The 113,717-nt window shown below is 70.2% G+C and carries 103 protein-coding genes and 2 pseudogenes (2 of these 105 only partly in view); 56 read left to right on the top strand and 49 right to left on the bottom strand.

Annotated elements, in window-relative coordinates; genetic code table 11:
• Both ACFY1L_RS04840 and ACFY1L_RS04835 read left to right on the top strand, forming a co-directional pair.
• Window positions 1–572: the 3' end of an MAB_1171c family putative transporter gene (locus tag ACFY1L_RS04840; protein ID WP_388818157.1), read on the top strand. 637 nt of this gene lie to the left of the window's left edge; only the last 572 of its 1,209 coding nucleotides appear in the window; the start codon falls outside the window, past its left edge; the stop codon is at window positions 570–572.
• On the top strand, window positions 569–1,981 hold the full coding sequence (locus ACFY1L_RS04835; RefSeq protein ID WP_388818154.1) for an amidase family protein: 1,413 nt from the start codon (window positions 569–571) through the stop codon (window positions 1,979–1,981). Before ACFY1L_RS04840 ends, ACFY1L_RS04835 begins: the two co-directional genes overlap by 4 nt.
• A gap of 139 nt (window positions 1,982–2,120) precedes the next feature.
• Here ACFY1L_RS04835 and ACFY1L_RS04830 read toward each other — a convergent pair.
• The 12 genes and pseudogenes from ACFY1L_RS04830 to ACFY1L_RS04775 form a co-directional block, all read right to left on the bottom strand.
• A pseudogene (locus tag ACFY1L_RS04830) lies at window positions 2,121–2,429 on the bottom strand (MarR family transcriptional regulator); the annotation flags it as partial.
• 82 nt (window positions 2,430–2,511) lie between these two features.
• A pseudogene (locus ACFY1L_RS04825) lies at window positions 2,512–3,641 on the bottom strand (ABC transporter substrate-binding protein).
• A gap of 349 nt (window positions 3,642–3,990) precedes the next feature.
• Window positions 3,991–4,299, bottom strand: coding sequence for an NUDIX domain-containing protein (locus ACFY1L_RS04820; RefSeq protein ID WP_388818151.1), 309 nt, complete (start codon window positions 4,297–4,299; stop codon window positions 3,991–3,993).
• 491 nt (window positions 4,300–4,790) lie between these two features.
• A complete protein-coding gene (locus tag ACFY1L_RS04815) occupies window positions 4,791–5,570 on the bottom strand; it encodes an aldo/keto reductase (RefSeq protein WP_388818149.1) in 780 nt (259 codons plus the stop codon).
• Window positions 5,567–6,163, bottom strand: a complete 597-nt coding sequence (locus tag ACFY1L_RS04810) for an AAA family ATPase (protein ID WP_388818146.1) — start codon at window positions 6,161–6,163, stop codon at window positions 5,567–5,569. The genes ACFY1L_RS04815 and ACFY1L_RS04810 overlap by 4 nt, the downstream gene beginning before the upstream one ends.
• Window positions 6,160–6,765: an exonuclease domain-containing protein gene (locus ACFY1L_RS04805; protein WP_388818143.1), complete on the bottom strand. Its 606-nt coding sequence runs from the start codon at window positions 6,763–6,765 to the stop codon at window positions 6,160–6,162. Before ACFY1L_RS04805 ends, ACFY1L_RS04810 begins: the two co-directional genes overlap by 4 nt.
• The gene (locus tag ACFY1L_RS04800; RefSeq protein WP_388818141.1) at window positions 6,762–7,952 is read right to left on the bottom strand and encodes a radical SAM protein; all 1,191 of its coding nucleotides are present in this window, start codon (window positions 7,950–7,952) and stop codon (window positions 6,762–6,764) included. The genes ACFY1L_RS04805 and ACFY1L_RS04800 overlap by 4 nt, the downstream gene beginning before the upstream one ends.
• A gap of 23 nt (window positions 7,953–7,975) precedes the next feature.
• Window positions 7,976–9,028, bottom strand: a complete 1,053-nt coding sequence (locus ACFY1L_RS04795; protein ID WP_388818139.1) for a nucleoside-diphosphate kinase — start codon at window positions 9,026–9,028, stop codon at window positions 7,976–7,978.
• Window positions 9,025–10,050 (bottom strand): thymidylate synthase, encoded by a 1,026-nt coding sequence (locus ACFY1L_RS04790; RefSeq protein WP_388818137.1) that lies wholly within the window; start codon window positions 10,048–10,050, stop codon window positions 9,025–9,027. Before ACFY1L_RS04790 ends, ACFY1L_RS04795 begins: the two co-directional genes overlap by 4 nt.
• Window positions 10,051–10,137: 87 nt before the next feature.
• Complete coding sequence (locus ACFY1L_RS04785) at window positions 10,138–10,803, bottom strand: hypothetical protein (protein WP_388818134.1); 666 nt, start codon at window positions 10,801–10,803, stop codon at window positions 10,138–10,140.
• A 59-nt stretch (window positions 10,804–10,862) separates the two neighbouring features.
• A complete protein-coding gene (locus ACFY1L_RS04780; protein WP_388818131.1) occupies window positions 10,863–11,261 on the bottom strand; it encodes a DUF6415 family natural product biosynthesis protein in 399 nt (132 codons plus the stop codon).
• Window positions 11,261–11,680, bottom strand: a complete 420-nt coding sequence (locus tag ACFY1L_RS04775) for an ATP-binding protein (RefSeq protein ID WP_388818129.1) — start codon at window positions 11,678–11,680, stop codon at window positions 11,261–11,263. The genes ACFY1L_RS04780 and ACFY1L_RS04775 overlap by 1 nt, the downstream gene beginning before the upstream one ends.
• A gap of 321 nt (window positions 11,681–12,001) precedes the next feature.
• On the opposite strand from ACFY1L_RS04775, the gene ACFY1L_RS04770 reads away from it, so the two are divergent.
• From ACFY1L_RS04770 to ACFY1L_RS04760, 3 genes are all read left to right on the top strand, one after another.
• Complete coding sequence (locus tag ACFY1L_RS04770; RefSeq protein ID WP_388818126.1) at window positions 12,002–13,351, top strand: hypothetical protein; 1,350 nt, start codon at window positions 12,002–12,004, stop codon at window positions 13,349–13,351.
• Between the two features lie 10 nt (window positions 13,352–13,361).
• Window positions 13,362–13,913 (top strand): GNAT family N-acetyltransferase, encoded by a 552-nt coding sequence (locus tag ACFY1L_RS04765; protein ID WP_388818124.1) that lies wholly within the window; start codon window positions 13,362–13,364, stop codon window positions 13,911–13,913.
• A gap of 80 nt (window positions 13,914–13,993) precedes the next feature.
• Window positions 13,994–14,365, top strand: a complete 372-nt coding sequence (locus ACFY1L_RS04760; RefSeq protein WP_388818121.1) for a gamma-glutamylcyclotransferase family protein — start codon at window positions 13,994–13,996, stop codon at window positions 14,363–14,365.
• 204 nt (window positions 14,366–14,569) lie between these two features.
• Here the strand turns inward: ACFY1L_RS04760 and ACFY1L_RS04755 are convergent, their stop codons facing one another.
• Both ACFY1L_RS04755 and ACFY1L_RS04750 read right to left on the bottom strand, forming a co-directional pair.
• The gene (locus ACFY1L_RS04755; RefSeq protein WP_388818118.1) at window positions 14,570–14,701 is read right to left on the bottom strand and encodes a hypothetical protein; all 132 of its coding nucleotides are present in this window, start codon (window positions 14,699–14,701) and stop codon (window positions 14,570–14,572) included.
• Window positions 14,689–15,456, bottom strand: coding sequence for a transposase (locus ACFY1L_RS04750; RefSeq protein ID WP_388818115.1), 768 nt, complete (start codon window positions 15,454–15,456; stop codon window positions 14,689–14,691). The genes ACFY1L_RS04755 and ACFY1L_RS04750 overlap by 13 nt, the downstream gene beginning before the upstream one ends.
• Window positions 15,457–16,357: 901 nt before the next feature.
• On the opposite strand from ACFY1L_RS04750, the gene ACFY1L_RS04745 reads away from it, so the two are divergent.
• The 4 genes from ACFY1L_RS04745 to ACFY1L_RS04730 all read left to right on the top strand — a co-directional run bounded on the left by ACFY1L_RS04745 (window position 16,358) and on the right by ACFY1L_RS04730 (window position 20,910).
• A complete protein-coding gene (locus tag ACFY1L_RS04745) occupies window positions 16,358–17,563 on the top strand; it encodes a tyrosine-type recombinase/integrase (RefSeq protein WP_388818112.1) in 1,206 nt (401 codons plus the stop codon).
• A gap of 468 nt (window positions 17,564–18,031) precedes the next feature.
• A complete protein-coding gene (pcaC, locus tag ACFY1L_RS04740; RefSeq protein ID WP_388818110.1) occupies window positions 18,032–19,345 on the top strand; it encodes a 4-carboxymuconolactone decarboxylase in 1,314 nt (437 codons plus the stop codon).
• An 84-nt stretch (window positions 19,346–19,429) separates the two neighbouring features.
• Complete coding sequence (locus ACFY1L_RS04735; protein ID WP_388818108.1) at window positions 19,430–20,065, top strand: MBL fold metallo-hydrolase; 636 nt, start codon at window positions 19,430–19,432, stop codon at window positions 20,063–20,065.
• 65 nt (window positions 20,066–20,130) lie between these two features.
• Window positions 20,131–20,910 carry an exodeoxyribonuclease III gene (locus ACFY1L_RS04730; protein WP_388818106.1) on the top strand — a complete coding sequence of 260 codons (780 nt, stop codon included), beginning with the start codon at window positions 20,131–20,133 and terminating at the stop codon, window positions 20,908–20,910.
• Between the two features lie 26 nt (window positions 20,911–20,936).
• Here the strand turns inward: ACFY1L_RS04730 and ACFY1L_RS04725 are convergent, their stop codons facing one another.
• Window positions 20,937–22,709 carry an SGNH/GDSL hydrolase family protein gene (locus ACFY1L_RS04725; protein ID WP_388818105.1) on the bottom strand — a complete coding sequence of 591 codons (1,773 nt, stop codon included), beginning with the start codon at window positions 22,707–22,709 and terminating at the stop codon, window positions 20,937–20,939.
• Window positions 22,710–22,862: 153 nt separating this feature from the next.
• On the opposite strand from ACFY1L_RS04725, the gene ACFY1L_RS04720 reads away from it, so the two are divergent.
• Entirely contained in the window at window positions 22,863–23,270 is a 408-nt protein-coding gene (locus ACFY1L_RS04720) for a DUF6278 family protein (RefSeq protein WP_388818103.1), read from the top strand.
• A 114-nt stretch (window positions 23,271–23,384) separates the two neighbouring features.
• On the top strand, window positions 23,385–24,128 hold the full coding sequence (locus tag ACFY1L_RS04715; protein ID WP_388818101.1) for an amino acid ABC transporter ATP-binding protein: 744 nt from the start codon (window positions 23,385–23,387) through the stop codon (window positions 24,126–24,128).
• Window positions 24,129–24,291: 163 nt separating this feature from the next.
• Here the strand turns inward: ACFY1L_RS04715 and ACFY1L_RS04710 are convergent, their stop codons facing one another.
• Both ACFY1L_RS04710 and ACFY1L_RS04705 read right to left on the bottom strand, forming a co-directional pair.
• Window positions 24,292–25,857: a CocE/NonD family hydrolase gene (locus ACFY1L_RS04710; protein ID WP_388818099.1), complete on the bottom strand. Its 1,566-nt coding sequence runs from the start codon at window positions 25,855–25,857 to the stop codon at window positions 24,292–24,294.
• A gap of 116 nt (window positions 25,858–25,973) precedes the next feature.
• A complete protein-coding gene (locus ACFY1L_RS04705) occupies window positions 25,974–26,732 on the bottom strand; it encodes a hypothetical protein (protein WP_388818098.1) in 759 nt (252 codons plus the stop codon).
• A gap of 143 nt (window positions 26,733–26,875) precedes the next feature.
• Between ACFY1L_RS04705 and ggt the strand changes: the two genes are divergently transcribed.
• Entirely contained in the window at window positions 26,876–28,690 is a 1,815-nt protein-coding gene (gene ggt, locus ACFY1L_RS04700; RefSeq protein ID WP_388818096.1) for a gamma-glutamyltransferase, read from the top strand.
• A gap of 3 nt (window positions 28,691–28,693) precedes the next feature.
• Here ggt and ACFY1L_RS04695 read toward each other — a convergent pair whose 3' ends face one another.
• The 3 genes from ACFY1L_RS04695 to map form a co-directional block, all read right to left on the bottom strand.
• Entirely contained in the window at window positions 28,694–31,243 is a 2,550-nt protein-coding gene (locus ACFY1L_RS04695; RefSeq protein ID WP_388818093.1) for an ATP-dependent Clp protease ATP-binding subunit, read from the bottom strand.
• A 112-nt stretch (window positions 31,244–31,355) separates the two neighbouring features.
• Complete coding sequence (locus ACFY1L_RS04690) at window positions 31,356–31,604, bottom strand: hypothetical protein (RefSeq protein ID WP_388818090.1); 249 nt, start codon at window positions 31,602–31,604, stop codon at window positions 31,356–31,358.
• Window positions 31,605–31,697: 93 nt separating this feature from the next.
• Entirely contained in the window at window positions 31,698–32,483 is a 786-nt protein-coding gene (gene map / locus ACFY1L_RS04685) for a type I methionyl aminopeptidase (protein WP_388818087.1), read from the bottom strand.
• A 32-nt stretch (window positions 32,484–32,515) separates the two neighbouring features.
• Here map and ACFY1L_RS04680 point away from each other — a divergent pair, with 32 nt between their 5' ends.
• The 9 genes from ACFY1L_RS04680 to ACFY1L_RS04640 all read left to right on the top strand — a co-directional run bounded on the left by ACFY1L_RS04680 (window position 32,516) and on the right by ACFY1L_RS04640 (window position 43,837).
• Window positions 32,516–32,767 carry a helix-turn-helix domain-containing protein gene (locus ACFY1L_RS04680; RefSeq protein ID WP_388818084.1) on the top strand — a complete coding sequence of 84 codons (252 nt, stop codon included), beginning with the start codon at window positions 32,516–32,518 and terminating at the stop codon, window positions 32,765–32,767.
• Window positions 32,768–32,913: 146 nt separating this feature from the next.
• Window positions 32,914–34,755: a hypothetical protein gene (locus ACFY1L_RS04675; protein WP_388818081.1), complete on the top strand. Its 1,842-nt coding sequence runs from the start codon at window positions 32,914–32,916 to the stop codon at window positions 34,753–34,755.
• Between the two features lie 179 nt (window positions 34,756–34,934).
• On the top strand, window positions 34,935–35,777 hold the full coding sequence (locus ACFY1L_RS04670; protein WP_388818078.1) for a nitrilase-related carbon-nitrogen hydrolase: 843 nt from the start codon (window positions 34,935–34,937) through the stop codon (window positions 35,775–35,777).
• Window positions 35,774–37,057: an aspartate aminotransferase family protein gene (locus ACFY1L_RS04665; RefSeq protein ID WP_388818075.1), complete on the top strand. Its 1,284-nt coding sequence runs from the start codon at window positions 35,774–35,776 to the stop codon at window positions 37,055–37,057. Before ACFY1L_RS04670 ends, ACFY1L_RS04665 begins: the two co-directional genes overlap by 4 nt.
• 27 nt (window positions 37,058–37,084) lie before the next feature.
• Window positions 37,085–38,650: a PucR family transcriptional regulator gene (locus tag ACFY1L_RS04660; RefSeq protein WP_388818073.1), complete on the top strand. Its 1,566-nt coding sequence runs from the start codon at window positions 37,085–37,087 to the stop codon at window positions 38,648–38,650.
• A gap of 155 nt (window positions 38,651–38,805) precedes the next feature.
• Window positions 38,806–39,648 carry a nitrilase-related carbon-nitrogen hydrolase gene (locus ACFY1L_RS04655; protein WP_388818070.1) on the top strand — a complete coding sequence of 281 codons (843 nt, stop codon included), beginning with the start codon at window positions 38,806–38,808 and terminating at the stop codon, window positions 39,646–39,648.
• A 94-nt stretch (window positions 39,649–39,742) separates the two neighbouring features.
• Complete coding sequence (gene hydA, locus ACFY1L_RS04650) at window positions 39,743–41,146, top strand: dihydropyrimidinase (RefSeq protein ID WP_388818067.1); 1,404 nt, start codon at window positions 39,743–39,745, stop codon at window positions 41,144–41,146.
• Between the two features lie 11 nt (window positions 41,147–41,157).
• Window positions 41,158–42,177, top strand: a complete 1,020-nt coding sequence (locus ACFY1L_RS04645; RefSeq protein WP_388818065.1) for a TIGR03842 family LLM class F420-dependent oxidoreductase — start codon at window positions 41,158–41,160, stop codon at window positions 42,175–42,177.
• A gap of 133 nt (window positions 42,178–42,310) precedes the next feature.
• On the top strand, window positions 42,311–43,837 hold the full coding sequence (locus ACFY1L_RS04640) for an NCS1 family nucleobase:cation symporter-1 (RefSeq protein WP_388818062.1): 1,527 nt from the start codon (window positions 42,311–42,313) through the stop codon (window positions 43,835–43,837).
• A gap of 28 nt (window positions 43,838–43,865) precedes the next feature.
• Here ACFY1L_RS04640 and ACFY1L_RS04635 read toward each other — a convergent pair whose 3' ends face one another.
• Together ACFY1L_RS04635 and ACFY1L_RS04630 are read right to left on the bottom strand one after the other, a co-directional pair.
• Entirely contained in the window at window positions 43,866–44,522 is a 657-nt protein-coding gene (locus tag ACFY1L_RS04635) for a hypothetical protein (RefSeq protein ID WP_388818060.1), read from the bottom strand.
• A gap of 115 nt (window positions 44,523–44,637) precedes the next feature.
• Entirely contained in the window at window positions 44,638–45,642 is a 1,005-nt protein-coding gene (locus ACFY1L_RS04630; RefSeq protein ID WP_388818057.1) for a carboxymuconolactone decarboxylase family protein, read from the bottom strand.
• A 165-nt stretch (window positions 45,643–45,807) separates the two neighbouring features.
• On the opposite strand from ACFY1L_RS04630, the gene ACFY1L_RS04625 reads away from it, so the two are divergent.
• Genes ACFY1L_RS04625 through ACFY1L_RS04615 form a run of 3 tightly spaced genes read left to right on the top strand, consistent with a single transcriptional unit; the run spans window position 45,808 to window position 48,464 of the window.
• On the top strand, window positions 45,808–46,911 hold the full coding sequence (locus ACFY1L_RS04625; RefSeq protein WP_388818054.1) for a sensor histidine kinase: 1,104 nt from the start codon (window positions 45,808–45,810) through the stop codon (window positions 46,909–46,911).
• Window positions 46,912–46,933: 22 nt separating this feature from the next.
• Window positions 46,934–47,596 carry a response regulator gene (locus tag ACFY1L_RS04620; protein WP_388818051.1) on the top strand — a complete coding sequence of 221 codons (663 nt, stop codon included), beginning with the start codon at window positions 46,934–46,936 and terminating at the stop codon, window positions 47,594–47,596.
• Between the two features lie 40 nt (window positions 47,597–47,636).
• Window positions 47,637–48,464: a class I SAM-dependent methyltransferase gene (locus tag ACFY1L_RS04615; protein ID WP_388818048.1), complete on the top strand. Its 828-nt coding sequence runs from the start codon at window positions 47,637–47,639 to the stop codon at window positions 48,462–48,464.
• A 19-nt stretch (window positions 48,465–48,483) separates the two neighbouring features.
• On the opposite strand, the gene ACFY1L_RS04610 is transcribed toward ACFY1L_RS04615, so the two are convergent.
• Window positions 48,484–49,476: a phospholipase D-like domain-containing protein gene (locus tag ACFY1L_RS04610; protein WP_388818045.1), complete on the bottom strand. Its 993-nt coding sequence runs from the start codon at window positions 49,474–49,476 to the stop codon at window positions 48,484–48,486.
• A 289-nt stretch (window positions 49,477–49,765) separates the two neighbouring features.
• Here ACFY1L_RS04610 and ACFY1L_RS04605 point away from each other — a divergent pair, with 289 nt between their 5' ends.
• The 4 genes from ACFY1L_RS04605 to ACFY1L_RS04590 all read left to right on the top strand — a co-directional run bounded on the left by ACFY1L_RS04605 (window position 49,766) and on the right by ACFY1L_RS04590 (window position 54,598).
• Window positions 49,766–51,616: a gamma-glutamyltransferase family protein gene (locus ACFY1L_RS04605; protein WP_388818042.1), complete on the top strand. Its 1,851-nt coding sequence runs from the start codon at window positions 49,766–49,768 to the stop codon at window positions 51,614–51,616.
• 106 nt (window positions 51,617–51,722) lie between these two features.
• Window positions 51,723–52,568 (top strand): inositol monophosphatase family protein, encoded by an 846-nt coding sequence (locus ACFY1L_RS04600; protein WP_388818040.1) that lies wholly within the window; start codon window positions 51,723–51,725, stop codon window positions 52,566–52,568.
• Window positions 52,569–52,679: 111 nt separating this feature from the next.
• Entirely contained in the window at window positions 52,680–54,089 is a 1,410-nt protein-coding gene (locus ACFY1L_RS04595; protein ID WP_388818037.1) for a phytoene desaturase family protein, read from the top strand.
• Window positions 54,086–54,598 carry an O-acetyl-ADP-ribose deacetylase gene (locus ACFY1L_RS04590; protein ID WP_388818034.1) on the top strand — a complete coding sequence of 171 codons (513 nt, stop codon included), beginning with the start codon at window positions 54,086–54,088 and terminating at the stop codon, window positions 54,596–54,598. Before ACFY1L_RS04595 ends, ACFY1L_RS04590 begins: the two co-directional genes overlap by 4 nt.
• Before the next feature lie 6 nt (window positions 54,599–54,604).
• On the opposite strand, the gene ACFY1L_RS04585 is transcribed toward ACFY1L_RS04590, so the two are convergent.
• The 3 genes from ACFY1L_RS04585 to ACFY1L_RS04575 all read right to left on the bottom strand — a co-directional run bounded on the left by ACFY1L_RS04585 (window position 54,605) and on the right by ACFY1L_RS04575 (window position 58,510).
• Window positions 54,605–56,149: a serine/threonine-protein kinase gene (locus tag ACFY1L_RS04585; protein ID WP_388818031.1), complete on the bottom strand. Its 1,545-nt coding sequence runs from the start codon at window positions 56,147–56,149 to the stop codon at window positions 54,605–54,607.
• 116 nt (window positions 56,150–56,265) lie between these two features.
• Window positions 56,266–56,571 (bottom strand): hypothetical protein, encoded by a 306-nt coding sequence (locus ACFY1L_RS04580; protein WP_388818028.1) that lies wholly within the window; start codon window positions 56,569–56,571, stop codon window positions 56,266–56,268.
• A gap of 76 nt (window positions 56,572–56,647) precedes the next feature.
• Window positions 56,648–58,510, bottom strand: coding sequence for a M1 family aminopeptidase (locus tag ACFY1L_RS04575; RefSeq protein WP_388818025.1), 1,863 nt, complete (start codon window positions 58,508–58,510; stop codon window positions 56,648–56,650).
• 344 nt (window positions 58,511–58,854) lie between these two features.
• Between ACFY1L_RS04575 and ACFY1L_RS04570 the strand changes: the two genes are divergently transcribed.
• Window positions 58,855–62,751: a glycoside hydrolase family 2 TIM barrel-domain containing protein gene (locus ACFY1L_RS04570; RefSeq protein WP_388818022.1), complete on the top strand. Its 3,897-nt coding sequence runs from the start codon at window positions 58,855–58,857 to the stop codon at window positions 62,749–62,751.
• 13 nt (window positions 62,752–62,764) lie between these two features.
• On the opposite strand, the gene ACFY1L_RS04565 is transcribed toward ACFY1L_RS04570, so the two are convergent.
• Both ACFY1L_RS04565 and ACFY1L_RS04560 read right to left on the bottom strand, forming a co-directional pair.
• Complete coding sequence (locus ACFY1L_RS04565) at window positions 62,765–63,700, bottom strand: M56 family metallopeptidase (RefSeq protein WP_388818018.1); 936 nt, start codon at window positions 63,698–63,700, stop codon at window positions 62,765–62,767.
• On the bottom strand, window positions 63,697–64,110 hold the full coding sequence (locus ACFY1L_RS04560) for a BlaI/MecI/CopY family transcriptional regulator (RefSeq protein WP_388818015.1): 414 nt from the start codon (window positions 64,108–64,110) through the stop codon (window positions 63,697–63,699). Before ACFY1L_RS04560 ends, ACFY1L_RS04565 begins: the two co-directional genes overlap by 4 nt.
• A gap of 139 nt (window positions 64,111–64,249) precedes the next feature.
• On the opposite strand from ACFY1L_RS04560, the gene ACFY1L_RS04555 reads away from it, so the two are divergent.
• Window positions 64,250–64,633, top strand: coding sequence for a BlaI/MecI/CopY family transcriptional regulator (locus ACFY1L_RS04555; protein ID WP_388818012.1), 384 nt, complete (start codon window positions 64,250–64,252; stop codon window positions 64,631–64,633).
• Window positions 64,634–64,947: 314 nt separating this feature from the next.
• On the opposite strand, the gene ACFY1L_RS04550 is transcribed toward ACFY1L_RS04555, so the two are convergent.
• Window positions 64,948–66,117 (bottom strand): MFS transporter, encoded by a 1,170-nt coding sequence (locus tag ACFY1L_RS04550; RefSeq protein WP_388818956.1) that lies wholly within the window; start codon window positions 66,115–66,117, stop codon window positions 64,948–64,950.
• Between the two features lie 183 nt (window positions 66,118–66,300).
• Between ACFY1L_RS04550 and ACFY1L_RS04545 the strand changes: the two genes are divergently transcribed.
• The 7 genes from ACFY1L_RS04545 (at window position 66,301) to ACFY1L_RS04515 (ending at window position 72,451) form a co-directional block, all read left to right on the top strand.
• Window positions 66,301–67,770 carry a DNA-3-methyladenine glycosylase 2 family protein gene (locus tag ACFY1L_RS04545; protein ID WP_388818953.1) on the top strand — a complete coding sequence of 490 codons (1,470 nt, stop codon included), beginning with the start codon at window positions 66,301–66,303 and terminating at the stop codon, window positions 67,768–67,770.
• Window positions 67,771–67,787: 17 nt separating this feature from the next.
• On the top strand, window positions 67,788–68,273 hold the full coding sequence (locus ACFY1L_RS04540) for a methylated-DNA--[protein]-cysteine S-methyltransferase (RefSeq protein ID WP_388818009.1): 486 nt from the start codon (window positions 67,788–67,790) through the stop codon (window positions 68,271–68,273).
• A gap of 59 nt (window positions 68,274–68,332) precedes the next feature.
• Window positions 68,333–68,722: a hypothetical protein gene (locus ACFY1L_RS04535; protein WP_388818006.1), complete on the top strand. Its 390-nt coding sequence runs from the start codon at window positions 68,333–68,335 to the stop codon at window positions 68,720–68,722.
• Window positions 68,723–68,844: 122 nt separating this feature from the next.
• On the top strand, window positions 68,845–69,474 hold the full coding sequence (locus ACFY1L_RS04530) for a hypothetical protein (protein WP_388818003.1): 630 nt from the start codon (window positions 68,845–68,847) through the stop codon (window positions 69,472–69,474).
• Between the two features lie 111 nt (window positions 69,475–69,585).
• Window positions 69,586–69,810 (top strand): ferredoxin, encoded by a 225-nt coding sequence (locus ACFY1L_RS04525; RefSeq protein ID WP_053747430.1) that lies wholly within the window; start codon window positions 69,586–69,588, stop codon window positions 69,808–69,810.
• Window positions 69,767–71,191, top strand: coding sequence for an NAD(P)/FAD-dependent oxidoreductase (locus ACFY1L_RS04520; RefSeq protein WP_388818000.1), 1,425 nt, complete (start codon window positions 69,767–69,769; stop codon window positions 71,189–71,191). Before ACFY1L_RS04525 ends, ACFY1L_RS04520 begins: the two co-directional genes overlap by 44 nt.
• Before the next feature lie 24 nt (window positions 71,192–71,215).
• Window positions 71,216–72,451 (top strand): cytochrome P450, encoded by a 1,236-nt coding sequence (locus ACFY1L_RS04515; RefSeq protein WP_388817998.1) that lies wholly within the window; start codon window positions 71,216–71,218, stop codon window positions 72,449–72,451.
• Between the two features lie 7 nt (window positions 72,452–72,458).
• Here ACFY1L_RS04515 and ACFY1L_RS04510 read toward each other — a convergent pair whose 3' ends face one another.
• Window positions 72,459–72,869 (bottom strand): hypothetical protein, encoded by a 411-nt coding sequence (locus ACFY1L_RS04510; protein ID WP_388817995.1) that lies wholly within the window; start codon window positions 72,867–72,869, stop codon window positions 72,459–72,461.
• Window positions 72,870–72,915: 46 nt separating this feature from the next.
• Window positions 72,916–73,656, bottom strand: a complete 741-nt coding sequence (locus ACFY1L_RS04505; RefSeq protein WP_388817992.1) for an NAD-dependent deacetylase — start codon at window positions 73,654–73,656, stop codon at window positions 72,916–72,918.
• 77 nt (window positions 73,657–73,733) lie between these two features.
• Between ACFY1L_RS04505 and ACFY1L_RS04500 the strand changes: the two genes are divergently transcribed.
• Window positions 73,734–73,934 carry a type II toxin-antitoxin system VapB family antitoxin gene (locus tag ACFY1L_RS04500; protein ID WP_388817989.1) on the top strand — a complete coding sequence of 67 codons (201 nt, stop codon included), beginning with the start codon at window positions 73,734–73,736 and terminating at the stop codon, window positions 73,932–73,934.
• A 194-nt stretch (window positions 73,935–74,128) separates the two neighbouring features.
• Here the strand turns inward: ACFY1L_RS04500 and ACFY1L_RS04495 are convergent, their stop codons facing one another.
• Window positions 74,129–74,623: an NUDIX domain-containing protein gene (locus ACFY1L_RS04495; protein WP_388817986.1), complete on the bottom strand. Its 495-nt coding sequence runs from the start codon at window positions 74,621–74,623 to the stop codon at window positions 74,129–74,131.
• Window positions 74,620–75,477: a helix-turn-helix transcriptional regulator gene (locus ACFY1L_RS04490; RefSeq protein WP_388817983.1), complete on the bottom strand. Its 858-nt coding sequence runs from the start codon at window positions 75,475–75,477 to the stop codon at window positions 74,620–74,622. Before ACFY1L_RS04490 ends, ACFY1L_RS04495 begins: the two co-directional genes overlap by 4 nt.
• Window positions 75,478–75,576: 99 nt before the next feature.
• Between ACFY1L_RS04490 and ACFY1L_RS04485 the strand changes: the two genes are divergently transcribed.
• Window positions 75,577–76,458, top strand: a complete 882-nt coding sequence (locus ACFY1L_RS04485; protein WP_388817980.1) for an SDR family NAD(P)-dependent oxidoreductase — start codon at window positions 75,577–75,579, stop codon at window positions 76,456–76,458.
• On the opposite strand, the gene ACFY1L_RS04480 is transcribed toward ACFY1L_RS04485, so the two are convergent.
• Entirely contained in the window at window positions 76,455–77,528 is a 1,074-nt protein-coding gene (locus ACFY1L_RS04480) for an ADP-ribosylglycohydrolase family protein (protein ID WP_388817977.1), read from the bottom strand. The two genes, ACFY1L_RS04485 and ACFY1L_RS04480, sit on opposite strands and share 4 nt — an antisense overlap.
• A 214-nt stretch (window positions 77,529–77,742) precedes the next feature.
• Between ACFY1L_RS04480 and ACFY1L_RS04475 the strand changes: the two genes are divergently transcribed.
• Complete coding sequence (locus ACFY1L_RS04475; RefSeq protein WP_388818950.1) at window positions 77,743–78,861, top strand: glycerate kinase; 1,119 nt, start codon at window positions 77,743–77,745, stop codon at window positions 78,859–78,861.
• An 86-nt stretch (window positions 78,862–78,947) separates the two neighbouring features.
• Here ACFY1L_RS04475 and pssA read toward each other — a convergent pair whose 3' ends face one another.
• The 9 genes from pssA to ACFY1L_RS04430 form a co-directional block, all read right to left on the bottom strand.
• A complete protein-coding gene (gene pssA / locus ACFY1L_RS04470; protein ID WP_388818947.1) occupies window positions 78,948–79,763 on the bottom strand; it encodes a CDP-diacylglycerol--serine O-phosphatidyltransferase in 816 nt (271 codons plus the stop codon).
• 22 nt (window positions 79,764–79,785) lie between these two features.
• Window positions 79,786–80,442 (bottom strand): phosphatidylserine decarboxylase, encoded by a 657-nt coding sequence (locus tag ACFY1L_RS04465; protein ID WP_388818944.1) that lies wholly within the window; start codon window positions 80,440–80,442, stop codon window positions 79,786–79,788.
• 170 nt (window positions 80,443–80,612) lie between these two features.
• On the bottom strand, window positions 80,613–81,818 hold the full coding sequence (locus tag ACFY1L_RS04460; protein WP_388817974.1) for an acyl-CoA dehydrogenase family protein: 1,206 nt from the start codon (window positions 81,816–81,818) through the stop codon (window positions 80,613–80,615).
• Window positions 81,819–81,821: 3 nt separating this feature from the next.
• A complete protein-coding gene (locus tag ACFY1L_RS04455) occupies window positions 81,822–82,334 on the bottom strand; it encodes a MaoC family dehydratase (RefSeq protein WP_062716551.1) in 513 nt (170 codons plus the stop codon).
• A 5-nt stretch (window positions 82,335–82,339) separates the two neighbouring features.
• The gene (locus ACFY1L_RS04450; protein WP_099932428.1) at window positions 82,340–83,305 is read right to left on the bottom strand and encodes a CoA ester lyase; all 966 of its coding nucleotides are present in this window, start codon (window positions 83,303–83,305) and stop codon (window positions 82,340–82,342) included.
• A complete protein-coding gene (locus ACFY1L_RS04445) occupies window positions 83,302–85,350 on the bottom strand; it encodes a protein meaA (protein WP_388817970.1) in 2,049 nt (682 codons plus the stop codon). Before ACFY1L_RS04445 ends, ACFY1L_RS04450 begins: the two co-directional genes overlap by 4 nt.
• A gap of 17 nt (window positions 85,351–85,367) precedes the next feature.
• Window positions 85,368–86,705 (bottom strand): crotonyl-CoA carboxylase/reductase, encoded by a 1,338-nt coding sequence (ccrA, locus tag ACFY1L_RS04440; protein WP_388818941.1) that lies wholly within the window; start codon window positions 86,703–86,705, stop codon window positions 85,368–85,370.
• Between the two features lie 441 nt (window positions 86,706–87,146).
• Window positions 87,147–87,959 (bottom strand): TetR family transcriptional regulator, encoded by an 813-nt coding sequence (locus tag ACFY1L_RS04435; RefSeq protein ID WP_388817967.1) that lies wholly within the window; start codon window positions 87,957–87,959, stop codon window positions 87,147–87,149.
• 160 nt (window positions 87,960–88,119) lie between these two features.
• Window positions 88,120–89,925 carry a 3-hydroxyacyl-CoA dehydrogenase family protein gene (locus ACFY1L_RS04430; protein ID WP_388817964.1) on the bottom strand — a complete coding sequence of 602 codons (1,806 nt, stop codon included), beginning with the start codon at window positions 89,923–89,925 and terminating at the stop codon, window positions 88,120–88,122.
• A gap of 402 nt (window positions 89,926–90,327) precedes the next feature.
• Between ACFY1L_RS04430 and ACFY1L_RS04425 the strand changes: the two genes are divergently transcribed.
• A complete protein-coding gene (locus tag ACFY1L_RS04425) occupies window positions 90,328–90,903 on the top strand; it encodes an adenylosuccinate lyase (RefSeq protein WP_388817961.1) in 576 nt (191 codons plus the stop codon).
• 7 nt (window positions 90,904–90,910) lie between these two features.
• On the opposite strand, the gene ACFY1L_RS04420 is transcribed toward ACFY1L_RS04425, so the two are convergent.
• The 4 genes from ACFY1L_RS04420 to ACFY1L_RS04405 form a co-directional block, all read right to left on the bottom strand.
• Window positions 90,911–91,420, bottom strand: coding sequence for a GNAT family N-acetyltransferase (locus ACFY1L_RS04420; RefSeq protein ID WP_388818938.1), 510 nt, complete (start codon window positions 91,418–91,420; stop codon window positions 90,911–90,913).
• Between the two features lie 20 nt (window positions 91,421–91,440).
• Window positions 91,441–91,839, bottom strand: a complete 399-nt coding sequence (locus tag ACFY1L_RS04415) for a RidA family protein (protein WP_388817958.1) — start codon at window positions 91,837–91,839, stop codon at window positions 91,441–91,443.
• Window positions 91,840–91,900: 61 nt separating this feature from the next.
• Window positions 91,901–93,481 (bottom strand): alpha/beta hydrolase, encoded by a 1,581-nt coding sequence (locus ACFY1L_RS04410; protein ID WP_388817955.1) that lies wholly within the window; start codon window positions 93,479–93,481, stop codon window positions 91,901–91,903.
• 135 nt (window positions 93,482–93,616) lie between these two features.
• Window positions 93,617–94,660 (bottom strand): Rv2578c family radical SAM protein, encoded by a 1,044-nt coding sequence (locus ACFY1L_RS04405; protein ID WP_388817952.1) that lies wholly within the window; start codon window positions 94,658–94,660, stop codon window positions 93,617–93,619.
• Between the two features lie 169 nt (window positions 94,661–94,829).
• Here ACFY1L_RS04405 and ACFY1L_RS04400 point away from each other — a divergent pair, with 169 nt between their 5' ends.
• The 5 genes from ACFY1L_RS04400 (at window position 94,830) to ACFY1L_RS04380 (ending at window position 102,428) form a co-directional block, all read left to right on the top strand.
• Window positions 94,830–95,273 (top strand): SRPBCC family protein, encoded by a 444-nt coding sequence (locus ACFY1L_RS04400; RefSeq protein ID WP_388817950.1) that lies wholly within the window; start codon window positions 94,830–94,832, stop codon window positions 95,271–95,273.
• Between the two features lie 148 nt (window positions 95,274–95,421).
• The gene (locus ACFY1L_RS04395; RefSeq protein WP_388817947.1) at window positions 95,422–97,818 is read left to right on the top strand and encodes an MFS transporter; all 2,397 of its coding nucleotides are present in this window, start codon (window positions 95,422–95,424) and stop codon (window positions 97,816–97,818) included.
• Window positions 97,819–97,985: 167 nt separating this feature from the next.
• Window positions 97,986–100,481: a SpoIIE family protein phosphatase gene (locus ACFY1L_RS04390; protein WP_388817944.1), complete on the top strand. Its 2,496-nt coding sequence runs from the start codon at window positions 97,986–97,988 to the stop codon at window positions 100,479–100,481.
• Between the two features lie 156 nt (window positions 100,482–100,637).
• Window positions 100,638–101,363 carry a class I SAM-dependent methyltransferase gene (locus ACFY1L_RS04385; RefSeq protein ID WP_388817942.1) on the top strand — a complete coding sequence of 242 codons (726 nt, stop codon included), beginning with the start codon at window positions 100,638–100,640 and terminating at the stop codon, window positions 101,361–101,363.
• A gap of 123 nt (window positions 101,364–101,486) precedes the next feature.
• Complete coding sequence (locus ACFY1L_RS04380; protein ID WP_388817939.1) at window positions 101,487–102,428, top strand: SMP-30/gluconolactonase/LRE family protein; 942 nt, start codon at window positions 101,487–101,489, stop codon at window positions 102,426–102,428.
• Here the strand turns inward: ACFY1L_RS04380 and ACFY1L_RS04375 are convergent.
• On the bottom strand, window positions 102,420–103,010 hold the full coding sequence (locus tag ACFY1L_RS04375) for a TetR family transcriptional regulator (protein WP_388817936.1): 591 nt from the start codon (window positions 103,008–103,010) through the stop codon (window positions 102,420–102,422). The two genes, ACFY1L_RS04380 and ACFY1L_RS04375, sit on opposite strands and share 9 nt — an antisense overlap.
• A 98-nt stretch (window positions 103,011–103,108) precedes the next feature.
• Between ACFY1L_RS04375 and ACFY1L_RS04370 the strand changes: the two genes are divergently transcribed.
• From ACFY1L_RS04370 to ACFY1L_RS04330, 9 genes are all read left to right on the top strand, one after another.
• Complete coding sequence (locus ACFY1L_RS04370; protein ID WP_388817934.1) at window positions 103,109–103,843, top strand: NADPH-dependent F420 reductase; 735 nt, start codon at window positions 103,109–103,111, stop codon at window positions 103,841–103,843.
• The gene (locus tag ACFY1L_RS04365) at window positions 103,840–104,595 is read left to right on the top strand and encodes a dienelactone hydrolase family protein (RefSeq protein ID WP_388817931.1); all 756 of its coding nucleotides are present in this window, start codon (window positions 103,840–103,842) and stop codon (window positions 104,593–104,595) included. Before ACFY1L_RS04370 ends, ACFY1L_RS04365 begins: the two co-directional genes overlap by 4 nt.
• Window positions 104,596–104,645: 50 nt before the next feature.
• Complete coding sequence (locus ACFY1L_RS04360; RefSeq protein ID WP_388817928.1) at window positions 104,646–105,479, top strand: M55 family metallopeptidase; 834 nt, start codon at window positions 104,646–104,648, stop codon at window positions 105,477–105,479.
• Window positions 105,472–106,776, top strand: coding sequence for a M20/M25/M40 family metallo-hydrolase (locus ACFY1L_RS04355; protein ID WP_388817925.1), 1,305 nt, complete (start codon window positions 105,472–105,474; stop codon window positions 106,774–106,776). Before ACFY1L_RS04360 ends, ACFY1L_RS04355 begins: the two co-directional genes overlap by 8 nt.
• A gap of 17 nt (window positions 106,777–106,793) precedes the next feature.
• Window positions 106,794–108,746 carry a S9 family peptidase gene (locus ACFY1L_RS04350; protein WP_388817922.1) on the top strand — a complete coding sequence of 651 codons (1,953 nt, stop codon included), beginning with the start codon at window positions 106,794–106,796 and terminating at the stop codon, window positions 108,744–108,746.
• 8 nt (window positions 108,747–108,754) lie between these two features.
• Window positions 108,755–109,678 carry an LD-carboxypeptidase gene (locus ACFY1L_RS04345; RefSeq protein ID WP_388818935.1) on the top strand — a complete coding sequence of 308 codons (924 nt, stop codon included), beginning with the start codon at window positions 108,755–108,757 and terminating at the stop codon, window positions 109,676–109,678.
• 143 nt (window positions 109,679–109,821) lie between these two features.
• Entirely contained in the window at window positions 109,822–111,600 is a 1,779-nt protein-coding gene (locus ACFY1L_RS04340) for a CocE/NonD family hydrolase (RefSeq protein WP_388817919.1), read from the top strand.
• A 59-nt stretch (window positions 111,601–111,659) separates the two neighbouring features.
• Complete coding sequence (locus ACFY1L_RS04335; RefSeq protein ID WP_388817916.1) at window positions 111,660–111,902, top strand: LapA family protein; 243 nt, start codon at window positions 111,660–111,662, stop codon at window positions 111,900–111,902.
• A gap of 47 nt (window positions 111,903–111,949) precedes the next feature.
• The gene (locus tag ACFY1L_RS04330; protein WP_388817914.1) at window positions 111,950–112,507 is read left to right on the top strand and encodes a GNAT family N-acetyltransferase; all 558 of its coding nucleotides are present in this window, start codon (window positions 111,950–111,952) and stop codon (window positions 112,505–112,507) included.
• Here the strand turns inward: ACFY1L_RS04330 and ACFY1L_RS04325 are convergent.
• Window positions 112,485–112,832 carry a DUF6204 family protein gene (locus ACFY1L_RS04325; protein WP_388817911.1) on the bottom strand — a complete coding sequence of 116 codons (348 nt, stop codon included), beginning with the start codon at window positions 112,830–112,832 and terminating at the stop codon, window positions 112,485–112,487. The two genes, ACFY1L_RS04330 and ACFY1L_RS04325, sit on opposite strands and share 23 nt — an antisense overlap.
• Window positions 112,833–112,894: 62 nt before the next feature.
• On the opposite strand from ACFY1L_RS04325, the gene ACFY1L_RS04320 reads away from it, so the two are divergent.
• Window positions 112,895–113,717, top strand: the 5' portion of a protein-coding gene (locus ACFY1L_RS04320) for an arginase family protein (RefSeq protein ID WP_388817908.1). It continues 77 nt past the right edge of the window; 823 of the gene's 900 nt are visible here — the first part of the coding sequence; it begins with the start codon at window positions 112,895–112,897; its stop codon lies off the right edge, out of view.

Below are 113,717 nucleotides of genomic sequence, written 5' to 3'. Positions count from 1 at the left end.
GGGAGAACTTCGCCTGGACGTGCGGCGACGTCGGCGCCATGCTCACCCTGATCGGGTGGCTGGTGCCCACGATCACCGATCAGGCCAAGAGCGTGCAGTACCGGTTCAGGCAGTACCTCAGCTACTACCGCCTGCGCCGCCTGTGGCTGGCTTTCTACAGCGAAGCGCCCGAGATCCGCCTGCCGGTCGACCGGGGCGACCCTGCCCAGAGCCGCCGCTTCCGCAGTATCGGGTTCAAGCTCTACCGACGGGCGGTCGAGATCCGCGACGGCCGCTTCGTGATCCGGCAGTACCTCGAAGCGGGCGTCCGTGAAAGCAGCGAAGCCCGCTACAGGGCGCGAGGGCTCTCGGGCGAGGAACTGAACGCCGCTGTCTCTGCCGACCAGATACTCGCCGGCATCGCCGCCCGCAAGACGGGCGAGCGTCCCCATCCCGACCAGCTCACCGACTTCGCCGATACCGACCCTGAGACCAGCCAGCCGATGGACGACATCGATGCCCTCCTCGCCGTCGCCCGCCACCTTCCCCGCCAACGTGCCCGCACCCCCCACCGCGAGCGAGCCTTCGCATGACCGACCTGACCCGCCAGCCCGCGCACGTCCAACTGCGCGCCCTGGACCGCCGCGAGATCTCCAGCCGCGAGCTGCTCGACCTCCATCTCGATGGGATCGACGCCAGCACCATCAATGCCGTCATCACCCGCGACGACGACGCGGCCCGGCAAGCCGCTCACACCGCCGACGAGCGCCGAGCCCGCGGCGAGGCCAACGGGGTCCTCGAAGGCCTCCCGATCACCATCAAGGACAGCTTCGAAACGGCCGGCCTTCGCACAACCAGCGGAGCCCAGGAACTGGCGGACCACATTCCTGACCAGGACGCCGACGCTGTCGCGCGGCTCCGCCACCAAGGCGTGGTGATCATGGGCAAGACCAACACCCCCGCCTACTGCCAGGACCTCCACACCGACAACGCCCTCTTCGGCCCCACGCTCAACCCGCACGACCCAGCGCGGACGGTCGGCGGCTCCTCCGGTGGACCTGCCGCGGCGGTCGCAGCTCACCTCACCCCCGCCGACCTCGGTAGCGACCTTGCTGGCTCGCTGCGCCTACCGGCCCACTACTGCGGGGTGTATGGACTGCGGCCGACACACGGACTCGTCCCGGCCCGCGGACATGTTCCCCGGCCGCCGGGTTGGCTCACCAGCAGCGACATGGTCACTCCGGGCCCGTTGGCTCGACACTCCCGAGACCTCGACCTGCTGCTTACCGCGCTCACCACACCGGCACCGGCCGAGGACACACCCTGGCACGTAGACCTGACGACGACCAGCAAGGGTATCGACGAACTGCGCATTGCGATCTGGGCCGAGGATCCGAACTGCCCCGTCGACCATGAGACCGCACAGGCCCTCGTCACCCTTGAGGAAACTCTGATAGCAGCCGGAGCGCTGGTCCGACACATATCCGGACCTGTCGGCCTCGCCGACTCCACGCGCCTGTTCGAACAGCTTCTGCACGCCACCGCGACGGCCACGGTCCACGACGAAACCGCTGCCGCTGAACTCACCGCTGCACGACAACTCCAGGACGACGACACCAGCCCCCGCGCGATCTTCCTCCGCCACCGGACCCAAACCCACCGCAGCTGGCTGCGCGCGAACGAAGAACGCGCCCGACTCCGATCGGACTGGCAGCGGTTCTTCACAGAACACGACGTCCTCGTCACGCCGGCCGCACCAACACCCGCGATCCCGGCAGGAAGTCGCACCCTTACGGTCGACGGCCAGGAGCAGAACTTCTTCGATCAGACCGGCTGGGCCAACCTCACCAGCCACATCGGCCTCCCCAGTCTGGTCGTACCAGTGACCACGACCACCCAGGGGCTGCCCATTGGCGTCCAGATCATCGGCCGGCCGTACGCGGACCGCGTTCTGCTTGCGGTGGCGGACACGCTGGCATCCCTGCCTCGTGCCTCTGGGTGAGGACGCAGCCGCCGTTCCTGTGCTGGACCCGTCTCGGGCCGCCGACGATGCCCGGAACGGCGGTAGGGAAGAGTGCGACTGATGAACCACTCTCGAGGGCTGGATAGCACGCTGCTCGGCCTGCCACAGGTAATGCCGGTCGGACAGGCCGGCCGGGCCGCCCTTGAGTAGGCTCGGCCGCCTCCATGCGGTCCACCAGTCGGGTGGCGCCGCCGATGGGCAGGACCTGTTCCTGGGCGACGGCCCGCATGGGGAGTCCCGGCTCGCTTGCCCGGCCGAGGATCAGTGGCACCTCGAACATCAAGTGGCTGATGTCGCCCTCCACTTCGAGCGCCCGGCCGAGGATGTACTCCAGCCCGTTGGCCGCGCCCTGCAGGCGGCCGAACGCCAGGATGAGTTCGTGATCCGCGGCCTGTTTCACCGTCGTGATCTCCGCCTGCTCGCCCACGGTCGCGCCGCCCCTCTGGTCGTCCCGGTAGCAGCGTACCGATCATGCCTTGGAGGGCCGGGGCGACCATGGACATCAGCTCCTACGCCCCCGGGTGCAGCCCGAGCCAGCCAGGCGTCGGGTCGCCCTTGACCTCGCCGAAGTACAGGGCGAAGGTCTGCTTCCAACGTTCGACGCCGGCGCGGTCGGCCATGAAACGGGGGAAGCCGTCCACATAGGCGTTCGGGTACTCCCAGAGCGGCTTCAGGCCGGCCGGGGGAGTGATGTCGGTGCGGACGGACCAGCCGTTGAAGGAGCCGTTCTGCACTTCTTTCGACAGTTGCCAGTTGAGGAAGAGTTTGGCGGCCGTGGAGTTCTTGGCCTGCTTGAGGATTGCGGTGCGCTGGCCCCAGCCCATGAAGGGGTGTCCGCCGCCGATGGCGAACGTGACCGGAGAGGAGCTGACGGCGGACCCGGCGGTGCCGACACCGATCGTCTTCTGACCGCCGAAGACCGCGTCGCCCGGTGAATTGCTGCCCCGCCCGAACTGCACATCCTGTGCCGCGGACTTGGCCACCCAGCCCCAGCCGACGTGCGGGCGTACAGCGTGAAGAGGTAGAGGACAGCGTCGTCGTCGTGCGGGTAGGCCGAGGCGATCTTGCCCTTCCACTTCGGGTCGACCAGGTCGCGCGGGGTGAGCGGCGCCGATGAACCGACCGTCGCGGTGTCATACAGGAAGCTGAAGGCGATCGCCCCGGTGGCCACCCACGCGCCCTGCGGGTCCTTGAACGCGTCGTAGACCTTGGAGAACCCCGCGGGCTTGTAGTGCAGCAGACGGCCCTGCTGCTTCCAGCGGTCGAAGTCCTGAAGGGTCTGGAACTGGACGACGTCCGGGACGAGAGTGTCGGTGGCGAACTGGTTGTCGACGCGGACGTCGTGGTACTTGCTGTAGTCGACGATCAGCGTGAGATCGATCTCCGGGAAGCGGTCCTTGAAGGCCGCCTTCGTCCCGTCCTGCTGGGTCGGGGTGTCGCCGCCGGCGTAGACGACGAGCTTGCCGCCCTCCGCGAGCGCGGCCCGGTAGAGCTCGTCGAGCGTACGCGTCTCCTCGCGCCCGCCCGTGCCGCGGAATCCCGCCGGGGCGGCCGTGGCCGGAGTCGTCGTGGCGCCGAGCGCGCCGACGCCAAGGGCGGCGCCGGTGGCCAGGACATGTCGTCTGCTGAACGTGGACATGTTGAGGGTGCCTCTCAGGTGGGGGTGCCGTACGGAGGTCCGGCGTTGGAGCAGGGCAGCGCCATCGGTTGTCTCACCTCCCCTGAGCTGTCAGGTAATGCGAAGGCCCAATCGCCCTAGGTGCTTCGGATGGACGGACGGCTGATCGCCCTAATCACCTTGCCGAGGAAGGGAGTTGTCTTGGTGTCGGTCGTCCGCCACCCACACCGTGCGGGCGGCTGTTGACGGCCCGGCCCGCCCCTGAGGTTCCCCCGCGGGGGGCGGGCCGGGCGCTGAGACGACGCGAAGGCTCTACCCCAATGACGAGTTTCATGAAGCCAGTTCAGGCCGTCCCCACCGGCCACCCCGCCTACAGCCAGACCTTCCCGTGTGGACCCGTCCACGGCCAAAATCTCCGCAAGCTCGTCCATGATGTCCTTGGCGCGGTGGTACACGACGTGCAGGAACTCCAGGGGTCAGGGTCGGCCCTGACGTCGGTCTCCTCGAACAATTCGCGGGCCGCCCCGACGGTGAGGTGTTCGCCCTGGTCGAGCTTGCCGGACGGTAGATGCCACCGCCGGTAGCCGTAGGAGCCGCCTCTCTGTGAGAGCAGGATCTTGCCGCCCGCGCGGAGAAGGACGTGGGTGTCGATGGTGGACTGTGCCGGCTGTCCGCTCATGATTCCTGGGGGTTGGGGTGGTGACTGGGTATCTGTCAGTGAGGGGCGGCCTCTGCAGGCGGTGGATCCTGCACAACACCGTCTTCCAGATAGGCAGTCGTGTTGACGGCAAGCGCCTGCAGAACGAGAAGGACCCGACTCTCCACGCGCATCCCGATAGGTGAGCGGGACAACGTCACCGCGGGACATGGAAGCGGTAGCAAGGACGTGGGTGATGACCTTCCGTCGTCGCATCTGCTTCTGGTCCAGCACGACGTGCCGCAAGACAGGGATCCCGTTCGATGCGCCGCAGAGAACGTGCTGAGCCGCCTCCCACGGAGTCTCTCCGTCGTGCACAGCGTCAACGGGTAGAACGATGCTGCCCAGGGTCTCGGCTACCAGCAGGCAATCGGCTCCAACGGGGACGAGGAGCTGTACGCCGATCACCGGCGGCCGCCAATTCTCGTAAGCGGCGCGACGGCGCTGCGCCGGTATCACAGCTGTGGCCGGCATCAGACCGGTTCACCCTGTACTGCGGCCACGATCTCGTCGAGATGGTGCGGCTGACTGGTGCTGGGGATGGGCACGATGTGGGGGCCCTGGCCGAGGAGCCAGTGCAGCGGCGCGGCCGGTCCGTTCACACGAGCCAAGGTGCCGGCATCGAGCGGCCTGTACGCCACATAGGGGATGTTGAGGTCCTGGCAGAGCTCCGCGGCGTCGTCGTGACGGTCGGTGGAGTTGAAGACGTTCTGCACCGCGGCGATGGTCAAGTCCTTGCCGGCCCGGCGGATGTTCTCGGGCGTGACCTTCGACAGGCCAATGTGTCCGATCTTGCCCTCGTCCTGGAGGGCCTGCATGACGGCTATCTGGTCGTCGAGGGCCACCTCGGGGTCGATTCGGTGCAGGTAACACAGCTCCAGCCGGTCCGCCTTCAGGCGGCGCAGGCTCGCCTCGACGCAGGCGCGCAGGTAGAAGGGATTGCCGAGCGGCACCCACTGGCCCGGGGCGGGGCGGACCAGGCCGACCTTCGTGGCGATCAGCACGTGCTCCGGGTACGGGTACAGGGCCTCGCGGATCAGGTTCTCGACGGTGTGCGGGCCGTAGGCGTCCGCGGTGTCGATGTGTGTGATGCCGTGCGTGTGCACGGCCTGCCGGAGCACGCTGAGCGCGGTATCCCGGTCGACGGGGTCTCCCCACGTACCGGGCCCGGTCAGGCGCATGGTGCCGAACCCCAGGCGAGAGACTGTCTTCCCGGCGATGGTGATGGTGCCGGCTGGCGGCGTGGCGCTCATGCGGCAGCCTTCTTCAGGCAGAGTTGCAGGGCCTGTTCGATCGCGTGCGCCTGGTTGTCTAGATCACTGGTGACCCGCTGGTGGAGGATGTCGTCATCGGCCAGGAGACGGTGCACGTGCCGGTCGACCAACCGTCGATAGCGGGCGTCGTAGTCGTGGCTGGTATCGACGGGCACGCTCTCGTCGAGCACCGTCGCGAACAGCAGGTCGTACTTCGGCAGTTGTGTGGAGGCGAGCGTGCGGAGGCGCTCGCGCTCCAGCCGGGGCGGGACTTCTCCGCGGTACTCCAGCGCCGCGTGGAAGTAGGCGATGGCGTCGTGTGCTGCCCGGTCGATGAGGACGACTTCGGCGCCCTGCGCGACCGCGCCGATCTCGTCGGCAATGCCCTGCGTGATGATCCACTCGGTGGACTGTGATGTGTGATGCTGCATCTTCGGCAGGTCGGCCGCGGCGGCGCGCTTGGCGAGTCGGCCGGTGCGCGCCACCGTGACCCCTTGGGCACGCAGCTCCATCTCTATGCGCTTGAAGAGCGTCGTCTTGCCGGTGGAATGGGTGCCGAGCACGCCAATACGGACGGGCTGAACGGGAGTCACCACAGGGTGGGGTCCTTTTCTGGTTCGGGTGCGCCGGGCAGGCGCGGCGGCACTGCGACGGCGATCAACTGGTCCCACGTGTCGTATTCGGCGGCCATGGCGAGCAGGAGCTGCGCTGTGGCGTACGCGTCGTACGTCGCGCGGTGCCGACCCGCGCGCGGGGCCTGTGTCAGGTCTGGCTGGACGTGCTTGACCAGCGCGTCGAGGCTGTAGGCGGGCAGGTCCTTGTATGTGGCCTTGGCGAGACGGAGGGTGTCGATGGCTCCGGCTGGCGCCCATCCCAGCAGGTGGCGGCCCAGCTCTCGGTACTCGACGTGTGCGTTGTGGGCGGCAATCCACGTGGTGGCGAGGAAGCTGCGGACGGTGTCGGCGATCTGCGGCCACCTGGGTTGGTCCTCCAGGACGTCCATGGTCAGGCCGTGAATGCTCGCGGCGTGCGCCGTCACCGGGCGCGCGGGACGGATCAGCCACGCCTTGGCCGTGGATGTGTCCGGCCGGCCGTCCCTGATGGGCAAGGCCGCGATCTCGACGAGGTCGGGCGGGGTGGTCCCGTTGCCTTCGACGTCGACGACGAGCAACGGGGGCCAGGTGGCGAAGTTCATGAGGTCGTGGGTCCGTCCTCCGCCTCCCAGCCGATGGGGGCCCGGCCGTGCTGGCGGTACTGGTGGGGCTTGTCGCGGTCGTGGCACTGGTAGCCGAACCCGTGCTGCAGGAAGTAGCGGGGCGGTTCGTCCAGTCCCTCGACGACGATGGCACGGTCGTTGACCTCAACGTCGCCGATCGCGCCCAGGGCGCGCGCCTCGCGGGTGACGTCCTCCAGGCGGGGCTTGACCCACGCCCTGGCGCATACGGCGATCTGCTCGGGCGGGCAGATGCGGCACAACTCTTTGATGCCGAAGTAGCCGTTGTAATCGGCTTCTCCCCAGGCGTAGGCGACGCCGCAGCTCGTTTTGAGGAACAAGGTTCCCCAGGGGGCACCGCCAGGCTCGTTCCTGGACTCGTAGGCGCCCAGGATCCGCTGTTCGGCCTGCTCCGGCATGATCTTCCGCCGGGCCGTGGTGTCGTACGGCAGAGGCAGGCCGTGCTCTTCGTAGTAAGAGGCCATCTGCTCGCGGAAGAACAGGCCGGTGAACACGGTGGCGTGCGCCTGCAGGGACAGTTCGCGGGCACGCTCGATGTGCTCGGCGGAGTCGTTGAGGCCCGGCACGATCGGCCGCCAGTACAGGACGGTCCTGTACCCCTCCGCGTGCTCGAACAGCATGCGCAGGCTGTCGGCGGCGATGGAGGAGTTCACCGGTTCGATGGCCGGGTTGTCGATGCCGGAGTGGGTGACCAGGACCGTTAGCCGCAGGTTCTGGAAGGAGTTGAGGACGGCGCAGTCCTCGGCGCTCACCCGCCACCGGGTGATGACCAGGACGTGGTTGGTCAGCCCCTGCTCGTCGAGCTGCCGCAGGACGGCGAAGAGGTGCGGTTTGACCACAGGCAGCATCGGGTCGGTGGCCCGGTTGAACAACTGGATGGGCGTCTTGTGGGGCCGGAAGTACGGGTGACTGACGAGCGCGGCGACCGCGGCCTCGTCGCTCATCAGCCGCTTCGGTGTCTTCATGCCGAAGTTGTCGAACAGGTGGCGGACGCAATAGCCACACTCCAGCGGACAGCCGACGATGTGGTTCACCGACAGGCCGGACTTGCGGTACTCGATCACGTCGGCGAGTTCGGGCTTCAACTCGCCGATCTGCTCGGTGGTCAGGATCGGGAGCAGGCGGCGAGGTACGGCGGGAGCGGACATGGGATCCTCCTGGGCCGGGGTGGTCAGCGGTCGGCGTGAGCGGGCTGGAGCGGTACGCCGGTTGGGGAGGTGAGCAGTTCGCGGCGGGCAGCACCGAACCAGGTGCCGAAGTCACGGCGGGCGGCATCCGGGTCGTCCGAGGTATGGACGAGGTTGTGCACGAGGCGCTTCTCGGCGAGCGCAGCCTCGAGGCTGTCGTTGCCGAAATCGCCGCGGATCGTGCCGGCCGCGGCACGGGTCGGGTCGAAGTGCCCGATCAACTGGCGCAGCAGGTTGTGAATGCCGGGCTCGCCGTGCGCGAGGGCTACCGTCACCGGCTTTCCGGCATACGCGTCGTCCAGGCACTGGGGGATGTTCCGGTCGGGGAACCAGTCGGCGTCCACCAGGAGATCCCAGTAGTGCACGTGGGCCTGCCACGGCTGCACAGTGACGTCGAGGCGGCTGGCAACGGTGACGCCGGCGGCGGCGATCCGCTCGAGTACGGCGTCGACCAGGCCGCGTTGCACGGCATCCGGCTTGCACAGGATTACGGAGCAGCGGTCGAAGTCACGGACCTGCAGCGTGCAGCCGGGCCCGTACCAGGTGCCGTACTCCCGGCGGGCTCCGGCCGGATCGTCCGAGGTTTGGACCAGGTTGCGGACGAGGCGCTTCTCCGCGCGCGCGGCGGCGATGCTGTCGTCGCCGAGTTCGCTGCGGATCGTGCCGGGCACCGCCAGGGTCGGGTCGGTGTGGCCGATGAGCTGTCGGAGCCGGCCGTGGACGCCGGGTTCGCCGTGCGCCAGGGCGACGGTGACCGTCTGGCCCGCATACGCGGCGTCGATGTAGGAGGGCAAGTCGCCCATGTCTCGGCGGCCGGCGTCGGCGAGCAGATCCCGGTAGGTGACGTGCGCCTGCCACGGCTGGGCCACCAGGTCCATGCGGTCCGATACGGCGATGCCCGCGTCGGAGATCATCCCCAGGACCCGGTGGACCAGGCCTCGGGCGACGGCGTCCGGCTTGCACAGGATGACGGCCCGACGGTCGAAGTCGACGCCTTCCACCACGGCGCCGCTCCTCGGCTTCCCGTTTCCGCTCATTGCAGGCTCCCGTCCGGGGCGGCGGCGCAGACCGGCCACTTGCGTTCCATGAGCCAGCGCAGGCCGGGGTGGAGCGCGTCCAGGAGGCCCGGGTCGACGGCCGCGGTCTGGTCGTGCTGGATCTGCCGATACAGCTCGAACAGCATGACCACCTGCTCCCAGTACGGGTCCAGGCCCAGGCCGTGGATGTGTTCGGCGCTGTAGCGGAGCTGGTTCGTGCGCAACGCCTCTTCGTGCTGCAGAACGTGCGCGATGGTCGCGCCCTCGGTGCTTTCCGGCATCGCCGGGAACGGGAAGTCGGGCGCCGCGGGACGGGAGTTGGCCTCGCCCAGGACGCGCTTGACGCGCTCGGAGTTGCGGTCGTTGACGTGGGCGGACCCGATGAAATGCGTGTACGTGCCGAGCTCGAGGCCGAGCTGGATGGCCGCGTACTCCTGGATCATCGTGAAGGAGAAGACGTCGGACAGCAGGCCGCAGTCGAGATCATTCGCGCGCATGTTGCAGACCATGTGCAGCTGCCCGTCCCGCGGGAGCAGGTGCAGGCCGGCCAGGCAGGCGACGTCTGGGCTTTCGCGGTCGGTGAGTTCCTTCGACTTGAAGACTGGGAGGTATCCGCGCTTGCTGTCGGGTTCGTTCAGCAACAGCTCCACCACCTGGTCGAACTGCGACTGCTTGGTGCCGCTGGCGGGACTGAACAGGGTATGGCCGTACGCGGATCCGCCGAGTCGGATGCCGTCGGTGCTACTGGCGCGCATCGACGGGGCGTAGTAGCCGATCATTTCCAGGTCGCGGCGCCCGGCGAGGTACCAGAGCGCTTCGGCGAACTGGAACACCGGGTTCGCCTTGCGCTCGGCCAGGTACGGCAGACGCTGACGGGGGTCGGGGAGGCGGAACCCTACGCCGATGACCTCACGGGCCTCGTTGCCTCGGGCCGCGATGTGATGTTCGGCTTCCTCGGTCGTCAGCCGGAGAAGGGCCAGGTAGGCGCCTTCGACGCTGCTGAATGTCGGTGCCGTGAGCAAGAAGCACTCTCCAGGTTGGGGGACGGGCGGTTGGGCCGTCCGACGGTCCGGGCCCTAGGGGGAGGCAACCGGACCGCCGAACGGGATCTATGCAGCCAACGTCAGTGCCCGCTGCAGCTCGTCCAGGTCGAGGGCTTGGAAGGAACTCAGGCGGCGAATCAGTTGGGAGCCCAGCAGAATGGGAAGGTTCGGGTGCCCGAAGGGCAGAGCCTCGTCCGGCTGCGCGACGACACTCACCTTCTTGTCCGCTTCGAGGCCATAGAGGGTGCCGTGGACCCCGTACAGGGGGGCACTCCTCGCGAGAAAGACCATCGGGTTCTCGAGGTGCGGGCACAGTGCGGCGGCCGTGCGGGCGTGCCTGCGGCACACCGGAGGCTGGTTCGTCCGGATCTCAGCCTGCGTGAGGTCGTGATCCTTGGGACCGGCAAGGAAGATGAAGCCCAGCGGAGTTCGTGCCGGCTGCGTACAGACCTGGCAGCGCATGGCCTGCATCATCAGCATCTGCCGGTACGGGTGCATGAACTTCCATTGCGGCTTACCCGTCGGCATCTCGTGTTCGTCCACGGGGTTGAAGCTGCAACGCGCCCACAGCACGCCTCGGATCGGCCGGTCCCTGCCCTTGGGGTCCTCATCCCCGTAGTAGAGCCGGGGCCCGGATGCGTGCTGGACGATGAGGAGGTTGTCCGGCGCGGCCTCTTCCCCTTCTCTCTGGGTGATGAAGGGGATCAGGCGCGATTCGGTTGCTGTGCGCACGGAACGGTTCTTCTCTCTCGACGGCATGACAGGGATCTGGGAGAGCGGGCGGCAGGTCGTCATTCGGCGTCATCTCCCATAAAGTCCAGGAGCGCGAGGATGGCCAGGGCTAATCGGCGGACGTGACCATGGGCGCCCTCGGGGCCCGGGTGCTCGGCGCTCAGGTAGATCAGGTGGCGCATCTCATCGACGGGGTACGGCTGCACGAGGTGCGGCACGATCTCCACGAGCGTCGTTGTCGCCTTCCGGAACCGGCCCGCGACGACCGCGGTTTCGTGCGGAGCCGGGTGGGCGTGCTCACCGAGTACGGCCTCCAGGTCGTCGTAAAGCTCGTCGGTGATGGCCTCGTGAGCGAGGGAGCGGCGTAGGCCTGCGAGGAACATCCCCACCGTCTCGCGATCGTTGGATGCACGACGGCTCAGGAGTTGGGCGGCTACGTCGACTGTCACCGCGACCATCAGGACCCCCCTCCAGGGATCGTGAGGTCGCACCAGGTCTTCGTGCCGTCGTCGCTGGTGCCCCAGGTTCCGCCGTGCTCCGCCACTAGAGCCTCGAGCAGGGCGAGGCCGCGCCCAGATTCGGCGTTCTCGTCGACGTCCTTGCGTGTGGCGGCCCCTGGCATACCGTCGGTGACGGTGACCCGCAGGAAGCCGTTCCGGACGCTGAGGCTCAGGGCGACCTCCGTGGTGCCGCTGTGCAGCACAGCGTTGGTGAGCAGCTCGGAGACGATGACCGTCACTTCGTCGATCAGGCTGTCCAGTCCGCAGTACCTGAGCCGTGCGGCGGCGATTCGCCGCATCATTCCGACCCGGCAAGTGTCCTGGTCGCGCGCTGGTGCGTTGCCGTAGCGGGGGGCGACCCTGAATCTCTCGCTCATCAGGTCCCCATCGCGGTGCAGGGCAACGCGAGGCGTCCGTACGGCTGTCGCCGCTCCGGCAACTGTGCTGGGGGGCATCGGGGGAACTCCCTGGTCCATGAATGTGCACGTCCGGGCACTCTCAGCGAGGGCTGTTACGAGCGTTGCAACGGTGTGCAGACGGCTCTACCCCCATACCGTCCTCGGCGATTGGCGGAAAGTTGACGGTTCTCCTCGGCTCTTCCTCGGACTGACCTCGGAACTGATAAGTAGCGTCTGTATGGGGCAACTTGATGAGGACAGCGCTCTAAGGTCGGAGCAGTGACGTGCTAGGCGGATGTGATGGGAGGCACCGTGCTGTTCTTCCGATTCGAACTCGAAAGGCGCGGTATTCGCAGCGCTGACGAGTTCCTTCCGCCGTACAGGAGAGCAGCCGAACGGCTCGGCCTGACGAACGTGGACCCTGCCCCGAAGACCTTCGAGGGATGGATCTACGAGGGGCGCAAGCCTCAGAAGACCTTCCGCCAGGTCATCGTCGAAATGCTCGGCTACAGCATCGACGACCTGTGGACCGAAGTCCCCGAGGGAGCCACCCCGGACTTCGTCCCCTTGGTCGGCACGTCGCCCATTGCTTCCCATGCCGAACCCGGCATGGACCTGAGCGAGATGAAAAGGAGCGGCGCAATGGCCGTTCGACGCGCGAGGAACTACGTTCTCCAGGCCGACCGCGAAAGGGCGGGGGACAACACCCTCCCGTTGCTTCACGACCAGGTTGCCCGGCTGGTCCACGACTACCCCCGTGTACCACTGGCGGCGATCTGGGACGACCTGCTGGACGCCCAGGACCAGGTCATCTTCAATCTGGAGACGGGCAAGCACCGCCCGTCGCAGCTCAGCGATCTCAACTTCATGGCCGGCGTGCTGGCCTTCCTCGTAGCCAAGGGCTTCAACGACATGGAGGACCGGGAACAGGCCAGGACGATGAGCCTGCTCGCCGGCGCGTTCGCCAAGGACGCCGAGCACCCGGGCCTCATGGCTCTCGTCAACGGTCTGCAATCGCTCATCGAATACTGGGCAGACCGGCCCGGGGACGCCCTGTTCTATGCCCAAAAGGGGGCGGCCCTCTCCTCAAATCTCAACGGCACCGTCGGGTTGTGGCTCCTCGGTCTTCAGGCACGCGCTGCGGCCGTCCTGGGCGACGAGGGGACCGTCCGGACGGCGAATCGGGAGGCGATCGACCGGCGTGGGAGCGTCGTCCTGGACGACCTTGACCAGCTCGGCGGCCTCCTCACCTACTCACAGGAGAAGCAGACGTACTACGCCGTGGAGTCCGAGGCTCTCCTGGGCCATGGCGATGCGGAACTCACGGTGCAGGCAGAACTGGCCGTACGCGGTTTCAGCGACCGCGAAAACCCGAACTGGGCGTTCGGGGACCTGGCTGGTGCCCAGTGCAACCAGGCTCTCGTCCTCCTCTACAGCGGAGAGGTCGACGGCGCCGCAGACGCCATTCGCCCCGTCCTGGAGCTCCCGCCCACGTACCGGAACAACGGCATCGTCGTCTCCGCCCAGCGTGTACGGCAGGCGCTCATGACCACCAGTGCCCGCACCGCCGTTGTCGCCCGCGACCTGCAGGAGGAGATCGCGGTATACGCGCCTCGTCGGCCGGCGCTCCCCTCGGGAAGCCAGCGATAGGGTTCCCGGCATGTTCCCGGTCCAACGTTCCAGCCAGCGTCTCAGCCTCCGCGAGCTCACCATCGACGATGTCGATGCGGTGCTCACCATCTACGGCGACCAAGAGGCAACGGAACACCTGTCGTTCGAGCCGCGTACCCGCGACCAGGTCAGCCAGATCGTCGCCCGATCCATCGCCTCCGCCACGGCGGAGCCGCGTAGCGAGTACGCGCTCGCCGTCATCGAGCGGGACACGAACACGCTGATCGGGTTCGGGCGACTCGCCATGGACCCCCACCAGCAGCGCGCAGCCACGTTCGGCTTCGCGCTGCGCCCGGAGGCCTGGGGTGTCGGCTACGGCCTGGAGACCGTCCGCCTACTCCTGGGCCTCGGGTTCGAAGACCTCGGCCTGCATCGCATCTGGGGCGCACGCTCCCCGCTCAACGAAGCGTCGGCGAAGACCATGACAGCGGCAGGCATGGTCCAGGAAGGCATCATTCGTGCCCACATCCAGAAGGCGGGCCGGTGGCGTGACTCGGTCGTGCACTCGATGCTCGACGACGAGTGGAAGCCCAGTGTCTGAGACTTCACATGGCCGGGACCGACTGACGTAAGGCCCGGACCTTCTGTTCTGCTACGGCACGCTGCAGTTCGACGCCGTCCTTGAGGCGCTCCTGGGACGGATACCTGAACGAACCCCGGTGTCCGCACCTGGCTACCGCGCGGCCGCACTCGCAGCGCGTTTATCCGGGCCTCGTCCGCGCGTCCGGCAGGTCGGCGGCCGGCGTGCTGCTCACCGACCTCAGCTCTGAGGAATGGGAGATGCTCGACGCGTTCGAGGATCTCCACTACGACTTGCAGGAAGTCGCTCTCTCCACGGGCAAGCAAGGATGGACGTACGTTTGGCGAGGCGGCGACGTCCAGGAAGCCGACTGGGACGCCGAGGGTTTCCGGGCCGAGCATCTCGTGGAGTACACGGCCCGTTGTGCGCGTATCGGGCCTCGCCTCGCCGCGGGCTTCCCCAAGGGCGAGTAGCCCAACGAGTGTCCGAGCGTAGGAGATGTCCTCGGATTGCGCGTCAGCCCTGCGCCGCTGCCGCGGGGTTGTGCCCGGGGATCCGGGCGAACGGGTCGTTCGCTCGGCCTGCGCAGGGCGCCACGTACACCTCGCGGGGGAGACGGGAACCCGGACGCCAACGGCCAGCCCGCTCCAGTTCACCATCCGTCGCACCCCGCTGGGTCAGCTCGGTCGCGGCGCCATCTCGACGTCCTGGGAGCTGACGTGCCGACCATCGGTGACCAGCCCGGCCTTGTCGAACAGCGCAGCCCGCACACACTCGCCGACCAGCTCCAGCCGACTCAACCGCTGCACCGCCGCCAGGACATGGGTGGCATCGGTACGCTGTCGACCCGCCCCTTGAGGAGCCCGGCTGCCACCAAGCGGTCCAGCATCAACTGCAGCAGTTGATCCGCCCGGTCGCCCTCGGCCAGCCGGGTCCGGAACTCACTGAGTACCGAGTAGTCGAACCCCGGATCGTCCAGTTCCAGGCCGAGTCCGTACTTGCAGTCGATCCTCGTGCGCACCGCATCCGTGGCCGCCCGGTCCGACAGGTTCTCGGCGAACTGCAGCACCGACACCAGGGCCAACTGCCCCGGCGAGAGGCCCGGTCGACCATCGGCCGGACACAGATCGGCGAACTCCTCGTCCTCGAACAGGACGTCCAACCGGTCCCGGATCAGCGTTGCCGGGGTGCCCCTTGGGCATCCCGCCGACGCCATCCGCACCGTCACCGGGGGAATCTGCTGGAAACTTGCTGGACGCATCGACACCGTCCACCGCCCCACACCGCCACAGACCAGCCAACCACCACCAGCGACCGCCGTCACCAGCCCGACAAGATCACCAACAGTGTCACGGCTTTGCCTTTGGTGGAGGTGGTGGGCGCAGCAGCGCTTGGTCTGCGAGCTGGGCGCACGGCTGGCAAGGCCGACCGTGACCGGCTCGGTGGCCTTCGCGTACGCGACCTGCAGGTGGAGGGCCTGTTCCGCTGCCGCCTCCTGCTGTGCGTGTCGGCGGGTGCGGTGCCAGTGCATCGCGGAAGCCACAGCACTGAGCAGGGCGCCCACGAGCATCACGAATCCAGCCGCGTCCCTGTCCTTAGGACGGCCGCGCCACATCGCCTGGACGCTGCGACGCAGGACGAGGTGCTGCCGAGGTCGGCAGCGACGCGGGAGCGGGTGGCACGCTCGACGACGGCAGCGGCCTGTTCGAGTTCGGCCTTGAGTACGGCCGGTGCATCGCCCGGTAGTTGGTCCAGTGCGGAGCCGAGCGCGACCAGTTGTCTTTGGGCCGTCGGGTCGTCCCCGTAGGTGAGGTGGTGGGTCAGGATGCGGCCGAGTTCGTGCCCGAGCAGGGAGCAAGTGTCTGCCGGAAACCTTCAGCTCACGGCAGACGGGAAAGAGCCCCAACGGACTGGAACATCCTCCGGGATCATGTCAACGTACAACGAGCCGAGAAACGCCAGGTCAGCGAAGGGATGTGGGGCTCTGAACAGAGCCGGCAGACGGTCGGCCGTCCCCAGTCCGCAGCCCGCGCCACTCGGTCTCGTGCACGAGTGCAGCCCCAAGGAGGTCCGCCCGCAGATTCCCGCAATCCGATCTGCCCGTCTTCACCGCCCTCATCCTCATGTCGCTTGGCGCCTTGAGCGTCTCGTGGGCCAGCTACCTCGACCGCCGCACCGGCGACGGGCTACTGGTGCTTGTCGCCGGTGGCGTGCCCGCCGCTCTCCGCTCGCACCGTCTGGCCGCCCGACCGAGGCGAAGAAAGGGATGAGGGGCAGGCTCCTGTAGCGCAGCGCGATACATAGCAGACGATCCCCGGTTACCGAAACCGGGGATCGTGCGGAGCATTAATGGTGTTCGCGTCCGGCTGTGCTTGGCGGTGGAGCCATAGCGAATAGTGCCGCCAGTTTGCCTACCTCGATCGGTAGACGCGGCGTTGTGAAGTCATGCCCCCTGTTCGAGGAGTGTGAGGATTCTGTCCGATCCCATCAAGAAACTTCCGCCGAACTCGAAGGGGAAGGTTCGATACCGGTTTGTTGTCGACGCGGGAATCGACCCCGAAACTGGGAAGCGTAAGCAGTTGAGGCGTACCTTCGACTCGTTGAAGGAAGCTAGGGCTGAGCACGCGAACCTAACCAATCGGCGGCATGATGGGTCGCTTGTACCGCCCAACAAGATCACCGTGAATGAGTGGCTCGACCGATGGCTGGCCATGAAAGCGGAGGACCTCGAAGAAACCACCGTCTACAACTACAGAATCACCCTGGACCGAGTTCGAGGGAAGCTCGGCAATATTCGGCTCCAGGACCTTACTGAAGAGCACGTGGAAGAGTGGAGGGACTGGGCGCTGGCGCATGGCCGTGTGCGCGGTAAAAGAGCCGGGACGCCACTCAGTGTCACGAGTGTGGATATGAGCCTCGCTCGGCTGAAGGAAGCGCTGGGGAGAGCCGTTACCCGGCGGCTGGTGTACGTCAATGTCGCTGCGTACGTGACCATTCCCCGGAGAGCGCGCAAGGAAGAGCGGAAGACTAAAGAGGAGGTGCTGCCCTGGAACGTCCAGGAGGTTCAGAAATTCATACATGGAATTAGGGGTGAGCGTCTCTATGCTGCGCTTCTTCTTTCGCTGATGGGGCTTCGGCCAGCTGAAGTCTGTGGCCTCCGGTGGGAAGACGTTGACTTGGAGAACGCCACGATCGTCATTGCCAACACGCGCACGATGATGGGCAACCGGTACGTGGTGGAGAAGGACACCAAGTCTCTTGCAGGTGAGCGGGAGCTGCCGCTGCCGGCGCTGGTGCTGGGAGCCCTCAAGGCATTCCGGGCTCTCCAAGCCGAGGAGAGGCTCGCTCTGGGGGAGGCGTACACGGTGTCGGGCTACGTGCTGGCGCATGAGGCGGGCGATGCCTTCACGATCAAGCAACTTCGCCGACGCGCGTACCGGCTTATGGAGCTTCTCGGGCTCCGTCGCGTCAGGCTCTACGACGCACGCTCGTCGTGCTTCACCTTCCTGGCCAACAACGGCGTCCCGGACCACATCCTCGCGCGATGGGCCGGACATACGAACGTAAAGACGACCAAGCGGTGGTACGTCAAGCCGGATGTAGAAGATCTTCGCGGAGCTGCCACCACTTGGGATGGCCTTCACGGGGGTGCGGCGGAGGGGCAAGGGTGAGTCACGCGGACTTTGGGCCGAGCGACCTGCGAGCCGTGTGGCCTGCGGGATTGGGGGGAGGTGGGTTCGGAGTCCCCTTGCTGGTTTTGGACCGGTGGCTGAACCGACAGCATCCGGCTACGGTCGAGCCTTCTACCAAACGTTCACGGTGTGTGGTCTTCAGGCTCCTGTTGGGCGGGATTCGGAAAATTTCCAGGTGAGTCACGCCGAGACTCGTCCGTGGCGCCACACTCGATGCTGCAACCCGAACCGCCCGTGCGGCCGTGATCAAAGAGGAAAGCGTTGCTCGCAGCGACTGGAGGAGCGCCGCGCGCCCGGAGGGTCCGCTGGCGGCACGGCCACGAGTACATGCCGGAGAACGTATACCTGGGTTCTCGTCGGTAGGTCCGGCAGTGCCGGAGCGGGGCAAGGCACGCTCGGTCCGCCCCGGCGATGTGACATCTCGTGACAGATGAGAGGGTCTGACGGGTGAGCGAGACACCACCGAACACCCTGCAATACCGCTTTGACGGGCCAGAAGACGCCCCTGTCCTGATTCTAGGCCCCTCCCTGGGTACCACATGGCACATGTGGGACCGCCAGGTGCCGGAGCTGGCGAAGCAGTGGCGTGTCTTCCGCTTCGACCTGCCGGGGCATGGCGGCGCGCCGGCGTACCCGGCCGGCTCCGTCGCCGAGCTCAGCTCCCGGCTGCTGGCCACGCTCGACTCGCTGGGCGTGCAGCGCTTCGGCTACGCGGGCTGCGCGCTCGGCGGCGCGATCGGGCTGGAGCTGGCCCTGCGCCACCCGGAGCGGCTCGCCTCGCTCGCGGTGATCGCCGCCTCGCCCCGCTTCGGCACCGCCGACGAGTTCCGGCAGCGCGGCGTGATAGTGCGCACGAACGGGCTCGACCCCATCGCCCGCACGTCCCCCGACCGCTGGTTCACGAGCGGGTTCGCCGCCGCGCAGCCCGCGATCACCGAGTGGGCCGTGCAGATGGTGCGCACCACGGACCCCGGCTGCTACATCGCCTCCTGCGAGGCGCTGGCCTCCTTCGACGTACGGTCCGAGCTGGGCAGCGTCGGCGTGCCGACCCTCGTCCTCGTCGGTTCGGAGGACAAGGTCACCGGCCCCGCCGCGGCACGCACCCTGGTCGCCGGCATCCCCGACGCGCGTCTCGCCGTCGTCCCCGGTGCCTCGCACCTGGTGCCGGTCGAGCAGCCCGCCGCCGTCACCGATCTTCTGGTACGGCACTTCTCCACCGCCTGGCAGCCCGGCTACGTCGAGTCCTCCACCGGCCAGATCGCCATCCCGGCGGCCCCGGTCAAGCCGGTCCTGGCCGCGCCGCCCCCGCAGCCGCCGCAGTCGGCCCCGATTGCCGAGATCGCCCCGGCCGTCATGGTGCCTCCGCCGGCGAACGGGCGGCCCGACCCCTACGACGCCGGCATCAAGATCCGCCGCGAGGTGCTCGGCGACGCGCATGTCGACCGGGCGCTGGCGCAGGCCGACGAGTTCTCCGGGGACTTCCAGGAGTTCATCACCCGGTACGCGTGGGGCGAGATCTGGGACCGGCCCGGCCTGGACCGCCGCTCGCGCAGCTGCGTCACCCTCACCGCCCTGGTCGCGGGCGGCCACCTGGACGAGCTCGCCTTCCACACCCGCGCCGCGCTGCGCAACGGCCTCACGCCGAGCGAGATCAAGGAGGTCCTGCTGCAGGCGGCGGTCTACTGCGGCGTACCGGCGGCGAACAGCGCGTTCAAGGTGGCGCAGCAGGTCATAAAGGAGGAGACGACCCCGACGGAGTGACCCGACGCAGTGATCGTCAGCCGGGCAGCGAGAGCACCAGGCTCAACCGCCCCGGTTCCCGCGGGACGCGGCAGGATGGGAGCCATGAAGCTCACGAAGAAGTCGCACGCGTGCGTACGTCTCGAAAAGGACGGGCGGACGCTCGTCCTCGATCCCGGCGGATTCAGCGAGCAGGACGCCGCCGTCGGCGCGGACGCGATCCTCGTCACGCACGAGCACCCCGACCACTTCGACGAGGGCCGGCTGCGGGCCGCCATGGAGGCCAACCCGGCCGCCGAGATCTGGACCCTCGCCTCCGTGGCGGAACGGATCGCGGCCGCCTTCCCGGGCCGCGTGCACACCGTCGGCCACGGCGACACCTTCACCGCCGCGGGCTTCGACGTCCAGGTCCACGGCGAACTGCACGCGGTGATCCACCCGGACATCCCGCGCATCACCAACGTCGGCTACCTGATCGACGGCGGCAAGGTCTTCCACCCCGGCGACGCCCTCACCGTCCCCGACCACCCGGTCGAGACGCTGATGCTCCCGGTCATGGCCCCCTGGAACAAGATCTCCGAGGTCATCGAGTACGTCCGCGAGGTCAAACCCCAGCGCGCCTACGACATCCACGACGCCCTGCTCACCGACCTCGCCCGCCCGATCTACGACCGCCAGATCGGCGCGCTCGGCGGCTCCGACCACCTGCGCCTGACCCCGGGCGAGTCGGCGGAGGTCTGAGCCCCGGCCCAGGGACGGCGGGCGGGGCGGCGGCGTTGTCAGACCCGCCCGGTAGGTTGTGAGGCATGCGCATTGCGACCTGGAACGTGAACTCGATCACCGCCCGCCTGCCGAGGCTCCTGGCCTGGCTGGAGAGCAGCGGCACCGACGTGCTCTGCCTCCAGGAGGCCAAGCTGGCCGAGGAGCAGTTCCCGTTCGACCAACTGCGCGACCTGGGCTACGAGTCGGCGGTGAACGCGACCGGCCGGTGGAACGGCGTGGCGGTGCTCTCCCGCGTAGGCCTCAAGGACGTCGTCAAGGGCCTGCCCGGCGACCCGGGGTACGACGGCGCCCCGGAGCCCCGCGCCATCTCGGCGACCTGCGGCCCGGTCCGCGTCTGGTCGGTGTACGTGCCGAACGGCCGTGAGGTGGACCACCCCCACTACGCCTACAAGCTCCAGTGGTTCGAGGCCCTGAAGGCCGCCGTCGCCGGCGACGCGGGCGGCAGCCGCCCCTTCGCGGTCCTCGGCGACTACAACGTGGCCCCGACGGACGACGACGTCTACGACGTGGCCGCCTTCGAGGGCCTCACCCACGTCACCCCGGCCGAGCGCGCCGCCCTCGCCTCCCTGCGCGAGGCCGGCCTCTCGGACGTCGTCCCGCGCCCCCTGAAGTACGACCAGCCGTACACGTACTGGGACTACCGCCAGCTCGCCTTCCCGAAGAACCGCGGCATGCGCATCGACCTGGTGTACGGCAACGAGCCGTTCGCCAAGGCGGTCACCGACTCCTACGTGGACCGCGAGGAGCGCAAGGGCAAGGGTGCGTCGGACCATGCGCCGGTGGTCGTCGACCTGGAGGTGTAGCTCCCGTCCGGGCCGGCGCCCGGTCCCTACAGGAGCTTCAGGTCCACCGACTCCGCGAGGGCGGCCAACCCCGCATCCCCGGGATGCAGATGGTCCCCGCTGTCGTACGCGGGCAGTATCCGCGCCGGGTGGGCGGGGTCGCGCAGCACGGAGTCGAAGTCGAGCACGCCGTCGAACGCGTCGGTGCCCCGGATCCAGGCGTTGACGGCGACCCGCTCGGCATCGGCCGCGGCCGTGCACAGCGCCTCCCCCTCGCAGGGCAGGATCGTCGCCGCCAGCATCCGCAGCCCGCGCGCGTGCCCCCGGTCCGCGATCTCCCGCAGCCCCGCGATCACCTGCGCGGCCGTGGTCTGCCACCGCACGTCGTTCACGCCCTCGAAGACGATCGCCGTACGGGCCGAGGTCTGGGCGAGGACATCGCGGTCCAGCCGGTGCAGGGCGCTCACCCCGGCGGCGTCCGTGGAGACCCCGTCGCCGGGATACCGGTCGGTGACCACACGGTTTCCGGAGATCCCCTGGTTGAGCACCCCATAGTGCGGGACCACAGTCTGCTTCAGCAGCCGTGTGGCCAGCACATTGGGCCACCGCCGGTTCGCGTCCGTCGTGGACCTGTCGCCATCGGTGATCGAGTCCCCGAGCAGCACCACCGACCCCGGCCCGCCGCCCACGTCCACCCCGGTCAGCAGCGGCCAGCTCGTCAGGATCGTGGTGTACGACGCCGCAGAGCCGTCCGCCGCATGATCGCCCGGTCCGCTCACGTACGAGCGCTGCACCGCGAGCCGGTGCACGGGCGCCGCGGCGACCGGGTCCGGCAGATGGAAGCTCACCAGGAGATTCGTATCCGTCGGCACCCGGAAGTCGAGCGGATCGCTGAACGCCTGCGCCCCGGCCGGGATCTCGACCCCCGCCGCGCCCCGGAAGGACAGCGGGACCGGCACGTCCCGCGGCGTCGCCCCTTGCGCCTGCACGGCCACCGTCGCGCTCCCGATCCGCACCGGCGCCGCCGCGAAGGTGTTGTCGAACCGCAGCCGCACCCGTGGCCCGCCCGCCGACGTGTGCACCACCAGCCGCAGCGTCCGGTCGCTCCACGGCCCCACGGCCGGATAGCCGCCGGTCGCTGCCGCCCAACTGCCCGTCCAGCCCCGGTTCGACGCCCGCACCGCCAGCGCGAACACATGCAGGCCGGCCGCGCGCGGCAGCCGTACGGAAGACACCTGGCGCCCCGGCAGCAGCGGCACCGTCACCACGTACAGCCGTGCCTGCTCGGCGATTTGGCCGTCGCGCGTGTTGACGTGCGGCAGTGCGACCGCCTTCGTGGCGAGCGGCCCGGTGCGCCAGTCGGAGGCGGTCAGCCGGTACGAGGAGCGGGCGCCGTTCAGGTACGAGACCGTGCCCGTGCCGCCGACCTCGCCGCCGCCCGTGCCCGCGACCAGGAAGGCGAGGGCGTCCCCGCGCCCGCTGACGCGCACCGCCTGCCCGTCGGCCCGCACGTTGTCCGGCTCGCCCGGCTGCCGGTGCGGCCAGGTCAGCCGGGCCCCCTGCACGGTCAGCGTGCGGCCGGGCGTCCAGCCCGCCACCGCCAGGTCCTGCGCCGACAGCGAGGCGCCCGAGCCGTCGAAGTCCGCCGCGTCCGGGTGGGCGTCGTCGCTGACCGCCGAGCCGTCGAAGAGCCGCTCCAGCGGCAGCGGCCCGCCCCGGGGCGCGGCCTGTACGGCTCCGGCGGGAACGGTCACCGCGCACAGGGCGAGCACCGCGACGGCGACTGTCGGGAGTCCTCGCTTCAAGGGCCGTAGGCGCACGTCCGGACTCCCTCCCTGCCGGGGCACTGACGTCACGACAGTAGCCACAGGTGAAGGAGGTGCACAGGTGACACTCAGGCCAAGCAGGGGCGGCGCCGTGGGCACCGTGCGCGCCCTGTGGTGCCAGGCCGTGGACGATGCGAGGCTGAGCTTATGAACATCCCATTCCTGGGCAAGCGACGCGACAGTCCCCCGGTGCGCGACCCGGAGGGCCTCGCCGAACTCCTCTCCGAGTGCGAACTGCTCCGCTCTCAGGCGTCCCAGGAGGGCGTCCAACTCGACGACTCCGCCGCCTCGTTGGAGGCGCTGGACCAGCTGCTGCCGCGCTGGCGGGACGACGCCGAGGTGCTGCCCTGGCTCGGCAACGACGCCGGCCTGTATCTGGGCACCGTGATCGTGCGCACCGTGCCGGGCGCGGTCTGGGAGATCTCGCCGGACGACGAGCCGGTCGTACGGCTCGCCTCCGGCCGCGAGTTCGACGTCGTGACCTCCGGCCACGAGTGGGCCGCGAGCGGCGTGCCGGAGCTCTCGCAGCGGTACGCCGAGGTCGCGGAGGTATGAAGCGTGGACGTAAATACGGCTAATGCCCGAAAAGTGCGTGTCGTGTATTAACTCCACCTTTATGTGGATAGTTTGCGGCAACCACGGCACCGCTGAGAGTGGGTAGGGCTGCGTATGGCCGTCGATCCGTTGATCGAACTGCGGGAAGTCAACAAGTACTACGGTGAGCTGCATGTCCTGCAGGACATCGACCTCACCGTCGGCAAGGGGGAGGTGGTCGTGGTCATCGGCCCGTCCGGGTCGGGAAAGTCGACGCTGTGCAGAACGATCAACCGGCTGGAGACCATCCATTCCGGCGTGATCCTGCTCGACGGACAGCCGCTGCCCGAGGAGGGCAAGGCCCTCGCACGGCTCCGTGCCGATGTCGGCATGGTCTTCCAGTCGTTCAACCTCTTCGCCCACAAGACCGTCCTGCAGAACGTCTCGCTGGGTCAGATCAAGGTCCGCGGACGCAAGAGGGAGGACGCCGACCAGCGCTCGCGCCGGCTCCTCGACCGCGTCGGACTCGCCGACCAGGCGCCCAAGTTCCCGGCGCAGCTCTCCGGCGGCCAGCAGCAGCGCGTGGCGATCGCCCGCGCCCTGGCGATGGAGCCCAAGGCGCTCCTGTTCGACGAGCCGACCTCCGCACTCGACCCGGAGATGATCAACGAGGTCCTGGAGGTCATGCGTCAACTCGCCCGCGAGGGCATGACGATGGTCGTCGTCACCCATGAGATGGGCTTCGCCCGCTCCGCCGCCAACCGCGTCGTCTTCATGTCCGACGGCCGCATCATCGAGGACCGCACCCCCGAGGAGTTCTTCACCGCACCGCGCACCGAGCGCGCCAAGGACTTCCTGTCCAAGATCCTCAAGCACTGAGCGGGAGGAAGTCGTGTCCTCGGACCTCGACTACGATGTGCCGTTCATCCCCGCATCGGCGGCGACCCCGAGGGACGCCGCCGGACGGGGATCCCCCACGGTCCTTGACGGACCGTAGGGGGCCGCAGTCACGGAGCCGTACCCGGCCGGTGGCAGCCGGAGATCACTGCTCGCGCAGCGGGATCGACACGTACGACGGGTCGTTCGCCGGCGAGGAGAAGGTCAGCTGCGCGCCGGACGGGTTGTGCTCGATGTAGAGCGGGTCGACCGTGTCGACGACCAGGGCCAGCCGGTGCCCTGCCGGGACGTCGTAGGCCGTGGAGAACAGCTCCAGGTCGAGACCGAACGGCTTTCCGGGCGTGAGCCCGTGGAAGGTGTACGGCGCGTTGCTGACCAGCTTGCCGAGGCCGAGCGGCCCCACGTCGTAGAGGTAGGCGACGAGGGTGCCGCTCTCCTTGGTCGGGGTGACCGTGGTGTGCAACTGGGCCGTACCACGGATCTGTTGGGTCGTGACGTACTTCTCCGACTGCCACACGGCGGCCCAGCGGCGGGGGAGCAGGGGGATGGAGGCCATCGGGGGCAGCTGGGCCACCTGGTCGAGGATGCTGGACAGGAAGACGATGCCGCCGTCGGCACCCGAGTCCACGTTCGTGTGGATCGTGGTCGTGCCCGCCAGAGCGATCTTCCGCTCGGTCGCGGCGACCGACTTCCAGTCCGGATAGCCCTCGTAGCCGCCCGTGGAACGGGACTTGAGCTGCACCGGCTGCTCGCGGTCGATGCCGTTGTCCTCGCCCTTGAGGTAGTGGTCGAACCAGCGCTCGGTGTCGGTCCAGACGTCGTTGGGCAGCCCGAACAGGCCGGTCAGCTCGGCGGTCGCGTGGTCGCCGGGGCGGAACTCCAGTCGCTTCGGGCCGGTCAGCTTCTCGTAGAAGTCCGCGTACTGGTTGGGCGGGAAGATCGTGTCGCCCCAGGAGTTGGCGAGCATGACGGCCGCGCCGTTCTTGTTGAGCTGGTCCACGTATGTCCCGGCCGAACGTTTCTTCCCCCAGTTGATGATGTCCTGTTCCCTGGACAGGTTGGAGGTGTAGAAGTCGTTGAAGATCTGCCGGATTTCGGGGCTCTGGCGGCCGGTGACGAGGCTTGCGCCGTCCAGCAGGCCGGCCGCCTGGACGTGCTGGGTGCGGCCGGAGTAGATCGAGCCGATCAGGTCGGCCCAGCCGCTGAGGGAGGCGACCGCCTTGATGCGCTTGTCGTGCGCGGCGGCGATCAGGCTGATGCCCGCGCCGTACGAGACGCCCGCCATGCCGATGTGCTTCGAGTCCGATGGGGTGTTGGCGAGCGCCCAGTCGATGACCTTGGAGGCGTCGGCTATGTCGGGCGGTCCCGCCACTTCTATCTCACCGCCGGACTGCCAGAAGCCGCGCACGTTGTAACTGACCACGATGTAGCCCGAGTCGGCGAGCTTCTGGGCTTGTGCGAGGTACTCGACCTGGGGCAGGCCCCAGCTCGTGGGGAGCACGAGCAGCGGGTAGCGGCGCGTGCCGTCGGCGCCCGCGGGCGTGATGACGTTCGCCTTCAGGACGGTGCCGCCGTCGCCGGTGATGTCGACGAAGCGGACGGCGCTCGCCGCCTGGGCGGTGGGGGCGACTCCGAGGACGCCACCGGCGATCAGTGTCGCGGAGACGGCGCCCACGGCGGTCGTACGCAGGGCCTTGCGATGGTGTCCCACAGGTCACTCCTCACTCGTGTCAGTGCAAAGTGACCGAACGGTAACCTCGGGCCCTTACCGGAAGTAACCCGTCGGTAAGTTACGTGGGAGTAACGATTGTTGTGGTGTGAATGAATTCAGGAGGCGCGGTGGGAGTTGCGGGGAGCCGCGGGTGTCGGCAGCGGTGTCTGCGCCGCCCGTGTCACGTCCGCGACCAACTCGGCGACGTCGGGGCCGTACGCCTGCGAGTTGACCACCTTCAGCAGGAGGACGAACGCGTTGTTGCCGTACTTGCGGGCCAGTCTCTCGTGGTTGCGGGCGAGGTAGCGGGTCGCGGCCTGGTTGGTGATCGCGGTCTGGCCGCAGAACAGGAAGACGGGGCGGGTCAGGCCGGGTTGCCCGGCCGTGAGCCTGGCCAGCAGTACGTGTTCGGACAGGCCCTTCTCCATGCGGTAGCGCTCGCTGCCGATCTGGAAGGCCAGCCGGTCCGGGCCCGGTTCCGGGTCGGTGTTGACGCGCACCCCGGGCAGCATGGCGTTCATGTGGGCCGCCATGCGCCGGTTCGAACTCGGGCCGCCGACGCAGAACTCGGTGCGCTCGCCGAAGCCCTGCCGGGCCGCGTCCTGCGTGACCACCTCGGCGTTCGCGCCGCAGTCCTTGATGAGCGCGGAGAGCTCCAGGAGTGCGAACACGTCGTAGCGGTGCACCGCGAGGTCGGCGCTGGCTGCGTCGCGGTTGACGACGAGCAGCGACTCGGAGTTGTCGGGCAGCCCGAAGAACGCCTGCTTGCGGCGGAGCTTCCGCCGCCACAGGTAGGTGCGGGCCAGCCAGCCGAGCGTGGCACTGATGCCCGCCGCGACCACGCCCAGGACGATGTTGCGCACGTCGTCATTCATGGGCGCGCATGGTAGCGGGCCGACATGGCTGGTACGTACCGGTGTTCGATCTGTGGCTTTCGCATGACAGCAGCCGGAATGGGTCTGTTGGGGCCCCGGAGCATGCGGTTACGCTGCGCGGACGGTCCTGACTGGAGGTACGGATGCGTCGCCCTGTCGCACGGAAACTGTCGGTCCTGGCGGTCTCGGCCGCCGTGGTGTCGGTGGGGGCGGCCGCACCACCCGCCGCCACAACGAGCGGCACCCCTGCGAAGGTTCCGGTCGCCGTCGGCTACGGCGGTGCGGTCGCGAGCGTCGACGCGGACGCCTCCGCCGCCGGTATCGAGGTCCTCAGGAAGGGCGGCAACGCGGTCGACGCGGCCGTCGCCACGGCCGCCGCGCTCGGCGTCACCGAGCCCTACTCCTCCGGCATCGGCGGAGGCGGCTACTTCGTCTACTACGACGCCAAGTCCCGTACGGTGCACACCATCGACGGCCGCGAGGCCGCGCCGCTCACCGCCGACTCCAACCTCTTCGTGGAGAACGGCAAGCCGCTCGCCTTCGCCGACGCCGTCAGCAGCGGGCTGAGCGTCGGGACGCCGGGGACGCCTGCGACCTGGCAGACGGCGCTGGACAAGTGGGGGAGCAGGAGACTCGGGGCCGTGCTGAAGCCGGCCGAGCGGATCGCTCGGGACGGGTTCACGGTCGACGACACGTTCCGGTCGCAGACCGCCTCCAACGAGACGCGGTTCCGGTACTTCCCCGACACGGCGAAGCTGTTCCTGCCGGGTGGGCAGCTGCCGGTGGTCGGGGCCACGTTCAAGAACCCTGAACTTGCCAAGACCTACGAGGAGTTGGGCAAGAAGGGCGTCGGCGCGATCTACCGCGGTGACCTGGGGCAGGACATCGTCGACACGGTGAACAACCCACCGGTGGACCCGAGTTCGGGCTGGAACGCCCGTCCGGGCAAGCTGTCCGACAAGGACCTCGCGGCCTACCGTGCCAAGCTGCAGGCGCCCACGGAGACGTCGTACCGGGGCTTGAAGGTCAACTCGATCGCGCCGTCCTCCTCCGGCGGCACGACGGTGGGTGAGGCGCTCAACATCCTTGAGAACACGGATCTTTCGAAGGCGAGCGAGGTCCAGTACCTGCACCACTACATCGAGGCCAGCCGGATCGCGTTCGCGGACCGCGGGCGCTGGGTCGGCGACCCCGCCTTCGAGGACGTACCGACGAAGGAGCTGCTGTCTCAGAAGTACGCCGACTCGCGCGCGTGCCTGATCAAGGACGATGCGGTTCTGACGAGTCCGGTGGCGCCGGGTGATCCGCGGAACCCGGCTTCCTGCAACACCGGTGGTACGGCGGCTCCGACGACGTACGAAGGTGAGAACACGACGCACCTCACGGTGGCCGACAAGTGGGGGAACGTCGTTTCCTACACGCTCACGATTGAGCAGACCGGGGGCAGTGCGATCACCGTGCCCGGGCGTGGGTTCCTGCTCAACAACGAGCTGACGGACTTCTCGTTCACGCCGGCCAACCCCGCTGTGCACGACCCGAATCTGCCGGGGCCGGGGAAGCGGCCGCGGTCGTCGATCTCGCCGACGATTGTCCTGGACAAGCACAACAAGCCCGTGGTGGCGGTGGGTTCGCCGGGTGGGGCGACCATCATCACGACCGTGCTGCAGGTTCTGACCGAGTTCCTGGACCGGCATCTGCCGCTCGTCGATGCGATTGCGGCGCCGCGGGCCAGTCAGCGGAATGCTGCGCAGACCGAGCTGGAGCCCGCGCTGTACAACGACACCAGCGCGACTGGTCTCAGGGCCCAACTTGAGGCTATCGGGCACTCGTTCAAGCTCAACCCCGAGATCGGTGCGGCGACTGGTGTGCAGCGGTTGCCGAACGGGAAGTGGCTGGCTGCTGCCGAGACGGTACGGCGGGGCGGCGGGTCGGCGCAGGTGGTGTACCCGGCGCCGTAGGCGTCACAACTCGGGGGCGGGCGTCTCACCTTCCGTTCGGAATGCGAGGCGTCCGTCCTCGACGTCCACCGTCACCCTGCCGCCCTCCTTGACCCGCCCGTCCAGCAGCAGTCGCGAGAGTTGGTTGTCCACCTCGCGCTGGATGGTGCGGCGCAGGGGGCGGGCGCCGTACTCCGGCTGGAAGCCGCGTTCCGCCAGCCAGTCGACGGACGAGTCGGTGAAGTCGACCGTGATGCCCTGTGCGTGCATGAGGCGGCGGGTCTTCTCGAGCAGCAGGTTGGTGATCTGCCGGAGTTGGTCGCTGGTGAGCTGGCGGAAGACGACGATCTCGTCGATTCGGTTGAGGAATTCCGGGCGGAAGTGTTCGCGCAGGGGGCGGAGGATCTGTTCGCGGCGTGCCTCCTCGTCGGCGTCCGCGCCGCCCGTTCCGAAGCCGATGCCGGTGCCGCGGCGGGTGATCGCCTCGGAGCCCAGGTTGCTGGTCATGACGATCACCGTGTTGGTGAAGTCGACCGTGCGGCCCTGGGAGTCGGTCAGGCGGCCGTCGTCGAGCACCTGGAGGAGGATGTTGAAGACGTCCGGGTGGGCCTTCTCGACCTCGTCCAGCAGGAGGAGCGAGTACGGGTGTCGGCGTACCACCTCGGTGAGCTGGCCCGCCTCCTCGTGGCCCACGTAGCCGGGCGGGGCGCCCACCAGGCGGCTGACGGTGTGGCGCTCCTGGTACTCGCTCATGTCCAGGCGGACCATGCGTTCCTCGCTGCCGAACAGGGCCTCGGCGAGTGCGCGGGCCAGTTCGGTCTTGCCGACGCCGGTCGGGCCGAGGAAGAGGAAGCTGCCGATCGGGCGGTCGGGGCTGGCGAGTCCGGCGCGGGAGCGCATGACCGCCTCGGCGACCACGCCGACGGCCTCGTTCTGGCCGACGACCCGCTGGTGGAGGTGTTCCTCCAGGCCGAGCAGTTTCTCCTTCTCCTCCTGGGTGAGGCTGGCGACCGGGATGCCGGTCTGCCGGGACACGACCTCGGCGATCGCTTCGGCGGTCACCTCCAGTTGGCCCTCGTCGGCCTCGTCGCTGCCCGAGGTGTCCGCGATCCGCTGCTTCAACTCGGTGATCCGGTCGCGGAGTTGGGTCGCGGTCTCGTACTTCTCGTCGGCGACCGCCTGGTCCTTGTCGCAGGTCAGCTGCTCGATCTCGCGCTCCAGGGCCCGTACGTCCGTGCCCTTCGTACGGGCGCGCAGCCGGACCCGGGCGCCTGCCTGGTCGATCAGGTCGATGGCCTTGTCGGGCAGGCGGCGGTCGGTCAGGTAGCGGTCGGAGAGTTCCACGGCGGCGACCAGGGCCTCGTCGCTGTAGCTGACCTGGTGGTGGGCCTCGTAACGGTCGCGCAGGCCGCGCAGGATCTCGATGGTGTCGGCGACGGACGGCTCCGGCACCAGGATCGGCTGGAAGCGGCGGGCCAGCGCCGCGTCCTTCTCGACCCGGCGGAACTCCTCCAGGGTGGTCGCGCCGACGATGTGCAGTTCGCCGCGGGCCAGCGCCGGCTTGAGGATGTTGCCGGCGTCCATCGCTCCGCCGCCCTCGCCGCCGCCACCGGCGCCGACGACGGTGTGCATCTCGTCGATGAAGACGATCAACTGGTCGGAGTGGGCGCGGATTTCGCCGACGATGTTGTTCAGGCGTTCCTCGAAGTCGCCCCGGTAGCGGGTGCCCGCGACGACCCCGGTGAGGTCGAGGGCGACGACCCGCCGCCCGATCAGCACGTCGGGCACGTCCCCGTCGGCGATCCGCTGCGCGAGCCCCTCCACCACGGCGGTCTTGCCGACGCCCGCGTCCCCGATCAGCACCGGGTTGTTCTTGCCGCGGCGGGAGAGCACCTCGATGGTCTGCTCGATCTCCTCGTCCCGTCCGATCACCGGGTCGATACGGCCCTGCCGGGCCAGGTCGGTGAGATCGCGGCCGTACTTGTCGAGGGTCGGGGTGCCGGTGGAGCGAGGGCGTTCACTGCGGGGCTGCGTGGTGTCCGCGGGGGTCTCGGGCGGCAGTGCGGAGGGCGCGAAACGGGCCGCGTTGAGGATGTGTCCGGCGGCCGAGTCCGGGTTCGCGGCCAGGGCGCTGAGGACGTGCTCGGGGCCGATGTAGCCGGCGCCGCTCGCCCGCGCCAGGTCGTGCGCGTCCAGCAGGGCGCGCTTGACGGCCGGGGTGAGGGAGAGCGAGGTGGGCGGCGGTGCCTGGTCCGGGGTGTGCTGCACCGGGCCGGAGCGCTCGTCGATCTCCGAGGCGAGCGAGTCGGGGTCGGCGCCGGCGCGGCTGAGCAGGCTGCGGGTCGGCTCCGTGGCCAGCGCGGCCCGCAGCAGATGTTGGGTGTCCAGGTCGCGGCTGCCGTGCTCGGCGGCGTACTGGGCCGCGCCGCGGACCAGCTCCCGGGCGGGCTGACTGAGCAGCCTCCCGATGTCGATCTGCCGGGGGCCCGGGCGCGGGCCACCGAAGAAGCGGGCGAGGAATTCTCCGAAGGGATCCGATCCGAAGTCGCCTGGACCGTTGAATCCGCTGGTCATGAGCGTTCGTTCCGTTCCGGCGTCCCGCGCCTGACGGGACGCGCTCGCTGATCGACGTGCCGGTCCACGCGGGTGCCCCCGCAAGGGCCCGGTTACACCACCTTCGGACCGGTTACACCACCTTCGCACGACCGCCCGAGGGGGGCACCTCCAGGAACGCGGCCAGTTCTCCCACGGGCAGGACGACATCGGCCCGGGCGGCCAGTTGGGGGTCGTGCGTGATCAGGAACGTGGTGCGGGACGCGACGAGGCGGCGCAGCGGATCCATCACCCGCCGGGCCGAGTCGCCGTCCAGGCCCGTCGTAGGCTCGTCCAGCACCAGGACCGGGGTGTCCCGTACGAGCGCCCGGGCGATGGCCACCCGAGGCGCCGACCGCCGGACAGCTGCCGTCCTCCGAGGCCCACGGGGGGATCGTGCCGTCCAGCAGCATGGGGTCCTGCGAGACCAGGGTGATCAGTTCGCGGAGCTTGAATTGCGCTCGGTGAGGATCCGTGGCCCGGCGTCCGTGATCGCCACCGTGTGCTCCGCGTGAGCTGCGCGGGAGCCGTCGTTCGTACGCAGGGTCCAGCCGTCCTGAGCCGCGTGATAGCCGTCCCGCCCGCTCCCGATCACCATCGGCTCGATCGCGAGGGCCATGCCGTGGCGCAGCGGCATTCCGCGGCCGGGCCGGCCCTCGTTCGGTACCCCCGGGTCCTCGTGCATCCGGCGTCCGATGCCATGTCCGCCGAAACCGTCCGGGATGCCGTAGCCCGCCGACCGGCACACCGAACCGATGGCGTGCGCGATGTCGCCGATGCGGTTGCCCACGACGGCCGCCGCGATGCCGGCCTCCAGGGCGCGCTCGGCCGTCTCGATCAGCCGTACGTCCGCCGGGCGCGGGGTGCCGACCGTGAAGCTGATCGCCGAGTCGCCCACCCAGCCGGCCAGCTCGGCGCCGCAGTCGATGGAGACCAGGTCGCCGTCGCGCAGGCGGTAGGCGGTCGGGATGCCGTGCACGATCGCGTCGTTCACCGAGGCGCAGATGACGGCGGGAAAGGGGAAGGGGGCGAAGGAGGGGCGGTAGCCGAGGAAGGGCGAGGACGCGCCCGCCTCCCGCAGCACCCCGCGTGCCACCTCGTCCAGCTCCAGCAGGGAAACGCCCACGTCGGCGGCGTCTCGTGCGGCCGTCAGGGCCCGCCCGACCACCTGTCCCGCCTCGTACATGGCGTCGATCGATGTGTCTGTCTTCAGCTCCACCATGCCAATTACTATACCGGTATTAGAATGACGGCATGGTGCGCACCCCTCTCACCCCCGAAGAGCGCGAACGCGGCGAGCGTCTCGGGCGGTTGCTCCGTGAGGCCCGTGGCGGGCGGAGCATGACGGCCGTCGCGGCTCAGGCGGGCATCTCCGCGGAGACGCTTCGCAAGATCGAGACCGGACGGGCGCCGACCCCGGCCTTCTTCACGGTCGCCGCGCTCGCCCGGGCGCTCGGGTTGTCGATGGACGAGTTGGTGGAGCGGTGCGCGTTGCTGGCCGCGTGACGTACGTCGGGCGGGATCCGACGCACATCGGTCAAGATCGCGTAATGACGCGTCTGCGCGCCCGTCGAAAACTCCCCGTAGCACACCCGTAACACAACTGGTGTTGCCTACGGACCGGAGTGCTCCGGTCTGGCGGGAGTTGAGCGATGGCTGTGGATCAACTCCCGGGTAGGTTGCGGGAGTTCGTGGACTACCTGGACCGCCTGCTGACGCGCCTGGATCCGGGCGGCGGCTGGTGCGCGGTGTTCTGGCAGCGCGATCCCGACGGTATGCGGGCCTGTCTCGAGGGGCGTGAAGTGCCGCCCTGGGACGTGGTGGAGGCGCTGCTGCAGGATCTCGCCGTCGAGTACGGCCCCGGTGCCGCGGCACAGGAGCAGGACCGGGCCCGCGCACTGCACTTGGCGGCGCTCGCCGATTTCGACGCCCGGCCCGGCGGCCGTGACGCCCTGGGTGACCGGCTCGACGTCATGCTCCGCGAACAGCGCTACGCCGCCGAACGCCAGGCGGAACTGGGCCGCTTGCTCGCCTCCGCGGCCACCCAGCAGGAGGCCGACGCCATCCGCCTCGACCTCGCCTGGGCCCGCGACGATCACGAACGTGCCACCGCCCGCTGCGCCGAACTCCGTTCCCGCATGGCCGACTCGGACCGCCGCACGGCCGGCGGCCAGGCGGCGGCGATCAGCCGCGGGCACCTGCGGGAGGGGGCCGTGTACCGGATCGACCGGGAGTTCGCGGGGGAGCAGACGGCGTCGGGTGACGGACGCCCGGGCGAGGCGCAGGCGGGTGGGCATGGCTCCTACGGCTCCGGTGACTCCGGCTTTCCGGGAGAGCGCGCCCCGTACGCCTCGCAGGAGCACGGCTCGTACGACCGCGGCGGTGCGGGGGTGCGGCGAGAGGCGCACGACCCCGGCAACAGGGGAATACGGCGCGACTCGTACGCCCCTGAGGCCCGGGCCGGGTCGGACCATCCGTACGAGGCAGCTGCTCCGGGCACCCCGCAGTACCGTGGCCCGTTCGAGGCCGCGAACCAGGGCGGCGCACAGCACCGCGGCCCCTTCGAACCCACAAATCCAACCGCGCCGCAGCCTCCCGCCCCCTACGGCGCCGACTTCCCGGACCCGGCCCAGCTGCACGCGCCGCAGCCGTCCGGCCCGGTACAGCACATGCGGGAACACGCCGCCCCGGAACCCGCACCCGCAGAATCGCCCGCCCCGGAACAGTCGGCACCCGAACAACCGGCCCCCAAGCAGCGCAAGCGCCGCCGAGGCAGTGCCCGCTTCGCCGGCATGGCCGAGGAAGAGGCCGCCCCCGTCGTCGTACCGCCGACCGCCGATCCCACCCTGCCGACGCTGCCCACCCCGGCCGCCGGCACCGGCCGCAACCCGCGCGGAGCGCGGTTCGCCGGGGCCGCCGAGGTGGAGGAGTCGCAGCCGCAGCCGGAGCCGGAGCCGTTGGATGCGGAGGGGCCGCGGGAGGTCGCCGGGGCCGTTCGGACGCTGGTGCGGCTGCGGACCGAGGGGCGCACGGGCGAGGCGCACGCGCTGCTCGTGGAGGCCGCCTACTGGCCCGCCGCCAGGTTCCCGCTGCTCGCCGCCGGGCTGCAGCGCGCGGGGCTGGGCGCCGACTGGGCGACCCTGCTGTGGGAGGCCGCCTCGCTGCCCGCCGACAAGCTCGTCGCCGCGGCCGACGCCCTGGTCGCGGCCGGGCGCGGGGAGGACGGGGAGCAGATCCTGCGGCAGGGCGTCGCCCGTCCCGCCGGTGAGATAGGGCGGGCCGTGCTGGGGCTGGCCGAAGAGGGACGTCGCCGCGAGGTGCGCGCACTGCTCGACGCGTACGTCCGCGTCCGTACGCCCGAGGAGGCGGCCCGCAGCGCCGAACCCGACCCGCAGGCCCTCGTGCCGCTGCTGCTCGAGGCTGCGCAGGGTGTTTCGGACGAGCGACACTGGGATCTGGTGCACGCCCTCCGGGTCGCCGGTTTCGCCGCCTGACACAGCCCCTTCCACCCCTCACCAGCCACTCCACTCACCCACAGGAGTGCGAAACGTGATCGACTCCGCGGGTTAACGGCGATGGTCTTGGCAAGGCCGTCCCGGAGGCTTACGTTCATCCCTCTACGGCCTGCATCTACGGGCGTAGAGGCTCTGACGACCCGCCGAAGGAGCAGCTCATGGCCAACGTCGTACGCGCCGCTCTGGTCCAGGCCACCTGGACCGGCGACACCGAGTCCATGGTGGCGAAACACGAGGAGCACGCCCGCGAGGCGGCCCGCCGGGGTGCGAAGGTCATCGGTTTCCAGGAGGTCTTCAACGCCCCGTACTTCTGTCAGGTCCAGGAGCCGGAGCACTACCGCTGGGCCGAGCCCGTGCCCGAGGGGCCGACCGTGAGTCGTATGCAAGAGCTCGCGCGCGAAACGGGCATGGTGATCGTCGTGCCGGTCTTCGAGGTCGAGCAGTCCGGCTTCTACTACAACACCGCGGCCGTGATCGACGCCGACGGCACCTACCTCGGCAAGTACCGCAAGCACCACATCCCGCAGGTCAAGGGCTTCTGGGAGAAGTACTACTTCAAACCCGGCAACGTGGGGTGGCCGGTCTTCGACACCGCCGTCGGGAAGGTGGGCGTCTACATCTGCTACGACCGCCACTTCCCCGAGGGCTGGCGGCAACTCGGGCTCAACGGCGCCCAGTTGGTGTACAACCCGTCGGCCACCCACCGCGGTCTCTCCTCCTACCTGTGGCGGCTCGAGCAGCCCGCCGCGGCCGTCGCCAACGAGTACTTCATCGCCGCGATCAACCGTGTCGGCCAGGAGGAGTACGGGGACAACGACTTCTACGGGACGAGCTACTTCGTCGACCCGCGCGGGCAGTTCGTGGGCGACGTCGCCAGTGACAGCAAGGAGGAACTCTTGGTCCGGGACCTCGACTTCGACGTGATCGAGGAAGTGCGGCAGCAGTGGGCGTTCTACCGGGACCGCCGTCCCGACGCGTACGAGGGGCTGGTGCAGCCGTGAGCGACCTGTACGCACGCCACCGGTCCGTGCTGCCCGACTGGCTCGCCCTCTACTACGAGGACCCGCTGGAGATCACGCACGGCGAGGGCCGGTACGTCTGGGACTCGGACGGCAACAAGTACCTCGACTTCTTCGGCGGCATCCTGACCACGATGACCGCGCACGCGCTGCCCGAGGTCACCAAGGCGGTCAGCGAGCAGGCAGGGCGGATCCTCCACTCGTCGACCCTGTACCTCAACCGCCCGATGGTCGAACTCGCCGAGCGCATCGCCCAGTTGAGCGGCATCCCGGACGCCCGCGTCTTCTTCACCACCTCCGGCACCGAGGCCAACGACACCGCGCTGCTGCTCGCCACCACGTACCGGCAGAGCAACACCGTCCTGGCGATGCGCAACAGCTACCACGGCCGCTCCTTCAGCGCGGTCGGCATCACCGGCAACCGCGGCTGGTCGCCCACGTCCCTGTCGCCGCTGCAGACGCTCTACGTGCACGGCGGCGTCCGCACCCGCGGCCCGTACGCGTCCTTGAGCGACGACGACTTCATCGCGGCCTGCGTCGACGACCTGAAGGACCTGCTCGGCCACACCCGCCCGCCCGCGGCCCTGATCGCCGAGCCCATCCAGGGCGTCGGCGGCTTCACCTCCGGGCCGGACGGCCTGTACGCCGCCTTCCGCGAGGTGCTCGCCGAGCGCGGCATCCTGTGGATCGCGGACGAGGTGCAGACCGGCTGGGGCCGCACCGGCGACAACTTCTGGGGCTGGCAGGCGCACGGCCGAAGCGGCCCGCCGGACATCATCACCTTCGCCAAGGGCATCGGCAACGGCAGCTCCATCGGCGGTGTCATCGCCCGCGCCGAGATCATGAACTGCCTGGACGCCAACAGCATTTCGACGTTCGGCGGCACCCAGATCACCATGGCGGCGGGCCTCGCCAACCTCAACTACCTGGTGGAACACGATCTGCAGGGCAACGCCCGGCGCGTCGGCGGACTGCTCATCGAGCGGCTGCGGGCCGTCGCGGCGCAGGTTCCGCACGTACGGGAGGTGCGCGGGCGCGGACTGATGCTCGGCATCGAGCTCGTGAAGCCGGGCACCGACGAGGCCGATCCGGACGCCGCGTCCGCCGTGCTGGAGGCGACCCGCGCCGACGGGCTGCTCCTCGGCAAGGGCGGCGGCCACAACACCAGCGCCCTGCGCATCGCCCCGCCCCTGTCCCTCACGGTCGCGGAGGCCGAGGAGGGCGCCGCGATCATCGAGCGCGCTCTGAGGAGCCTCACGTAGCAGTGCACTGAGCAAGGGAAGACCGCCATGACCACCACCTTCGGGACCCTCGAACCCGCCCTGTCGGTACGCCAGGTGCTGACCCTGGAGCGGGTGCTCGCCGGGGAGCCCGAGGTGGTGGCCGGCGCGGCCCAGCTCGACCGGCCGGTGCGCTGGGTGCACGTCGCCGAGGCGCCCGACGTGGGCGTGATGCTCAGCGGCGGCGAGATGGTGCTCACCACCGGCGTGCTGCTCGCCGGCGACGAGGAGAAGCAGGCCGAGTACATCCGGTCCCTGCACCGTGCGGAGGCCGCCGCCGTGGTGCTGGGCCTCGGGCGTGCCTTTCCGGCTCCCCCGGACGTCATGCGCCGGGCCGCCGAGCGGTGCGGGCTGCCGATGGTCGTGCTCCACCGGCCCTTCCCCTTCGCGGAGTTGACGGAGGAGGTCCAAGCCCGGCTGATCCGGCGGAAGTTCGCCGCCGTCAGCCTCTCGGAATCCGTACGGACGGCCCTCACCGGGCTGATCACGGCGGGCGCTCCGCTGCAACGGCTCCTCGACGAGGTGGCCCAGCACAGCGCCTGCCCGGTCGTCGTCACCAACCTCGCGCACCGCGTCCTCGCCACGGCGGGGGAGCGGCCGGCCGTGGACGACGTGCTGCGCGACTGGGAGCGCATCTCCCGGCAGGCCGGCGGCAGCGAGGGCGACGGCTGGATCCGCGCCGAGCTCGGCGGGCGCGGCGAGCGCTGGGGCCAGATCGTGCTGTGCGGCTACCGCGGCGACACCGCCACCGGACGCCTCCTCGCCGACCGGGCCGCCGAGGCCCTCGTCCTGCACCGCATGCTCGGCGGCAACTCGGCGCACACCTGGGAGGAGCAGTCGGCGCAGAGCCTGCTGACCGACCTGGTCAGCGGTGTCGTACCGGCAAGGCAGCTGCTGCCACGCGCGCGTGCCGCCGGGCTGCCCGTGAACCGGCGCACCTTCGTGCCGCTGGTCGTGCGGGACGGCGACCTCGCCCAACTCGACCGCGTCCTGCGGATGTTGGGGCTGTCCGGCCTTGTCGCCGAGCTCGCCGACGAGGCGACCGCGGTTCTCCTCAGCCTCGCCCGCGACCAGGACGCCGAGGCGCTCACCGCGCACTTCGCGGCCAGGCTGCGTACGGAATCGGGGTCCACCAAGGCGGTCGTGGCGGCTGCCGATCCACGCATCGCCTGGGACGACGTGCCCGCCGGACTGCGCGAGGCGCAGCATGTGGCCGATGCCGTGGCGGACTCCTCGGCCGCCCTCGACCTCCCGGCCGTCGTACGCCTCAGGGACGTACATCTGCGGGGGCTGATCCGGCTGCTGCGGGACGATCCGCATGTGCAGTCGTTTGCGGAGCGGGAGCTGGACGGGCTGCTGTGCTCGGCCGACGACGACCTGCTGTCCGTGCTGCGGACCTATCTCGCGACCGGCCGCAACAAGTCCCGCACGGCCCAGCTCCACCATGTCTCCCGGCCCGCGCTCTATCGCCGGCTGGAAGCCATACAGGGCCGGCTGGGTGTCGACCTCGACGACTTCGAGCAGGCGGCGTCGGTGCACATCGCGCTCCTCGCGCACGACGCGCAACAGGGGTGAAACATGCCACGACCTGGGAAAACGGCGGTGAAACATGGGCCCACAAGAGGGTGACACCGTGGCACGCCGCACGCCCGCAGACGTGACACCGTGCAACTCATGGCCGGTTTTCGGACTTCCTAGTCTTCTCGCACACCGAGCGACCGGAGGTCCCGATGAGCAGAGTGATTCGTGCCGCCCTCTTCCAGACCGCGTGGACGGGCGACAAGGAGTCGATGATCCAGGTACACGAGCAGGCGGCCCGCGACGCGGCCGCGCAGGGTGCTCAGGTCCTGTGCTTCCAGGAGCTGTTCTACGGGCCCTACTTCTGCCAGGTCCAGGACAAGGCGTTCTACGAGTACGCCGAGCAGATCCCGGACGGCCCGATCGTCAAGCGCTTCCAGGCGCTGGCCAAGGAGCTGGGCCTCGTCCTGATCCTGCCGATGTACGAGGAGGAGCAGCCCGGCGTCCTCTACAACACCGCGGCCGTGATCGACGCCGACGGCTCGTACCTCGGCAAGTACCGCAAGCACCACATTCCCCAAGTGCCGGGATTCTGGGAGAAGTTCTACTTCCGCCCCGGCAACGTCGGCTGGCCGGTCTTCAACACCGCCGTCGGGAAGATCGGCGTCTACATCTGCTACGACCGCCACTTCCCGGAGGGCTGGCGGGCGTTGGGCCTCGAGGGCGCGGAGATCGTCTTCAACCCGTCGGCCACCTCGCGCGGACTCTCCCGCTACCTCTGGCAGTTGGAGCAGCCGGCAGCGGCCGTCGCCAACGAGTACTTCATCGGCGCGATCAACCGGGTCGGGGTCGAGGACCTGGGCGACAACGACTTCTACGGGACCTCGTACTTCGTGGACCCGGAGGCCCAGTTCGTCGGCGAGGTGGCGAGCGACAAGGAGACCGAACTCGTCGTCCGCGACCTGGACCTGAACAAGCTGCGCGAGGTGCGCGACCGCTGGCAGTTCTTCCGCGACCGCCGTCCCGACGCGTACTCCCCGCTGACCGCTCCCTGACCGGCGTCGCGCACTCCCGCAGGTCCGGTGCACGGGGATCGGGCCTGCGGGGCCTGAGGAGCTTCGAGCAACGTCCGTCATAAGGAGAGGGAGAATGAGCAGCCGTACCGTCATCCGTGGTGGCCTCGTCATCACCGCGTCCGACGAACTCCACGCCGACGTCCTGATCGAGGACGGCCGTATCGCCGCCCTCGCCGCGTCCGGCACCCCGGCCGCCGAGGCCTGGACGGCCGAGCGCACCATCGACGCCAGCGGCAAGTACGTGATCCCGGGCGGCGTCGACGTCCACACCCACATGGAGCTGCCGTTCGGCGGCACCTTCGCCTCCGACACCTTCGAGACCGGCACCCGGGCCGCCGCCTGGGGCGGTACGACGACGATCGTCGACTTCGCCGTGCAGAGCGTCGGCCACTCCCTGCGCGAGGGCCTGGACGCCTGGCACGCGAAGGCCGAGGGCAACTGCGCGATCGACTACGGCTTCCACATGATCGTCTCCGATGTGAACCAGGAGACGCTCAAGGAGATGGACCTGCTGGTCGAGGAGGGTGTGACCTCCTTCAAGCAGTTCATGGCCTACCCGGGCGTCTTCTACTCCGACGACGGCCAGATCCTGCGCGCCATGCAGCGCTCCGCCGAGAACGGCGGCCTGATCATGATGCATGCGGAGAACGGCATCGCGATCGACGTGCTGGTGGAGCAGGCGCTGGCCCGCGGTGAGACCGACCCGCGCTACCACGGTGAAGTGCGCAAGGCGCTCCTTGAGGCCGAGGCCACCCACCGCGCCATCAAGCTCGCCCAGGTCGCGGGCGCCCCGTTGTACGTCGTGCACGTCTCGGCGATGGAGGCGGTCGCCGAGCTGACCCGGGCGCGCGACGAGGGCCTGAACGTCTTCGGCGAGACCTGCCCGCAGTACCTCTTCCTGTCGACGGACAACCTCGCCGAGCCCGACTTCGAGGGCTCGAAGTACGTGTGCAGCACGCCGCTCAGGCCGAAGGAGCACCAGGCCCAACTGTGGAAGGGCCTGCGCACCAACGACCTCCAGGTCGTCTCCACCGACCACTGCCCCTTCTGCTTCGTGGGCCAGAAGGAACTCGGCCGCGGGGACTTCTCGAAGATCCCCAACGGCCTCCCGGGCGTCGAGAACCGTATGGACCTGCTCCACCAGGCCGTCGTCGAGGGCCACATCTCGCGCCGCCGCTGGATCGAGATCGCCTGCGCCACCCCGGCCCGCATGTTCGGCATGTACCCGAAGAAGGGCACCATCGCCCCGGGCGCCGACGCCGACGTCGTCATCTACGACCCGAACGCCGAGCAGGTCATGTCCGCCGAGACGCACCACATGAACGTCGACTACTCGGCCTACGAGGGCAAGAGCACCACCGGCCGGGTCGAGACGGTCCTCTCGCGCGGCGAAGTCGTCATCAACGAGCGGGAGTACACCGGACGCGCAGGACACGGCGTCTACACCCCGCGCTCCACCTGTCAGTACCTCAACTAGGAGTGGCGCAAATGGACTTCGGACTCGTCCTGCAGACCGACCCGCCGGCCTCGAAGGTCGTCAGCCTGATGAAGCGCGCCGAGCGCAACGGCTTCACCTACGGCTGGACCTTCGACTCGGCCGTGCTGTGGCAGGAACCGTTCGTGATCTACAGTCAGATCCTCGCCAACACCACGAAGTTGACGGTCGGCCCCATGGTCACCAACCCGGGCACCCGCACCTGGGAGGTCACCGCCTCCACCTTCGCCACCCTCAACGACATGTTCGGCAACCGCACCGTCTGCGGCATCGGCCGCGGCGACTCCGCGATGCGCGTCGCCGGCCGCACCCCGAACACCCTGGCCCGGATCAGCGAGGCCATGAAGGTCATCAGGGCGCTGGGCTCCGGCAAGGAGGCGGACCTCGGGGGTACGGTCATCAAGTTCCCCTGGATCAAGGAGGACGCCGAACTCCCCGTCTGGATGGCCGCGTACGGCCCCAAGGCCCTGAAGATGACGGGCGAGGAGGCCGACGGCTTCATCCTCCAGCTCTCCGACCTGTACCTCACCGAGTACATGGTGAAGGCGGTCAAGGACGCGGCCGTCGCCGCCGGACGCGACCCGTCCGAGGTGAAGATCTGCGTCGCCGCGCCCGCGTACGTCACCGAGGACGACTCGCCCGAGGCCCTCGCCCACGCCCGCGAGCAGTGCCGCTGGTTCGGCGGGATGGTCGGCAACCACGTCGCCGACCTGGTCTCCAAGTACGGGGAGCACTCCGCCGCCGTACCCGACGAACTCACGGACTACATCAAGGCCCGTGAGGGGTACGACTACTCCCACCACGGGCGCGCCGACAACCCCGACACCGCCTTCGTGCCCGACGAGATCGTCGACCGGTTCTGCATCATCGGGCCGCCCGAGAAGCACATCGAGAAGCTGAACGCGCTGCGCGAGCTGGGCGTCGACCAGTTCGCCGTCTACGACATGCACGACGCGCAGGAGGCCACCATCGACGCTTACGGCTCGACGGTGATCCCGGCCGTCAACGGCTGACCGCAGTCCTCCCCGACAACCGCTCAACTCCCCATCCCCCCACTCCTGTTCTCCCCTCCCTCGCCGTCCCGAGGGAGGGGACCGGAGACCCGCACGGCCTTTCCGGACCCACCCCTGATTGATTGGCCTGCCCATGACCGACACCGCTCCCACGGCCATACCGCCGACCGCTCAAGTCACCCTCGACGACGGGCGCGTGGAGATCGCGCCGGGGTCCTCGATGCCCAGCGGTCCGTACGCGAACGAGGACCTGCTGCCGGTCCCCGTCGAGAAGCGCACCTGGACCACGTACAACTTCTCCGCCCTGTGGGTCGGCATGGCCCACAACACGGCCTCCTGGACCCTGGCCTCCGGTCTGATCGCCGTCGGCATGGACTGGAAGCAGGCGGTGCTCACCATCGCCCTGGCCAACGTGATCGTGCTGATCCCGATGCTGCTCACCGGGCACGCGGGACCGAAGTACGGCATCCCCTTCCCGGTCTTCGCGCGGGCCAGCTTCGGCATCCGCGGCGCCAACCTCCCCGCCGTCGTACGGGCGTTGGTGGCATGCGGCTGGTTCGGGATCCAGACCTGGATCGGCGGTGAGGCGATCTACTTCCTCGCCGGGAAGCTGATCGGCAACGGCTGGTCCGACGCCGGGAAGGTCGGCGGTTACGCGTGGACGATGTGGCTGTCGTTCGCGATCTTCTGGGTCATCCAGGTCGCCATCATCTACCGGGGCATGGAGACGATCCGCCGCTTCGAGAACTGGGCCGCGCCGTTCGTCATCGTCGGCGCGATCGTGATGCTGATCTGGATGAGCAACAAGGCCGGCGGCTTCGGCCCGCTGCTCGACCAGCCCTCCAAGCTCGGCTGGGGCGGGGACTTCTGGAAGCTGTTCTGGCCGTCCCTCATGGGCATGATCGGCTTCTGGTCCACGCTGTCGCTGAACATCCCGGACTTCACCCGCTACGGCAAGAGCCAGAAGGCGCAGACATGGGGCCAGGCGCTCGGTCTGCCCACCACGATGACGCTCTTCGCGTTCCTCTCCGTGCTGGTCACCTCCGGTTCGCAGGCCGTGTACGGCGAGACGATCTGGGACCCGGTACAGCTCGCCGCCAAGACGGACAACGTCTTCGGTCTGCTGTTCGCGCTGGTGACCGTGCTGGTGGCGACCCTGTCCGTGAACATCGCGGCCAACCTGGTCTCGCCGGCCTTCGACTTCTCCAACATCGCGCCCAGGAAGGTCAGTTTCCGGGCCGGCGCCCTCGCCACCTGCGTCATCGGTGTGCTGATCTTCCCGTGGAAGCTGTACTCCGACCCGCAGGGCTACATCTTCACCTGGCTCGGCCTGGTCGGCGGTCTGCTCGGCACGGTCGCCGGCATCCTCATCGCCGACTACTGGATCCTGCGCCGTGGCAAGCTCGACCTCGTCGACCTGTACCGCTCCGGCGGCCGCTACTGGTACGAGGGCGGCTGGAACTGGCGGGCCGTCGTCGCCTTCGTGGTCGGCGGTGTCCTCGCCGTCGGCGGCGCCAGCTTCAAGCCGCTGATCGACGGCCGGCCCATCCCGGCCCTGGAGCCGCTCGCCAACTACGGCTGGGCGGTGGGCCTCGGCACCTCGATGGTGCTGTACGTGGTGCTGATGCTGCTGCGCGGAAAGGACCGCCTGGAGGCCTGAGCCTGCGGCATTCGAAGGGCAGCCGGTTCTACTGGCTGCCCTTCAGTGCTGTCACGGCGTCCTTCGCGGCCTTGATGGCGCCCTTGTTGATCTCGTCCGTGCTGGGCGCCTTCTTGTTCTCGAAGTCGCTGCCGTTGTAGGTGGTGACCACCAGGACGTTGGACACGCGGGCGACGACCTCGCCCTCGCGGGTCTGCTGCTTGTCCTCGGTGGTGAGGTTCACGACGGAATAACCCGAGTCACCCAGACCCGGAACATCCCCTCCGCCGCTCTTCTCCGCAAGGCGATCCTTGTACGCCTTCTGTGCCGCTTCGTCCGAGTCCATGACCTCGAAGGAGACGTCGAGCCAGCGGTAGTCGTACCCCTTGAGCGCGTTCCAGGAGCAGGTGCGGCGCAGCTTGGAGTCGGTCGACTGGATCTCCTTGCCGGCCGTCTTGGCGCCCGGGACGAGCGACTTGATCGTCTTCGCGGCCACGCTGCCGCAGGGTGCGGGAGCGGCGTCGTACGACTTGGACACGGCCGTCGTCGACGGAGCGGAGGGCGATGAAGTGCCCGTTTTGTGACCCTCGTTGTGTGCGTCGGCCGGTGTCGCGGGACCGGACGACAGCGCCCAGCCCGCCGCGGCGAGTACGACGACGGGGGAAAGTCGCGCGGTCAGGGCGAGCGGCAGAGGAAAATCGCGCACGGGCACACTTCTCGGTGGGGGACGGTGTGCGGAGGGGTCCGCACTGCGGACGGGGCGCCAGTTTCACATGACTCCCTGTGAGACGGAAGCGGAAACTCGCTCCGTGCCCGCGCGGTCACTGAGGCTCACGAACAGGTGCCCCAAGGGTGAGCGCCGTCTCGATGCGGTCGACGGCGGCAAAGGCCCCGTACGCGACAAGGCGGACCAATTGCTCGTCGTTGTGCCACGGCATGTGCCAGGCGGCCACGTCCTCGTCCGTGATGCGGTACGGCGCGAGCGCGGCCAGCAGTGCCAGGCGCGCGCCGGGCCGCTCCCGCCGGTTCGGGAAGCCGCGCAGCACGGCCGACGGGTGCGTCCCGTCCCACTCCTGCAGGGTGTGCCGTACGAGGACCCGCTCGCCGGGGTCGAGGAGGTCGGCGCCCGCCTGGGCGGCCTCGCGCAGGGCCGCGTAGGCGGGGCTGACGGGAGTGCCGGTCGCCCAATCCGGGCCCGGGCCGAGGGTGTCGAGCAGGGGCAGGGACGCTCCGGGCTCGGCGCTGCGGCGCACGGTGCGGCCCAGCGCGCGTCCGGCGAGGCTGCGCACGGCCCGGAATCGCTGGGCGCCGCCCGGCAGGAGCTGTTCGTTCAGCAGGGCCGAGGCGATGCGGTTGATGAAGTGGAAGGCGAGCGCGGTGCCGAGGTAGGCGGGGGCGTGCTCCTCGGGGAAGGGGTACGGCCGCAGGTCGGCGCCCGGGGTCCGGGTGGCGAGGCCCCAGTCGAGCACCCGCGTGTGCTCCTCGCTCTGCGGATCCTCGCCGCGGGCCAGCTGCTCGGCGAGGGCGTGGTCGCCGGTGGCGTGCAGCAGGACGGTGTGCGCGTCCACGCAGAACGGGCACCGGTTGGCGAGGGACACCCCGAGGGCGGCCAGCTCCTTGCCGGTGCGGCTGCCGGTGCCGGCGATGAGCGACTCGCGCATCAACGCCCAGGCGGGTGCGAGGAGTTCGGGCGCGGAGGACAGGACGACGAAGGTGGCGGGCCGGTCGATGCCGAAGTCGACGGCGATCTGCTCGTAGACCTCGGCGACCCTGCCGGCGGCCGACTTGGGCGCCGGCGGCTGTGTGAAACGGAACTGTGTGGACATGGCGGCAGCATGCGCGGTGGGGGCGACCGAAAGCGTCGTACGGGCGGAGGCAGTCGGGAGTACGACGGCGGGGCCGGCGACCCCGTGAAGTACTGCGCCGGGAGTAGTCGGGGAGCCGTCCACAGGTCTGACGCCGTTGTCGGTGCGGCCGTCTACTGTGCGTGCATGAGCGGGTACTCGGTCACACGCAAGGGGCTCGCCGACGCGGCTCTGGCGGTCGTCGTCGGCGCGATCGCCGTGACCGTGGCCGCCTTCGACGCGGACACGACGCCCGTCGACTACGTGTTCCTTGTGCTGTCCTCGGCGGCCCTGGCGTTGTACCGAGTGGCCCCGCGCGCGGTGCTCGTGATCGCCACGGTGGGCGGTGCGGCCTACGTGCTGCATGCGCACCCGGGCCCGGCATCCGCACTGACCGTCTTCGTCGCCGTGGCTACGGCGGCCAGTGCGGGACACCGGGGCTGGGCCGCCGCGGCGAGCGGCGTGTTCCTGGCGGCGTACCTCGCGACGGGCCCGACGACCCATGACGTGGTCGAGCGGACCGCGCTGCTCGCGGGCTGGTTCCTGTGCGCCGTGGTCGTGGGGCAGGCCGACCGCAACTGGCAGGCGTATCTGCGCCAGACCGAGCAGCGCGCGCTGGAGGCGGAGCGGACCAAGGAGGAGGCGGCCCTGCGCCGCGCGGGCGAGGAACGGCTGCGCATAGCGAGGGAGTTGCACGACTCGCTCACCCACAGCATCTCCATCGTCAAGCTCCAGGCGGGAGTCGCGGTGCACCTCGCCCGCAAGCGCGGCGAGGAGATACCGCCCGCGCTGCTCGCCATCCAGGACGCGAGCGGCGAGGCGATGCGCGAACTGCGCTCCACTCTGGAGATCCTGCGCACCGACGAGCCGACCGGCACGCCCGCGCTGTTGGTGGAACGGGCCTGCGCGGCGGGCCTTGCCGTCGACCTCACGGTGAGCGGCGACGAGCGGCCCCTGCCGGCGACGGTCGACCGGGCGGTGTACCGCATCGTCCAGGAGGCCCTGACCAACGCGGCCCGGCACGCGGGAGCCGCCAAGATCGCCGTCCGACTCGCCTACAGCGAGGACGACTTGACGATACGGGTCGAGGACGACGGGACCGCCGACCCGTCCCGCCCGCCTGCCCCGGGGGTGGGCCTCACTGGCATGCGCGAACGCGTCGCGGCCCTCGGCGGCACCCTGGACGCCGCCCCGCGCGACGAAGGCGGCTTCGCGGTGCGGGCTCGGCTGCCGTTGCGGGAGGCGGGATGACCAGGGGCGCGGGGGAGAGGTCATGACCAGGGTCGCGCTCGTCGACGACCAGGCACTGATGCGCGCAGGTTTCCGGGCGCTGCTGGAGGCCGAGGACGGCATCGAGGTGGTCGGTGAGGCGGCGGACGGCGAACAGGGCCTGGCGCTCGTCCGCGCGCAGGTGCCGGACATCGCCCTGATCGACGTACAGATGCCGGTGATGACGGGCATCGAGGCCACGCGCCGGATCGCCGCCGACCCGGCCCTCGTGGCCGTGCGCGTGGTGATCCTCACCAACTACGGCTTCGACGAGTACGTCTTCGAGGCGCTGCGGGCGGGCGCGAGCGGCTTCCTGCTGAAGGACACCGAACCGGCCGACCTCCTCCAGGCCATCGACGTCGTGGCCCGCGGCGAGGCCCTGCTCTCCCCGTCGGTCACCCGCACCCTCATCGGCGAGTTCGTCTCCCGGCCGCCCGACCGGGCGACGGCTCCCGGCCTGGACTGCCTGACACGCCGCGAACTCGAGGTCACGGCGCTGGCCGCCCGCGGTCTGAGCAACGAGGAGATCGCCGCGCACATGGTCATCAGCCCGTTCACGGCGAAGACGCACATCAGCCGGGCGATGACGAAGCTGGGTGCGCGGGACCGGGCCCAACTGGTCGTGTTCGCCTATGAGTCGGGGCTGGTGACCCCGCGCGGCACTTAACCCGTTGTGCGCCGTGCGCGGAGATCAGCAACCTGGGGTGATGACAGAGACGACACGCGCGCAGGGCCCGGCCGTCCACGAGGCGATCCTCGACTACTACAACCAGGGCAAGGAGGACGCCCGCCTCAGACCGGGCGGCGCCCCCGCCGGGCGGCTGGAGTTGTGGCGCACCCAGGACGTGCTGCGGCGGATCCTGCCCACGGCACCCGCGCGCGTGCTCGACGTCGGCGGCGGCAGCGGCGTGCACGCGGAGTGGCTCGCCCGGGACGGGTACGAGGTCGAACTCGTCGACCCCGTAGCGCTGCACGTCGAGCAGGCCTCCCGGCTGCCCGGCGTGACCGCGCGCTTCGGGGACGCCCGCTCCCTGGAGGCGGAGGAGGCCGCGTACGACGCGGTGCTGCTGCTCGGCCCGCTGTACCACCTGCCCGAACGCGCCGACCGGGTACGGGCGTTGGCCGAGGCGCACCGAGTCGTCCGGCCCGGTGGACCGGTGGTCGCGGCCACCATCAACCGGTACGCGGGCCTGCACGACCTGCTCCGGGAGGAGCGCTACTTCGACCCCGCGCAGCGCGCCCGCACCGACGCGGTCAGTGGCCACGGCCGGCACGGCACGGAGAGCGGCCTGTTCACCGTCGCCTACTTCGCCCAACCCGCCGAGGTTCCGGGCGAGTTCACCGACGCCGGGCTCGCACCGGAGGGCCAGTACGGCCTGGAGGGCCTCGCCTGGCTGATGGGCGGCGTCGAGGACTGGCTCGACGACCCGGAGCGGCGGGAGGTCGTCCTGGCCGCGACCCGACGCATCGAGTCGGAGCCCACGCTCCTCGGCGCGAGCGGCCACCTGCTCACGGTGGGCAGACGGCAGCCGTGAGCAGGCGTCCTCGGTGTCGCTATGCGGCCGTACCGCCCGCGTAGTCGCTATTGAAGGTGGTCTCGATGGTCGTGGCCACGGACTGGGCCACCCCGGTGCCCGTGAGGATGATGCCCAACTCCCGGTTGTTGGAAAGGGAGTTGCTGCTGATGTTCATGGAGCCGGCCTCCACCTCCTGGGTGGACAGCCCGTAGTCCGCGACCATGGCCTTGGCATGGATGTAGAAGCCGTCGGGGTCGGAGTAGCCGACGACGGTGCCGCCGGCCGCCTCGACGGCGGAGACCTGGCTGGAGTAGCTGGACGGGCTCTCCAGCACCACCCGCACGGCCACGCCCGCCTTCGCTCTCGCCACGATCGCGTTGACCACCGTGCTGTCGCTGAACTCCAGTTCCTCGACGTCGAGCGTCTTGGTCGCGGCGTTGATCACGGACAGCAGGCGGCTGCGGGAGTCGGTGGGGGACCACAGGAGGTGGTCGCCGTCGGTGGGGGTGATCGAGGTGCCCGCGTAGTCCGCGTTGAAGACCTTCTCGATCGCGGCGACATCACGGGTGTCGTCGGTGAAGACGCCGTAGTCGCGGCCCGTCGCGTAGTACTGCGAGGTGAGATTGCCGGTCAGGATCAGGGACTTGGTGCCGTCCACCGTGATCGTCTTCTGGTGGGTGTAGGTGAAGGTCGACGGCGACCAGACCACCCCCACGCCCGCGTTCGTCAGGGCGGTGTACGCCGAGCTGTTGGCGGACTGGTGCTGGCGGTCCAGGACCACCCGCACCGTGACGCCCTTGTTCTTCAGGGCTATGAGGTCGTTGACGGCCGTGGTGTCCTCGAGCTCGTACATCGTCATGTCGAGCGACGTGGTGGCCGAGTTGATGAAGTCGTAGATCGTGGGCTCGCTGCTGCTGAGCGAGAAGGCGAAGGCGGAGTAGCTCGCGGCGTTCGCGGGGACGGCGGTGGCGAGCACGGCGGCACCGGCCGCCAGGGCGACACCCGCGCGGCCGAGGACCTTCCACAACATGCGTGACTCCTAGTCGAGTTGATGCCCACGTGGGGGGTGGTGAGCGTGGGCATGACACCACGCGCGTAGAACGCGGAGGAAGGGAAGGTGGGTGAACTCGGTATTACCGAGCGGCCATACAGCTGGACAAAGGGGACTTCACGCAGGTGGAAGGCGGTTCATGCACTGCCCGCGGGATCGCAAAATCTTCGTAGGCCCCTCTCTTCGCGGGCCCCGGAGCGTGGAATGAAATGCTCGGCAGGCGTGATCGCTTCGGACCGTCCGGGGCACCCGACCAGCGAGGTGAGAGATGCAGTTCACCACCCGGCCCACCCTCCAGGGCACCTTCGGCATGGTGTCCTCCACCCACTGGCTGGCCTCGCAGTCGGCGATGGCCGTGCTGGAGGACGGCGGCAACGCGTACGACGCCGCCGTGGCGGGCGCGTTCGTGCTGCACGTCGTCGAGCCGCACCTCAACGGGCCCGCCGGCGAGGTGCCGATCCTGCTCGCCCCGGCGGGCGGCGAGGTGCGGGTGCTGTGCGGACAGGGCGTCGCGCCCGCCGGAGCGACGGTCGCGCACTACCGGGCGCTCGGCCTGGACCTCGTCCCCGGCACCGGACCGCTCGCCGCCGCCGTGCCCGGCGCCTTCGACGCCTGGATGCTCCTGCTGCGCGACCACGGCACCAAGCCCCTCGCCGACGTCCTGAAGTACACCATCGGATACGCCGAACACGGGCACGCACCCGTGGAGAACGTCGGCGCGACCGTCGAATCGGTACGGAAGCTGTTCGAGACGGAGTGGACATCGTCGGCGGAGGTGTACCTGCCGGGCGGCAAGGCACCGCGCCCCGGCGAGCTGCTGCGCAACCCCGCCCTCGCCGCCACCTGGAAGCGGCTGCTCACCGAGGTCGCCGGGGCCGGGGACCGGATCGCCGAGATCGAGGCCGCGCGCGAGGTGTGGCGCTCCGGTTTCATCGCCGAGGCGCTGATACGGCACTCCCGGCGCCCCACACTGGACACCAGCGGCGAGCGCCACACCGGCACGCTCACGGCCGCCGACCTCGCCGGCTGGTCCGCGACCTACGAGACTGCGGCGACGTACGACTGGAACGGCTGGACCCTGTGCAAGGCCCGCCCCTGGAGCCAGGGCCCGGTGCTCCTCCAGCAGCTCGCGCTGCTCCCGCCCGAGCTGCCCGAGTACGGGTCCGCCGACTACGTCCACCTGCTGATCGAGGGCTGCAAGCTCGCCATGGCCGACCGGGAGGCCTGGTACGGGGACGCCGCCGACGTGCCGATGGACGAGCTGCTCTCGGCCGACTACAACGCGGCCCGGCGCGACCTCGTCGGCGGCATGGCCTCGTACGAACTGCGTCCCGGCAGCCCCGGCGGGCGCGCCCCGCGGCTCAGCGGCCACGCGCACGTGGTCGTCACCGACGACCCGGGGTTCGACCCGATGGGCGCCGGTGAGCCGACGGTCGCCAAACCGCCGACGTCCCCGGTGCCCGGCGAGCCACGCGCGCGTGCCGGAGAACCGGAGGTGCGCGCCGACGGCACCACCCGCGGCGACACCTGCCACCTCGACGTCGTCGACCGCTGGGGCAACATGGTCGCGGCCACGCCCAGCGGCGGCTGGCTGCAGTCCAACCCCGTCGTGCCCGAACTGGGCTTCCCGCTCGGCACCCGGCTGCAGATGACCTGGCTGGAGGAGGGCCTGCCGAACTCACTGACGCCCGGCCGCCGCCCCCGCACCACCCTCACGCCCTCCATCGCCCTGCGCGACGGCGTGCCGGTCATGGCCTTCGGCACACCCGGCGGGGACCAGCAGGACCAGTGGCAGCTGCACTTCTTCCTCGCCGTCGCCCTGCGCGGGCAGGTCCGCGGCGGCCTCGACCTGCAGGGCGCGATCGACGCCCCGAACTGGCACAACGACAGCTTCCCGGGCTCGTTCTACCCGCGCGGCATGCGGCCGGGGAGCGTGACCGTGGAGTCCCGCATGGACGCCGGTGTCGTCGAGGAGCTACGCCGCCGCGGTCACCACGTCACCGTCGGTGACCCCTGGTCCGAGGGACGGCTGTGCGTGGTCGCGCGGGACCCGGAGACGGGCGTCCTCTCGGCGGCCGCGAACCCTCGGGGCATGCAGGGGTACGCCGTCGGCCGCTGACTTCGCGGCCCCGCCGCCGACATCGCACCCCTGGTGTTCGCGCCGATTCCACCGGGCGTCCACCGGGGGGCTGGGGTTTGTCAGTGGCGCGTGCTCTCATGGAGCCATGATCGAAGACAAGGAAACCATCGACGAGTTTCTCGCCCGGCACTCGGCCGACGTGGAGGAGGCGGTCCGCAAGGCCGCCGCGGCCGAGATCATGCCGCGCTTCCGACAGCTGGCGGCGCACGAGGTGGACCAGAAGAGCGGACCGCACGACCTGGTGACCGACGCCGACCGCCTGGCCGAGCAGTACCTCACCGAGACCCTCCGCGTGCTCCTGCCCGGCTCGGTCGTCGTCGGCGAGGAAGCGGTCCACGCCAACCCGGCGACGTACGAGGCGATACGGGCCGAGGCCCCGGTCTGGATAGTCGACCCGGTCGACGGCACACGCCAGTTCGTGCGCGGCGAGACCGGATTCTGCACGCTGGTCGCGCTCGCGCACCGCGGAGTCCTGCTCGCCTCCTGGACGTACGCACCGGCCCGGGACCAACTCGCCGTCGCCATAAGGGGCCAGGGCGCCTTCCTCGACGGCGAGCGGCTCTACGCCGGCCCGGCCGCCCCCGGCCGGGACCTCCAAGTGGCCACCTCCCACCCGGACTACACGACGGACGAGCAGAAGCGCGCCCTGCTCGGCCTGTGGACCGACGGTGTCGCACCCCGTGCCTGCGGTTCGGCGGGCCTGGAGTATCTCGCCATCGCCCGTGGGGAGTTGGACGCAACCGCCTTCTCCTGGGAGGCCGCCTGGGACCACGCGGCCGGCATCCTGCTGGTCGAGGAGGCGGGCGGTGCCCACCTGACGATCGCCGACGAACCGTTCCGCATTACGGGCGGCAACGCACTGCCGTTCACGGCCGCACGCGACGCGGCCACTGCCCGCCGGGTGCAGCGGCTCCTGTCGGGCACGGCCTGAGTCAGGGGACTGTTGAGGAAGGAACCACCCGCCGCCGGTGACTGTCAGTGCCCCGGCATATCCTGATCCTCAGTGGCCATCGGCTGACGAAGGGGTCCGAAGGTGCCGTCGATGCTCGATGCTGTCGTGGTGGGTGCGGGGCCGAACGGACTGACGGCCGCCGTGGAGCTGGCCCGTCGCGGCTTCTCCGTGGCCGTATTCGAGGCCCGCGACACCGTCGGCGGGGGAGCCCGCACCGAAGAGCTCACCCTCCCCGGCTTCCGGCACGACCCGTGCTCCGCGGCCCACCCGCTCGGCATCAACTCCCCGGCGTTCCGCGCCCTGCCCCTGGAGCGGTACGGCCTCGAGTGGCTGCACGCCGAGCTGCCCATGGCGCACCCCTTCACCGACGGCAGCGCGGCCGTGCTCTCTCGCTCGGTCGCCGAGACGGCCGCCTCCTTCGGCCCGCGCGACGCGGGCGCGTACCGCAGGCTGGTCGAGCCGTTCCTGCCCAAGTGGGACACCCTGGCCCGCGACTTCATGTCCCTGCCCCTGACCGCCCTCCCGCGCGACCCGGTGACCCTCGCCCGCTTCGGCCTGGTGGGCCTGCCGCCGTCGACCTGGCTGACCCGCCGCTTCCACGACGAGCGGGCCAAGACCCTGTTCGCGGGCCTCGTGGCACATGTGATGGCCCCGCTCACCGGCTTCGCGACGGGCGCCATCGGCCTGGTCTTCGCCCTGGCCGCCCACGCGCGCGGCTGGCCGGTCGCCCGAGGCGGCTCCCAGTCCATCTCGGACGCGCTCACCGCCTATCTGAAGGACCTGGGCGGCCTGGTCCACACGGACTACGAGGTCAAGCGCCTCGACGACCTGCCGCCCGCGCGCGCGTACGTCTTCGACACCTCGCCCACCGCCCTGGCCCGTATCGCGGGCTTCGGCCGCTACTACGAGGGCTACAAGTACGGCCCCGGGGTCTTCAAGGTCGACTACGCGCTGGACGGCCCGGTGCCGTGGACCGCCGAGGAGGCCCGCGTCGCCGGCACCGTGCAGATCGGCGCGGACAGCGCGGAGATCGGCGCCGCCCTGCGTGCGGCCTCCCGGGAGAACCGGGCACCCGAGCGGCCGTTCATGATCACGGTCCAGCCGAGCGTCGCCGACCCCACCCGTGCACCCGAGGGCAAGCAGGTCTTCTGGGCCTACGGCCATGTCCCGAGCGGCTGGACCGGAGACCTCACGGACGCCATGGAGCGCCAACTGGAGCGCTTCGCCCCGGGGTTCCGCGACCGGGTTCTCGCCCGCGCGACGGCCGGCCCGCCCGAACTCGCCGCCCGCAACGCCAACTACATCGGTGGCGACATCGCCTCCGGCGCGGTGAGCGGACTCCAGATCCTCCTGCGCCCCAGACTCTCCCTGTCGCCGTACACCACCCCGCACCCGGCCGTGTTCATCTGCTCGTCGGCCACCCCGCCGGGCCCCGGGGTACACGGCATGTCGGGACACAACGCGGCCAAGGCCGTCTGGAGGAGGCTGAGACAGACATGACGCCCACCATCACGCTCGCCAAGGGCGACATCACCCGCGAGAGCGCGGACGCGATCGTCAACGCCGCGAACTCCTCCCTGCTCGGCGGCGGAGGAGTCGACGGCGCCATCCACCGCCGCGGCGGCCCGGCCATCCTCGAGGACTGCCGCAAACTCCGCGCCTCCCACTACGGCAAGGGCCTGCCCACGGGCCAGGCGGTCGCCACCACCGCCGGCAACCTGGACGCACGCTGGGTGATCCACACGGTAGGCCCGGTCTGGTCGGCCTCCGAGGACCGCTCCGAGCTGCTCGCCTCCTGCTACCGGGAGTCACTGCGCATCGCCGACGAGCTCGGCGCCCGTACGGTGGCCTTCCCCGCCATCTCCACCGGCATCTACGGCTGGCCGATCGACGACGGCGCCCGGATCGCGGTGGAGACCGCGCGGGCGGCGGAGACGGCGGTGGAGGAGGTCAGGTTCGTGCTGTTCGACGAGAAGGCGTACGAGGCGTTCGCCCGGCAGGTGGGGTGACCGCAGCTAGGTGCCGTCACCCAGACGGACTCCGTCGACGGCGGTGTCGAAGACCTGCCGGTACTCGTGCCACTGGGCGTCCGGTGCCGACAGGTAGATCACGTACTGGGTGCCGTCGGCACCGGCGAAGGCCAGTTCTGCCGCGCGGAACTTGCGTGCCCTGCCGTCGAAGGTGAACTCCCAGTACCCGGCGGGCCGTTCGCGGAAGGTGGTTTCGGCCATCCGCACCCGTTCATAGCCGGGGTTGTCGCGACGGGTCTGGTCCTCTTCCGTCTCCCGCCAGTGCCGCAGCGGATCGGCGCCCCCGAACTGGACGACGTTGACTCTGAGGCCCACCAGACCGGACGGATCGATGTAGGCGACCTCACCGCCGGGCAGCGTCTTGCGGGTCCAGCCGTCCCGTACGGGCACGGAGACGCCGCCGTCCGCCTTTGCGAGGTGGTATCCGGCGGGCGGCGCCGACACGGTGGGGCTTGCACTCGCGGAGGGGGCGGCGGCGGCCCCGGACGGGTGGCCGTGCCGCCCGAAGGGGTTGCCCTCGAGCCACCACAGGGCGCCGCCTGCCACACAGGCGGCGAGTGCCAGCGCCGAGACCGACAGCAGCACCGTACGGCGGCGGTTCCCGCCGCCCTTGCGTCCGGGAGGCGCGAGGTCGGGGACCCGGTCCGTCCGGGTGGGCGGATCGAGGGGAGCGGTCCGTGTGCCGGTCGCATCGGCCAGGTGGCGTTCGACCTCGTGCACGTCCATGCGCCGGTCCGGGTCCTTGACGAGCAGCCCCTCGATGACCGGGGTCAGGTGCCCGGCGTTGCGCGGGGCCTCGTACGGGTCGGTGGCGATGGCGTACGCGGTCTCGATCGGGGTGTCGCGGCGGAAGGGGGGCCGCCCCTCGACCGCCTGGTACAGCGTTGCCCCAAGGGCCCACAGATCGCTGGCGGGACCGGGCTCGGTGTGCGTGCTCCGGAGACGCTCGGGCGCCAGGTAGCGGATGGAGCCGATCAGCTCGCCGGACTTGGTCAGCGAGGACGTTCCCGACTCCATGGCGATCCCGAAGTCGGTCAGGACGATCCGCCCGTCGTTGCCGAGGAGAACGTTTGCGGGTTTGACGTCCCGGTGCAGGACCCCGGCGTCGTGCGCGGCTCGCAGCGCGGCGGCCATGGCACGGCCGATCCGGGCGGCTTCGTCGGGTGGCAGTGCGCCGCGTTGCTTCAGGACGTCACTCAGCGTGCGGGACGGGATGTACTCCATGACGATGCAGGGCAGGCCCTCGTCATCGACGACGTCGTACACCACGATCACGTTGGGGTGGGTGATCCGGGCCGCGCTGCGGGCCTCGCGGCGGGTGCGCTCGTAGAGCCGGTGGACCTCGTCCTCGTGGAGGTGCGGCGGGATGCGCAGCTTCTTCACCGCGACATGGCGGCCGAGCAGCCTGTCCTCGGCGCGCCACACGGTGCCCATGCCGCCGCTGCCCACCCGCTCCACCAGCTGGTACCGGTCGGCGACGAGCCGTCCAAGATCGGACACCGCGAGATCGTCCACTTCTCCGCTTCCCATTCGCGAACAGTCGAGGCCGACGAGGCACGATAACCCATTCGGTCGATTGCCCTGAACGAAGACGAGGCTCGTCCCGTCCTCGTTCCCGGAGTTCGCCGCAAGGGTCGGCCGACGGCCTAGGCCACGGTGAGCACGAGCGCCCCGGAATGGCTGCTGCCCGGCGTGAGCGCAGTGGCCGTACCGTCCACGGCCAGGCTGAGGCTCTTGCCGGGCGGTGCCTGCACCGTGGCGTCCGCGTCGACGACCAGCTTCGTCAGGCACGACGTGCCGGCGACCGTCCAGACCGAGCCCGCGCCCAGCTTCACGATCACACCGTTGTTGATCGCGGGCCGCGCGGTGTTGGTGACGTGGTTGGAGATGGCGTGCCGTGACGTCGAGGCGGAGATGACGCCCTCGATGCGGCCGCGGCGAGCAGCGCGCACCCCGGATCGGCAGGCCCACGAGGCGTTCGCCGCGCAGGCCTGCCGAGGGAGCCTCGGTCGCCGGGAACCGGCCCGGTCAGCCGTCGATGCGGTGCGTGCTCCAGAAGGAGGCCAGGTCCGTGGTCGTCGCGGCCTGCGCGGCCGCCTTGAACTCGGCCGTGGTCGAGACGCCGTACCAGTGCGAAGTGGCGTAGTCCTTCAGCAACTTGGTCATCGCCGTGTCGCCGATCAGCCGGCGCAGGTCGTGCAAAGCGCACTTGCCGTAGCCGTAGACGACGGTGGAGTAGCGGGAGGAGTGGGCGTCCCAGTAGGCCATCGAGTTGGTGATCTTCTCCGCCGACGATGCCCACGAGACGCTGTTCCAGCAGTTGGTGCCGGTCTTGCCCAGGGCGAGATCGGTGGAGTAGTCGGTGAACGACTCGTCCAGCCAAGGGCTGTTGTACTCGTCGTCGCCGACGATGCCGTACCACCACTGGTGGCCGATCTCGTGCGTGAGCGCGGTGGTGCTGACGAGGTCCAGGACGAAGCCCGGGTACTCCATGCCGCCGAACCAGTAGTTGTTGTCGATGACGGCGTCCAACTCGCCGTACGGATAGGCGCCGAAGCGCGATGCGTGCGCGTCCACGGCCGTCTTCGCCGTGCTGAGCATCGACTGGGCGTCGGAGGAGCTGATGCCCGAGACGGAGTAGACGTTGATGGCCGTTCCGGCGGTCGAGGTGCCCGAGATCTTGGTGAACGGGCCCGCCGCCCAGGCGAAGTCACGCACCTTGGAGGCGGTGGCGGTGGTGACCGTGCGGCCGCTGGAGCCGGGCGTGTCGGTCGAGGTGCCGCTGGCGGGTACCAGCAGTGAACTCGGGTGGTCGAGGGTCACCTTGAAGTCGGCGGCCAGGGAGTAGAACGACTCGCCGTTGTTGGTGTACGGGTCCAGGTGCCAGCCCGAGCCGTCCTTGACCGCGAGGACCGGCAGCGCGTTGCCGATGAAGCTGAACGCCCCGTCGTGGCCGAACCGGTCGGCACCGCTGGGCACGGTGATGCCCAGGTCGAAGCCGATGGTGGCGGACTGTCCCTGCGCCAGGGGTGTGGGGAGGCTGATCTGCAGGGCCGTGCAGGCGACCGACAGGGAACCCGCGGTGCCACCGGTGACATTGCTGACCGTGATCGGCATCGACGAGCAGGTGCCGTGGTAGTTGTCCCAGAGCCTCAGGTACACCTCGCTGAGCGCGGTCGAGGAGGCGTTGGTGAACGTCGCGCTCTCGTGGCCGGTCCAGACGGTACCGCTGGTGTTGCTGGTCAGGTTCACGGTGTACGAGGGGGCGGCCGGCGTCCGTGTCGAGTCCGCCGGCGGGGCGGAGTCGCCGGAGGTGTCGAGGGCGATGTCGTCGAGGACGAAGCTGCTCTGGAGGCTGGAGTCCTCGGTGCCGGTGAACGCAAGGCTCACGGTTTGACCGGCGAACGCCGACACGTCCAGGGACTTCTTCACGTACCCGGTGTTCTTGTCGAGGTTCGAATACGTCGCCAGGGTCGTGCCGCCGATCTTCGCCGTCAGCTTGTCGTAGGCGATGGACGAGGTCGTCTCGGCGGTGTCGATGTGCAGCCAGAAGGACAGGGTGGCGGTGCTGCAGCCGGACGGGATCGTGACGCTCTGGGAGAGGGTGTCGGTGTGCGTGCCGCCCGTGCCGTCCAGCCAGGCGAAGCTGGTGCCGCCGTGGGCGCTCTGGCCGGAGCGGCTGGTGATCACGCTCGTGGACGACTGGGTCCAGGGCGAAGTGCCACTTTCGAAGCCGCCGTTGGCGACCACCTGGGTCGGGGTGCAGGCCGCGGCCGCCGACGAGGCGGTGGGCGGTGCGGCTGCCGCCGGGGCGACGGGAAGCGAGACGGCGGCGAGCGCGGCGACGGCGAGTGCGCGCGCGGCGATGGATCTGTGGGGGGTCGTTCTCACACGAAACTCCTTTGCGGCGGCCGGGATTCCGGCCTGCTCGGCGACTGTCCGGTCGGCTGGGGTGCGCCGGGGGCGGTCGTGGGCTGCGTGTTCTTGTTGACCGGAGCATGCCACAGGGTTCAGCGAGATGTGCGGACTTCGAATCCGCAGGATCGCACAGAGTCCGACAGGATCATTGCTTCGGTTCTGTTCGGGACCTAGGGTGCAGCTGTTTGTGTAGTCCCTGTGTCACCGTCAGCTGTCAACTGACCCGGTATCAACTTCCGTATCCCACAGGATCCAACAAGATCTGACGCACCCTCAGTACGCGCACCCGCACTGTCGTCCCGAGGAAGGCCACGATCATGCCGCACCCCCACGTGCACCCGCCCCTCGCCGACCGGCTCGTCAGCCGCCGCCGTCTTCTCGAAAGCGGGGCTGCCCTCCTCGGCGCACTCGCCCTGTCCGGGCCGTCGGCCACCGCACACGCCGCCGATCCGGACGCGACGGCGGACGGCACACCCGAGTGGAACGGCAACATCGCCGTCTTCCAGCTGGGCACCGAGCCGCCGCACACCACCCTCATGCCGTACGCGACCCTCGGGCAGGCGCTCGCCGCCGACCGCACGCGCTCGCCGTACCGTCTGAGCCTCGACGGGAAGTGGAAGTTCGCGCACGCCGACCGCCCCGACGACCGGGACGTCGACTTCCACCGCACCGATCTCGACGACAGCGGCTGGGACACGATCCCGGTGCCCTCCGCATGGCAGCTGCACGGCTACGACCGCCCGATCTACATCAACATCACCTACCCGTGGTGGGGCCCCAACGGCCTCGGCGAGGACGCGCAACCGCCGGCCGCCCCCACCCGCTACAACCCCGTGGGCCAGTACCGCCGCACCTTCACGGTCCCGCGCGGCTGGGCGGGGCGGCGGACCTTCCTGCACTTCGAAGGCGTCAAGTCCGCCCACTACGTATGGATCAACGGCGAGCTGGTCGGCTACCACGAGGACTCCTACGACCCCGCCGAATACGACATCACCCCACACCTGAAGGCAGGTACCAACCAGATCGCGGTCGAGGTCTACCGCTACTCCGACGGCGACTGGCTGGAAGACCAGGACATGATCCGGCTGAGCGGCATCTTCCGCTCCGTCTACCTCTACTCCACGCCGGCCGTGCACCTGCGCGACTTCAGACTCGACACCCCGCTGAGCGACGACCACACGGCGGCCGAACTGTCGGTCACCGCGAGCGTGCGCGACTACGGCGGACAGGGCGCGGGCAGCTACTCCGTCGAGACCCAGCTCTACGACGCCGGCGGGCACCCGGTGTGGCCCAGACCCCTGCAACAGGCCGTCGAACTCGACTCCGGCGCGGAGAGCACCGTACAGGCCGCGAAGGCCGTGCCCGCACCGCGTCTGTGGTCGGCCGAGGACCCGTACCTCTACACGGCCGTGCTCCGCCTGCGCGACCCGGCCGGCCGGGTGGTCGAGACCCTGTCCCACCGGGTCGGTCTGCGTGAATTCGCCCTCAAGGACGGGCTGATGCGCATCAACGGCCAACCGGTCTCCTTCCGCGGCACCAACCGGCACGAGATGCACCCGGTCCGCGGCTCGGCCCTCACCCGCGAGGACCTGGTCGAGGACATCGGCATCATCAAGCGCCTGAACATCAACAGCGTCCGCACCTCGCACTACCCCAACAACCCGCTGTGGCTGGAGCTCGCCGACGAGTACGGCCTCTACCTCGTGGACGAGACCAACCTCGAGACCCACGGCATCCGGAGCGAGTACCCCGGAAACCACGCGGAGTGGACGCAGGCGTGCGTGGCGCGCGCCCGGAACATGGTCCACCGGGACAAGAACCACGCCTCGGTCGTCATCTGGTCGCTCGGCAACGAGGCTGGCGGCGGCAGCACCTTCACCGCCATGCACGACTGGATCCGCTCCTACGACACCACCCGCGTCATCCAGTACGAGGGCGACGACCGCCCGGGCATCAGCGACATCCGCTCCGAGATGTACGACAGCCCCTCCCGTGTCGAGTCACGGGCGAAGGACACCGCCGACACCCGGCCGTACGTGATGATCGAGTACTCCCATGCGATGGGGAACTCCAGCGGCAACTTCAGGAAGTACTGGGACCTGATCCGCCGTCATGACGTGCTGCAGGGCGGCTGGATCTGGGACTTCGTCGACCAGGCCCTCGCCTGGCCCACCCCGACGCGCAAGCATTTCACCGAGTCCGGCCCGATCGCACTGAGCGGCGAGACCGTCGCCCCCGCCGGCACGTTCACCCGCGACAAGGGCGTCTCCGGCGGCACCGTCTTCGCCCGCGACCCGCGCCTCGATCTCACCGGCTCGCTGACCCTGGAAGCCTGGTTCACCCCCCATGTCACCGGCTACCACCAGCCGATCCTCGCCAAGGGCGACACCCAGTACGCCCTCAAGCAGACGAACCGCACCCTCGAGTTCTTCATCTACGGCAGCGGCCAGTGGATCACCGCGAGTTGGGCGCTCCCCGACGACTGGACCGGCAGCGAACACCATGTCGCGGGTGTCTACGACGCCGAGGCCGGCACCCTGGCCCTGCACGTCGACGGCACGGTCCGGGCCACCCGCACCACCACCGTGCGCCCCGCCGTCAACACCGCGCCCCTGTCCCTGGCCACCGACGTCGACAACCCCACCCGGGAGTTCAGCGGCACCATCCGGCGGGCCCGCGTCTACGCCCGCGCGCTGAGCGCCGCCGAGCTGGCCTCCGGCAGCCGCGGGCCGGGCGACGCCGGTGTACGGTTCTGGTTCGACGCCGCCACCGTCGGCTTCACCGAGAAACGGTCCCGCGACAAGACCTTCTACGCCTATGGCGGCGACTGGGGCGACAACCCCAACGACGGTGCCTTCTCCGGGGACGGCATCGTCACCGCCGACCGCGGACTCACCGGCAAGTCGGCCGAGGTCAAGCGGATCTACCAGGCCGTCCAGGTCACTTCGGGCAGCGCGCCGGGCCAGGTCACGCTCACCAACGAGTACCTGTTCACCAACCTCTCGGCCTTCGACGGCCGTTGGTCGCTGGTTGCAGACGGAAAGACCGTCCAGCGCGGCAAGTTGACGCGCAGTCAGCTGGACGTTGCACCGCTGTCCGGCAAGGACATCAGCGTCCCGCTCCGGCTGCCCGCCGCCCCCGCGCCCGGCGCCGAGTACTTCCTCGAACTCGCCTTCACCCTCAAGGAGTCCACGCCCTGGGCCGACGCGGGCTTCGAGATCGCCCGGCAGCAACTCCCGCTCGACGCGGGCAGCCCGCCCGTGACCCCCGTGCCCCTCGGAGAGATCCCGGCCCTCTCCCACGAGGACGGCGACACCACCGTGACCGTCGCCGGCGAGGACTTCACCGTCACCGTGGACAAGCGCACCGGCGTCATCACCTCCTACCGCTCCGGCCGGACGGAACTGATCGCCTCCGGCCCCGCGCCCAACTTCTGGCGGGCCCCCACCGACAACGACCGGGGCAACGGCCAGCACACCCGCAACCAGACCTGGCGCGACGTCGGCGCGAACCGCAAGGTGACCGAGGTCGGCGTGCGGGCGCTGCGCGACCGGGCCGTCGAGATCAAGGTCACCGGCACCCTGCCCACGACCACCGAGTCGACGTACACCACCACCTACACCGTCTTCGGAAACGGTGAGATCAAGGTCGACAACACCCTGCACCCGGGCGCCTCGAACCTGCCGTACCTCCCGGAGGTGGGCACGCTGCTGACCCTGCCGGCGCGGCTGGAACACCTGCACTACTACGGCCGCGGCCCCGAGGAGAACCACTGGGACCGCAACGACGCCACCGACGTGGGCCTGTACTCCGGCACCGTCACCGGACAGCGGACCTCCTACCTGCGCCCACAGGAGAGCGGCAACAAGACCGACGTCCGCTGGATCGCCCTCACCGACCGCGACGGCGTCGGGCTGCTCGTCTCCGGTGAGCCACTCCTGGAGGTCAACGCCTCGCACCTCACGCCCGAGGACCTCTCGACCGGCGTCCGCCACGACTACCAGCTCACCCCGCGCAAGGAGGTCGTCCTGCGCCTCAACCACCGCCAGATGGGCGTCGGCGGCGACAACAGCTGGGGCGCGCACACCCACGACGAGTACAAGCTGTTCGCCGACCGCGACTACGCCTACACCTACCGGCTGCGGCCGCTGACCGACGTGGACGAGGCGATGGCGGCCTCGCGCAGGCCGACGGCGAGCGAGTTCTCCCAGTAGCGCGTCCCTGTGCTCAGCGCTCTCCCTGGGCGACCTCGATGCCCGCGTGCAGATCGGTGGCCGCGTCCGTCGCCGCGGTCGCCGATACGGCCACGCAGGTCAGGAGCAGACCGGCCAGGGCGCGGGGGAGCAGGCGGGTGGCGGGCGCGCTCGGGTTCAGCAGGGCGGTGACGCGGCGGGGGACCGGGCCCGCCGTGGCCGTGAGGGACAGCCGGGGGCGGGGGCCCGCCGCACGGGCGGCGAGGGCGGCGCGGCCGACGGCGCGGGCGGTGAGCGCGCGATCGCCCGTCGCCCGCGCGGCGGACTCGTCGGCCCAGCGCTCCAAGGCGTACGACAGCGGGGCGCGCAGCCCGCGCAGGGCCGGATGCAGGGCTACGGCGAACTCGGCCGCCGCGAGGAAGAGATGATGCCGGCCGGCGAGATGGGCGCGCTCGTGGGCGAACAGCACCTCACGCTCCTGCGCGCCGAGGGCACGCAGCATCCCGGTGGTGACGACGATACGGCCGGGCCGCCCGGGCAGGGCGTACGCGTCCGGCCGGTCGTCGTGCCGTACGCAGAGGTCACCGGCGCTCGACGCGCTCGCCAACTGCCGCTGGGCGGTGCGCAGTTCGCGGAGATGGCGCCGGGTCCGGTGGAAGAGCCCGAGGCCGAGTGCCGCCAGCACGAGGGTGGCCAGGACCGCGGCCGGCACGGTGGCGGGCGAGCCGTCCCCCAGCAGGCGCGGGGAGAGGTGGGCGAGCGCCGCGACGAACGGCAGCCGCAGGGCACCGGCGAGGGCGAGCAGCGCCAGCGCGGCCGTGCTGGAGACGGCCAGGACCAGCGCGAGGGCGGTCAGCGCCCAGGCGGCCGTCCGCGGCGAGACCTGCTCGGCACCGCGGCGCGCCACGGGCACGGTGAGCAGTGGCACCAGCAACGGCACGACCAGCGGAAGCCACACGGCGTAGATCACGGGGCGTCTCCCGCGGTCCCGTCCCCGCCGTCCAGGAGGGTGCGCAGCAGCTGCTCGTCCTCGGGGCTCAGATCGGAGACGAAGCGGGCGAGCACGGTGCCGCGGTCCTCGTCCTTGTCGAGTTCGGCGTGCATACGGCGGGCGGTGAGACCGGGGGAGTCCTGGACCGGGGCGTAGGCGTAGCCGCGGCCCGAGCGTGCGCGGGTGACCGCACCTTTGGCGTGCAGACGCGTGAGGATCGTGGTCACGGTGGTGCGGGCGAGGCCGCCGCCGAGCTCCAGCTGCACGGCACCGGGCGTGAGCGGCCCGTCGGCGGCCCACAGCGCGGCCAGCACGCTCGCCTCCAGCTCGCCGGCCGGCCGCCGGTCCGCCCGCCCTCCGACCGGCTCGTCCTGCTGCCCTTCGGGCATGGAAGCGCTCCTCGGCTCTCATCGGTCCACAGCTCACAGTCCCATGGACCCGTCTACGTGACTGTAGTCGCTCGGTGGCCCGTGCTCTCTCCCTGCCGCTCGGTTTTCGGCGGACCCGGCGCGCCGTAACGTAGTGGTCATGGCAGGCGCGACCCCTCGCGGCAGGGCCGAGCGGCGCAACCCGGGAGAGCTGGAGAGCGCGGTCCTCGCCACCCTGTGGGCGACGGACCGGCCCCTCACCCCGGCCGAGATCCAGTCCGGACTCGACGGCGACCTCGCCTACAACACCGTGCACACCATCCTGAGACGCCTGCACGACAAGGGCCTGGTCCTGCGCGACGCGGACGGACGGCGCGGTGCCTACCGCCCGGTGAAGAACGAGGCACAGATGACCGCGGAGGCCATGCACCGGGCACTGGCCCGCAACCCGGACCCGACCGCGGCCCTCCAGCAGTTCGTGACGGGGCTGGGCCCGGAGGAGGAGACGGCTCTGCGCAAGGCGCTCGGGGAGAGGGAGGGGTGAGGGGGCGGGCTCGGCACCGGAGGCAAGCGGGGCGGCTCAGCGGAAGCAGGATGGGTGGCTCACCGCCGCCGGGCGGGGCGGGTCGGCTCACGGGTGACAGAAGGTCGGGCTCAGCGGAAGCGGGGCGGGCGGGTCACCGGCGGCAGACGGGTCGGCTCACGGGTGGCAGCAGGTCGGCTCGGCGGAAGCAGGACGGGCGGGCGGCTCACCAGCGGCAGGCGGGTGCTCGGCGGTGGCAGGCGGGCGGGCTCAGCGATGACGGGCGAGCTGGTGTGCAGACAGCAAGCGGGGCTCGCCGAGGCGGATCCGCCGCCTCACGGGCTGCTCCGGTCGCCGCCCTGACGAGCCCCGGCCACCCCTCGCCGCACCCCCGCCACAACCCCCACCGCCCCGCACCCCAACACCACCGCCAGCGCCCCGAATCCGTACGTCAGCGTCGCCGCCGTCGCGACCGCGGCCACCAGCAACGGACCGCCCGCATCGCCCAGTTCGCGTCCTAGTTCCGCCGCGCCCATGGTCTGACCGAGCCGTTCCGGCGGGGTCGTCGACGCGAGGGTCGCGAAGCCGAGCGGGGTGATCAGGCCCGTGCCGGTGCCGATGAGGGCGGCGGCGAGGAGGACGCCGGCCAGGCCGGGCAGCATCGCGCAGGCCAGGCCGGCCGCCGCGAGCAGCAGCCCGGCGGTGAGCCCGGCGCGCGCGGAGAGCCGCCCCGCGTCCAGCGCCCGCCCCGCACGCGGCTGTACGACCGCCGCGCAGGCGGCCAACACCGATACCGCGGCGCCCGTCGCCACCGTCCCGAGCCCCGCCGCCGCACCGGACACCGGCAGGAACCCCACCCCGACCGACAGCGCGGCGGTCGCCCCCGCGAGCGCGGTCGTCGGCACCAGGAACGCCGCCTCCGTCAGCCGCCGCGCCAGGTCCAGGACGGTCTGCCGGGCACGGGGGAGAGGCGCTACGACAGGCACGGCGACCAGTGCCCACACCGCGACGGCGGCGCCGAGCACCGCCAGCACGGTGAACAGCAGCCGCAGTCCGCCCGCCCACACGAGCAGCCCGCCCAGCAGGGGGCCCAGTGTGTAGCCGACGGACTTGCAGAAGCCGTAACTCCCAAAGGCCCGCCCGTGTTTGGCCGCCGGATTGAGCCGGGCCACCAGCGCGGACGCGGCCGGCGAGAACGCCGAGGCCGCCGCCCCCTGCCCCAGCCGCGCGGCCCACAGCCACCCCGGACTGTCCGCGAGGACGTACAGCGCGGACGCGACGGCGAACGCCACCAGCCCGCCGAGCAGCACCGGCCGCGCCCCGACCCGGTCGGCCACCGTGCCGAACACGGGCTTCAGCAGCACCTCCGCCCCGTCGTAGAGCGCGAGCAGCCCGCCCAGGACGAGCAGCGAGGTGACCGCGCCCTCCCCGGCACCCCCGAGGTTCGCGGCGATACCGTGCGCCCCGAAGGCGGTGGTGAACCCGGCCGCGTACAGCGGCCACATCGACCGCTGCCGTTCATGCGCCATGGGCGGCAGCGTACCCACCACACACGCACATATGAATGACTGCTCAGGTATACGGAACCGCTGGTGATCCGGACCGCCCCAGCACACACCACCTTGATGTCGGATTCTCGCCAGCCCCGTACCGCCTCCATCGCCGATGCTGGACGCATGCAGAACGGGATGCACACCGACCGAGAGCGCTGCGTACGTGCCGTCCAGTCCAAGGACGCCCGCTTCGACGGATGGTTCTTCACGGCGGTCCTGACCACCCGGATCTACTGCCGGGCCAGCTGCCCGGTCGTACCGCCCAAGCCGGAGAACATGACCTTCTACCCGAGCGCGGCCGCCTGCCAGCAGGCCGGCTTCCGGGCCTGCAAGCGCTGCCGCCCCGACACCAGCCCCGGCTCCCCGGAGTGGAACCAGCGCGCCGACCTCGTGGCCCGCGCGATGCGTCTGATCGCCGACGGCGTCGTGGACCGCGACGGCGTACCCGGCCTCGCCGCCCGCCTCGGCTACAGCACCCGCCAGATCGAACGCCAGCTGCTCGCCGAACTCGGCGCCGGCCCCCTGGCCCTGGCCCGAGCCCAACGCGCCCAGACAGCACGCCTGTTGATCGAGACGACGCTCCTCCCGATGGCGGAGATCGCCTTCGCCGCCGGCTTCTCCTCGATCCGCACCTTCAACGACACGGTCCGCGAGGTCTTCGCCCTCTCCCCGTCCGAACTGCGTGCCCGCCTGCCGAAGAAGAACGCCCCGACGGCGCCCGGCGTCCTCACCCTCCGCCTCCCGTTCCGCGCCCCCCTCAACCCCGACAACCTCTTCGGCCACCTCGCCGCCACGGCCGTACCCGGCGTCGAGGAGTGGCGCGACGGCGCCTACCGCCGCACCCTCCGCCTCCCGTACGGCCACGGCATCGCGACCCTGACCCCGAAAGCCGACCACGTCGCCTGCCGCCTCACCCTCAGCGACCTGCGCGATCTGCCCGTCGCCATCAGCCGCTGCCGCCGCATGCTCGACCTGGACGCCGACCCGGTCGCGATCGACGACCAGCTCCGCACGGACCCGCTGCTGGCCCCGCTGGTCGACAAGGCACCCGGCCGCCGCGTACCGCGCACGGTCGACGAGGCGGAGTTCGCCGTAAGAGCGGTCCTCGGCCAGCAGGTCTCCACGGCCGCGGCCCGCACGCATGCGGCCCGCCTGGTCACGGCGTACGGCGACCCGGTGGACGATCCCGAAGGCGGCTTGACGCACCTCTTCCCGACTCCCGATTCCCTGGCCGCGGTGAACCCGGAGTCCCTGGCGATGCCCCGCACCCGCCGCACCACGTTCACCACGCTGGTCCGCCAACTGGCCGACGGCGAGGTCAACTTGGGCGTCGACAGCGACTGGACGGAAACCCGCGACCGCCTCCTCTCCCTCCCCGGCTTCGGCCCCTGGACGGTCGACGTCATCGCCATGCGCGCCCTGGGCGACCCCGACGCCTTCCTCCCCACCGACCTCGGAATCCGCCGCGCCGCCCAGGAGTTGGGCCTCCCGTCCACCCCGGCGGCCCTCACCGCCCGCGCGGCGGCCTGGCGCCCCTGGCGGGCGTACGCGGTCCAGTACCTGTGGGCGACGGACAGCCACCCGATCAACTTCCTCCCGGTATAAGGACGTTCGAAAAACCCATGACGAAGCAGCACACGATCATCCCCAGCCCCTACGGCCCCCTCACCCTCGTAGCCGACGACGGTGTCCTGTGCGGCCTCTACATGACCGACCAACGCCACCGTCCATCGGAGGAGACCTTCGGCCTCCCGGACGGCACCCCCTTCGCCGAGGCCGAGCAACAACTGAAGGCCTACTTCGCAGGCGAGTTGAAGGAGTTCACCCTCGAACTCCGCCTGCACGGAACACCATTCCAACGCTCCGTCTGGGACCAGCTCCGCAAGATCCCCTACGGCGAAACCCGCTCCTACGGCGACCTGGCCGACGCCCTGGGTAACCCTTCCGCGTCCCGCGCGGTAGGTCTCGCCAACGGCAGGAACCCGATCGGCATCATCGTCCCCTGCCACCGAGTGGTCGGCGCGAACGGCAGCCTCACGGGCTACGGCGGCGGCCTGGACCGCAAACAACGCCTGCTGGACTTCGAGAGCGGAAGGGCGCTGTTCTAGCCGGTCGGCGTGCAGCAGTGTGCCGGGGCGCTCGGCCTGCGTCGCGGGGAAAATGAACCATGAGGTTCCTGAAGCGGTCGAGCTCCCGAGCGAGGCACGCCAACTACATCCCGGTCGAAGACGATGAGGACGACGAAGAATCCGCCCGCGGCGGCTACGTGATCAGGGCCGAGGCGGAGGCACAGCCGATGACGCTCACCGAGCCGATCCAGACCGTGCGGTCGGATGAGTTCTCGGTCTCCGCCCCTTCGCAAGCGCTCAAGCCGGGCGTGCACTGTCTTCTCGGCGGCCCGGGCGAGCCGACCTGCGAGGTGGTCCAGGTCGTAATGGACGAGCCGCGGCGCATTCGGCGAGGCATGTTCGGGACCATCGCCTCTCCTCATCCAGCGGGCACCGTGGTCACCTTGGTGACCGCCGAACGCATCGAGGACTGGTCGCAGTGGCCGTGATCGGACCACCAGCCATGACCTGTATGGCGCACCCCGGTCTTCCTCCCGAGTGACCCCGGTGGCGCGAGTCCCCGGATCGCTGGTGTCTGTACGAAGGAGGACCGGGCAGAAAGCGGGAGACCATGGAGCGAAAGCACGAGCGCCTCGCGACCCCCTGGGCCGCCGGCGTGGCCGGAGTGGTGTTCGCGGTCCTGATGGCTGCCGCGATCATCCTGATGCGCATCGCTCTGCCCGACGGGGGCGACGCAACCGTCGATGCCGCACAGCGGAGCGCCGTGCGGACGGCGCTGGAGCTGCTGCCGTTCGCCGGGATCGCCTTCCTGTGGTTCATGGGCGCCCTGCGCGAGCAGGCCGGCGAGGGCGAGGACCAGTTCTTCTCCACCGTTTTCCTGGGCAGCGGCCTGGTCTTCGTCGCCACCCTGTTCGGCGCTGCCGCGGCGGCCGGAACCGTGCTCGACGAGGGTCAGCAGAACCCTCCTTTCGGCCGGGGCTTCGCCTACGCCCTGCTGACCACGTACGCCATGCGCATGGCGGCGGTGTTCATCATCACCACCTCGACCATCGGCCGCCGCCGCGGTGCCCTCCCGCGCCCGCTCGTCGCCCTCGGCTACCTGGCGGGCCTCACGCTGCTCGTGGTGGGGTCGAGCGTGCCCTGGTCCGAACTGGTCTTCCCGGCCTGGGCGTTGCTCCTCAGCCTGAACATCCTGCGGGGCCGGCGTCCCGCCCCGCCACAGCCGGCCACATCGACCTGAGCCGACCGCACCACTCACTCGAACGGCCTCCTCCTCGTCGCCGCATCCCGTCCGGCCACCGAGGGTGGTCGCAGGGGGCCGACCGGGCCGTTGGAGAGGACCGATCCCGTGGTGAGGATTGCCGTCGACCTGAACCGCTGTCAGGGGTATGCGCAGTGCGCGTTCCTCGCCCCCGAGATCTTCGCCATGCACGGCGAGGAGGCGCTGCTGTACGACCCGGAGGCCGACGAGGCACAGCGCGCGAAGCTGGCCCAGGCCGCCGCGGCCTGCCCGGTCCAGGCCATCCTCGTCGATGCGGTGGACGTACCGGCCGAGGCGGTGTCCGGTGCTCGGTGACGGATCCCTGGAACGGCTCAAACGCGAGGGCCGCATCGTCGTCGTAGGTGCCTCGCTGGCCGGCCTGCGCGCTGCCGAAACCCTGCGGGCCGAGGGCTTCGCGGGCTCCCTGACCATGATCGGCGACGAGCCTTACGAGCCGTACGACCGGCCCCCGCTCTCCAAGCAGGTACTGCTGGGCAGGGCGGCCGCCGACCACACCGCGCTGCCCAGGCTCCGCTCGGTCGACGCGACCTGGCGGCTGGGTGTCCCGGCCACCGGCCTGGACATGGCCGCACGGCGGGTGCGGCTGGCCGACGGCGACGAGGTCCCGTACGACCGGCTGCTGATCGCCACCGGGGTCCGGGCGCGGCCGTGGCCGCGCGAGGCCGAGGCGGAACTCGACGGCGTCTTCGTCCTGCGGACGCGCGACGACAGTGCCGCGTTCGCCCGGCGGCTGGACGCAGGACCCAAGCGGGTCCTCGTCATCGGGGCCGGGTTCACCGGCTCGGAGATCGCCTCCGCCTGCCGCGAACGCGGCCTTGCCGTCACCGTCGCCGAGCGCGGCTCGGCGCCCCTGGTCGGCGCGCTCGGTGGGGTGGTCGGCGCGGTCGCCGCCGAGATGCACCGCGAGCACGGTGTGGACCTGCGGTGCGGGGTCATGGTGACCGCGCTGGAGGGCGATGCCTCGGGACGGGTGCGCGCCGCGCATCTGTCCGACGGCTCCACCGTGGAGACCGACGTGGTGATCGTCTCGCTCGGCGCCACCCGCAACACCGAATGGCTCGCCGGATCCGGACTCGGAGCAGGCCCCCGAGGCATCGCCTGCGACGCCGGCTGCCGCGCCTTCGACATCCGCGGAATCGTCACCGACGACATCTACGCGGCGGGCGACGTCGCACGCTGCCCGCACCCCCTGTTCGGCTACCAGTTCCTGTCCCTGGAGCACTGGGGCAACGCCGTCACCCAGGCCCGGATCGCGGCGCACAACATGATCAGCGAGAGCTCCGACCGCATCCCGCACATGGAGGTGCCGGCCTTCTGGTCCTCGCAGTTCGGAGTGAACATCAAGTCGGTCGGGGTGCCGTCGCTGGGGACGGAGATCCTCATCTCGCAGGGCTCGCTCAAGGACCACCGGTTCGTCGGCGTCTACGGGTACCAGGGCCGCGTCATCGGCGCGGTCACCTTCGACCAGGGCCGATGGCTGCCGTTCTACCAGGAGCTGATCGAGACCACCGCGCCGTTCCCGCCGCCCTTCCCCACGGTCGACCGGCGCTCGGACGGACAGCGCCCGCTCGACGCGGACTTCCCCGACCCGTCGGTGCCCACCCACGGCCCCACCGTGACCCTCGGCGGATACTCGCCGGCCGACCGCCGGATGACGTTCACCCCAGCGCACTGACCCGTACGGCCACGAGGACCCGCCATGACGCAATCCTTGCTGCACCAGATCCTGGACTACGCCAACCGCGCCAACCCGTACCCGATCTACGAAGAGCTACGGAAGACGCCGGTGCACCACGAAGCCGGCGGGCCGTACGTCATCAGCACCTACCACGAGATCCGCAGCCTCCTGCACGATCCCCGGATCAGCTCCGACGCCCGCAACCTGTCCTCGACCACTCGCGACCCGCTGGCCGAGCCGGCCCAGGAGGAGAGCGCCCTGCCGCCCGGGTTCCTGCGGCTCGACCCGCCGGAACACGACCGGATGCGCCGCATGACGAACCGGCCCTTCGGCCCACCGCACTCCCCGCGCCGCGTCGACGGGATGCGCCCAGAGCTCCACGACATCGTCTCCGGCCTCATCGACGGCATCGCCGACCCGAGCCGGATCGACCTGGTGGAGCAGTTCTCGTACCCCTTCCCGGTGACCGTGATCTGCCGGCTGCTCGGCGTACCGCGCGAGGACGAGGCCCGCTTCCACACCTGGGCGGACACCCTCGCCGCGAGCCTGGACCCCGACCCGGACGCGGATCCCACCGAGCGGGGCAAGGGCGCGCACGACGCCCGTATGCAGTTGGGCATGTACCTGGCCGGCCTGATCGAGGAACGCCGCAAGAACCCCGGCGACGACATGCTGTCCCAACTGGCCACGGCCAAGGGCGAGGACGGCCCGATGACGACGATGGAGCTGCTCAGCACCGCGGCACTGCTGCTGATCGCGGGACACGAGACCACCGTCAACCTCATCACCAACGGAATGCTGACCCTGCTACGCCATCCCGAAGTCCTCGAGCGACTGCGTACGGATCCGCAACTGGCCGTGCCCATCGTTGAGGAACTGCTGCGCTTCGAGCCACCGGTGCAACTGGTGCCCCAGCGCACCACCCTCGCCGACATCGAGATCCGCGGCGTCACCATCCCCAAGGGCGCTTCCCTCTGGCTGGTCCTGGCATCCGGCAACCGCGACCCCCAGCGCTTCGAGGACCCGGACCGCTTCGACCCGGACCGGCGGGACATCCAGCACCTCGGCCTGGGCAGCGGCATCCACAGCTGCTTCGGCGCACCACTCGCCCGACTGGAGACCCAACTCGCCCTGTCGGAACTGGCCCGGAGACTGGAAAACCCACGCCTGCTGGAGGACCCGCCCCCGTACCGCCAGAACGCCGTGCTGCGTGGACCGCGACACCTGCCCATCGCGTGCGACGGGATCCGCCCCTAGCGCCGCATCAGGCAGCATTCGCCCTGTTGAGCAACCAAGCCAGTACAGCCACGCCGAGGGGTGCCGCGGCAAGAACGCCGACAAGGAGACCGACGCCTGGGTCAGCCGGCGCCGGAAAGGCCCAGTTCACTGCTGCAGCCACGAGCAGTGTCACCGTTGCCAGCGCCAGGAGAGCGACTACCACAGCAAGCCGGCGCGGCGGCCCGGCGCGGTACAACTCAGCCGCAGGCCAGACCGCGAACATGCCCGTCATGAAGGCGACGAGAGCGGGGTCGGGCAGCCACCCGAACGGCCACGCCAACAGGGCGACGATCCCTGAGAAACCGAGGCCAACCATTTCCAGGACCACGGTGGACACCACCGGGTCCCACGGACCGCTCCGGCTCGTGCCCTTCCCGCGGTCCTTCTCATCGGCCACATCGTCAGAGTAAGCGTCAGCAGGGCGAGGGTTGCCTGATGCGGCACTAGCTGTCGTGCTGGATCGGCCCGAGTTGACGCAGCAGCTTCGGCAGCGCGGTGCCGATGGGTTCGCGGACGACTTCGTCGGCCAGTTCGTCGTACGGCGTCGCCTCGGCGTTGACGATGACGAGCCGCGCCCCGTGATCCGCGGCGACACCGGCAAGCCCGGCGGCCGGCTGCACCTGAAGACTGCTCCCTACGGCGATGAACACCTGACACGCCTTGGTGATCGCGACGGCCTCACCCAGCACCACCGGATCGAGCCGCTCCCCGAACATCACGGTCGCCGACTTGAGGATCCCTCCGCATTCCAGGCACGGCGGATCGTCTTCCCCGGCCTCGACCCGGGCGAGGGCGTCCTCCATGGGCCCGCGCGCGTGGCACCCGGTGCACACGAAGCTCCGCGCGGAGCCGTGCAGTTCGAGCACCTTGCGGGCGGGCATCCCGGCGAGCTGGTGCAGCCCGTCGACGTTCTGCGTGATGACCCGCACCGGCACCCCGGCCTGCTCGAGCTCGGCCACGGCGCGGTGCGCGGCATTGGGCTCGGCCTTCAGCGTCCGGTTCTTGCGCCGCATCTGCCAGGACCGCCGCCGGATCTCCGGATCGCGCATGTAGTACTCGTACGTCACGAGCTTCTCGGCCTCGGGATCCTTCCGCCACAGGCCGTTGGGGCCGCGGTAGTCCGGGATGCCGGAGTCGGTCGAGATACCGGCGCCGCTCAGAATGGCGACGAGGGGCTTGGTCATGTCACCGAGGGTAGGTCGGGCGCTCCGGGAGCGGCCAACGGATATCGCCGGGGGTGGTGGGCTGCTAGCGTCCCGTCATGGCCAAGGTCACCGTCTCGCTCGACGCCGAACTCGTCGTGGAAGTCATGGTGCTCGCCGGCGTGAGCAGCCCCCAGGACGCCGTCGAGCTCGTCGTCCGCGACTACGTCGAACGCGGCCACCGGACCGAGGCCCGGGTCGCCGCGCGGGACGAGGCGCTGCGCGAGGTGGACGTGAAGCCCAGGGACGTCGAGGGCTGAGCCCGGCAGCAGGCTCTGATCCAGGCGGTCGAGGCTGATCCCGGTCGGCTGGGACAGGATCCGGTCGGCCGCCGAGGCCGAATCCGGCGGACCGCCGAGGCCGAATCCCGCCAACCGCGTGTGATGACCCGTCGCCGTCAGTCGCCCCAGTGGCCGTCAGCTGACCCAGTGGCCGTCAGTTGACCCGATGGCCCTCAGCCGACCCGATGCCCGTTCTCCAGCTCCGCCGTCCCCGCCCCCTCCGCCAGCACATCCAGCGCAGCCAGAACGCGGCGCCCCAGCGCCCCCGGCAGATATTCGGCCAGCTCCCCGCGCTCCACCAGCCGCCACGACAGCAGCTCCTCCTCCTGCAACCGGATCGCTTTGAAGTCGTCCTCGGCGAGGACCCCGCCGTCGTAGAGGTAGGCCACCAGCGGCGGCCAGGTCGGCCGGTACACCCAGTCCACCGCGAGCAGTCGGCCGAGTTCGCGGTCGAGGCCGATCTCCTCGAGGGTCTCGCGGCGCGCGCCCTGGCGTGGGGTCTCGCCGTCGTCGGACTCGATCGTGCCGCCCGGAAGCGCCCAGCCCTCACGGTAGTTGGGCTCGACGAGCAGCACCCGGCCCTCGGCGTCGCGGAAGAGGGCGGCGGCGCCGGAGAGGACGCGGGGGAGTCCCGCGATGTACGCGGCGAAATCTTCAGAGCTGGTCATTCAGGAAGAGTAACCAGCTTGCGCAAACGCCTCTCGTCCTCGCTGCCCGGCGCGGGGAAGTGACAGATCAGGCTCAGCCAGGGCGCCTCCGCCGGCGCCATGCGTACGTACGACACCTCGAAGGCGCCCACGTCCGGGTGACGGTAGCGGCGGACCGAGGACCGGAACTCGACGACGTCGTGCTCCGGCCACAGCGCCGCGAACTCGGGGCTGGTGGCGAGGAGTTCGTCGATCAGCTCCGTGAAGCGGGGGTTGTCGAGCTCGTAAGCCGCCTGCTGGCGCAGCAGCCCGGTCAGCCAGCGCGCCTCCGCCTCCCACTCGGGCATCAGCGTCCGCAGCAGGGGCTCGCGGAACAGCATCCAGACGCTGTTCAGCTCGCCGGGCGCGCGGTCGCGCAGGGTGCTGCCGAGGATCTGCTCCTGCGCCCGGTTCCAGGCCAGGACGTCGAAGCAGCGGTCGATCACGAACGCCGGGTTGGGCATCAGCGTGTCCAGGAACGTGCGGACCGCGTCCGGGACGTCGCGGGAACGCTCGGCCGGTTCCGGGACGGGCAGGCCCGACAGGCGGAACAGGTGGGTGCGCTCCACCTCGTCCAGCTGCAGCGCCCGGGAGAGGGCCAGCAGGATCTGCGGGGAGACGTTGATGTCCCGGCCCTGTTCGAGCCAGGTGTACCAGGTCAGGCTCACACCGGAGAGCAGCGAGACCTCCTCGCGGCGCAGCCCCGGCGTCCGGCGCCGGCCACCTGGCGGCAGCCCGGTCCCCGCGGGGTCGGCGCGCTCGCGGCGTGAACGCAGGAAGGCGCCGAGCGCCTTGCGGCCGTGGTCCCGCCCTGCCGGTACTGGTGTCGCTGCCACCAGTAAATTCTGCACTCTTCAACCGGCCCGCGGTCCGGCGGAGGGTGGGAGGGACAGCGAAATCCCACGTCACGAACTCCCTTGTGAAAGGCGGCCCTTGTGGCTGAGCTGACCCCTCCCCGAACCGTCCTCGTCACCGGCGCCACCGGCGGCGTCGGCTCCGCCGTGGCCCGCAGGCTGCACGCCGACGGCTGGATCGTGTACGCCGCCCACCGCAGGCCCGCGGACGCGACCGCGCTGCGGGACGCCGGCCTCGAGCCCGTCCGGCTGGACGTCACCGACGAGGAGTCCGTCCACGCCGCCGCAGAAGCGGTCGGGCCACGCCTGGACGGGCTCGTCAACAGCGCCGCCATCATGGGTCAGGGTCCCGTCGAGCTGACGCCGGCCGAGGCGTGGCGGCGCCAGTTCGAGATCAACGTCATCGGGCAGGCCGCCGTGATCCGGGCCTTCCTGCCCGCTCTACGGACGACTGGCGGCCGGATCGTGAACATCGGCGCCGTCTCCGCCCGCGTCCCGCCGCCCTTCTTCGGCCCGATCGCCGCCTCCAAGGCGGCCCTGTCGGCACTCACCCAGTCCCTGCGCGCGGAAGTGCACCACCAGGGCGTCAAGGTCTCCCTCGTCGAACCCGGCGCCATGGACACCGCCATCTTCGCAACGGCCGACAAGGCGAGCGCGGAGCTCGGGTGGGTGGGATCGACCGAGACCCAGCGGTATTACGCCGCCGCCCTGGACGCCGTACGAGCCACCGCCGCACGTCAGACACTGGGGCCCGTCGAGCCCGCCGTGAACGCCGTCGTCCGCGCCCTGACCGCGCGCCGCCCCGCCACCCTGTACACCACCGGTCGCGACGGCCGCGCGCTCGCCCTGCTGCGGTTCCTGCCGGACGGACTGCGCGACCGCCTGGTGCTGCGGGCGATGGGACTGACGGCCGGGGCGTTCGCGGAAGCGCCAGTCCCGGCGCACGCGCGCCCCGGTCTCTAGGGTTCGGCCTCCGCCAGCTGCACCGTCCGCTCCGCCAGCTCACTGATCCGCACCCCGTCGAACCCGAACACCGCACTGCGGACCGTGTCCTCCAGCGGCTCCTTCCACTGCGTCGGGATCGCGTCCGCCCCGGTCAGTACCCCGGCCACCGAGCCCGCCGTCGCTCCGTTGGAGTCGGTGTCCAGGCCGCCGCGGACGGTGAGGGTGATGGTGCGGGTGAAGTCGCCGTCGCCGTACAGAAGGCCCGCGGTGAGTACGGCCGCGTTCGGGATGGTGTGGATCCAGCCGAGCCCGGCGGTCTCCTCCGCGACCGTCGTCAGCGTGTCCTCCCAGGTCATCCGGGTGTCGTGGAGCGAGACGACCCGGCGGACCGTACGGGCGAGGCGGCTGCTCGCCGGGATCACGGCGAGGGCCTGGTCCACCGCGTGCCGGACCGTGGGTGCCGTGAACGCCGCAGAGATCAGTGCCGCCGCCCACATCGCGCCGTACACGCCGTTGCCGGTGTGCGACAGCACCGCGTCCCGGCGCGCCAGGGAGGCGGCGCGGCGCGGGACGCCGGGGCAGGTCCAGCCGTAGATGTCGGCGCGGATCAGGGCGCCGATCCACTCCTGGTACGGGTTGTCGTAGGTGGCCGTGAGCGGCGGCTTCAGGCCGTTCGCGAGGTTGCGGTACGTGGCCCGCTCCGCCGTGAAGGTCTGCAGATACGGCAGCCGCAGCAGCCACAGCTCGCCGACCTGCTCGGTGCTGAAGCCGAAGCCGTGGGTCTCCAGGAGGTCGAGGCCGAGGATCGCGTAGTCGACGTCGTCGTCCCGGCAGCTGCCGTGGATGCGGCCGCGCACGCACTGGCGCCACTCGGGGCGCAGCTCGAAGCCGTCGCTCTCGTCGGCGGGCTCGGGGAGGTAGTCGGTCAGGGGCAGGGCGGCGGCCTGCCGCAAGTAGCGGTCGATACGGTCCCGCGTCCACAGGTCGCCCTGCTCGACCGGCTTGCCGAGCATGTTGCCCGCGATCCGGCCCAGCCAGCCCCCGAGGATGCGGTCGGTGAGCTCTGGCTCAGTGCCCACAGGGGTCATAGGACCGGTTTACCCAATTCCGGCGCCGGCTGCGCGGGGTTCGGCAAGGGCGCACAGCGGGCTCCCAGCGGCGTCCCAGGCTCCGGTCGGTGCATGACGGCGGGGGCGCTCTCCGGTTAAGGTCGCAGCGGCGCGACTGGCCTTGACATGCGTGAGGCCCGGAGAGCAAGGGGAAGACAAGGTGGCGGACGCTGCAGGCATCGGTGCCCAGAGGGTGCTCATCGCCGCGGACAAGTTCAAGGGGTCGCTGACGGCGGTGCAGGTCGCCGAACGGGTGATGGCCGGGCTGCGCAAGGTCGTACCGGACCTCCAGGTGGAGGCGCTGCCCGTGGCCGACGGCGGCGACGGAACCGTGGACGCGGCGGTCGCGGCCGGTTTCGAGCGCCGCGAGGTGCGCGTCGCGGGACCGCTCGGACACGAGGTGACGGCGGCCTTCGCACTGCGCGCGGGCACGGCGGTCGTGGAGATGGCGGAGGCGAGCGGCCTGCAGCGGCTGCCGGCCGGCGTGTTCGCACCGCTCACGGCGTCCACGTACGGCTCCGGAGAACTGCTGCGGGCCGCGCTCGACGCGGGCGCGCGGACGATCGTGTTCGGCGTCGGCGGCAGCGCGACCACTGACGGCGGCGCCGGAATGCTGTCCGCACTGGGCGCGCGGTTCCTGGACGCGGACGGCGAGCCGGTCCCGCCGGGTGGCGGTGGCCTGAGCGAGCTCGCCTCCGCCGACCTGTCGGACCTGGACCCCCGACTCGCCTCGGTCCAACTGGTCCTGGCGAGCGACGTCGACAATCCGCTGACCGGCCCGAAGGGCGCCCCCGCCGTCTACGGCCCCCAGAAGGGCGCCTCCCCGGACGACGTGGAGACCCTGGACACCGCCCTCGCGCACTACGCCAAGGTGCTGGAGGAGGCGGTCGGCGCGAAGGCCGCGGAGCACGCCGCCTCCCCGGGCGCGGGCGCCGCCGGCGGCATCGGCTACGGCGCCCTCCTGCTCGGCGCCCGCTTCCGCCCCGGCATCGAGGTGATGCTCGAGGTGCTCGGCTTCGCACCCGCACTGGAGTGGGCCGACCTCGTGATCACGGGCGAGGGCTCCCTGGACGAACAGACCCTGCACGGCAAGGCCCCGGCGGGCGTCGCCGCCGCCGCACGCGCCGCCGACAAGGAGGTCATCGCAGTCTGCGGGCGCCTCGTGCTGCAGCCGGAGGCGCTGGGCCGGGCGGGGATCCGACGGGCGTACCCGCTCACGTCCGTCGAGCCGGACGTGGCGAAGTGCATCGCGGATGCCGGGCCGATCCTGGAGCGGGTGGCGGAGCAGATCGGCCGGGACTTCCTGAGCTGAGGAGCCGCCTCACGGAACGACGAAGGGCCCCGAGCCGAGTGGCTCGGGGCCCTTCACCGTCGTAGAACCGCTACGGCTTCAAACCGCTACGGCAGCTGTGCCCGTGCCTCGCGCCGGTTGTCCCGGAAGTTGTTCACCCGGCGGGCCGTGGCGAACAGCGGGATCACCGCGCCGGTGACCAGCTGGAGCGCGCAGCCCGTCTGGAGGAGCAGCTGACCGCTCGGGGCGTCGAAGGCCCAGGCCGCCAGCAGACCCATCGAGACGACGATCCAGGACAGCATCGCCACGGCGAGGCGGCCGCGCGGCTTCGGGTACTCGACCCGGCTCACCATCAGCCAGGCCGTGCCCAGGATCGCCAGGAGCGTGGCCACGAAGGGCAGCTCCAGGAGCACGATCGAGACCACCGTCAGGGCGCCGAACGGGGAGGGCATGCCCTGGAACATGCCGTTCGGGACCGTCACGCACGAGAACCGCGCCAGACGCAGTACGACGGCCAGGAGCACCACGATTGCCCCGACCGCAGCCACTCTCTGGTGCGCGTCGTCCGCGACCATGCCGTAGACGAGGACGAAGTACGCCGGCGCCAGACCGAAGCTGATCAGGTCCGAGAGGTTGTCCAGCTCCGCACCCATCGGCGAGGAGCGCAGCTTGCGCGCGACCAGGCCGTCGAACAGGTCGAAGACCGCCGCGCACAGCATCAGGATGACCGCGGTGGCCGCACTGTGGCGGGCCATGCCGGTCTCCTGGTCACCGGTGAGGTGCGGGATCAGGATGCCGGTGGTCGTGAAGTACACCGCCATGAAGCCGCACGTCGCGTTGCCGAGGGTGAGGGTGTCCGCTATTGAGAGGCGGAGAGAGAGGGGCATCTCCTCCTCTTCGTCCACCTCGTCGGCCTCGGGCACCCAGCCCGCCTGGGTATCAGGATCAATCACGGTCAATGCGAGTCACCCCAGCCACGGTCTTCTGACCGACCTCGACCGCGACCTCCACGCCCTCGGGCAGGTAGATGTCGACGCGCGAGCCGAAGCGGATCAGACCGATACGGTCGCCCTGCTCGACCTTCGTGCCCTGCGGGATGTAGGGGACGATGCGACGGGCCACCGCGCCGGCGATCTGGATCATTTCGATGTCGCCGAGTTCGGTGTCGAAGTGCCAGACTACGCGCTCGTTGTTCTCGCTCTCCTTGTTGAACGCCGGAACGAACCCACCCGGGATGTGCTCGACCGACGTCACCGTGCCGGAGAGCGGCGCCCGGTTGACGTGGACGTTGAGCGGGCTCATGAAGATCGCGACGCGGGTGCGGCCGTCCTTCCACGGCATGATGCTCTGCACCACACCGTCGGCGGGCGAGATGACCCGGCCCGGGGCGATCTCACGCTCGGGGTCGCGGAAGAACCACAGCATGCCCGCCGCGAGTGCGGTGGCGGGCACGGCCACGGCCTTGGCGGCGCCGGAGCGGCGCGCACGGGCCAGGCTGAGGGCTGCGGTGGCGACGGTCGGGAGAAGCCACGGCGATGCTCCGCGCGCAAGACGTACGCCTGCCAGGCTGTCGCGTGGTGCAGAGGTTTGGCTGTGGGGCATGGATGACCTTCGTAGCGGATGATGCCGCGCTGTAACGGGGGACGGCGGCTTTCCCGGGATCGTACCGGTCGCGGGCCGCAACTGGGCAAGCCAGGAAGCCGAGTCGGCGGCCGAAGAGAGCTGACGGGGTGTGATCTTCTTCTCCAAGAAAACACCCCGTATCCGGACATCTAGCCCTGGAACCGATACTCTTCGAGCAGCCTGCGACCGATGATCATTTTCTGGATTTCGGCGGTACCTTCACCGATCAGCAGCATCGGGGCCTCGCGGTAGAGGCGCTCGATCTCGTACTCCTTGGAGAAGCCGTAGCCGCCGTGGATCCGGAAGGCGTCCTCCACGACCTCCTTGCAGTACTCGGAGGCGAGGTACTTCGCCATCCCAGCCTCAAGGTCGTTTCGTTCACCGGAGTCCTTTTTGCGTGCCGCGTTCACCATCATCGCATGGGCGGCCTCGACCTTGGTAGCCATCTCGGCCAGCTTGAACTGGATGGCCTGGTGCTGGGCGATCGGCTTGCCGAAGGTGTGGCGCTGCTGGGCGTACGAGACGCCCAGTTCGAACGCACGCTGAGCGACGCCGCAGCCACGCGCCGCGACGTTGACGCGGCCGACCTCGACTCCGTCCATCATTTGGTAAAAACCTCGGCCGGTCTCGCCGCCGAGCACACGGTTGGCCGGAATCCGCAGGCCGTCCATGATCAGCTCGGTGGTGTCGACGCCCTTGTAGCCCATCTTGTCGATCTTCCCGGGGATGGTGAGGCCGGGGCGGACCTCTCCGAAGCCGGGCTCCTTCTCGACCAGGAAGGTCGTCATCGACTTGTGGGGCGCGGTGCCCTCGGGGTGTCCTTCATCACTTCGGACGAGTACGGCGACCAGACTTGACGTTCCGCCGTTCGTCAGCCACATCTTCTGGCCGTTGAGGACGTATTCGTCGCCGTCCTTGACCGCCTTGGAGGTGATGGCGGACACGTCCGAGCCGAGGGCCGGCTCCGACATCGAGAAGGCGCCGCGGATGTCGCCGGCCGCCATGCGCGGCAGGAAGTGGTCCTTCTGCTCCTGCGTGCCGTGCTGCTTGAGCATGTACGCCACGATGAAGTGGGTGTTGATGATGCCGGAGACCGACATCCAGCCGCGGGCGATCTCCTCGACGCACAGGGCGTAGGTGAGGAGCGACTCGCCCAGACCCCCGTACTCCTCGGGGATCATCAGGCCGAACAGGCCGAGTTCCTTGAGGCCGTCGACGATCTGCTGCGGGTACTCGTCGCGGTGCTCCAGCTCGGTCGCGACCGGGATGATCTCCTTGTCCACGAAGTCGCGGACGGTGGAGAGGATCTCCTGCTGGATGTCGGTCAGACCGGCGGTCTGGGCGAGACGGGCCATGGCTTACTTCTCCTGCTGCTTGAGCTCGGGGCGGCCCGGCTGCTCGCCGCCGCGCTCCTTGATGTACGTCTCGGTCGGCACCATCACCTTGCGGCGGAACACGCAGACCAGCGTGCCGTCCTGCTTGTAGCCCTTGGTCTCGACATAGACGATGCCGCGGTCGTTCTTCGACTTGGACGGCCACTTGTCGAGCACGGTCGTCTGGCCGTAGATCGTGTCGCCGTGGAAGGTCGGCGCCACGTGCTTGAGCGACTCGATCTCCAGGTTGGCGATCGCCTTGCCGGAGATGTCCGGCACGCTCATGCCGAGCAGCAGCGAGTAGATGTAGTTGCCGACGACGACGTTCTTGCCGAAGTCCGTCGTCTTCTCCGCATAGTTGGTGTCCATGTGGAGCGGGTGGTGGTTCATGGTGAGGAGACAGAACAGGTGGTCGTCGTACTCCGTGACCGTCTTGCCCGGCCAGTGCTTGTACGTCGCCCCGACCTCGAACTCCTCGTAGGTGCGTCCGAACTGCATCGCGCTCAGGCCTCCGGGATCTCGAACTTGCTGGTGCGCTGCATGCCGGCGGCGCGGCCCTTGCCGGAGATGACCAGCGCCATCTTGCGGCTGGCCTCGTCGATCATCTCGTCGCCGAGCATCGCGGAGCCCTTCTTGCCGCCCGCCTCGGACGTGTAGTAGTCGTACGCGTCCAGGATCAGCTCGGCGTGGTCGTAGTCCTCCTGCGAGGGCGAGAAGATCTCGTTGGACGCCTCGACCTGGCCCGGGTGCAGCACCCACTTGCCGTCGAAACCGAGGGCGGCGGCGCGCTGGGCGACCTCGCGGTAGCCGTCGATGTTGCGGATCTGCAGGTAGGGGCCGTCGATCGCCTGGAGGTTGTTGGCGCGGGCGGCCATCAGGATCTTCATCAGGATGTAGTGGTAGGCGTCCGCCGGGTAGCCGGGCGGCTGCTCACCGACGACGAGCGACTTCATGTTGATCGACGCCATGAAGTCGGCCGGGCCGAAGATGATCGTCTCGACGCGCTGGGAGGCCGTCGCGATCTCGTTGACGTTGTTGAGGCCCTGGGCGTTCTCGATCTGTGCCTCGATGCCGATCTTGCCGACCTCGAAGCCCATCGTCTTCTCGATCTGGGTCAGCAGGAGGTCGAGGGCGACGACCTGCTGGGCCGTCTGCACCTTCGGCAGCATGATGCAGTCGAGGTTCTGTCCGGCACCCTCGACGACGGTGACGACGTCGCGGTACGTCCACTCGGTCGTCCAGTCGTTGACGCGCACGACCCTCGTCTTGCCGGTCCAGTCACCCTCGTTGAGGAACTTGACGATCGTGTGCCGCGCCTCGGGCTTGGCGAGCGGCGCGCACGCGTCCTCCAGGTCGAGGAAGACCTGGTCGGCCGGGAGGCCCTGCGCCTTCTCCAGGAAGCGGGGGTTGCTTCCGGGGACCGCGAGGCAGGAGCGTCGCGGACGCAGACGGTTGACGGGCGTGGTCATGCGGGGACCTCCAGGGGGTCGAGCTTGTTCGCTTTCCGGATCTCGTCGACGATGCGGCCGATGATGCCGGTGATGTCGAAGTCCTTCGGGGTGAAGACGGCGGCCACTCCGGCGGCCCTGAGCTGCTCGGCGTCACCATTCGGGATGATGCCACCGGCGATCACCGGTATATCTGTGGCACCGGCCACACGGAGCCGTTCCAGGACGTCCGGCACCAGCTGGGCGTGCGATCCGGACAGGATCGACAGGCCGACCGCGTGCACGTCCTCGGCGAGGGCCGCGTCCACGATCTGCTCGGGCGTCAGACGGATGCCCTGGTAGACCACCTCGAAGCCGGCGTCACGGGCCCGCACGGCGATCTGCTCGGCGCCGTTGGAGTGCCCGTCCAGCCCGGGCTTGCCGACCAGGAAGCGCAGCTTGCCGACGTCGAGGTCCTTCGCCGTCAGGTCGACCTTGCGGCGGACCTCGGACATGGCCGAGCCCTCCTCGGCGGCGATCGCCACCGGCGCGGACGAGACGCCGGTCGGGGCGCGGAACTCGCCGAACACCTCGCGCAGGGCGCCGGCCCACTCGCCGGTCGTGGCCCCGGCGCGGGCGCACTCCAGGGTGGCCTCCATGAGGTTGCCGGTGCCCTTGGCGGCCTCCTTCAGCTTCTCCAGCGCCTTGCACGGGCGCGGGTGGTTGAAGGGCGGCTGGTAGCGGGTGTCGCGCCAGTTCTGCAGTGATGCGATGACGCGAGCCTCGACAGCTGGATCGACTGTCTGGATCGCTGTATCGAGATCCGCAGTCAATGGATTCGGCTCGGTCGTCTCGAAGATGTTGACGCCGACGATCTTCTCTTGACCGGACTCAATACGAGCCCTGCGCTCGGCGTGCGAGGAGACGAGCTGCGACTTGAGGTAGCCCGACTCGACGGCGGCCATCGCGCCGCCCATCTCCTGGATCCGCTCGATCTCCGCGAGGGACTCCTCGACGAGCTTCGCGACCTTCGCCTCGATGACGTGCGAGCCCTCGAAGATGTCCTCGTACTCCAGCAGGTCGCTCTCGTGCGCCAGCACCTGCTGGATGCGCAGCGACCACTGCTGGTCCCAGGGGCGGGGCAGGCCCAACGCCTCGTTCCAGGCCGGGAGTTGGACGGCACGCGCGCGTGCGTCCTTGGAGAGGGTCACGGCCAGCATCTCCAGCACGATCCGCTGGACGTTGTTCTCCGGCTGCGCCTCGGTCAGACCCAGGGAGTTGACCTGGACGCCGTACCGGAAACGGCGCTGCTTGGCGTTCTCGATGCCGTAGCGCTCGCGCGTGACCTTGTCCCAGATGCGGCCGAAGGCGCGCATCTTGCACATCTCCTCGACGAAGCGGACGCCCGCGTTCACGAAGAAGGAGATACGGGCGACCACGTCACCGAACTTCTCGGCCGGGACCTGACCGCTGTCCCGGACGGCGTCGAGGACCGCGATGGCGGTGGACATCGCGTACGCGATCTCCTGGACCGGCGTGGCGCCCGCCTCCTGCAGGTGGTAGCTGCAGATGTTGATCGGGTTCCACTTCGGGATGTGGGAGACCGTGTACGCGATCATGTCCGTCGTCAGACGGAGGCTCGGCCCCGGCGGGAACACGTGTGTGCCGCGGGACAGGTACTCCTTGACGATGTCGTTCTGGGTCGTGCCCTGGAGCTTGGTGATGTCCGCACCCTGCTCCTCGGCGACGACCTGGTAGAGCGCCAGCAGCCACATGGCGGTGGCGTTGATCGTCATCGAGGTGTTCATCTGCTCCAGGGGGATGTCCTGGAACAGCCGGCGCATGTCACCGAGGTGCGCGACCGGCACGCCGACCCGGCCGACCTCGCCGCGGGCGAGGATGTGGTCGGAGTCGTAGCCGGTCTGCGTCGGCAGGTCGAACGCGACCGACAGGCCGGTCTGGCCCTTGGCGAGGTTGCGCCGGTACAGCTCGTTGGACGCCTCGGCCGTGGAGTGACCGGCGTACGTGCGCATGAGCCACGGCCGGTCCTTCTCCCGCTTGCCTTCGGCGGGCTGACGCTCAGTCATCTATGACCCCGGGTGTCTCAGATGTTGCGGAAGCGGTTGATGGCGTCGATGTGCTTGGCGCGCATCTCCTCGTCGCGCACGCCGAGACCCTCCTCGGGGGCCAGGCACAGCACGCCGACCTTGCCCTGGTGGAGGTTGCGGTGCACGTCGTACGCCGCCTGGCCGGTCTCCTCCAGGGAGTAGACCTTCGACAGGGTCGGGTGGATCTTGCCCTTCGCGATCAGCCGGTTGGCCTCCCAGGCCTCGCGGTAGTTGGCGAAGTGCGAGCCGATGATCCGCTTCAGGGACATCCACAGGTAGCGGTTGTCGTACTCGTGGTTGTAGCCCGAGGTCGAGGCGCAGGTGACGATGGTGCCGCCCTTGCGCGTGACGTACACGGAGGCGCCGAAGGTCTCGCGGCCGGGGTGCTCGAAGACGATGTCGACGTCCTCGCCGCCGGTGAGCTCGCGGATGCGCTTGCCGAAGCGCTTCCACTCCCGCGGGTCCTGCTCGTGCTCGTTCTTCCAGAACTTGTAGCCCTCGGCGTTGCGGTCGATGATCGCCTCGGCGCCCATCGCGCGGCAGATGTCCGCCTTCTGCGGCGAGGACACGACACAGATGGGGTTGGCGCCGCCGGCCAGCGCGAACTGCGTGGCGTACGAGCCGAGGCCGCCGCTCGCGCCCCAGATCAGGACGTTGTCGCCCTGCTTCATGCCGGCGCCGTTGCGGGAGACCAGCTGGCGGTAGGCGGTGGAGTTGACCAGACCGGGAGCGGCGGCCTCCTCCCAGCTGAGGTGGTCCGGCTTCGGCATCAGCTGGTTGGACTTGACGAGCGCGATCTCGGCGAGGCCGCCGAAGTTGGTCTCGAAGCCCCAGATGCGCTGCTCGGGGTCGAGCATCGTGTCGTTGTGGCCGTCGCTGGACTCCAGCTCGACCGACAGACAGTGCGCGACGACCTCGTCACCGGGCTTCCAGGCGTTGACACCCGGACCGGTGCGCAGGACGACGCCCGCGAGGTCGGAGCCGATGATGTGGTACGGCAGGTCGTGCCGCTTGGTCAGCTCGCTGAGGCGGCCGTAGCGCTCCAGGAAGCCGAAGGTGGACAGCGGCTCGAAGATCGAGGTCCACACGGAGTTGTAGTTGACCGAGGAGGCCATCACGGCCACCAGGGCCTCGCCCGGGCCGAGCTCGGGCAGGGCCACCTCGTCGAGGTGGATCGACTTGCGCGGGTCCTTGTCGCGGGTCTCCAGGCCCGCGAACATCTCCGTCTCGTCCTTGTGCACGGTGATCGCGCGGTACGACTCGGGGAGCGGCAGAGCGGCGAAGTCGGCCGGCGTCGAGTCCGGCGACTGGATCGCGTCCAGGATGTCCTTCACGGTCACGGTGTTGCCTCCGGCGATACGCACCCTGAGGGAGGGGTGCTGAGGGTTACGTCGGTGTGCTGCTGAGGGTTTTGGGAAGTGCCGTCGGTTCGGCGGTGGTGCTGTTCGGCAGCGCTTTGTGGCGCGGGAGGTTGCCTGTGACGCAGGCGTCCGGGCGCGCAAGCCATTGGCTTGAGGGGACAGCCGGCGTGCGTATGGTCTCTGCACGCCGGCCGCCCGGACTCCTTCAACGTATGACACCGCGTGTCACCCCGCAAGGCACTGAGTGCCAGAGATTGCCCTCAGGTGAAATCTTTACGTAACAAATGAGCGATGATCGATCGAACGCGCGCTGAAAGGTGCCTGAAAAGGGCCCCTGACATGCCAAAACGGCCACCCGGGTGGGTGGCCGTCATCACAGGCGCGGAGTGTCCCAGGACACCCTCGCGAAGGGGCTCAGCGGTCCTTCAGTGCCTCCTCGATGGTCCGCATGACCTCGTCCAGCGGCGCGTCGGTGCGAGCGACGGTGACCAGGACCTCGCCCTGGGTGGAGACCGTCGCGGGAGCCGGCGGCTTCGGTGGCGTCGTGCGGCCCGCCCCGATGCCCGACCCGAACGTCTTGCGCACGATCGCGAAGGCGTGGTCCAGCTGCGCCTCCACGTCGCCCTGGCCGCCGGCCCGCAGCCAGCGTCTGAGGACGTGGTTGTGGGCGGTGACGACCGCTGACGCGGCGACCTCCGCCAGCAGCGGGTCGTCGTTGGCGTCGTCGTCGTGCGCGTGCTCGTCGAAGTGGCCGAGGAGGTAGCGGGTGAAGAGGCGCTCGTAGCGGGCCACCGACGCGATCTCCGCCTCGCGCAGGGTGGGCACCTCGCGGGTGAGCTTGTAGCGGGCGACCGAGATCTCCGGCCGGGCCGCGTACATCCGCATGACTTCCTTGATGCCGCGGCACACCGTGTCGAGCGGGTGCTCGTGCGGGGGAGCCGCATTGAGCACGGCCTCCGCACGGATCAACGTGTCGTCGTGGTCGGGGAAGATCGCCTCTTCCTTGGAGCGGAAGTGGCGGAAGAAGGTGCGGCGCGCGACCCCGGCCGCGGCCGCGATCTCGTCGACGGTGGTCGCCTCGTACCCCTTGGTCGCGAACAGCTCCATCGCCGCGGCCGCCAGTTCGCGGCGCATCTTGAGCCGCTGGGCGGCCGCGCGACTGCCTGCGGCACTCTCCGGCGCGTCGGGCGTAGCTGGTGTACGTGAGGACTTGGCGGGCTGGGACATGACCCGAACGTACTGCATGTGCGCAGCTTGTTGCGCATGTACCGGGGTTCCCCCGCCCGGTGTGGGCGGGGGTGTACCGGGCCCGGCGGACACGGGGTGACTGCCCGGCTCGAGCAGCCCGCCCCAGTCCGTCTCGCCTCTGAACCAGTCGCCGGCGCCGTCAGCGGCGGGCATATTCGCGGAAGCCACGGCCCGTCTTCCGGCCGAGGCAGCCCGCGGCCACCAGATGCTCCAGGAGCGGCGCCGGGGCCAGGCCCGGGTCGCGGAACTCGCGGTGCAGGACCTTCTCGATCGCAAGGGAGACATCGAGCCCGACGACGTCCAGCAGCTCGAATGGGCCCATCGGGTAGCCGCCGCCCAGCTTCATCGCCGCGTCAATGTCGTCAAGAGATGCATAGTGTTCCTGCACCATCTTGATCGCGTTGTTGAGGTACGGGAAAAGCAGTGCATTCACGATGAAGCCTGCACGGTCCCCACAGTCGACCGCGTGCTTCTTGATCCTGCCGCAGACCTCGCGAACCGTTGAGTGGACGTCCTCGGCCGTCAGGACCGTACGGACGACCTCGACCAGCTTCATCGCCGGCGCCGGGTTGAAGAAGTGCATGCCGATCACGTCCTGCGAACGCGAGGTGGCACGGGCACAGGCGACGACCGGCAGCGACGAGGTCGTGGTGGCCAGGACCGCGCCCGGCTTGCAGACCTTGTCCAGCGTCGCGAACAGCTGCTGCTTGATCTCCAGGTCCTCGGCGACCGCCTCGACGGCCAGGTCGACCTCGGCGAAGGACTCGTACGAACCCGCAGCGGTGATCCGGTCCAGGGTCTGCGCCGCGGCCTCGGCGGTCATCCGTCCCTTGTCGACGGAGCGCGAAAGCGACTTGCCGATACGGGCCTTGGCGGTCTGCGCCTTCTCCTCGCTGCGGGCGGCGAGCACGACCTCGTAGCCGGCCTTGGCGAAGACCTCGGCGATGCCGGACGCCATGGTGCCGGAGCCGGCGACACCGACGGAGCGCACCTCGCGGCCCGGGGTCAGGGCGGCGCCGTCCAGCGGCGTCAGCGCGTCCCGCACGACGGTGGCGCTGCCCGGCGCCTCGTAGGTGTAGAAGCCGCGGCCCGACTTACGGCCGGTCAGGCCCGCCTCGCTGAGCTGCTTGAGGATCGGGGCGGGGGCGTGCAGCCGGTCGTGGGACTCGGCGTACATGGCCTCCAGGACCGTACGGGCCGTGTCGACGCCGATCAGGTCGAGCAGCGCGAGCGGGCCCATCGGCAGCCCGCAGCCGAGCCGCATCGCGGCGTCGATGTCCTCGCGGGAGGCGTACTTGGCCTCGTACATCGCGGCGGCCTGGTTGAGGTAGCCGAACAGCAGCCCGTCGGCGACGAATCCGGGCCGGTCACCGACCGCGACGGGCTCCTTGCCGAGGTCGAGGGCGAGGTTGGTGACGGCGGTGACGGCCGTCGGCGCGGTGAGGACCGAGGAGACGACCTCGACCAGCTTCATGGCCGGCGCCGGGTTGAAGAAGTGCAGGCCGAGCACGCGCTCCGGGCGGGCCGAGTCGGCGGCCAGGCGGGTCACTGACAGGGCGTTGGTGCCGGTCGCCAGGATCGTCTCGGGGCGGACGATGCCGTCGAGTTCGCGGAAGATCTGGTGCTTGATCTCGTACGACTCCGGAGCCACCTCGATGACGAGATCGGCGTCGGCGGCGGCCTGCAGGTCGGTGGAGGTGCGGACACGCGCGAGGACGTCCGCGCGCTCCTGCTCGGTCAGCCGGCCCCGCTCCACGGCACGGGCGGTGGCGGCCTCCAGGGCGGCGACGGCCTTGGCGGTCGCGGCCTCGCTGATGTCGATGCCGACGACCTCGCGGCCGGCCTTGGCGAGGACCTCGGTGATACCGATGCCCATGGTGCCGAGGCCGACGACGGCAATGGTCGTGAGCGGAGACGAAGGGGTCTGGGACAGGGGAGTGGCCATCGCGGGACTCCAGGAATGAGGGTGACGACTGGGAGCGCGCCCGGGTGCGCCGAGTCAGGCCCGACCGGAGTCGAAGCCATGGCGCACCGGGTGCGTGAAAGGAATGCGGGTGTTGCCGGGCTGCAAGCGCACACGCCCGGTGCCTGCCGTCGCCGTGGGCGCGCACACGCCTGGAGCGAACGGTGGTGATTCGACCGGCCCTGTCCCGAGGCCGGGTCGTGCTGCGGTACTCGATGTACCGAACCGACTGCTCTCACGACGGCTGCGTCACCAGGCCGCCGCAAGCAGGTGCGAGTGGGTAACTCGCTCGTCTGAGCTTAACCGGCGGGTAACGAGCGCGCTAGTCCCCGTGTTTGTGATGTGCGTCCCGAGAGATCGAAGTCCCCTCTAATCTTCGGTGTCATGGACGAAGAGTTGCGATCACTCACGGAGCGTTTACGGGCGGAGTCGGGAGGGTCCGCCGCCTACGACCGTCTCGTGGCGACCGAGGACCCCGACGAGCTGGCGCGGGTGCTCACCGAGACCGGGCAGCCGCTGTGGGCCAGGGAGCTGGCCGCGTTCCGGCTGGGGCTCGCGGGCGACCGGCGCGCCTTCGAGGCCCTCGTCCTGTTCCTGAACCACCGTGATCCGCAGCGCTGTGCCTCCGCCGCGTACGCGCTCGCCCGCCTCGGCGACCCCCGCACCGCGCGCGCGGCGGCCGCCCTCGCCACCAACGAGCTGCGCGTCGCCTACGCCCTGCACCCGGTCCGGCTGCTGGCCGAGCTGCGCGCCCCGGAGTCCGTGCCGGCGCTGATCACCACCCTGGAGCGGAGGCTGCGCCCGCACGACCCGTACCGGCGCGTGGCCCTCGCCTGCGTGGAGGGGCTGGGCAGCCTGGAGGACGCCCGCGCCCGGCCCGTACTGAACGAGGCCCTCGCGCATCCGGTGCTGGCGGAGGCGGCGGTGCAGGCACTGGCGCGGATCCCGAAGCAGAGGTGACGCCGAGTCAGCCGGTGAGGTCCCTGACGTACCGCACCTCGGGCACCGCGACGCCGTCCACCTCGAAGGGTTCCTTCGTGCCGTCCGCGCGGAAGCCCGACCGCTCGTAGAAGCGCCGGGCGCGCGCGTTCTCCTCGAGGACCCACAGGTACATGCGGGGGTGCCCGGCGGCCGTGCACCGTCGCACCGACTGCGCGATCAGGGCCCGCCCGGCCCCGGCGCCGAACCGGTCAGGGTCCACGTAGATCGCGTACAACTCGGCGTCCCCGGTGCGAACTTCGCCGTCCCGGTACGGGCCGTGGCAGGCCCAGCCGACGATCTCGCCGGCCGTCTCGGCGATCAGGTTCACGACTGTGCCGTCGCTCCGCAGGCTCTCCTCGAAGCGGGCGCGGCGGCGCTCGGCGTCCTCCGCCACGCTCATCGCGTCGAGGTACGACTGCGGGATGATCCCCCGGTACGCGGTCTGCCAGCCGCCGACGCGGATCTCGGCCACGCGGTCGCAGTCGGCCAGTGTCATCTCCCGGATCCGGAGACCGCTCACTCGCCCACCACCGCGAACGCCTCGATCTCCATCAGGAACTCGGGCCGGACCAGCGCGACCACCTGCACCGCGGAGGCGGCCGGGAGGCGGTCGTCGGGTATGTGCTCGGCGCGGGCCGTGCGGATCGCGGGCATGTGCGCCATGTCCGTGACGAAATAGGTGAGTTTGACGACGTCGTCGAAGGTCGCGCCGGCGGCCGCCAGACAGCGGCGCAGGTTCTCGAAGACCTGGTGGGCCTGGGCCTCGGGGTCGCCCTCGCCGACGGGCTTGCCGTCCTCGTCCAGGGCGAGCTGGCCGGCGATCGCCACGAAACGGCCGGTGCCCATGACGACATGGCTGTACTGGGTGGCGGGGAAGACCCCGTCGGGGGCGGGAATCCGGGTCGGCTGACTCATGCGTCCATCGTGGACCATGGGTCTGACAACGCCCCCGACGGGACCTCGACTCGGCTCTGCGTCAGCCGCGGAAGCCCAGCATTCCGTGCAGCGCGGAGCCGCCGGCGGACGTCGACGCCGCCTTCGTCGTGCTCAGCGGCTTGGGGTCGGGCAGCTTGGCGCACACCGCGTCGACCGGGCCGCCGCTGCGTGGCACCGTTCCGTCGGTCAGATACGCCGCAAGGTACTTGTCCAGGCAGGCGTTCCCGCTCAGCGTGATGCCGTGGTTCCCGCCGCCCTGCTCGACCACGAAGCTCGAGCCGGCCAGCAGACGGTGGACCGTGGCGCCGCCCTCGTACGGGGTGGCCGCGTCGTTGGTCGCCTGGAACAGCAGCGTCGGCGGCAGCTTGTCGTTGGCGATGTGCACCGGCTTCAGCGAGTCCGTCGGCCAGAAGGCGCACGGCGCGTTGTACCAGGCGTTGTTCCACGCCATGAACGGCGCCTTGTCGTACACCGCCCAGTTGTCCTTGCGCCACTGGTTCCAGTCGCGCGGCCAGGAGGCGTCACGGCACTGCACCGAGGTGTAGATGCTGTAGCCGTTGTCCCCGGACGCGTCCACGGCGGCGAAGTTCTCGTACGCCTCGACCAGCGGGTCGGCGTTCTTGTCGTTCACGTACGCCGCGAACGCCTCGGCCAGATAGGGCCAGTAGCCGTTGTAGTAACCGCCGGGGATGAAGGTGTCCTCCAGCTCGGAGGCCCCCACCTTGCCGCCGGCCGGCTTCTTCGCGAGCGCCCCCCGCATCGCGTACCACTTGGCCTCGATCTTGGTCGGGTCGGTGCCCAGCTTGTACGTCGAGTTGTACTTGGCGATCCAGGCCATCAGGGCCTTCTGGCGGGCGTCGAAGGCGTAGTCCTGCGAGATGTTGTCGTCGTACCAGACACCGGTCGGGTCGACGATCGAGTCCAGGACCAGACGCTTCACACGCTGCGGGAAGAGCTTGGCGTACACCGCGCCGAGATAAGTGCCGTACGAGTAACCGAAGTAACTGGTCTTCTTGGCGCCCGTTGCCGCACGGATCGAGTCCATGTCCTGCACGGCCTGGATGGTGTTGATGTACGGCAGCACGCCCGCGTACTTCTTGCCGCAGGCCGCGGCGAAGGACTTGGCACGGTCGAGGTTGGCCTTCTCGATGGCCGGCGTGCTCGGCACGGAGTCCGGCCGCACCGGGTTGAAGTAGCCGGGCTTGCAGTTGAGGGCGGGCGTGCTCTTGCCCACCCCGCGCGGGTCGAAGCCGATGACGTCGTATTGGGCCGCGACCGCCTTGGGCAGCGAGGACGCGACGAATCCGGCGAGCGAGAGGCCGCTGCCGCCGGGGCCACCGGGGTTGACCAGCAGCGGGCCCTGGCTCTTCTTCGCGGTGTGCTTCACGCGCGAGAGCGCGAGCGTGATCTGCTTGCCGTACGGGTGGCGGTGGTCGAGCGGCACCTTGAGGGACGCGCATTGGAGCGTCGGATAGTCGGTGGTGCCGCAGTTCTTCCAGGTGAGTTTCGCGGCTTGAGCGGTTTCCGGGGGCTGCGAGGTGCTCGCGTCGGCGGGGAGAGCGGTGAAGCTCCCGGCCACGACGACGGCGACACCGCTCAGCACGACTGCGCGTTTTCTCATGGAGTCCTCCCAGGACGGAGGGATTTGGACCGCGAGTCTCACGGTCTTCGCCGCATCGTCCCGGAAAGCAGTCCCGGAAGAACTCGTTCTGACAAGACTTGACCCAATCAGGTCGCGGGATGCGCTCGTACGATCTCAAATAAGCGAAAGTTGGGTCGGTTCGGACATCTCCGGCTCCGGCGGCTCCGGTGGCCTGATCCGTCGCGGCATCTCCGCGCGCGTGGGGCCGATCCCGTACTCCTGGGCCAGGTCGTGGACCTGACGGGTGATCCGGCGCTGGTACCACTTCGGGGCGTAGGCGCCGTCCGCGTACAGGCGCTCGTAGCGGCGCACCAGGTACGGGTGGTGTTGGGCCAGCCAGGCCATGAACCACTCGCGGGCGCCGGGCCGCAGGTGCAGCACCAGAGGGGTGACGGAGGTGGCCCCGGCGGCCGCGATCGCCCGTACGGTGGCGCGCAGTTGGGCCGGCTGGTCGCTCAGGAACGGGATCACGGGGGCCATCAGGACACCGCACCCGATACCGTGCTCGGCGAGCGTGCGCACGACGTCCAGGCGGCGCTCCGGGGCGGGTGTGCCCGGCTCCACGGTGCGCCACAGCTCGGGGTCGGTGAAGCCGACCGACACGGAGATGCCGACGTCCGTCACCTGCGCCGACTGCACCAGCAGGTCGAGGTCGCGCAGGATGAGCGTGCCCTTCGTCAGGATCGAGAAGGGGTTGGCGTGGTCGCGAAGGGCGGCCAGGATGCCCGGCATCAGGCGGTAGCGGCCCTCCGCGCGCTGGTAGCAGTCGACGTTGGTGCCCATCGCGATGTGCTCGCCCTGCCAGCGGCGCGAGCCGAGCTGGCGGCGCAGCAGCTCCGGGGCGTTGACCTTGACCACGATCTGGGAGTCGAAGTCGATCCCCGAGTCGAGGTCCAGATAGGTGTGCGTCTTGCGGGCGAAGCAGTACACGCACGCGTGCGAGCAGCCCCGGTAGGGGTTGACCGTCCACTCGAAGGGCATCCGCGAGGCCCCCGGCACCCGGTTGATGATCGAGCGGGCCCGCACCTCGTGGAACGTGATCCCTCTGAACTCGGGCGTGTCGAACTGGCGGCTGACCACGGCTTCCGCGCCGAACAGTGCGGTGTCGGCAGCCCGGCTGTGGCCGCCGGCTTCCACGGTGAGGTTCTCCCAGCGCATGACGCCTCCTTGGTGCCGCTGCCCCCAGAGTGAAACACGTGTTCGAATTACGGGGCAAGGCCTATTCCCGATCGCCTCGGGTGCCCGGGGGTACCCCGATTTGGGCGGCCGTGGGCGGGGGTGGTTGGCTTGCCCCAACCCCGAGAGAAGCAAGTCCTGGAGGAACGCAATGGCGCAGGTCGAGGCCACTACTGAGCGGGTCGTCGCGGCGGACGCGGAGAAGGTGTTCGACGCCCTCGCCGACTACAGCGGCACGCGCGCGAAGCTGCTGCCCGAGCACTTCAGCGAGTACGAGGTGCGCGAGGGCGGCGACGGCGAGGGCACCCTCGTCCACTGGAAGCTCCAGGCCACCAGCAAGCGCGTCCGCGACTGCCTCCTGGAGGTCGGCGAGCCCACCGACGGACAGCTCGTCGAGAAGGACCGCAACTCCTCGATGGTCACGACCTGGACGGTCACCCCGGCCGGTGAGGGCAGGTCCCGAGTCGTCGTCACCACCGTCTGGAACGGCGCCGGCGGTATCGGCGGCTTCTTCGAGAAGACCTTCGCGCCCAAGGGCCTCGGCCGGATCTACGACGCCGTGCTCGAGAAGCTCGCCACCGAGGTCGAGAAGTAAGTCCCGCGCGCCCGGCGGTCGTTGACCTCCCTCACCGGTTCGAGTGGATCTCTGTGCACTGCACCGATCCGCCGTAACTCGCTGCGCCTGCTCGTAGTTGTCGCCTCAAGCGGGAATCCGCGCGGCGGCGCGACGAGGGGAGCGGTACGTGGGCGGGACCACGCTGGTGCAGGACGAACTGCGGGGCGAGGCGGCCGCGGCGCCCCCGCAGGAACCCACTGCCGCACCCGCCGGGCCGGCCGAACTGAGCCCGCGTCGGGTGCGGTTGGTGTTTCTGGGGTTGATGCTGGCGCTGTTGCTGGCCGCCCTGGAACAGATGATCGTCGCCACCGCGCTCCCGAAGATCGTCGGCGAGCTGCACGGCCTGGACAAGATGTCCTGGGCGATCACCGCCTATCTGCTGACGGCCACGGTGGGACTTCCGGTCTACGGCAAGCTCGGCGACCTGCTCGGCCGCAAGGGCGTCTTCCAGTTCGCCATCGTCGTCTTCGTGATCGGCTCCGCCCTCGCGGGCCGCGCGCACTCCATGGACCAGCTGATTGCCTTCCGCGCGGTCCAGGGCGTCGGCGCGGGCGGGCTCATGATCGGCGTGCAGGCGATCATCGCCGACATCGTGCCGCCCCGGCAGCGCGGCCGCTTCATGGGCCTGATCGGCGCCGCCTTCGGCCTCGCCTCCGTCGCCGGACCTCTGCTGGGCGGCTACTTCACGGATCACCTCTCCTGGCGGTGGTGCTTCTACTTCAACGTCCCCTTCGGCCTCGTCACCCTGGCCGTCGTCACCGTCGTACTGAAACTCCCGAAACCACAGGTCAAGCCCCGGTTCGACGTCCTGGGCGCCCTGCTGCTGGCCGCCGCCTCCACCTGCCTTGTGCTGCTGACCAGTTGGGGCGGCACCGAATACGCGTGGGACTCGCGCGTCATCCTCGGTCTCGGCGCCGGAGCAGCGGCCGCCGCCGTGCTCTTCGTCGTCACCGAGCACTTCGCCGCCGAACCCCTCATCCCGCTGCGGCTGTTCAGGGACTCCGTCTTCAACGTCACCAGCCTGGTGGGACTCGTGATCGGCGTCGCCCTGTTCGGTGCCGCCAGCTACCTGCCGACCTTCCTGCAGATGGTCGACGGGGCGAGCGCCACCGAGTCCGGCCTGTTGATGCTGCCGATGATGGGGGGCATCGTCGGGGCGTCGATCGTCTCGGGCCAACTCATCAGCCACACCGGGCGCTACAAGATCTACCCCGTCCTCGGCAGCGCCGTGTCTGTCGTCGGCATGTGGCTGCTGTCCCGCCTCGAGGTCGACACGCCGCGGCTGCAGTACAGCATCTGGATGGCGGTCCTGGGCGCCGGGATCGGCATGGTGATGCCGGTCCTGATCCTCGCCGTGCAGAACTCCGTGCGCCCCGCCGACCTCGGCACCGCCACCAGTGCCAACAATTACTTCCGGCAGATCGGCGGCAGTGTCGGCGCCGCGATCTTCGGGACCCTCTTTGCCGACCGGCTCGCCGACGCCCTCGCGAAACGGCTCCCCACGCGCGCGGGTGCCCGGCTCCCCGACCCGGAGTCGATCACTCCGCAGCTCGTCCACGCGCTGCCCGCGCCGCTGCGTGACGGCTACATCCGGGCGTACGCCGACGCGATGCCCCGGATCTTCCTCTACCTCGTGCCGGTGCTCGCCCTCGGCCTGCTCATCGCGTTCTTCCTCAAGGAGAAACCACTGGTGTCCCACAACACCGCCGAAACGGAACCCGCGACCCTCAACGCCCAGGTCCCTCAGGCCCGTTCGCCGTATGCCGCCGGAATCCCGGTCTGCGGCACGGTGCAGCACCCCGACGGCACCGTCGTCCCGCGCGCGGCGCTCACCCTCATCGACGTGGCCGGACAGCAGATCGGGCGCGGCGCGAGCGGCGAGGACGGGCGGTACGCGCTGGCCACGCCCGGCTCCGGGGCGTACATCCTGATCGCCGCCGCGGGCGGCCACCAGCCGCAGGCCGTCTCCGTCACCGTCGGCGAGCGCCCCGTCGAGCTGGACGTCGTCCTCGGCGGCGCCGGACGTCTGTGCGGCAGCGTGCTCACCGCGGACGGCACCCCCGTGCGGGACGCCACCGTCACGCTCACCAACGTGCACGGCGAGGTCGTCGCCACCACCCGCAGCGGACGCGAGGGCGGCTACGTCATCACCGAGTTGGTGGCCGGCGAGTACACCCTCGCCGCCGGCGCGCCCGCGTTCCGCCCGGCCGCGCTCCCCGTCACCGTCCAGGCCGCCCGGGACACCCGCCAGGACATCGAACTCGCCGGCGGCGCCGTACTGCGCGGCACCGTACGGGCGAGCGGCGGACGGCTGGTCGAGGACGCGCGCGTGACGCTGCTCGACGCGGCGGGCAACGTCGTCGACTCGCTCACCACCGGGCTCGACGGAACGTTCCGGTTCGTCGACCTGTCCTCCGGCGAGTACACCGTCATCGCCGCCGGTTATCCGCCGGTCGCCACAGTGCTCCAGGTGGCGGGCGGCGGACGCACCGAACGCGACCTGCAACTCGGGCACGAGGACTGAGCAGTTGAGGCACGCGCGGTCGGGTCACCACCGGCGCGCGCCCCGCGCGCGGAGGCTCCGCCGCCGCATCAATTCCCGCATTGCCGCACATCACCACCGGCCGGAGCCGTACGGTGGAGTAGGCGGCCACAGATCTTGCGGAGCCGTGGGGAGAGAGGGCCTGGGCCATGGAAAATGGCACCGACCGTGGCACCGAGAGGGACGCGCCTGCGGGCCGGGGAGCCGGGAACGGCGCGGTGGCCGACCCTGCCACGGCCGGCCGTATCCCGCTGGCCGTGGTCGTCGTGGACCGCGACGGCCTCGTGTCCCACTGGAGCACCGGCGCACGCCGCCTGTTCGGCGTCCCCAAGGAGGACGCGTTAGGGTGCTCGGCCGTCGACCTGCTGCCCGTCTCCGGCGCCCTGCCCGACGACGAGGAGACCACACCGTACGGGGCCTACGGGACGTACGACGGACTCGGCCCCGACCTCGAATCCTCCCTCGACGGCAGGCTCTCCTACCCGGCCGCGGGCCGCGCCCGCCTGACCGTCCCCGAGCACGACCACGATGACGGCCGTATCGACGTGCTGTGGTGGGCGTACCCCCTGGTGGGCCCCGGGCACGAGCGGCTGCTCGTCCTCGCCGCCGACACCGCGGGCATGCGCCAGGACGAACCCGACGGTCTCGACGGCGACCTGGCGTTCGAGCGGATCGCCCCCGGCTTCGCCCTGCACACCGACTTCCCCGGCGCCGAGGAACTGGCCCGGAGGCTGCCCGAGATCCTGCCCAGCATGAGCGTCGACGAGAGCGCCCGCATCGTCTCGCAGGTCCTCGAACTGGGCTATCCCGTCCTGGAGTTCAGCCAGAACGACCGGGTGCCCGTCACCCCCGACTGGGGCGTGCCCCGGCGCGCCGAGCGCAAGGCACGCCGCGAGCGGGCCGCCCGGGCGGCGGCCCAAGGGCTGCCGGTGCCGCAGGAACTCGCCGACGAGGCCGAGGACCTGGAGTACGCCGCAGTACGCGAGCACCTGGAGTTCCTGAACGAGGTCAGCGGCCGCATCGGCACCTCGCTGGACCTGGCGCAGACCATCATCGAGGTCAGCAAGGCCGTCGTCCCGCGCTTCACCGACGTCGCCGGCACCTATCTGCGCGAACAGGTCGTCGCCGGCGAGGGATTCCCCGACGGCGTGCCGGACACGACCACCATGTGGCACCGGGTCGCCGTCGAGCACACCGACGAACCCGGCCGCTGGGACGACGTCGTGCCGGTCGGCGAGGCCATGCCGTTCCCGGCGCACACGCCGTTCTTCCAGTGCATGACCAGCGGCCAGCCCGTCCTGGTGCCGCGCATCAGCGAGGAGATGGGCCACGCCATCGCCTCCCAGTTCGAGAAGCGGGACATCCGGCCGCTGATCACCCACCGCTCCATGCTGGTCGTACCGCTCAAGGCCCGGAACGTGGTGCTCGGGTTCATGATCCTGCTGCGCCACCCGGAGCGGCCCCTCTTCAACGACATGGACCGCGTCACCGGCGCCGAACTCGCCGCCCGCGCGGGCCTCGTGCTCGACAACGCGCGCATGTACACCTACCAGGAGAGCGTCGCCGAGACCCTCCAGGACAGCATGCTGCCGCACATCCCGCCGCACATGGCGGGCTGCGACATCGCCACCCGCTATCTGCCCGGCACTCTCCTGGGACGCGTCGGCGGCGACTGGTTCGACTCCGTCAAACTGCCCGGCGCCCGCACCGCCCTCGTCGTCGGCGACGTCATGGGCCACGGCCTCAACTCGGCCGCCATGATGGGCCAGTTGCGTACGGCCGTACAGACCATGGCGGCCCTGGACCTGCCGCCCGCCCAGCTGCTGCGCAACCTCGACGACCTCGCCCAGCGCCTCGGCGACACCTACCTCGCGACCTGTCTGTACGCCGTCTACGACCCGATCGCGAGCGAGGTGCACATCGCCAACGCGGGCCACATCCCGCCCGTGCTGGTCCGCGCCGAGGACGGCCGCAGCGAACTGCTCGACCTGCCCACGGGCGCGCCCATCGGCGTCGGCGGGGTGCCCTTCGAGGCGGTACGCGTGCGCGTGGAGCCCGGCGACCGGATCGTGATGTGCACCGACGGCCTCGTCGAGGTGCGCGGCGAGCACATCGACGTGGGCCTGGCCACGCTCTGCGAGTCCGCGGCCCACCCGGCCGCCTCCATGGACGACGCCTGCGACACGATCATCCGTGCCCTCAACACCCGCGGCGGCCGCAAGGACGACGTGGCCCTGCTGATGGCCCGCCTCAACGGCATCGAGGCGGACGACGTCGCCGAGTGGCGCTTCGCCCTCGACCCGATCGAGGTCGGCCGCGCGCGTGCCGTCGTCGGCGAACAGCTCCACGGCTGGGGGCTCGCGAAACTCGCCCACAACGCCGAGCTGTTGGTCAGCGAACTCGTCACGAACGCCGTACGGCACTCGCACAGCCGGCCCGTCGAACTGCGCCTCATCCGCGGGGACACCCTGTTGTGCGAGGTGGACGACGACGACCACGAGCTGCCGACCCTGTGCAGCGCCGGGCCGGCCGACGAGTTCGGGCGCGGTCTTCGCGTGGTGAGCACGCTCGCCCGGGAGTGGGGCACGAGCCGTACGAAGGCCGGCAAGACCGTCTGGTTCGAGCTGACCCTGCCGCGCCGCTGACCGTACGTCAGGGGCGCGAGAGGCGCATGGGGGCGTACGCGTATCGAATGCGGCGTGAAGGTATGCGCGACGCGCTTGTGGCCGTAACCGGTGCGCGATAGACCGTACTGGCCCGTCACCGGAGACGGGCCGGTGTCGCACCCTGGGGAGTCGGTCATGAGCGTGACGAGTCGGTACCGGGAAGCCTGGGAGGGCTTCTGGCGTGAGGCCCCCGAGGAACAGGGGGCCGTGTTCTGGGACGCGGAGCCGGTCCTGACCGTCGGCATCCACCTTGCCCTGTTCGAGCCGCATCTCGCCGACCCGGGCCTGGCGATGGTGGACCTCGGCTGCGGCAACGGCACCCAGACCCGTTTCCTCGCCGACCGCTTCCCGCACGTCGTCGGCGCCGACCTGTCCGCCGCCGCGCTCGACCACGCCCGGCACGCCGACCCCGCCGGACAGGCGACGTACCGCGTGCTGGACGCCGTCGAGAAGGGCGAGACGGAGACGCTGCACGCCGAACTCGGCGACGCCAACGTCTACATGCGCGGCGTGCTCCACCAGGTCGAACCCGACGACCGGCAGCCCATGGTGGACGGGATCGCCACGCTCGTCGGCGACCGCGGCCGCGCCTTCCTCGTGGAACTCTCCGAGGCCGCCAAGCCCGTCCTGATGGGCCTGGCGCAGAGCCCCGCGGGGCCGCCGCCCAAGCTCGCACCGATCTTCCGGCACGGCATCGCGCCCGGTGAGGTGGCCGACGACGCCGTGCCCGAGTATCTGCGCGCGGCCGGCCTCACCGTCCTGGCGAGCGGCGAACTCCCGCTCACCACCACGGAGTTCACGCCGGACGGCACGCGTATCGAGCTGCCGTCGAAGTGGCTGGTGGTGGGGCGCACGGTGTGACAGGGGCGGCAGTCGGGGTTCAGGGAACCCTCGGTGGCGCTGGTTCGTTGTCAACTCGCCGAATTGTCAGCGTAGTTGTTGCAGCAGTTGTCAACGAAACCGATGCCATGGAGGCCCCCGCTCATGACCCCGACCCATCCCCGTCCGACCCGACGCACGGTGCTGGGTGGTGCCGCGCTGGCCGCCCTCGCGGTGACGGCCGGCGCCGGTACCGCGAACGCGACCTCGAGTACCACGTGGCCCACCGAGTTCCCGCTCCCCGACGGCTGGCTGCCCGAGGGCATCACCATCGGCAGCAAGCCGTACGCCTACATGGGCTCGCGCGCCAACGGCGGCATCTACCGCACCGACCTGCGCACCGGCGAGGGCAAGGTGCTCTACGCGGGCGCGACCGGCCAGGTGGCCGTCGGCCTGAAGCTGGACCGCGACGGCCTGCTCTACGTCGCGGGCAGCACCGGAGTCGCCCGGGTCCACGACTCCCGCACCGGCGAGGTCCTGACCACGTTCCAACTCACCGAGGCGACCGGTCACTTCATCAACGACGTCACCCTGCTCGGCGACCGCGCCTGGTTCACCGACTCGCGCGCAGCCGCCCTGTACGGCGTGCCGCGCGGCCGTGACGGCGAGGTGCGTACCCTGCCGCTGACCGGCGACTGGGTGCAGACGCCCGACGTCAACAGCGCCAACGGCATCGTCTCCACTCCCGACGGCCGCGGCCTGATCGTCGTCAGCAGCACACCCGGCAAGCTCTACAACGTCAGCCTCAAGACCGGGTACGCCACCGAGATGGCCCTGGTCGGCACGGACACCGTGGTCAACGGCGACGGCCTGTGGCGCACAGGCCGCACGCTCTACGTCGTACAGAACCGTCTGAACCTGATCAGCGTGTTCGACCTCGACGCGAAGGTCACCACGGCCACCCTGCGCCGCACGATCACCGACCCGCGCCTCGACGTCCCCACGACGGCCGCGCAGTTCCGCGACCGCCTGTACCTGGTCAACGCCCGCTTCACCAGCCCGCAGACGCCGGAGACGACGTTCAACGCGGTCGCCGTCTCACTCTGACGCCAGCGACGCGAAGGCCTCGTCCAGCAGGCCGACCAGGTTCAGGTCGCCGTCGGAGGCCAGCCAGTGGTCCAGGGCGACGTTGAGGCAGTCCAGGGCGGCGGCCGCGCGGACCGACTGGGCGAGGGTCGGGCGGTCGGCGCCGGCGCGTTCGGCGAGGGCCTCGGTCAGGGCCGGGCGCCAGCTGTACTGCTTCTCCAGGTGCCGGGCGCACAGCGCCGGGGTGTCGCGGACCAGCCGGGTCGTCTCCAGGGACCCGGCCGGATCCACGTGGTACCGCTCGATCACCGTGTCCAGGGCGCGCCGCAGCGCCGTCCACTCGTCCTCGCCGGCCGGGCGGGCGCGCAACGCGTCGGCGACCCGCCGGTCATGCCCGTCGAGGGCGCCGAGGACGGCGTCCTCCTTGGTGCCGAAGTAGCGCAGGAAGGTGCTGCGGGACACCCCCGCGGCCGCCGCGAGGTCGTCGAGGGTGACCTTGTCGAAGCCCTCGCGACGGAACAACTCGAAGGCCACCTGGGCGAGTTCGGCCCTTACGGCGGCCCTGGCGATGTCCCTCGTGTTCGTACGCGCTGCTCCGGTCACGCCCCGATCCTAACGTCCGGCCGACCCTGGCTTGCAGTGTCGAAACTCAGTGGCTAGCGTGACACTCAGTTTCACATACGACGCGGAGGTGCGCCACAGTGACCAAAACCCTCGGGATCATCGGCAGCGGCATGATCGGCAGCGCGCTGGCCCGCCTCGCGGTGGCCGTCGGCCTGGACGTGGTGGTGAGCAACTCCCGCGGACCCGAGACCCTCGCCGACCTCGTCACGGAACTCGGCGACCGGGCGCGCGCCGCCACGCCCGCCGAGGCCGCGCACGCCGGTGACCTGGTGGTCGCCACGGTCCCGCTGCACGCCTACGACCGGCTGCCCGCGGCCGACCTGGCGGGCAAGACGGTGATCGACACGATGAATTACTACCCGGATCGCGACGGCCGCATCGCCGAGCTGGACTCGGGTGAGCTGACCTCCAGCGCCCTGGTGCAGCGGCGGCTGTCCGACGCCCGTGTGGTCAAGGCGTTCAACAACATCGACTTCCGCCGCCTGTTCACCAGCGCCCGCCCGGCCGGTGCCCCCGACCGCAGCGCCCTGCCGATCGCGGGCGACGACGCGACCGCCAAGGCGCAGGTGACCGAGCTGCTGGACGTCCTCGGCTACGACGCGGTGGACATCGGCACGCTCGCCGACAGCTGGCGGAGCCAGCCGGACACCCCGGTCTACGTACAGCCGTACATGGCGGAGCGGCCGGAAGGGCTGAGCCAGGAGGAGGGACACCGCTGGTTCTTCGAGACGCCGGGCGTGCCGGTTCCCGCCGCCCGTGTGAAGGAACTGACCGACGCCGCGACCCGAGAGAACCGAGAGACGACCCGATGACCGCCGTACAGGGCACCCCCGTCGACATCACCACCCCCGACGGAATCGCAGACGCCTACCTCGCCCACCCCGACGACAACGCCGCACACCCCGCCGTGCTGCTCTACATGGACGCCTTCGGTCTGCGCCCGCACCTGAAGTCGATGGCCGACCGGCTCGCCGGGGCCGGTTACACGGTGTTGGTCCCCAACGTCTTCTACCGCTCCGGCCGGGCACCCCTCGTCGAGCTCCCGGGGTTCATCAACCCCGCCGAACGCCCGGAGATCATCCAGCAGTTGGGCCCGCACGCGCGCACCCTCACCTCCGAGGCGGCCATGCGGGACGCCGCCGCATACCTGGACTGGCTGGCCGCCTCCCCGCTGACGACCGACGGTCCGGCGGGCATCACCGGCTACTGCATGGGCGCAGGCCTGACCCTGCGCACCGCCGGCGCCTACCCCGACCGGGTCGCCGCCGCGGCCGGCTTCCACGGCGCGTACCTCGCCACCGACGCCCTGGACAGCCCCCACCTGCTCGCCGACCGCATCACGGCCGAGCTCTATTTCGGCCACGCGGACCAGGACGCCACCAACCCCGCGGAACAGATCGACCGCCTGGACAAGGCGCTGACCGCGGCCGGCGTCCGGCATCGGGCCGAGGTCTACGCAGGTGCCCACCACGGCTTCACGCAGGCCGACACGGCGATGTACAGCGCGGAGGCCACGGAACGCCACTGGACGGCGGTGCTGGACCTGTTCGGCCGCGCGCTCTGACTTCTTCGCTTCCTGGCCCGTTCCCCCTGCGGCGCGTAACGTGACGCACCATGAAGATCCTGATCAGCGCCGACATGGAGGGTGCCACGGGAGTGACCTGGCCGGCCGATGTGCTGCCCGGGACGCCGCAGTGGGAGCGGTGCCGCTCGATGTTCACCTCGGACGTCAACGCCGCCGTGCTGGGGTTCTTCGACGGCGGTGCCGACGAGGTGCTCGTCAACGAGGCCCACTGGACCATGCGCAACCTGCTGCTCGAGCGGCTCGACGAGCGGACGCAGATGCTCACCGGGCGGCACAAGTCCCTGTCCATGGTGGAGGGCGTGCAACACGGTGACGTGGACGGGATCGCCTTCGTCGGGTATCACGCCGGCGCGGGGATGGAGGGGGTGCTCGCGCACACGTACCTCGCCAACTCCATCACCGGGGTGTGGCTGAACGACGTACGGGCGAGCGAGGGGCTGCTCAACGCGCGCGTCGTCGCCGAGTACGGGGTACCCGTCGTCCTTGTGACCGGTGACGACGTGGCGTGCGAGGACGCCCTCGGGTATGCGCCCGAGGCGCTGAAGGTCGCGGTCAAGGACCATGTCTCGCGGTACGCGGCCGTGTGCCGTACGCCGGCCAGGACCGCCGCCGACATCCGGGCCGCGGCCAAGGAGGCCGCCCGGCTGGCGGTCCGTCAGGAACCGCTCCACGCAGGGCCGTTCACCGTGGCGCTCGAGTTCGACGCCGAGCATCTCGCCATGGCCGCCACCGTCGTGCCCGGCGTGGACCGCATCGGTGAGCGGAAGGTGGCGTACACCAGCGAGACGATGTACGAGGGGATCCGTACCTTCAAGGCGGTCACCACGATCGTCTCGGCCGCCGTGGAGGAGCAGTATGGCTGACGAGCAGGCACTCGACGAGGTCGTCCGGTTCACCTCCGACCTCATCCGCATCGACACCACCAACCGCGGGGGCGGGGACTGTCAGGAGCGGCCCGCCGCCGAGTACGCGGCCGAGCAGCTGGCCGGGGCGGGCCTGGAGCCCGTGCTGCTGGAACGCACCCCGGGGCGTACGAATGTCGTCGCCCGGATCGAGGGCACCGATCCGTCGGCCGACGCGCTGCTCGTGCACGGTCATCTGGATGTCGTGCCCGCCCAGGCCGACGACTGGAGCGTGCATCCCTTCTCCGGGGAGATTCGCGACGGGGTCGTCTGGGGGCGGGGCGCCGTCGACATGAAGAACATGGACGCGATGATCCTTGCCGTCGTGCGCAGTTGGGCGCGGGAGGGGGTGCGGCCCCGGCGGGACGTCGTGATCGCGTTCACCGCGGACGAGGAGGCCAGCGCCGAGGACGGGTCCGGATTTCTCGCCGATGAGCACGGGGCGCTGTTCGAGGGGTGCACCGAGGGCATCAGCGAGTCGGGTGCCTTCACCTTTCATGACGGGGGCGGGCGGCAGCTCTACCCCATCGCGGCGGGTGAGCGCGGTACCGGCTGGCTGAAGCTCACCGCGCGTGGGCGGGCCGGGCACGGCTCCAAGGTCAACCGGGAGAACGCGGTCACGCGTCTCGCCGCGGCGATCACGCGGATCGGCGAGTACGAGTGGCCGCTGCGGCTGACCCCGACGGTCCGCGCCGCGCTCACCGAACTCGCCGCGCTCTACGGCATCGAGACCGATCTGCACGACGTGGACCGGCTGCTGGAGAAGCTCGGTCCGGCCGCCAAGCTGGTCGACGCGACCGTGCGCAACAGCGCCAACCCGACCATGCTGGACGCCGGTTACAAGATCAACGTGATTCCGGGGGAGGCCGTCGCGTACGTCGACGGGCGCTGTCTCCCGGGCGGCGAGGACGAGTTCCGCACGACCCTCGACCGGCTCACCGGACCCGACGTGGAGTGGGAGTACCACCACCGCGAGGTTGCCCTCCAGGCGCCGGTGGACTCGCCGACGTACGCGAAAATGCGGGCCGCCGTCGAGGAGTTCGCACCCGAGGGACATGTGGTGCCGTACTGCATGTCGGGCGGCACGGACGCCAAGCAGTTCTCGCGGCTCGGCATCACCGGCTACGGCTTCGCGCCGCTGAAGCTCCCGGAGGGCTTCGACTACCAGGCCCTCTTCCACGGGGTCGACGAGCGCGTCCCGGTCGAGGCGCTCCACTTCGGAGTCCGCGTCCTGGACCGCTTTCTGCGGACCGCCTAGGCAAGTTGGGGGAGAACGTGCAGACCCTGCCGTACGGTTCCTGGCCCTCGCCCATCGACGCGGCGCTCGCCGCCGCGCACGACGGGCACCCCGAGTACGTCGGCTTCGTCGGCGACGAGGCCTGGTGGACCGAGCCCCGGCCCGCCGAGGGCGGCAGACGCACCCTGGTGCGACGCCGCACCGACGGCCGCGAGGAGTCGGTGCTGCCCGCACCGTGGAACGTCCGCAGCCGTGTCATCGAGTACGGCGGACAGCCCTGGGCCGGCGCCCTGGTCGAGGGTCAGCCGCTGGTCGTCTTCGTGAACTTCGCCGACCAGCGGCTCTACCGCTACGAACCGGGGAGCGACCCGCAGCCCCTCACCCCCGTCTCCCTCGTCGGCGGCGGACTGCGCTGGGCGGACCCGCAGTTGCTGCTCGACCGCGGTGAAGTCTGGTGCGTGCTCGAGGAGTTCACCGGCGACGGGCCCACCGATGTGCGCCGGGTCCTGGCCGCGGTGCCGCTGGACGGCTCGGCCGCCCAGGACCGGGACGCCGTCCGCGAACTCACCGACGACCGGCACCGGTTCGTCACCGGCCCCCGTGTCTCACCCGACGGGTGCAGCGCGGTCTGGCTCGCCTGGGACCACCCGCGGATGCCGTGGGACGGCACGGAACTGGTCCTCGCCGGGGTCGCCGAGGACGGCACCCTGAGGCAGGCGCGCACGGTCGCGGGCGGCCCGGACGAGTCGATCGCCCAGGCGGACTGGGCCTCCGACGGCTCCCTCCTCCACGCGAGCGACCGCACCGGCTGGTGGAACCTCTACCGCGACGGCGTACCGCTGTGCCCGCGCGAGGAGGAGTTCGCCGGGCCGCTGTGGAAGCTCGGGCAGCGCTGGTTCGCCCCGCTGGACAGCGGTCTGATCGCCGTGGTGCACGGCCGCGGCGCCGCCGGTCTCGGGATCCTGGACCCCGAGACCGGCGAGGTCGTCGACGCGGCCGGTCCCTGGACCGAGTTCGGGCCCGCGCTCGCGGTGCACGGCGAGCGGGTCGTCGCCGTCGGAGCCAGCCCGCGCAGCGCCCACGAGGTCGTCGAGCTCGACAGCCGCACCGGCCGGGCCCGCGTGATCGGCGCCGAGCACGACGACTCGGTCGATCCCGCGCACTACCCCGAGCCCCAGATCCGCACCTTCACCGGCCCCGCCGGACGTGACATCCACGCGCACATCTACCCGCCGCACAACCCCCGCTGTGTGCCGCCGGGCGACGAGCTGCCGCCGTACGTCGTCTGGGTGCACGGGGGACCCACCGGCCGGGCGCCCCTCGTGCTCGACCTGGAGATCGCCTACTTCACCTCCCGGGGCATCGGTGTCGCCGAGGTCAACTACGGGGGCTCGACCGGGTACGGGCGCGAGTACCGGGACCGGCTGCGCGAGCAGTGGGGCGTGGTCGACGTCGAGGACTGCGCGGCCGTCGCGCTCGCCCTCGCCGACGAGGGCACCGCCGACCGCGACCGGCTCGCCATCCGCGGCGGCAGCGCGGGCGGCTGGACCACGGCCGCCTCGCTCGCCGCCACCGACGTCTACGCCTGCGGCACGATCATCTACCCCATTCTCGACCTCGCCGGCTGGGGCTCGGGGGAGACCCACGACTTCGAGTCGCAGTACCTGGAGACGCTGGTCGGGCCGCTCGCCGAAGTGCCCGGACGGTACGCGGAGCGCTCGCCCGCCGAGCACGCCGACCGCATCACCGCGCCCTTCCTGCTGCTGCAGGGCCTGGATGACGTGATCTGCCCGCCCGCCCAGTGCGAACGGTTCCTGGAGCGCATGGAGGGGCGGCGCGTGCCGCACGCGTACATCGCCTTCGAGGGGGAGGGGCACGGATTCCGGCGCGCGGAGACCATGATCCGCGTCCTGGAGTCCGAACTCTCCCTCTACGCCCAGGTCTTCGGGCTGAACCCGCGCGGCATCCCGACCCTGGAACTGTCCAAGTGAGAGAGCACGTGAACGAACTCCTGCGACCGTCCCGACTCACCCCCGGCGCCCGTGTCGCCGTCGTGGCCCCCAGCGGTCCGGTGCCCGAGGAACGGCTGCAGGCCGGGCTCGACGTGCTCCGCGGCTGGGACCTCGACCCGGTGGTGGCACCCCATGTGCTCGGCAGACACGGCGAGTTGGACTACCTGGCGGGCACGGACGCGGACCGGGCGGCCGACCTCCAACGCGCGTGGTGCGATCCGTCGGTGGCCGCGGTGCTGTGCGCGCGGGGCGGGTACGGGGCGCAGCGGATGGTCGACCTGCTCGACTGGGAGGCGATGCGCGCCGCCGGGCCGAAGGTGTTCGTCGGCTTCAGCGACGTCACGGTGCTGCACCAGGCGTTCGCCACCCGGCTGGGCCTGGTCACGCTGTACGGACCGGCCGCCGCGGGCGTCGACTTCATCAAGAGCGCACGGGCGCAGGAGCAGTTGCGGGCCACGCTCTTCGCCCCGGAGTCCGTGCGCACCCTCACCTCCGCCGGCACCACCCTCGTCCCGGGCCGGGCCCGCGGAGTCACGCTGGGCGGCTGTCTGAGCCTGCTGGCCTCCGATCTCGGTACGCCGCACGCCCTGCCCGGCGCCCGGGACGGACTGCTGCTGATCGAGGACGTCGGCGAGCAGCCGTACCGCATCGACAGGATGCTCACCCAGCTGCTGCGCGCCGGATGGCTCGACGGCGTCGGCGGGGTCGTGCTCGGTTCGTGGGCCGGATGCGGGCCGTACGACGCGTTGCGCGCGGTCTTCGTCGACCGGCTGGGCGGCCTCGGCGTGCCCGTCGTCGAGGAGTTCGGTTTTGGCCACTGCGCGGAGGCGTCGACCGTGCCCTTCGGCGTCATGGCGGAACTCGACGCCGACGCGGGCACGTTGACGCTCGACGAGCCCGCCCTCCGCTGAATCGCCCTAACTGAATTCCTGTCAAGAAACACTCGTCCGGGCGATTGACCTCCTCTGACACGTGTCACACCATGTCACCGGCCGGTATTACTGGCCGGTAAGCAAGGCTGCTCCGAGTGTGTGCTACGAGTGTGGAGGTCTCCGTGTCCCGACGTGTGCCCAGATCCCGAGCGCCGCTCGCTCTCGCCCTAGGCGCCGCGCTAACCGCCCCCCTCACACTCTCCGCTCCCGCGAGCACGGTCGGCCAGTACACCGTCTCCGCGCTGAAGTTCACCGTCCAGGCGGGTGGCCGGACCTGCACGGTCGACGCCGACCTCTACCGCCCCGCGGGCGTGGACCGGGCGCATCCCGCACCGGCCGTGATCTCCACCAACGGCTTCGGCGGCAGCAAGTCCGACGGCTCGACCGACGCCATCGGCAAGGCCTTCGCCGCGCGCGGCTATGTGTCCCTGATCTACTCCGGGCTCGGCTTCGGCGCGTCCGGCTGTCTGATCTCGCTCGACGACCCGCGCATCGACGGCGAGGCCGCCTCCCGGCTGATCGACTTCCTCGGCGGCAAGCGGGCCGCCGACAACGGCACCATGGCCGACTTCGTCACCCTCGACGGCCCCGGCGACCCTCGGGTCGGCATGGTCGGCGGCTCCTACGGAGGGGCCATCCAGCTGGCGACGGCCGCCGTCGACCACCGTGTCGACGCGCTCGTCCCCCTGATCACCTGGAACGACCTCGCCTACTCGCTGGCCCCGAACAACACCGCCGCCGGCAGGGGCATCCCCGGCGCCTTCAAGTGGCTATGGACCAACGGCTTCTACCTGATCGGCGAGGGCCAGCCGCTGACGGCGCCGAACCTCGACCCGTCCCGGATCAACTCCGTCGCTTGTCTCCACTTCGTCTCCCGGGCCTGCGACACCGTCCGCACGCTCAACTCCGGCAGCTATCCGCCCGACGCGACCACCGAGTTGCTCGGCTACGCCCGCAGCGTCTCGCCGGCGTCGTACCTGAGCCGGGTGGAGGCGCCCACGCTGCTGGTGCAGGGACAGGCCGACAGCCTCTTCAACCTCAACGAGGCGACGGCGACGTACAAGACGCTCAGGGCCCAGGGCACCACCACCAAGATGATCTGGCAGTCGTGGGGGCACAGCGGTGGGATGACCTCGCCGGCCGCCGGTGAACTCAACCTCAGCCAGGGCAACTTGGAGACCAGCTACGTCGGAAGGCGGATCCTGTCCTGGTTCGACCGCTACCTGCGCAAGAGGAACATCGACACCGGGCCCGCCTTCGCCTACTACCGCGACTGGATCTCCGACACCCGGCACACCTACGGCACGTCCGACCGGCTCCCCGTCCTCAGCCAGAGGCTGTATCTCTCCGGCGACGGCAAGCTCGTCGACGACCGCAGAAAGGTCGCCCGCGGCATCCGTACGTACACCAACGGGCTCACCCCCACGAGCCACTCGGAGAACTCGCTGGCGGAGACCGCCGGGGTGCCGGACCCGGCGCCGTACGACACCAAGGGCACCTACCTGGGCTGGACCAGCGCGCCGCTCGCCCGCACCACCGACCTCGTGGGCGCACCGCGGGCCACGCTACGGGTCGTCTCACCCGAGGCGCAGCGGACGCAGAACTCGGGCAACGCCGCCGACAAGCTGGTCCTCTTCGCGAAGCTGTACGACGTCGCGCCCGACGGGAGCAAGACGCTGGTGCACCGGCTGGTCGCGCCGGTCCGGGTGGCCGATGTGACCAAGGGCTTCACCGTGACCCTGCCGGGGATCGTGCACCGGTACCAGAAGGGGCACCGGCTGCAGTTCGTGATCGCGGCGAGCGACGACGCGTACTTCGGGAACCGGGGGATCAAGCCGGTGACGGTGGTCAGCGCCACCCGGGACACCGGGGTGCTGGAGCTGCCCGTGCTCGGCGGCTGAGTCACCCGGAGGGCAGGGTTCACCGCGCGTGACGAGGTCTTCGGGCTCAGGCTGGTCGTATGAGTCCGAAGACCTCCGGGAGCGGTACGAAGAGTGGCGGCCGGGGCGGGACGGTGACGCCCGGCCGGGTCGCCGTACTGCTGCTCGCCGTCCTCGCCCTGACCTTCATCTTCGAGAACACCCGCGCCACCGAGATCCGCCTCCTGGTCTCCGAGGTCACGATGCCGCTGTGGACGGCGCTGCTCGCCACGGCGCTGATCGGCTCGCTGTGCGGGGCGTATTTCATGAGGCGACGCGGCTAGCCTCAAATCCCCGAGAGGGCTGGGCCGAACGGCCGTAGGGTGGCGGGATGCCGCACACCGCATCCCGGTATCTCGCCGAAGGCCCTCGCGTGGGCATACGTCACTTCACCTACGAGGACGGAGCCGAGTTCGCCGCCCGTGCGCGCGAGAGCAAGGATCTGCACCACCCGTGGCTGTTCCCGCCGGACAGTTCTGATGCGTACACCGCCTACGCGGGCCGGCTGATCGAGGACCCGACCAAGGCCGGGTTCCTCGTGTGCGAGAAGGACGGCGAGCTCGGTGACGGGGCCATCGCCGGGTTCATCAACATCAACAACATCGTCCAGGGCGGCTTCCTGTGCGGCGCACTCGGCTACGGCGCCTTCGCGCACGCCGCCGGGCGCGGGCTGATGCGGGAAGGGCTGGACCTGGTGGTCGGCCACGCCTTCGGCCCGATGCGCCTGCACCGCCTGGAGATCAACGCACAGCCCCAGAACACCGCGTCGATCGCCCTGGCCCGTGCCTGCGGCTTCCGCCTCGAGGGCTTCTCCCCGAAGATGATCTACATCGACGGGGCGTGGCGGGACCACGAACGGTGGGCGATCACCGCCGAGATGCGGGCTTGAAGTTGATCTTCATCGTGTCGAGGTCCGTGACGGTGCACTTGAGGTCGCGGAAGCCGTAGCCGAGGCCGCGGAGCGTGGTCTCCGCCCGGTCCTCCGCGAGCGCACCCGCCATCTCCTCGCCGTCCGCCGCTTCCGACACGACCACGTACCGCATGGAGAAATGCTTGAGCGGCGCCGGCTCGTACGACAGCGAGCCCTCCTCGGTGAACCGCATGCTCGTCAGGCCGTGATCGGAGGCCTCCGCCAGCAGCCGCTGCCGGGCCTCGTCGGTCAGCCCGTCCCACGTGCCCCGGACGATCACCCGGTACGTGTGCTGCTCGCCCATCCGCCTGCTCCCGCGTCGATTTCCGTTGAAGGCCCGACTGTACGTCGACGAGGATGAACCGCATGCGGAATTTCGTGGTGCTCGACGCTCCCTCCAACCTGGGTCTGCGGCCGCCCGCCCCCGGCACGGTGCCCGGCTGCTACAAGCTCGCCGGGGCCCTGCGCGAGCAGCGGATCGTGCAGCGGTTGCGGGCGCTGGAGGGCGGGGTGGTGGTGCCGCCGCGGTACGACCGGGGGGAGTGGCAGGAGGGGGACGGTGTGTTCAATGCAGCCGCCCTTGCCACGTACACGCGGAAGCTGGCCGATCGCATCGAGCGGCATGTGCGTGCCGGGGAGTTCCCCGTGGTTCTCGGTGGTGACTGTTCCATTCAGCTCGGTGCCTCGCTCGCGCTGCGGCGCATCGGGCGGTACGGGCTGGTCTCCCTCGACGCCTCGCCGGACTTCCGGCACCCCGGCAACTCGGACCGGATCGGCGCGGCGGGCGGGGAGGAGGTCGCCCTTGCCACCGGGCGCGGGCAGGAGGACCTTACGAACCTGGAGGGGCTGAAGCCGTATCTGCGGGACGAGGACGTCCGCTACTTCGGCATCCGGGACTACTTCGAGGAGGAGCGGGCCGAGCTCGCCGCGCTCAAGATCCCGGTGGTGACGGTCGGGGACGTGCGGGAGTGGGGCGCGGATGGCCTCGCGCGGGCCACCGCGCAGGCCTTCGAGGTGCCCCAACTGGACGGCTTCTGGCTGCACTTGGACGCCGACGTCCTCGACCCGTCGGTGATGCCGGCCGTCGACAGTCCCGATCCGGAGGGGCTGCTGCCCGAGGAGCTCGTCGCTCTGCTGCGGCCGCTGCTCGCATCGCCGCACTGCGTCGGTCTCAACGTCACCATCTACG

Source organism: Streptomyces sp. NPDC001663 (assembly GCF_042893105.1).
Classification (GTDB): domain Bacteria; phylum Actinomycetota; class Actinomycetes; order Streptomycetales; family Streptomycetaceae; genus Streptomyces.
This window is presented reverse-complemented; position numbering and strand designations above follow the sequence as displayed.

Coding starts and splice junctions, on each gene's coding strand:
- ACFY1L_RS04335 (WP_388817916.1), top strand. CDS start 111,660: ATGAGTCCGAAGACCTCCGGGAGCGGTACGAAGAGTGGCGGCCGGGGC.
- ACFY1L_RS04655 (WP_388818070.1), top strand. CDS start 38,806: ATGAGCAGAGTGATTCGTGCCGCCCTCTTCCAGACCGCGTGGACGGGC.
- ACFY1L_RS04615 (WP_388818048.1), top strand. CDS start 47,637: ATGACAGAGACGACACGCGCGCAGGGCCCGGCCGTCCACGAGGCGATC.
- ACFY1L_RS04720 (WP_388818103.1), top strand. CDS start 22,863: ATGAACATCCCATTCCTGGGCAAGCGACGCGACAGTCCCCCGGTGCGC.
- ACFY1L_RS04380 (WP_388817939.1), top strand. CDS start 101,487: ATGACCCCGACCCATCCCCGTCCGACCCGACGCACGGTGCTGGGTGGT.
- ACFY1L_RS04515 (WP_388817998.1), top strand. CDS start 71,216: ATGACGCAATCCTTGCTGCACCAGATCCTGGACTACGCCAACCGCGCC.
- ACFY1L_RS04325 (WP_388817911.1), bottom strand. CDS start 112,832: ATGGGCGAGCAGCACACGTACCGGGTGATCGTCCGGGGCACGTGGGAC.
- ACFY1L_RS04540 (WP_388818009.1), top strand. CDS start 67,788: ATGACGAAGCAGCACACGATCATCCCCAGCCCCTACGGCCCCCTCACC.
- ACFY1L_RS04355 (WP_388817925.1), top strand. CDS start 105,472: ATGGCTGACGAGCAGGCACTCGACGAGGTCGTCCGGTTCACCTCCGAC.
- ACFY1L_RS04730 (WP_388818106.1), top strand. CDS start 20,131: ATGCGCATTGCGACCTGGAACGTGAACTCGATCACCGCCCGCCTGCCG.
- ACFY1L_RS04360 (WP_388817928.1), top strand. CDS start 104,646: ATGAAGATCCTGATCAGCGCCGACATGGAGGGTGCCACGGGAGTGACC.
- ACFY1L_RS04630 (WP_388818057.1), bottom strand. CDS start 45,642: ATGTCCACACAGTTCCGTTTCACACAGCCGCCGGCGCCCAAGTCGGCC.
- ACFY1L_RS04520 (WP_388818000.1), top strand. CDS start 69,767: ATGCGGTGGACGTACCGGCCGAGGCGGTGTCCGGTGCTCGGTGACGGA.
- ACFY1L_RS04820 (WP_388818151.1), bottom strand. CDS start 4,299: ATGAGCGGACAGCCGGCACAGTCCACCATCGACACCCACGTCCTTCTC.
- ACFY1L_RS04815 (WP_388818149.1), bottom strand. CDS start 5,570: ATGAGCGCCACGCCGCCAGCCGGCACCATCACCATCGCCGGGAAGACA.
- ACFY1L_RS04625 (WP_388818054.1), top strand. CDS start 45,808: ATGAGCGGGTACTCGGTCACACGCAAGGGGCTCGCCGACGCGGCTCTG.
- ACFY1L_RS04800 (WP_388818141.1), bottom strand. CDS start 7,952: ATGTCCGCTCCCGCCGTACCTCGCCGCCTGCTCCCGATCCTGACCACC.
- ACFY1L_RS04420 (WP_388818938.1), bottom strand. CDS start 91,420: ATGACACTGGCCGACTGCGACCGCGTGGCCGAGATCCGCGTCGGCGGC.
- ACFY1L_RS04795 (WP_388818139.1), bottom strand. CDS start 9,028: ATGAGCGGAAACGGGAAGCCGAGGAGCGGCGCCGTGGTGGAAGGCGTC.
- ACFY1L_RS04555 (WP_388818012.1), top strand. CDS start 64,250: ATGGCAGGCGCGACCCCTCGCGGCAGGGCCGAGCGGCGCAACCCGGGA.
- ACFY1L_RS04670 (WP_388818078.1), top strand. CDS start 34,935: ATGGCCAACGTCGTACGCGCCGCTCTGGTCCAGGCCACCTGGACCGGC.
- ACFY1L_RS04645 (WP_388818065.1), top strand. CDS start 41,158: ATGGACTTCGGACTCGTCCTGCAGACCGACCCGCCGGCCTCGAAGGTC.
- ACFY1L_RS04480 (WP_388817977.1), bottom strand. CDS start 77,528: ATGACCCCTGTGGGCACTGAGCCAGAGCTCACCGACCGCATCCTCGGG.
- ACFY1L_RS04805 (WP_388818143.1), bottom strand. CDS start 6,765: ATGAACTTCGCCACCTGGCCCCCGTTGCTCGTCGTCGACGTCGAAGGC.
- ACFY1L_RS04455 (WP_062716551.1), bottom strand. CDS start 82,334: ATGCAGTTCGGACGCACCTACGAGGAGTTCGAGGTCGGGGCGACGTAC.
- ACFY1L_RS04545 (WP_388818953.1), top strand. CDS start 66,301: ATGCACACCGACCGAGAGCGCTGCGTACGTGCCGTCCAGTCCAAGGAC.
- ACFY1L_RS04640 (WP_388818062.1), top strand. CDS start 42,311: ATGACCGACACCGCTCCCACGGCCATACCGCCGACCGCTCAAGTCACC.
- ggt (WP_388818096.1), top strand. CDS start 26,876: ATGCGTCGCCCTGTCGCACGGAAACTGTCGGTCCTGGCGGTCTCGGCC.
- ACFY1L_RS04570 (WP_388818022.1), top strand. CDS start 58,855: ATGCCGCACCCCCACGTGCACCCGCCCCTCGCCGACCGGCTCGTCAGC.
- ACFY1L_RS04770 (WP_388818126.1), top strand. CDS start 12,002: ATGGGAGGCACCGTGCTGTTCTTCCGATTCGAACTCGAAAGGCGCGGT.
- ACFY1L_RS04780 (WP_388818131.1), bottom strand. CDS start 11,261: ATGGTCGCGGTGACAGTCGACGTAGCCGCCCAACTCCTGAGCCGTCGT.
- ACFY1L_RS04425 (WP_388817961.1), top strand. CDS start 90,328: ATGGACGAAGAGTTGCGATCACTCACGGAGCGTTTACGGGCGGAGTCG.
- ACFY1L_RS04660 (WP_388818073.1), top strand. CDS start 37,085: ATGACCACCACCTTCGGGACCCTCGAACCCGCCCTGTCGGTACGCCAG.
- ACFY1L_RS04610 (WP_388818045.1), bottom strand. CDS start 49,476: ATGTTGTGGAAGGTCCTCGGCCGCGCGGGTGTCGCCCTGGCGGCCGGT.
- ACFY1L_RS04590 (WP_388818034.1), top strand. CDS start 54,086: ATGACGCCCACCATCACGCTCGCCAAGGGCGACATCACCCGCGAGAGC.
- ACFY1L_RS04765 (WP_388818124.1), top strand. CDS start 13,362: ATGTTCCCGGTCCAACGTTCCAGCCAGCGTCTCAGCCTCCGCGAGCTC.
- ACFY1L_RS04535 (WP_388818006.1), top strand. CDS start 68,333: ATGAGGTTCCTGAAGCGGTCGAGCTCCCGAGCGAGGCACGCCAACTAC.
- ACFY1L_RS04530 (WP_388818003.1), top strand. CDS start 68,845: ATGGAGCGAAAGCACGAGCGCCTCGCGACCCCCTGGGCCGCCGGCGTG.
- ACFY1L_RS04460 (WP_388817974.1), bottom strand. CDS start 81,818: ATGGCCCGTCTCGCCCAGACCGCCGGTCTGACCGACATCCAGCAGGAG.
- ACFY1L_RS04585 (WP_388818031.1), bottom strand. CDS start 56,149: ATGGGAAGCGGAGAAGTGGACGATCTCGCGGTGTCCGATCTTGGACGG.
- ACFY1L_RS04705 (WP_388818098.1), bottom strand. CDS start 26,732: ATGAATGACGACGTGCGCAACATCGTCCTGGGCGTGGTCGCGGCGGGC.
- ACFY1L_RS04505 (WP_388817992.1), bottom strand. CDS start 73,656: ATGACCAAGCCCCTCGTCGCCATTCTGAGCGGCGCCGGTATCTCGACC.
- ACFY1L_RS04430 (WP_388817964.1), bottom strand. CDS start 89,925: ATGGCCACTCCCCTGTCCCAGACCCCTTCGTCTCCGCTCACGACCATT.
- ACFY1L_RS04675 (WP_388818081.1), top strand. CDS start 32,914: ATGGCTGTGGATCAACTCCCGGGTAGGTTGCGGGAGTTCGTGGACTAC.
- ACFY1L_RS04365 (WP_388817931.1), top strand. CDS start 103,840: ATGACCGCCGTACAGGGCACCCCCGTCGACATCACCACCCCCGACGGA.
- ACFY1L_RS04775 (WP_388818129.1), bottom strand. CDS start 11,680: ATGAGCGAGAGATTCAGGGTCGCCCCCCGCTACGGCAACGCACCAGCG.
- ACFY1L_RS04385 (WP_388817942.1), top strand. CDS start 100,638: ATGAGCGTGACGAGTCGGTACCGGGAAGCCTGGGAGGGCTTCTGGCGT.
- ACFY1L_RS04445 (WP_388817970.1), bottom strand. CDS start 85,350: ATGACTGAGCGTCAGCCCGCCGAAGGCAAGCGGGAGAAGGACCGGCCG.
- ACFY1L_RS04405 (WP_388817952.1), bottom strand. CDS start 94,660: ATGCGCTGGGAGAACCTCACCGTGGAAGCCGGCGGCCACAGCCGGGCT.
- ACFY1L_RS04605 (WP_388818042.1), top strand. CDS start 49,766: ATGCAGTTCACCACCCGGCCCACCCTCCAGGGCACCTTCGGCATGGTG.
- ACFY1L_RS04835 (WP_388818154.1), top strand. CDS start 569: ATGACCGACCTGACCCGCCAGCCCGCGCACGTCCAACTGCGCGCCCTG.
- ACFY1L_RS04390 (WP_388817944.1), top strand. CDS start 97,986: ATGGAAAATGGCACCGACCGTGGCACCGAGAGGGACGCGCCTGCGGGC.
- ACFY1L_RS04695 (WP_388818093.1), bottom strand. CDS start 31,243: ATGACCAGCGGATTCAACGGTCCAGGCGACTTCGGATCGGATCCCTTC.
- ACFY1L_RS04595 (WP_388818037.1), top strand. CDS start 52,680: ATGCTCGATGCTGTCGTGGTGGGTGCGGGGCCGAACGGACTGACGGCC.
- ACFY1L_RS04600 (WP_388818040.1), top strand. CDS start 51,723: ATGATCGAAGACAAGGAAACCATCGACGAGTTTCTCGCCCGGCACTCG.
- ACFY1L_RS04465 (WP_388818944.1), bottom strand. CDS start 80,442: ATGCCCCACAGCCAAACCTCTGCACCACGCGACAGCCTGGCAGGCGTA.
- ACFY1L_RS04620 (WP_388818051.1), top strand. CDS start 46,934: ATGACCAGGGTCGCGCTCGTCGACGACCAGGCACTGATGCGCGCAGGT.
- ACFY1L_RS04495 (WP_388817986.1), bottom strand. CDS start 74,623: ATGACCAGCTCTGAAGATTTCGCCGCGTACATCGCGGGACTCCCCCGC.
- ACFY1L_RS04735 (WP_388818108.1), top strand. CDS start 19,430: ATGAAGCTCACGAAGAAGTCGCACGCGTGCGTACGTCTCGAAAAGGAC.
- hydA (WP_388818067.1), top strand. CDS start 39,743: ATGAGCAGCCGTACCGTCATCCGTGGTGGCCTCGTCATCACCGCGTCC.
- ACFY1L_RS04500 (WP_388817989.1), top strand. CDS start 73,734: ATGGCCAAGGTCACCGTCTCGCTCGACGCCGAACTCGTCGTGGAAGTC.
- ACFY1L_RS04715 (WP_388818101.1), top strand. CDS start 23,385: ATGGCCGTCGATCCGTTGATCGAACTGCGGGAAGTCAACAAGTACTAC.
- ACFY1L_RS04400 (WP_388817950.1), top strand. CDS start 94,830: ATGGCGCAGGTCGAGGCCACTACTGAGCGGGTCGTCGCGGCGGACGCG.
- ACFY1L_RS04560 (WP_388818015.1), bottom strand. CDS start 64,110: ATGCCCGAAGGGCAGCAGGACGAGCCGGTCGGAGGGCGGGCGGACCGG.
- ACFY1L_RS04550 (WP_388818956.1), bottom strand. CDS start 66,117: ATGTGGCCGCTGTACGCGGCCGGGTTCACCACCGCCTTCGGGGCGCAC.
- ACFY1L_RS04680 (WP_388818084.1), top strand. CDS start 32,516: ATGGTGCGCACCCCTCTCACCCCCGAAGAGCGCGAACGCGGCGAGCGT.
- ACFY1L_RS04410 (WP_388817955.1), bottom strand. CDS start 93,481: ATGAGAAAACGCGCAGTCGTGCTGAGCGGTGTCGCCGTCGTCGTGGCC.
- ACFY1L_RS04435 (WP_388817967.1), bottom strand. CDS start 87,959: ATGTCCCAGCCCGCCAAGTCCTCACGTACACCAGCTACGCCCGACGCG.
- ACFY1L_RS04415 (WP_388817958.1), bottom strand. CDS start 91,839: ATGAGTCAGCCGACCCGGATTCCCGCCCCCGACGGGGTCTTCCCCGCC.
- map (WP_388818087.1), bottom strand. CDS start 32,483: ATGGTGGAGCTGAAGACAGACACATCGATCGACGCCATGTACGAGGCG.
- ACFY1L_RS04330 (WP_388817914.1), top strand. CDS start 111,950: ATGCCGCACACCGCATCCCGGTATCTCGCCGAAGGCCCTCGCGTGGGC.
- ACFY1L_RS04450 (WP_099932428.1), bottom strand. CDS start 83,305: ATGACCACGCCCGTCAACCGTCTGCGTCCGCGACGCTCCTGCCTCGCG.